99 protein-coding genes and 2 tRNA genes (2 of these 101 cut by a window edge) are annotated in these 114,859 nt (G+C 67.8%); 63 read left to right on the top strand and 38 right to left on the bottom strand.

The window, feature by feature from the left end; genetic code table 11:
- The 13 genes from dnaB to WC969_07645 all read left to right on the top strand — a co-directional run.
- A protein-coding gene (gene dnaB, locus WC969_07705; protein ID MFA6029721.1) for a replicative DNA helicase crosses the window boundary here: on the top strand, window positions 1-485 show its final stretch. 922 nt of this gene lie to the left of the window's left edge; only the last 485 of its 1,407 coding nucleotides appear in the window; the start codon falls outside the window, past its left edge; its stop codon occupies window positions 483-485.
- Window positions 482-1,657 carry an alanine racemase gene (gene alr / locus WC969_07700; GenBank protein ID MFA6029720.1) on the top strand — a complete coding sequence of 392 codons (1,176 nt, stop codon included), beginning with the start codon at window positions 482-484 and terminating at the stop codon, window positions 1,655-1,657. The genes dnaB and alr overlap by 4 nt, the downstream gene beginning before the upstream one ends.
- Entirely contained in the window at window positions 1,654-2,445 is a 792-nt protein-coding gene (locus WC969_07695) for an ABC transporter permease (protein ID MFA6029719.1), read from the top strand. The genes alr and WC969_07695 overlap by 4 nt, the downstream gene beginning before the upstream one ends.
- Window positions 2,442-3,224 carry an ABC transporter ATP-binding protein gene (locus tag WC969_07690; GenBank protein ID MFA6029718.1) on the top strand — a complete coding sequence of 261 codons (783 nt, stop codon included), beginning with the start codon at window positions 2,442-2,444 and terminating at the stop codon, window positions 3,222-3,224. Before WC969_07695 ends, WC969_07690 begins: the two co-directional genes overlap by 4 nt.
- Before the next feature lie 66 nt (window positions 3,225-3,290).
- Window positions 3,291-4,616, top strand: a complete 1,326-nt coding sequence (locus WC969_07685) for an MlaD family protein (GenBank protein ID MFA6029717.1) — start codon at window positions 3,291-3,293, stop codon at window positions 4,614-4,616.
- A 24-nt stretch (window positions 4,617-4,640) separates the two neighbouring features.
- Window positions 4,641-6,038, top strand: a complete 1,398-nt coding sequence (gene radA / locus WC969_07680; GenBank protein ID MFA6029716.1) for a DNA repair protein RadA — start codon at window positions 4,641-4,643, stop codon at window positions 6,036-6,038.
- Between the two features lie 4 nt (window positions 6,039-6,042).
- The gene (locus WC969_07675; GenBank protein MFA6029715.1) at window positions 6,043-7,023 is read left to right on the top strand and encodes a PIN domain-containing protein; all 981 of its coding nucleotides are present in this window, start codon (window positions 6,043-6,045) and stop codon (window positions 7,021-7,023) included.
- Window positions 7,020-8,267, top strand: coding sequence for a 2-C-methyl-D-erythritol 4-phosphate cytidylyltransferase (gene ispD, locus WC969_07670; GenBank protein ID MFA6029714.1), 1,248 nt, complete (start codon window positions 7,020-7,022; stop codon window positions 8,265-8,267). Before WC969_07675 ends, ispD begins: the two co-directional genes overlap by 4 nt.
- A gap of 318 nt (window positions 8,268-8,585) precedes the next feature.
- Window positions 8,586-9,146: a periplasmic heavy metal sensor gene (locus tag WC969_07665; protein MFA6029713.1), complete on the top strand. Its 561-nt coding sequence runs from the start codon at window positions 8,586-8,588 to the stop codon at window positions 9,144-9,146.
- A 319-nt stretch (window positions 9,147-9,465) separates the two neighbouring features.
- Complete coding sequence (locus WC969_07660) at window positions 9,466-11,415, top strand: TonB-dependent receptor (protein MFA6029712.1); 1,950 nt, start codon at window positions 9,466-9,468, stop codon at window positions 11,413-11,415.
- Between the two features lie 37 nt (window positions 11,416-11,452).
- The gene (locus WC969_07655; GenBank protein ID MFA6029711.1) at window positions 11,453-12,298 is read left to right on the top strand and encodes an ABC transporter substrate binding protein; all 846 of its coding nucleotides are present in this window, start codon (window positions 11,453-11,455) and stop codon (window positions 12,296-12,298) included.
- On the top strand, window positions 12,295-14,595 hold the full coding sequence (locus WC969_07650; protein MFA6029710.1) for an ATP-binding protein: 2,301 nt from the start codon (window positions 12,295-12,297) through the stop codon (window positions 14,593-14,595). Before WC969_07655 ends, WC969_07650 begins: the two co-directional genes overlap by 4 nt.
- Window positions 14,589-16,568: a TonB-dependent receptor gene (locus tag WC969_07645; GenBank protein MFA6029709.1), complete on the top strand. Its 1,980-nt coding sequence runs from the start codon at window positions 14,589-14,591 to the stop codon at window positions 16,566-16,568. Before WC969_07650 ends, WC969_07645 begins: the two co-directional genes overlap by 7 nt.
- Here WC969_07645 and WC969_07640 read toward each other — a convergent pair.
- Together WC969_07640 and WC969_07635 are read right to left on the bottom strand one after the other, a co-directional pair.
- Window positions 16,565-16,987, bottom strand: coding sequence for a response regulator (locus WC969_07640; protein MFA6029708.1), 423 nt, complete (start codon window positions 16,985-16,987; stop codon window positions 16,565-16,567). The genes WC969_07645 and WC969_07640 overlap by 4 nt on opposite strands.
- 137 nt (window positions 16,988-17,124) lie before the next feature.
- Window positions 17,125-18,615, bottom strand: a complete 1,491-nt coding sequence (locus WC969_07635; protein MFA6029707.1) for a hypothetical protein — start codon at window positions 18,613-18,615, stop codon at window positions 17,125-17,127.
- A gap of 141 nt (window positions 18,616-18,756) precedes the next feature.
- On the opposite strand from WC969_07635, the gene cysS reads away from it, so the two are divergent.
- The 4 genes from cysS (at window position 18,757) to WC969_07615 (ending at window position 22,945) form a co-directional block, all read left to right on the top strand.
- Entirely contained in the window at window positions 18,757-20,148 is a 1,392-nt protein-coding gene (cysS, locus tag WC969_07630; protein MFA6029706.1) for a cysteine--tRNA ligase, read from the top strand.
- A gap of 16 nt (window positions 20,149-20,164) precedes the next feature.
- Complete coding sequence (rlmB, locus tag WC969_07625) at window positions 20,165-20,911, top strand: 23S rRNA (guanosine(2251)-2'-O)-methyltransferase RlmB (GenBank protein ID MFA6029705.1); 747 nt, start codon at window positions 20,165-20,167, stop codon at window positions 20,909-20,911.
- Window positions 20,908-21,792, top strand: coding sequence for a cation diffusion facilitator family transporter (locus WC969_07620; protein MFA6029704.1), 885 nt, complete (start codon window positions 20,908-20,910; stop codon window positions 21,790-21,792). The genes rlmB and WC969_07620 overlap by 4 nt, the downstream gene beginning before the upstream one ends.
- A gap of 601 nt (window positions 21,793-22,393) precedes the next feature.
- The gene (locus tag WC969_07615; GenBank protein ID MFA6029703.1) at window positions 22,394-22,945 is read left to right on the top strand and encodes a hypothetical protein; all 552 of its coding nucleotides are present in this window, start codon (window positions 22,394-22,396) and stop codon (window positions 22,943-22,945) included.
- 302 nt (window positions 22,946-23,247) lie between these two features.
- Here WC969_07615 and WC969_07610 read toward each other — a convergent pair whose 3' ends face one another.
- From WC969_07610 to WC969_07585, 6 genes are all read right to left on the bottom strand, one after another.
- The gene (locus tag WC969_07610; protein MFA6029702.1) at window positions 23,248-23,637 is read right to left on the bottom strand and encodes a response regulator; all 390 of its coding nucleotides are present in this window, start codon (window positions 23,635-23,637) and stop codon (window positions 23,248-23,250) included.
- Entirely contained in the window at window positions 23,637-24,092 is a 456-nt protein-coding gene (locus WC969_07605) for a MauE/DoxX family redox-associated membrane protein (GenBank protein ID MFA6029701.1), read from the bottom strand. Before WC969_07605 ends, WC969_07610 begins: the two co-directional genes overlap by 1 nt.
- On the bottom strand, window positions 24,089-24,718 hold the full coding sequence (locus WC969_07600) for a thioredoxin domain-containing protein (protein MFA6029700.1): 630 nt from the start codon (window positions 24,716-24,718) through the stop codon (window positions 24,089-24,091). The genes WC969_07605 and WC969_07600 overlap by 4 nt, the downstream gene beginning before the upstream one ends.
- Window positions 24,719-24,797: 79 nt before the next feature.
- On the bottom strand, window positions 24,798-26,114 hold the full coding sequence (locus WC969_07595) for a S8 family peptidase (GenBank protein ID MFA6029699.1): 1,317 nt from the start codon (window positions 26,112-26,114) through the stop codon (window positions 24,798-24,800).
- Window positions 26,115-26,328: 214 nt separating this feature from the next.
- Window positions 26,329-26,808, bottom strand: a complete 480-nt coding sequence (locus WC969_07590) for a hypothetical protein (GenBank protein ID MFA6029698.1) — start codon at window positions 26,806-26,808, stop codon at window positions 26,329-26,331.
- Window positions 26,805-27,479 carry a hypothetical protein gene (locus WC969_07585; protein ID MFA6029697.1) on the bottom strand — a complete coding sequence of 225 codons (675 nt, stop codon included), beginning with the start codon at window positions 27,477-27,479 and terminating at the stop codon, window positions 26,805-26,807. Before WC969_07585 ends, WC969_07590 begins: the two co-directional genes overlap by 4 nt.
- A gap of 178 nt (window positions 27,480-27,657) precedes the next feature.
- Between WC969_07585 and WC969_07580 the strand changes: the two genes are divergently transcribed.
- Window positions 27,658-28,557 carry a hypothetical protein gene (locus WC969_07580; GenBank protein ID MFA6029696.1) on the top strand — a complete coding sequence of 300 codons (900 nt, stop codon included), beginning with the start codon at window positions 27,658-27,660 and terminating at the stop codon, window positions 28,555-28,557.
- Between the two features lie 65 nt (window positions 28,558-28,622).
- On the opposite strand, the gene WC969_07575 is transcribed toward WC969_07580, so the two are convergent.
- The 3 genes from WC969_07575 to WC969_07565 are packed head-to-tail and all read right to left on the bottom strand — an operon-like array spanning window position 28,623 to window position 31,771.
- Window positions 28,623-29,849, bottom strand: a complete 1,227-nt coding sequence (locus WC969_07575; protein ID MFA6029695.1) for a PhnD/SsuA/transferrin family substrate-binding protein — start codon at window positions 29,847-29,849, stop codon at window positions 28,623-28,625.
- A gap of 2 nt (window positions 29,850-29,851) precedes the next feature.
- A complete protein-coding gene (locus WC969_07570) occupies window positions 29,852-31,072 on the bottom strand; it encodes an adenosine deaminase family protein (protein MFA6029694.1) in 1,221 nt (406 codons plus the stop codon).
- Between the two features lie 36 nt (window positions 31,073-31,108).
- Window positions 31,109-31,771, bottom strand: a complete 663-nt coding sequence (locus WC969_07565; protein ID MFA6029693.1) for a hypothetical protein — start codon at window positions 31,769-31,771, stop codon at window positions 31,109-31,111.
- An 80-nt stretch (window positions 31,772-31,851) separates the two neighbouring features.
- Here WC969_07565 and WC969_07560 point away from each other — a divergent pair, with 80 nt between their 5' ends.
- Window positions 31,852-33,117 (top strand): hypothetical protein, encoded by a 1,266-nt coding sequence (locus tag WC969_07560; GenBank protein ID MFA6029692.1) that lies wholly within the window; start codon window positions 31,852-31,854, stop codon window positions 33,115-33,117.
- Between the two features lie 3 nt (window positions 33,118-33,120).
- Here WC969_07560 and WC969_07555 read toward each other — a convergent pair whose 3' ends face one another.
- From WC969_07555 to WC969_07545, 3 genes are read right to left on the bottom strand one after another with little or no spacing between them, the layout of a single operon-like run.
- Complete coding sequence (locus tag WC969_07555) at window positions 33,121-33,858, bottom strand: SOS response-associated peptidase (protein ID MFA6029691.1); 738 nt, start codon at window positions 33,856-33,858, stop codon at window positions 33,121-33,123.
- Window positions 33,858-34,385, bottom strand: a complete 528-nt coding sequence (locus tag WC969_07550) for a YaeQ family protein (protein MFA6029690.1) — start codon at window positions 34,383-34,385, stop codon at window positions 33,858-33,860. Before WC969_07550 ends, WC969_07555 begins: the two co-directional genes overlap by 1 nt.
- Window positions 34,382-35,578, bottom strand: a complete 1,197-nt coding sequence (locus WC969_07545; GenBank protein ID MFA6029689.1) for a hypothetical protein — start codon at window positions 35,576-35,578, stop codon at window positions 34,382-34,384. Before WC969_07545 ends, WC969_07550 begins: the two co-directional genes overlap by 4 nt.
- A gap of 90 nt (window positions 35,579-35,668) precedes the next feature.
- Between WC969_07545 and WC969_07540 the strand changes: the two genes are divergently transcribed.
- The 3 genes from WC969_07540 to WC969_07530 all read left to right on the top strand — a co-directional run bounded on the left by WC969_07540 (window position 35,669) and on the right by WC969_07530 (window position 43,746).
- The gene (locus WC969_07540; protein MFA6029688.1) at window positions 35,669-38,935 is read left to right on the top strand and encodes a PAS domain S-box protein; all 3,267 of its coding nucleotides are present in this window, start codon (window positions 35,669-35,671) and stop codon (window positions 38,933-38,935) included.
- 99 nt (window positions 38,936-39,034) lie between these two features.
- Entirely contained in the window at window positions 39,035-42,037 is a 3,003-nt protein-coding gene (locus WC969_07535) for a chemotaxis protein CheB (protein ID MFA6029687.1), read from the top strand.
- 2 nt (window positions 42,038-42,039) lie between these two features.
- A complete protein-coding gene (locus WC969_07530; protein ID MFA6029686.1) occupies window positions 42,040-43,746 on the top strand; it encodes an ATP-binding protein in 1,707 nt (568 codons plus the stop codon).
- 27 nt (window positions 43,747-43,773) lie between these two features.
- On the opposite strand, the gene WC969_07525 is transcribed toward WC969_07530, so the two are convergent.
- The 4 genes from WC969_07525 to WC969_07510 form a co-directional block, all read right to left on the bottom strand.
- Window positions 43,774-45,483, bottom strand: a complete 1,710-nt coding sequence (locus tag WC969_07525; GenBank protein ID MFA6029685.1) for an ATP-binding protein — start codon at window positions 45,481-45,483, stop codon at window positions 43,774-43,776.
- Window positions 45,484-45,493: 10 nt separating this feature from the next.
- Complete coding sequence (locus WC969_07520; GenBank protein MFA6029684.1) at window positions 45,494-46,186, bottom strand: response regulator transcription factor; 693 nt, start codon at window positions 46,184-46,186, stop codon at window positions 45,494-45,496.
- A 131-nt stretch (window positions 46,187-46,317) separates the two neighbouring features.
- Entirely contained in the window at window positions 46,318-46,737 is a 420-nt protein-coding gene (locus tag WC969_07515; protein ID MFA6029683.1) for a response regulator, read from the bottom strand.
- Between the two features lie 3 nt (window positions 46,738-46,740).
- A complete protein-coding gene (locus WC969_07510) occupies window positions 46,741-47,661 on the bottom strand; it encodes a FlgO family outer membrane protein (protein MFA6029682.1) in 921 nt (306 codons plus the stop codon).
- Window positions 47,662-47,799: 138 nt separating this feature from the next.
- On the opposite strand from WC969_07510, the gene WC969_07505 reads away from it, so the two are divergent.
- From WC969_07505 to WC969_07470, 8 genes are all read left to right on the top strand, one after another.
- The gene (locus WC969_07505) at window positions 47,800-48,930 is read left to right on the top strand and encodes an adenylate/guanylate cyclase domain-containing protein (GenBank protein ID MFA6029681.1); all 1,131 of its coding nucleotides are present in this window, start codon (window positions 47,800-47,802) and stop codon (window positions 48,928-48,930) included.
- Window positions 48,931-48,991: 61 nt separating this feature from the next.
- Window positions 48,992-49,294 carry a hypothetical protein gene (locus WC969_07500; GenBank protein ID MFA6029680.1) on the top strand — a complete coding sequence of 101 codons (303 nt, stop codon included), beginning with the start codon at window positions 48,992-48,994 and terminating at the stop codon, window positions 49,292-49,294.
- A gap of 194 nt (window positions 49,295-49,488) precedes the next feature.
- Window positions 49,489-50,814, top strand: a complete 1,326-nt coding sequence (locus WC969_07495) for a DEAD/DEAH box helicase (protein ID MFA6029679.1) — start codon at window positions 49,489-49,491, stop codon at window positions 50,812-50,814.
- Between the two features lie 18 nt (window positions 50,815-50,832).
- Window positions 50,833-51,969: an FAD-dependent oxidoreductase gene (locus tag WC969_07490; GenBank protein MFA6029678.1), complete on the top strand. Its 1,137-nt coding sequence runs from the start codon at window positions 50,833-50,835 to the stop codon at window positions 51,967-51,969.
- A 1-nt stretch (window position 51,970) separates the two neighbouring features.
- Entirely contained in the window at window positions 51,971-53,104 is a 1,134-nt protein-coding gene (locus WC969_07485) for a type III polyketide synthase (GenBank protein MFA6029677.1), read from the top strand.
- Window positions 53,101-53,814, top strand: coding sequence for a methyltransferase domain-containing protein (locus WC969_07480; protein MFA6029676.1), 714 nt, complete (start codon window positions 53,101-53,103; stop codon window positions 53,812-53,814). Before WC969_07485 ends, WC969_07480 begins: the two co-directional genes overlap by 4 nt.
- A 618-nt stretch (window positions 53,815-54,432) precedes the next feature.
- The gene (locus tag WC969_07475) at window positions 54,433-54,687 is read left to right on the top strand and encodes a hypothetical protein (GenBank protein MFA6029675.1); all 255 of its coding nucleotides are present in this window, start codon (window positions 54,433-54,435) and stop codon (window positions 54,685-54,687) included.
- 21 nt (window positions 54,688-54,708) lie between these two features.
- On the top strand, window positions 54,709-57,609 hold the full coding sequence (locus WC969_07470) for a hypothetical protein (protein MFA6029674.1): 2,901 nt from the start codon (window positions 54,709-54,711) through the stop codon (window positions 57,607-57,609).
- A 410-nt stretch (window positions 57,610-58,019) separates the two neighbouring features.
- On the opposite strand, the gene WC969_07465 is transcribed toward WC969_07470, so the two are convergent.
- The 4 genes from WC969_07465 to WC969_07450 form a co-directional block, all read right to left on the bottom strand.
- Window positions 58,020-59,036, bottom strand: a complete 1,017-nt coding sequence (locus WC969_07465) for a DDE-type integrase/transposase/recombinase (GenBank protein ID MFA6029673.1) — start codon at window positions 59,034-59,036, stop codon at window positions 58,020-58,022.
- The gene (locus WC969_07460; GenBank protein ID MFA6029672.1) at window positions 59,033-59,395 is read right to left on the bottom strand and encodes a transposase; all 363 of its coding nucleotides are present in this window, start codon (window positions 59,393-59,395) and stop codon (window positions 59,033-59,035) included. Before WC969_07460 ends, WC969_07465 begins: the two co-directional genes overlap by 4 nt.
- A 70-nt stretch (window positions 59,396-59,465) precedes the next feature.
- The gene (locus WC969_07455; GenBank protein MFA6029671.1) at window positions 59,466-60,107 is read right to left on the bottom strand and encodes a helix-turn-helix domain-containing protein; all 642 of its coding nucleotides are present in this window, start codon (window positions 60,105-60,107) and stop codon (window positions 59,466-59,468) included.
- Window positions 60,104-60,466: a transposase gene (locus tag WC969_07450; protein MFA6029670.1), complete on the bottom strand. Its 363-nt coding sequence runs from the start codon at window positions 60,464-60,466 to the stop codon at window positions 60,104-60,106. Before WC969_07450 ends, WC969_07455 begins: the two co-directional genes overlap by 4 nt.
- 148 nt (window positions 60,467-60,614) lie before the next feature.
- Here WC969_07450 and terL point away from each other — a divergent pair, with 148 nt between their 5' ends.
- Entirely contained in the window at window positions 60,615-61,235 is a 621-nt protein-coding gene (gene terL, locus WC969_07445; protein ID MFA6029669.1) for a phage terminase large subunit, read from the top strand.
- Window positions 61,236-61,437: 202 nt separating this feature from the next.
- On the top strand, window positions 61,438-63,291 hold the full coding sequence (locus WC969_07440; protein ID MFA6029668.1) for a recombinase family protein: 1,854 nt from the start codon (window positions 61,438-61,440) through the stop codon (window positions 63,289-63,291).
- 527 nt (window positions 63,292-63,818) lie between these two features.
- On the opposite strand, the gene WC969_07435 is transcribed toward WC969_07440, so the two are convergent.
- Window positions 63,819-65,516, bottom strand: a complete 1,698-nt coding sequence (locus WC969_07435; GenBank protein ID MFA6029667.1) for a hypothetical protein — start codon at window positions 65,514-65,516, stop codon at window positions 63,819-63,821.
- Window positions 65,517-65,618: 102 nt separating this feature from the next.
- On the opposite strand from WC969_07435, the gene WC969_07430 reads away from it, so the two are divergent.
- Window positions 65,619-65,894, top strand: a complete 276-nt coding sequence (locus WC969_07430) for a hypothetical protein (GenBank protein MFA6029666.1) — start codon at window positions 65,619-65,621, stop codon at window positions 65,892-65,894.
- 208 nt (window positions 65,895-66,102) lie between these two features.
- On the opposite strand, the gene WC969_07425 is transcribed toward WC969_07430, so the two are convergent.
- From WC969_07425 to WC969_07415, 3 genes are all read right to left on the bottom strand, one after another.
- Window positions 66,103-66,181: transfer RNA gene (locus tag WC969_07425), tRNA-Asp, on the bottom strand.
- A gap of 64 nt (window positions 66,182-66,245) precedes the next feature.
- Window positions 66,246-66,434 (bottom strand): hypothetical protein, encoded by a 189-nt coding sequence (locus WC969_07420; GenBank protein MFA6029665.1) that lies wholly within the window; start codon window positions 66,432-66,434, stop codon window positions 66,246-66,248.
- 267 nt (window positions 66,435-66,701) lie between these two features.
- Window positions 66,702-66,773 (bottom strand) — tRNA-Val (locus tag WC969_07415).
- A gap of 376 nt (window positions 66,774-67,149) precedes the next feature.
- On the opposite strand from WC969_07415, the gene WC969_07410 reads away from it, so the two are divergent.
- The gene (locus tag WC969_07410) at window positions 67,150-67,470 is read left to right on the top strand and encodes a CPXCG motif-containing cysteine-rich protein (protein ID MFA6029664.1); all 321 of its coding nucleotides are present in this window, start codon (window positions 67,150-67,152) and stop codon (window positions 67,468-67,470) included.
- Between the two features lie 146 nt (window positions 67,471-67,616).
- Here the strand turns inward: WC969_07410 and WC969_07405 are convergent, their stop codons facing one another.
- The gene (locus tag WC969_07405) at window positions 67,617-67,982 is read right to left on the bottom strand and encodes a hypothetical protein (GenBank protein MFA6029663.1); all 366 of its coding nucleotides are present in this window, start codon (window positions 67,980-67,982) and stop codon (window positions 67,617-67,619) included.
- Window positions 67,983-68,093: 111 nt separating this feature from the next.
- On the opposite strand from WC969_07405, the gene WC969_07400 reads away from it, so the two are divergent.
- The 3 genes from WC969_07400 to WC969_07390 are packed head-to-tail and all read left to right on the top strand — an operon-like array spanning window position 68,094 to window position 73,183.
- On the top strand, window positions 68,094-71,666 hold the full coding sequence (locus WC969_07400; protein MFA6029662.1) for a CHASE2 domain-containing protein: 3,573 nt from the start codon (window positions 68,094-68,096) through the stop codon (window positions 71,664-71,666).
- Window positions 71,663-72,457 (top strand): Stp1/IreP family PP2C-type Ser/Thr phosphatase, encoded by a 795-nt coding sequence (locus WC969_07395; GenBank protein ID MFA6029661.1) that lies wholly within the window; start codon window positions 71,663-71,665, stop codon window positions 72,455-72,457. Before WC969_07400 ends, WC969_07395 begins: the two co-directional genes overlap by 4 nt.
- Window positions 72,458-72,466: 9 nt before the next feature.
- Window positions 72,467-73,183 (top strand): FHA domain-containing protein, encoded by a 717-nt coding sequence (locus tag WC969_07390; protein ID MFA6029660.1) that lies wholly within the window; start codon window positions 72,467-72,469, stop codon window positions 73,181-73,183.
- 210 nt (window positions 73,184-73,393) lie between these two features.
- Here WC969_07390 and WC969_07385 read toward each other — a convergent pair whose 3' ends face one another.
- Together WC969_07385 and WC969_07380 are read right to left on the bottom strand one after the other, a co-directional pair.
- Window positions 73,394-74,410 carry a 2-oxoacid:ferredoxin oxidoreductase subunit beta gene (locus WC969_07385; GenBank protein ID MFA6029659.1) on the bottom strand — a complete coding sequence of 339 codons (1,017 nt, stop codon included), beginning with the start codon at window positions 74,408-74,410 and terminating at the stop codon, window positions 73,394-73,396.
- 3 nt (window positions 74,411-74,413) lie between these two features.
- On the bottom strand, window positions 74,414-76,288 hold the full coding sequence (locus tag WC969_07380; GenBank protein MFA6029658.1) for a 2-oxoacid:acceptor oxidoreductase subunit alpha: 1,875 nt from the start codon (window positions 76,286-76,288) through the stop codon (window positions 74,414-74,416).
- Window positions 76,289-76,398: 110 nt separating this feature from the next.
- Here WC969_07380 and sucC point away from each other — a divergent pair, with 110 nt between their 5' ends.
- From sucC to WC969_07325, 11 genes are all read left to right on the top strand, one after another.
- On the top strand, window positions 76,399-77,571 hold the full coding sequence (gene sucC / locus WC969_07375; GenBank protein MFA6029657.1) for an ADP-forming succinate--CoA ligase subunit beta: 1,173 nt from the start codon (window positions 76,399-76,401) through the stop codon (window positions 77,569-77,571).
- Entirely contained in the window at window positions 77,568-78,464 is an 897-nt protein-coding gene (sucD, locus tag WC969_07370; protein ID MFA6029656.1) for a succinate--CoA ligase subunit alpha, read from the top strand. Before sucC ends, sucD begins: the two co-directional genes overlap by 4 nt.
- Window positions 78,461-79,189, top strand: coding sequence for a cytochrome c biogenesis CcdA family protein (locus WC969_07365; protein MFA6029655.1), 729 nt, complete (start codon window positions 78,461-78,463; stop codon window positions 79,187-79,189). The genes sucD and WC969_07365 overlap by 4 nt, the downstream gene beginning before the upstream one ends.
- Before the next feature lie 36 nt (window positions 79,190-79,225).
- Entirely contained in the window at window positions 79,226-81,310 is a 2,085-nt protein-coding gene (locus WC969_07360) for an adenylate/guanylate cyclase domain-containing protein (GenBank protein ID MFA6029654.1), read from the top strand.
- Window positions 81,311-81,317: 7 nt separating this feature from the next.
- Window positions 81,318-81,887 (top strand): 3'-5' exonuclease, encoded by a 570-nt coding sequence (locus tag WC969_07355; protein ID MFA6029653.1) that lies wholly within the window; start codon window positions 81,318-81,320, stop codon window positions 81,885-81,887.
- A 134-nt stretch (window positions 81,888-82,021) separates the two neighbouring features.
- Window positions 82,022-83,683, top strand: a complete 1,662-nt coding sequence (gene hutU, locus WC969_07350; GenBank protein ID MFA6029652.1) for a urocanate hydratase — start codon at window positions 82,022-82,024, stop codon at window positions 83,681-83,683.
- A gap of 104 nt (window positions 83,684-83,787) precedes the next feature.
- Window positions 83,788-84,285, top strand: a complete 498-nt coding sequence (locus WC969_07345; protein MFA6029651.1) for a YajQ family cyclic di-GMP-binding protein — start codon at window positions 83,788-83,790, stop codon at window positions 84,283-84,285.
- Window positions 84,286-84,343: 58 nt separating this feature from the next.
- A complete protein-coding gene (locus tag WC969_07340; GenBank protein MFA6029650.1) occupies window positions 84,344-84,928 on the top strand; it encodes a sigma-70 family RNA polymerase sigma factor in 585 nt (194 codons plus the stop codon).
- Window positions 84,925-85,392: a zf-HC2 domain-containing protein gene (locus WC969_07335; GenBank protein MFA6029649.1), complete on the top strand. Its 468-nt coding sequence runs from the start codon at window positions 84,925-84,927 to the stop codon at window positions 85,390-85,392. Before WC969_07340 ends, WC969_07335 begins: the two co-directional genes overlap by 4 nt.
- Window positions 85,393-85,543: 151 nt before the next feature.
- Entirely contained in the window at window positions 85,544-86,575 is a 1,032-nt protein-coding gene (locus WC969_07330; protein ID MFA6029648.1) for a sigma-E factor regulatory protein RseB domain-containing protein, read from the top strand.
- Window positions 86,576-86,617: 42 nt separating this feature from the next.
- Window positions 86,618-86,959, top strand: coding sequence for a hypothetical protein (locus tag WC969_07325; GenBank protein ID MFA6029647.1), 342 nt, complete (start codon window positions 86,618-86,620; stop codon window positions 86,957-86,959).
- A gap of 1 nt (window position 86,960) precedes the next feature.
- Here WC969_07325 and WC969_07320 read toward each other — a convergent pair whose 3' ends face one another.
- The 7 genes from WC969_07320 to WC969_07290 all read right to left on the bottom strand — a co-directional run bounded on the left by WC969_07320 (window position 86,961) and on the right by WC969_07290 (window position 96,840).
- Complete coding sequence (locus WC969_07320; protein ID MFA6029646.1) at window positions 86,961-87,887, bottom strand: magnesium transporter CorA family protein; 927 nt, start codon at window positions 87,885-87,887, stop codon at window positions 86,961-86,963.
- Between the two features lie 21 nt (window positions 87,888-87,908).
- Entirely contained in the window at window positions 87,909-89,183 is a 1,275-nt protein-coding gene (locus WC969_07315; GenBank protein MFA6029645.1) for an Nramp family divalent metal transporter, read from the bottom strand.
- Window positions 89,180-90,463, bottom strand: coding sequence for a CBS domain-containing protein (locus WC969_07310; GenBank protein ID MFA6029644.1), 1,284 nt, complete (start codon window positions 90,461-90,463; stop codon window positions 89,180-89,182). Before WC969_07310 ends, WC969_07315 begins: the two co-directional genes overlap by 4 nt.
- A gap of 67 nt (window positions 90,464-90,530) precedes the next feature.
- The gene (locus WC969_07305; GenBank protein MFA6029643.1) at window positions 90,531-93,653 is read right to left on the bottom strand and encodes an efflux RND transporter permease subunit; all 3,123 of its coding nucleotides are present in this window, start codon (window positions 93,651-93,653) and stop codon (window positions 90,531-90,533) included.
- Window positions 93,650-94,582 carry an efflux RND transporter periplasmic adaptor subunit gene (locus tag WC969_07300; protein MFA6029642.1) on the bottom strand — a complete coding sequence of 311 codons (933 nt, stop codon included), beginning with the start codon at window positions 94,580-94,582 and terminating at the stop codon, window positions 93,650-93,652. Before WC969_07300 ends, WC969_07305 begins: the two co-directional genes overlap by 4 nt.
- 306 nt (window positions 94,583-94,888) lie before the next feature.
- A complete protein-coding gene (locus WC969_07295) occupies window positions 94,889-96,223 on the bottom strand; it encodes a TolC family protein (GenBank protein MFA6029641.1) in 1,335 nt (444 codons plus the stop codon).
- A complete protein-coding gene (locus WC969_07290; protein MFA6029640.1) occupies window positions 96,220-96,840 on the bottom strand; it encodes a TetR/AcrR family transcriptional regulator in 621 nt (206 codons plus the stop codon). Before WC969_07290 ends, WC969_07295 begins: the two co-directional genes overlap by 4 nt.
- A 309-nt stretch (window positions 96,841-97,149) precedes the next feature.
- Between WC969_07290 and WC969_07285 the strand changes: the two genes are divergently transcribed.
- From WC969_07285 to WC969_07235, 11 genes are all read left to right on the top strand, one after another.
- The gene (locus WC969_07285; protein ID MFA6029639.1) at window positions 97,150-97,623 is read left to right on the top strand and encodes a helix-turn-helix transcriptional regulator; all 474 of its coding nucleotides are present in this window, start codon (window positions 97,150-97,152) and stop codon (window positions 97,621-97,623) included.
- An 80-nt stretch (window positions 97,624-97,703) separates the two neighbouring features.
- Window positions 97,704-98,363: a CoA transferase subunit A gene (locus tag WC969_07280; GenBank protein ID MFA6029638.1), complete on the top strand. Its 660-nt coding sequence runs from the start codon at window positions 97,704-97,706 to the stop codon at window positions 98,361-98,363.
- The gene (locus WC969_07275) at window positions 98,356-99,009 is read left to right on the top strand and encodes a 3-oxoacid CoA-transferase subunit B (protein ID MFA6029637.1); all 654 of its coding nucleotides are present in this window, start codon (window positions 98,356-98,358) and stop codon (window positions 99,007-99,009) included. The genes WC969_07280 and WC969_07275 overlap by 8 nt, the downstream gene beginning before the upstream one ends.
- A gap of 8 nt (window positions 99,010-99,017) precedes the next feature.
- Window positions 99,018-99,839 (top strand): 3-keto-5-aminohexanoate cleavage protein, encoded by an 822-nt coding sequence (locus tag WC969_07270; GenBank protein MFA6029636.1) that lies wholly within the window; start codon window positions 99,018-99,020, stop codon window positions 99,837-99,839.
- Window positions 99,836-100,894, top strand: coding sequence for an L-erythro-3,5-diaminohexanoate dehydrogenase (locus WC969_07265; GenBank protein MFA6029635.1), 1,059 nt, complete (start codon window positions 99,836-99,838; stop codon window positions 100,892-100,894). The genes WC969_07270 and WC969_07265 overlap by 4 nt, the downstream gene beginning before the upstream one ends.
- A gap of 113 nt (window positions 100,895-101,007) precedes the next feature.
- Complete coding sequence (ablA, locus tag WC969_07260) at window positions 101,008-102,270, top strand: lysine 2,3-aminomutase (protein ID MFA6029634.1); 1,263 nt, start codon at window positions 101,008-101,010, stop codon at window positions 102,268-102,270.
- 101 nt (window positions 102,271-102,371) lie between these two features.
- Entirely contained in the window at window positions 102,372-103,283 is a 912-nt protein-coding gene (locus WC969_07255) for a hypothetical protein (GenBank protein ID MFA6029633.1), read from the top strand.
- Entirely contained in the window at window positions 103,280-104,890 is a 1,611-nt protein-coding gene (locus tag WC969_07250) for a hypothetical protein (GenBank protein MFA6029632.1), read from the top strand. The genes WC969_07255 and WC969_07250 overlap by 4 nt, the downstream gene beginning before the upstream one ends.
- Entirely contained in the window at window positions 104,890-106,506 is a 1,617-nt protein-coding gene (locus tag WC969_07245; GenBank protein ID MFA6029631.1) for a lysine 5,6-aminomutase subunit alpha, read from the top strand. Before WC969_07250 ends, WC969_07245 begins: the two co-directional genes overlap by 1 nt.
- A complete protein-coding gene (locus WC969_07240; protein MFA6029630.1) occupies window positions 106,500-107,234 on the top strand; it encodes an OAM dimerization domain-containing protein in 735 nt (244 codons plus the stop codon). Before WC969_07245 ends, WC969_07240 begins: the two co-directional genes overlap by 7 nt.
- Window positions 107,235-107,320: 86 nt before the next feature.
- Window positions 107,321-108,571, top strand: a complete 1,251-nt coding sequence (locus WC969_07235; protein MFA6029629.1) for an aminotransferase class III-fold pyridoxal phosphate-dependent enzyme — start codon at window positions 107,321-107,323, stop codon at window positions 108,569-108,571.
- 87 nt (window positions 108,572-108,658) lie between these two features.
- Here WC969_07235 and WC969_07230 read toward each other — a convergent pair whose 3' ends face one another.
- Complete coding sequence (locus WC969_07230; GenBank protein MFA6029628.1) at window positions 108,659-110,212, bottom strand: hypothetical protein; 1,554 nt, start codon at window positions 110,210-110,212, stop codon at window positions 108,659-108,661.
- Complete coding sequence (locus tag WC969_07225; GenBank protein MFA6029627.1) at window positions 110,209-111,483, bottom strand: ATP-binding protein; 1,275 nt, start codon at window positions 111,481-111,483, stop codon at window positions 110,209-110,211. The genes WC969_07230 and WC969_07225 overlap by 4 nt, the downstream gene beginning before the upstream one ends.
- A 59-nt stretch (window positions 111,484-111,542) precedes the next feature.
- Between WC969_07225 and hutI the strand changes: the two genes are divergently transcribed.
- The 4 genes from hutI to thpR form a co-directional block, all read left to right on the top strand.
- Entirely contained in the window at window positions 111,543-112,802 is a 1,260-nt protein-coding gene (hutI, locus tag WC969_07220; GenBank protein ID MFA6029626.1) for an imidazolonepropionase, read from the top strand.
- Between the two features lie 97 nt (window positions 112,803-112,899).
- Window positions 112,900-113,595 (top strand): HAD family hydrolase, encoded by a 696-nt coding sequence (locus WC969_07215; GenBank protein MFA6029625.1) that lies wholly within the window; start codon window positions 112,900-112,902, stop codon window positions 113,593-113,595.
- Complete coding sequence (locus WC969_07210; protein ID MFA6029624.1) at window positions 113,592-114,407, top strand: class I SAM-dependent methyltransferase; 816 nt, start codon at window positions 113,592-113,594, stop codon at window positions 114,405-114,407. The genes WC969_07215 and WC969_07210 overlap by 4 nt, the downstream gene beginning before the upstream one ends.
- 8 nt (window positions 114,408-114,415) lie before the next feature.
- Window positions 114,416-114,859: the 5' portion of an RNA 2',3'-cyclic phosphodiesterase gene (thpR, locus tag WC969_07205; protein MFA6029623.1), read on the top strand. The gene runs 99 nt beyond the window's last position; only the first 444 of its 543 coding nucleotides appear in the window; its start codon is at window positions 114,416-114,418; the stop codon falls past the right edge of the window.

Below are 114,859 nucleotides of genomic sequence, written 5' to 3'. Positions count from 1 at the left end.
GCCTCGCCAGCGAGCTCCACTCGAAGGGCAAGGAACTCGGGATGGTCATGATCGACTATCTCCAGCTCATGCACGGCTCCTCGCGCCGCACCGAGAACCGCCAGCAGGAGGTCTCGGAGATCTCCCGCGGCCTCAAGCAGCTCGCGCGCGACCTCAACGTGCCGGTCGTGGCGCTCTCCCAGCTCTCGCGCCGCACCGAGGAGAAGGGCCGCGTGGACGCGCGCCCCCAGCTCTCGGACCTGCGCGAATCCGGCGCCCTGGAGCAGGACGCCGACGTCGTCGGGATGATCTACCGCGAGGGCTACTACAAGCGCGACGACCCCACCCTCGAGCACAAGGCCGAGCTCATCATCGCGAAGCAGAGGAACGGTCCGGTCGGCAAGGTCCCGCTCGTCTTCCGCAGCGAGCTGGCGCGCTTCGAGAACTTCGTCGAGGACGCCGCCGGGGCGGAAGAGCCCGCAGAGGAGCAGGCGACCTTCGAGTGAGCGCTCTCGGGGCGGCGCGGCCCGGACGCACTCCCAGAGTCGTCTTCCCGCGGCGCTTCCACCGGCCCACCTGGGCCGAGATCGACCTCCGCGCGCTGCGTTCCAACCTCCTGCAGCTGCGCCGGCGCATCGGCCCCGGCGTCTCCATCCTCTTCGTCGTCAAGGGCGACGGCTACGGCCATGGCGCGACCCGGGTCTCGCGCGCCGCCGTCGAGTCCGGCGTCGTCGACCGCCTCGGGGTCTCCTCCGTCGAGGAGGGGCTCTCCCTGCGCGATGCGGGGCTCCGCCGCCCGATCCTCGTCCTCGGCTCGCTCTACCCCTTCCCCAGCACGCTCGCCGCCGTGCGCAGCGGGCTCACCGTCACCGTCGCCTCGCTCGACGGCGCGCGCCTCGTCGCCGAGGCCGCCCGCAAGGCGCACGCCCCGGCCCGCCGCTTCCGTCCCCTGCGCTGCCACCTCAAGCTCGACACCGGCATGGGCCGCATCGGCGTGAGCTGGCCCTCCGGGCTCTCCGTCGCCGAGCTCCTGGCGGCGACGCCCGCGGTCGAGCTGGAGGGGGTCTATACCCACCTCGCCAGCGCCGAGAAGGACCGCGAGTACACGCGCCTGCAGCTCGAGCGCTTCCGCGCCGCCCTGCGCGACCTCTCCCACGCCGGCCTGCGTCCCGCGCTCGCGCACGCGGCGAACTCCGCGGGCGCGCTGCTCTACCCGTCGAGCCGTTTCGACCTGGTGAGGCCCGGGATCTCCGCCTACGGGCTCTGGCCGGGCTACGTCCCCGTCCTCTCCTTGAAGACGAGGGTCGTCTTTTTGAAGAATGTGGCGGCCGGGACCCGCATCTCATACGGCGGGACGTTCCGGGCGCGCCGCCCCTCGCGCATCGCCACGCTGCCCATCGGCTACGCCGACGGGCTGCCGAGGCTGCTCTCGAACGCGGGGGAGGTCCTCCTGCGGGGCCGGCGCTGCCCGATCGTGGGCACGGTGACGATGGATATGATCATGGTGGACGCGACGGACGCTCCCGAGGCCCGGGTCGGCGACGAGGCCGTGCTCATCGGCCGCCAGGGCGCCCTCTCCATCGGGGCCGCCGAGGTCGCCGAACGGTCGCGGACCATCTCCTACGAGGTCGTGACCGGGCTCCAGGCCCGCGTCCCGCGGGTGTACATCGACCGATGAGGGAACGCCTCCTGTCGGCCGCCGGAGAGACCCTCATCGGCTGGGCCGAGTCCTCGGGGCGCGCCTCCCTGCTCGTGCGCTCGAGCGTGCTCTGGGTGCTGCGCTCGCGCATCGAGTGGCGCCAGGCCCTCGTGCAGATGATGCGCATCGGCGTCGAGTCCTTCGGCGTCACGGTGATGACGAGCCTGTTCACCGGCATGGTGCTGGCCCTGCAGACCGGCGCCTCCTTCAAGTCCCTCTTCAACGAGCCCCTCTTCACCGGGACCATCGTGAGCTTCGCGCTGGTCAAGGAGCTCGGCCCCGTGATGACGGCCCTCGTCGTCGCCGGCCGCGCCGGCGCCGCCATCGCCGCGGAGCTCGGCACGATGAAGGTGACCGAGCAGGTGGACGCGCTCTACACCCTGGGGACCGACCCCGTGCGCTACCTCGTCATCCCGCGCGTGATCGCCTTCCTCGTCGTGCTCCCCATCCTGACGATCTTCGCCGACTACTCGGGCGTCATCGGCGGCTGCATCGTCGCCAACATCAAGCTCGGCATCCCGACGAGCGTCTACTGGCACGACGTCTTCGACCATCTCGGGAACCAGCAGTTCTTCCACGGGCTCGCCAAGACCTACGTCTTCGCGATCTGCATCTCCTACATCAGCTGCTACAAGGGGCTCAACACGAGCGGCGGCGCCGAAGGCGTGGGCAAGGCCACGACCTCCGCGGTCGTCTACAGCATGAGCGCCGTGCTCGTCGTCGACTACTTCGTCACCGCGATCCTCGTCGCCGTGGGGATCACGTGATCCAGGCCACCGGGGTCGTCAAGAACTTCGGCTCCCGGCACATCCTGCGCGGGGTGGACCTCGACGTCCACGACGGCGAGACCCTCGTCATCATCGGGGGCTCGGGCTGCGGCAAGAGCACCTTCCTCAAGTGCGTCATCGGCCTCGTGCGCCCCGACGAGGGGATCATCGAGGTCGACGGGATGGACATCACGAAGCTGCGCGACGAGGTGGAAGTCGCCGCCTACCGCCGCAAGTTCGGCTACGCCTTCCAGGAAGGCGCCCTCTTCGACTCGCTGACCGTCTGGGAGAACGTCACCTTCGGACTGCGCTACCTCACGGACATCCCCGAATCCCGCTACCGCTCGATCGCGCGGGAGAAGCTCGCGCTCGTCGGCCTCAAGGACATCGAGGACATGAAGCCGGCCCAGCTCTCCGGGGGCATGAAGAAGCGCGTCTCGCTCGCCCGCGCCATCGCCGCAGGTCCCAAGTACCTCCTCTACGACGAGCCGACCACGGGCCTCGACCCCATCATGTCGGACATCATCAGCGACCTCATCCTCGACGTCAAGCGCAAGCTCGGGGTGACCTCCATCGCGGTGACCCACGACATGAAGTCGGCCTACAAGATCGGCGACCGCATCGCGATGCTCTATGAGGGGCGCGTGCTCGAGGCGGCGCACCCCGAGATCATCAAGATCACCCACAACGCGCACGTGCGGCAGTTCGTGGAGGGGCGCAGCGACGGCCCCATCCGCATGAAGCTCCGGGAGTATGACGAGGATAATAATGCGGTCTGAGTTCCTCGGATGCCGGAAAGCATTGAAAATTCAATATAATCCGGGCATGCTCACTGCGGGGACCCATTGACCAATGAGGTGAAGGTCGGCGCCTTCGTGCTGACGGGGCTCATCCTGCTCTCCGTCGGCATCTTCCTGCTCGGGGACTTCACCTTCGAGAAGCGCTACGCCCTCGACATCACCTTCTCCGACGTCACCGGCCTCGCCGAGGACTCCACGGTCAAGCTCTCGGGCGTCGAGGTCGGCAAGGTCCGCCGCATCCGCTTCGAGGACGGCAAGGTCCACGTCGACGTCCGCATCCGCAAGGGCGTGCCCGTCTATCGCGACGCGGCCTTCTCGGTCGGCTCGACCGGCCTCATCGGCTCGAAGTTCCTCCAGATCGACCAGGGCCATGCCGCCACGGGACTGCTCCAGGACGGCGACCTCCTGGCCGGCGTGGACTCGGTCTCCATGGAGAAGGCGCTGAGCAAGACCCTGGGGAGCCTCCAGGACCTCCTCGGGGGCCTCAACGGCGAGGCCAAGCCCGGCACGCTCGCGGCCAACCTCAACGCCTCGGTCGAGCACGTGCGCAGCCTCACCGCCAACCTCGACGAGATGTTCGCCGACATCAAGCCCCAGCTGACTTCGGCGATGACCCGCATGGACGGCGTCACGGAGAAGCTCGACAGCATCCTGGCCAAGACCGACCGCATGATGGCCAACCTGGATTCGGGCAAAGGCGCGGTCGGCGCCCTGCTCTCCGACGAGAAGATGAAGGACGACGTCAAGGAGACGGTCACCAGCCTCAAGGACACGATGGGGACCGTCAAGGACATGGTCGGGCGCATGAACCAGTTCCGCATCTACTGGAACTACGACTGGCGCTACGACCACGCGATCCGCGGCTCGCACGGCGACATCGGCATGAAGATCTCCCCGCGCGAGGGCCGCTACTACTACGTCGGCGGCTCCAACCTCGGCAACGAGTCCGACGCCGCCCGCGGCGTGGACTACGCGCGCAAGAACCGCGTCGACGCCCTGCTCGGCTTCGAATGGGGAGGCGTCGACCTCGGCCTCGGCGTGCTGCGTTCCGGCGGCGGAGGCCGGCTCACCTACACGCCCTTCAAGTCGGACCCCTTCTGGGGCCGCTTCAGCGTCATGGGGCAGGCCTACGATTTCGGGCGAAACCGCGTCATCGAAGGGCGGCGCTTCGACAAGCCCTCCTACGACCTCGGCGCGATGGCCCGGCTGCACCGCCTCGTCGGCGTGGGCGCGCGCGTCGAGGACGTCGCCGTCGTCCCGCGCTATCAGAGCTGGGTGAACGTCAATTTCGAGGACAAGGACATCGCCTACCTCTTCGGGATGGTCTCTTTCGGAGCCGCCGGCACCAAGGGCCGCTCCAAGAGCAACTAGACCCGCCCCGCTCCCCGCTTTCGCATGAAACTCAAGGCCGTCTTCCGCTGCCAGCAGTGCGCCCACGAGGCCCCCAAGTGGGCCGGACAGTGTCCCGGCTGCGGCGCCTGGAACACCCTCGCCGAGGAGGTCGTGGCCTTCGGGAAGGACGCGGCCGCGGCGACGCGCGCGGCGCGCGCCCTCACTCCCGCCTCCTCCGGCGTCGTGCGCCTCTCCGAGGCGAAGGGCAGGACCCTCGAGCGCGTCCCCACCGGGGTGGGCGAGCTCGACCGCCTGCTCGGCGGCGGCGTGGTCGCCGGCCAGGTCCTCCTCCTCGCCGGAGCGCCCGGCATCGGCAAGTCCACCCTCATGCTCCAGGCCGCGGCGGGGCTCGCCGCACGGCGGAAGGTCCTCTATGTGAGCGGGGAGGAGTCCCTCTCCCAGGTGGGCGACCGCGCCCGCCGGCTCGGGCTCGACGGCGCCGACGTCACGCTCGCCTCCGAGACCGACCTGGACGCCATCCTCAAGACCATCGAGGAGACCGCTCCCGCCGCCATCGTCCTCGACTCCATCCAGACGGTGTTCCGCCAGGACCTCACCGGCAGCCCCGGCTCGGTCGGGCAGGTGCGCGAGTGCGCCGCCGAGCTCCTGCGCGTCGCCAAAGGCCGCGACGCGGTCCTCTTCCTCCTCGGGCACGTGACGAAGGACGGCACGACGGCCGGGCCCAAGACTCTCGAGCACCTCGTGGACACCGTGCTCCAGTTCGACTCCGAGGACCGGGAGCTGCTCCGCGTGCTGCGCGCGGAGAAGAACCGCTTCGGTCCCACCTCGGAGGTGGGGCTCTTCGAGATGACGGAGAAGGGCCTGCGCGACGTCGTGGACGCCTCGAAGCTCTTCCTCGAGGACTACGGCGGTACGCCGACGGTCGGGCGCGCCGTCTCCGTGACCCTCGAGGGCTCGCGGCCCATCCTCGTCGAAGTCCAGGCCCTGGTCACGCCGACGCGCTACCCGCTGGCGCGCCGCATGGCCACCGGCCTCGACCTCAACCGCCTCTTCACCCTCGTCGCCGCCGTCGAGAAGCACCTGCGCGTGCGCCTCGACAGCCACGACGTCTTCGTGAACATCGCAGGAGGGCTGCGCGTGAAGGACCCCGCGCTCGACCTCGCCGTCTGCCTCGCCGTCGTCTCATCGGCCCGCGACCGCGCGCTGACCTCCGAGAGCGTCTTCATCGGGGAGGTCGGGCTGCTCGGCGGGGTCGGCCGCGTCGGACTGCTGGCCCAGCGCCTGAAGGAGGCCGAACGCGTCGGCTTCCGTTCGGCGCTGGTCGACGCCCGTTCGCTCAAGGAACTTCCGAAATCCGGGACGCGCCTCGGTCTCGAGGTGCACGGCGCCGCCGACCTCGCGTCGGCGCTCGCCGCAGCGCTCCCGGGAGGAGAGGATTGAAATCATGATGACCTGGGTATTCCGCGTCGCGCTCGTGCTGGGCTTCCCGCTCGTCGTATTCTTCCAGATCACGCATTCCCGCGTCGGCGTCCTCATCGGCGTCGGCGTCGGCGTCACGCTCGTGCTCATCGAGATGCTCATCGAGAGCATCAGCCTCGTCGCGATGATCGCCGGCCTGCTCGGAGCCGTCTCGGGCCTGGTGGTCTCCAAGCTCGCCGACTACCTCGTGCTCACGACGCTCGAGCGCATCGCCCCCGTATGGTCGCAGTACGACCTGCTGCGCAACCTGGCCTTCGCGGTGCTCGGCGTGCTCGTCTTCGTGCGCAAGTTCCCCGAGCTCGACTCCCTCGACAAGGACATCCTGGCGAGCTCGAAGCGCCGGGGCCTGACGCTCAAGGTGCTCGACACCAGCGCCATCATCGACGGCCGCGTGGTGGACATCTGCGAGACCAAGTTCCTCTCGGGAACCGTCGTGGTCCCGCGCTTCATCCTGCAGGAGCTCCACCATCTCTCCGACTCGCCCGACGGCATGAAGCGCGCCCGCGGGCGGCGCGGGCTCGACATGCTCGCGCGCATGCAGGAGAACCCCGACATCCCGGTGCGCGTCATGGACCGCGACGTCCCCGAGGTCTCCGACGTGGACGGCAAGGTCGTGCGCCTGGCCAAGGACCTCGGCGCCCGGGTCGTCACCACCGACTTCAACCTCAACAAGATCGCCGCCGTCGAGGGCGTCGTCTGCCTCAACGTCAACGACCTCACCAACGCGCTCAAGCCCGTCGTCCTGCCCGGCGAGGGGATGTCGGTCTATGTGATGAAGGACGGCAAGGAGCGCGACCAGGGCGTCGGCTATCTCGACGACGGCACGATGGTGGTCGTCGAGGACGGCAAGCGCCACATCGGCAAGCGCGTGGACCTGACCGTCTCCTCGATCCTTCAGACCTCCGCCGGCCGCATGATCTTCGGCCGCTACAAGGGAGACAAGTGAGCGCGCGCCACCACGGGCCCATCCGCCGCCGTCCGGCGCGGGCCGCGCGCGCCAAAGGCCTGCGCCGCAGCGTCATCCCGTTCCCCGGGAAGGCCGCCGCGATCATCGTCGCCGGCGGCTCCGGCTCGCGCATGGGGCGGCCCAAGCAGTTCCTGCCCCTGGCCGGGCGGCCCTGCGTCGAATGGGCCCTCGAGGCCTTCCTCCAGGTCCCCGAGATCTCCGACATCGTCCTCGTCCTCGGCGAGGAGGACCTCCTCGCCCACGGCACGCGTCTGGCCTCGGAGCGGGTGAGCATCGTCCAGAGCGGGGAGACCCGCATGGGCTCGGTGCGCAACGGCTTCGAGGCCCTGCCCGAGCGGACCGGCCTGGTGGCCGTGCACGACGGGGCCCGCCCGCTCGTGAGCCCCGACGTCATCCGCCGGACCCTCGCCGCCGCGGCCCGCCACGGCGCGGCCGTGGCCGCGGTCAAGGTCAAGGACACGCTCAAGCAGGCCGACCCTTCCGGCGAACGCGTGACCTCGACGCCTCCCCGCGAGCGCTTCTGGCAGGCGCAGACGCCGCAGTGCTACCGCCGCACGGCCCTCGCGGAGGCGCTCGCGCGCCACGCGGCCGACAAGCTCGCCACCGACGAGTCCCAGCTCGTGGAGCGCTGCGGCTACAAGGTCCACCTCGTCTCCTCGAGCTACGAGAACCTGAAAGTCACCACCCCGGAGGACCTCACCATGGCGGAAGCCCTTCTCGAAGCCCGGCAGGGCCTGCGCCGCGAGCTCCGCACCGGACACGGCTACGACATCCACCGGCTCGTGCCCAAGCGGGCGCTCTGGCTGGCGGGCGTGCGCCTCAAGCACCCCAAAGGGCTGCTCGGCCACTCCGACGCCGACGTCGTGCTCCACGCGGCCTCCGACGCCGTGCTCGGCGCTCTCTGCGAGGGGGAGATCGGCATCGCCTTCCCGCCCACCGACCCGGCCTACAAGGACATCGCCAGCCGCCGCATCGTCGAGCATGTGCTCAAGAGGGCGGCGGCGAAGAACGCCGAGCTCCTCCACCTCGACGTGACGGTCATCGCCGAGGAGCCCAAGCTCAAGCCGCACTACGCGGAGCTCCGGGGTTCGCTGGCGGAGATCTTCCGGCTCGACGTCTCGCGCGTGAACGTCAAGGCCAAGAGCGCCGAAGGTCTTGATGCGGTGGGCCGCGGCGACGCCATCGTCTGCCACGCCATCGCCACCGTCGCCGTCCGCATTTAGGAGGGGGGGAAGCCGAGGAGTCCGGGCGGAACCACCCGGCCCTCTGGGACTTCGTCCCCCCCAAGCTGGGGGGCCCCCCTTACGGGTGTTCTCCGCCCGGACTCCTCGCCTTCCCCCCGCGCATCGACTTCATGACGGACAAGTGTGGCGCCGTCGGCTGCTATCCGAGTCGCCGCGGCCCTAAGAGATGCAGCGCCGGACGGAGCATAAGGAAAGTCGTTTTCAAGACGGGTCCATACCCTTGATGAAACGGGCTTCCCTTCGCGACACAAACGAGGTAGAGTGGGCGTCTAAAGGATGTCGGACAAAGGAGGAAGCATGAAACGATCCATATACGTGCTGTTGACGGTCTCCCTGCTGCTGGCGGGGCTGTCGGTCGTGAAGGCGCAGGAGAAGAGGGACCCCAAGGCGGCGGCCGGGGAGAAGTCGATGGGCTCGCGCGGCGACAAGCTGGGGCTCTCCGCGGAACAGAAGGAGAAGCTCGAGGTCGCGATGAAGGCGGAGCGCACGGCGATGAAGCCCCTTCAGCGGGAGATGCGGGACGCGATCACGAAGCTCAGCGACCTGCTCGAGGACAACGCCTCGGACAAGGATCTTCAGGCCGGGATGGACCGCGTCGCGGCCGCGCGCAAGGCCATCGCCGCGGAGCATGAGCGCTTCGAGGCCTCGCTCTCCTTTCTGCCGGTCAAGGCGCGGGCGGGGATGCTCGTCCACATGAGCCGGGGCATGGGCGGGATGGGCGGCATGGGGCCCGGCGGGATGAAAGGGCACCCCGGCATGATGGGCGGCGGCGGCGGCATGCCCGGCCGCGGCATGCAGAACCGCCCGCCTCAGGGTCCTCCGGAAGGCGCGCCGGAGAAGGAAGACGCCGGCGACTGACCCGAGCGCTTGCGCGGACGAAAAGGGCCCCCCGGAGTCTCCGGGGGGCCCTTCTTTCATTGTCGTCCGGTGTCGTGTCGAATCCAGTGAGAACGTGCCCCCGACGGGTATGGCCCGGCATCCGGGCTTTGCGATTTTTGCATTTGCCTTGACAGACGCAGGGGTTCGGCTATACTGAGAAGCGGAGGAGGTCCAGGCCTTTAGGATGAATTAAGCGGCGTTTAATCCTCCGGCAAGCTTCATCCGTCATACTACGGCAAGAGGAGGTGGGATGAGGGGAGCGCGTGTCGTCGTTTTCTGCATTCCGGTCCTTTTCTGCATGTCCTCGCGCTCTTTCTCCGCAGAGAACGCGGATCTCGATTTCTTCGAGGAGGAGGCGCGCGTCCTGTCCGCCTCCAAGTATCCGCAGAGGGTCTCCGATGCTCCCGCAGCCACGCAGATCGTCACGGCGGAAGACATCGCGAACTACGGCTATCGCACCTTGGCCGATGCGCTCCAGAGCATACCGGGCATCTACGGGACCTGCGATCGGAATTACACCTACCTATGGGTGCGGGGTTTCGGCCGTCCGGCGGATTACAACAACCGTATACTTCTTCTCATCAACGGGCACCGCATCAACGAGAACGTCTACGGCTCGAATTACGTCGGATATGAATCCCTCGTGGACATCTCTTCCGTCGAGCGCATCGAAGTCGTCAAGGGTCCCGCGTCCGCCCTCTACGGAGACAACGCCTTCTTCGCCGTCGTGAACGTCGTGACGCGCGGGGCCGGGAGCTCTCCTCCGGCCCGGGCTCGCACCGAGGGGGGGAGCTACGGCACGCACCGGGAGTTCGCGGAGGCCTCCCACCGGCATGAGAACGGATGGGAGTGGTACGCCGCGGGAGCTTACCGCCGGATGCAGGGCCGCGACCTCGTTTATCCGGAGTTCTCGGGGACCAACGGAGGGAAGGCCGAGAACGCCGACCGCGAGGAGAGCAAGTCGTTCTACGCGAGCCTGTCTCGGCCGGGATGGATGCTCCAGGGCGGACTCAATGTTCGCGACAAGACGCTTCCGACCGCGCCTTTCGGGACGCGCTTCAACGACAACGGCACGTTCACCACGGATACTCGCAGCTTCTTCGAGATCTCCATGCTGGACCTCAAGGTGCATGAGAACGTGCGGCTCACGGGACGATCGTACGTCGACGGGTATGGGTATCATGCGGATTATGTCTATGACAACTCGACCCCGCCGCCGGATCTCCTGATCAACAAGGACGTCGTGAAGTCCGCCTGGTACGGAGAGGAGGTCCGCGGCCGCTTCACGTTCTTCGGCGACGAACATCCGCTCCTGTTGGGAGAGGAGTTCGAGAAGAGCCTTCTCGGACGGCAGATCAATTACGACCAGGACCCGCATCAGGACTACCTTGACGACAACCGCGCCGAATACCGGTGGGCGCTCTTCGGCCAGCAGGAACTCCGGTTGCGCAGCGATCTGGTCCTGACCCTCGGCCTCCGATATGACCGGTATGAGGCTTTCGGACATGTCTTCAACCCGCGTACCGCCGTCGTCTATCACCCCTGGAGGGGAAGCAGTCTCAAGCTCCTTTACGGCACGGCGTTCCGCGGACCGACGCCGTTCGAACGCTTCTACACCGCCGGCGCGATGAGCGTGGCGAACCCGGGGCTCGTTCCCGAAAAGATCAGGACGTATGAGGTCGCATTCGAGCAAGAGTACTCTTCCCGTCGATTCCTGAGCGTGAGCCTCTTCCGAAACAAGATCACCGACCTCATCAGCCAGATCACGCGGCCGGACGGGAGCATCCAATACGTCAACAATGAGCACGTGCGGACCGAGGGAGCGGAGTTCTATGCGAAAGGGGACATGACGAAGAACCTCAGCGCTCATCTCGGGTACACGCTGCAGTCGACCCGGATCGAGGGAGGAGACCGCCTGAGCAATTCTCCCACGCATATCGCGAACCTGGGCTTGAGCCGGCTTCTGACTTTCCGAAAGAGCAGGATATCTCTGGAGGGCTTCCTGGTGAGCGCCCGGCGGACGTATCAGGGTTCGACTCTGCCGGCCACGGGATTGTTGTCCGTGGCCGTCCGAACAGCGCCCGGACCGGAGGGGCTCGACGTGTACGCGTCGGTCCAGAACGTCCTGGACACGGAGTATCGCGTCTCCGGCGCGGCCGAGCATACTCAATCCGCCATCCAGCAGGACGGGCGCAACTATCTCCTCGGGCTGGAGTACCGTTTCGGGGTGGCTCGCGGTGGGCGCTGACATGAGAGCCTTCGAGAAAGTTCGGCGACGGGGCGGGATGGCCATCGCCGTCGCGCTCATCCTGGTCTCTTCGGGATGGGCCAAGGACGAGGTGGTCGCCGTCCTCGGCTCCGACGCGATGCCTTATCGGGAGGCCCTCGCCGGCTTCGAGCAGGAGTACGGCGGACCGGTCCCGACGGTCTTCCTTTCCCAGGGAGAGCCCCATCTTCCTCCCGAGGTCCGTATCGTGGCCGCTTTCGGGGCCAAAGCCGTCGTTCATGAGTACGGCCGACGGGAATGGCTCGTCTGTTCCATGTCTCCGGGGACGGTCCGCGAAGGACCGCGCATCGTCAGGGTCGGTCTGGAGCCGAGTCCCGCCGAACTGATCTCGCGTCTGATCCGGATGCAGCCCGGCCTCAAGAGACTCGGGGTCGTCTGGACTTCCGATCCGTATGAGGGCTACCTCGAAAGTCTGAGCGAAGCGGCGGAGTCGCTGGGTGTCTCCATCGAGGGACGCCGCGCCAGGAGTCCGTCGGATATCCCCTTGCTGCTTCGCGATCTGCATCGCAAGGTCGACGCGTTATGGCTGCCTCCGGACCCTCTCCTCCTCTCTCAGGGGAGCATGGTCACCTTCAGAGACTTCTCCCTCTCCAACCAGGTGCCTCTCTATGTCCCGACCGAAGGGCTGGTCAAAGACGGCGTGTTCGCCTCGGCGGGGGTCGGTTTCCGCGAGGTGGGGCGAAGCACGGGGCGCGTGGTCCGAGACCTCCTCGCCGGCTCCCCGCCGAAGGGAGACCTCTATCCGAAGGTCGTCACGGTCGCCGTCAGCAAGACGGCGGCGGAGAGCTTCAAGCAGCGGATCTCGGGGACGGCGCTCCAACAGGCCGACAAGGTCCTCCCATGAAGCTCCAGACCAAGATCCTGGGAGGCCTGCTGGTGCTGCAGCTGCTGTCCTTCCTTCCGATCGTCTATTTCTCGCAGAAAGCGGTCCATGCCGTCCTCATCGACGAACTGACGCAGCTCTCCTTGTCGAAATCCTCCGATTTCGGGGTGCAGGCGTCGGCCGGCGTCGCGGCCGCCGACGAGAAGCGCCTCCTCCCCATCCTGCAGGACGCCGCCAAGGAGTTGAAGGCCTCCTACGTGCTGGCGCTGGACCCCTCCGGCCGGGTCCTCGCACATACGAACGTCGTCGAGGCGGGGCGGATCTATGACGACCCGCAGACGCGTGCGGCGCTGAGCGCCGACAAGCCGTTGTCCCACTGGGCCCGCTACGGCGAGGAGACCGTGCTCGATCTCGCGATCCCCGTCTGGGTCCGGGACGACGATTTCCTGCTGGCGCACGAGGAGGGGGGAGGAAGACGTCTGGGAGCCCTTCGCGTCGGCTTGCCGCTGCGCGGCGTCGTCGAGACCGACCGACGCATCCTCGGGAGGATCGCGCTCATCATGCTCCTCGCCGGCGCCTGCATGCTCGTCGCCGTCCGGCTCCTCCTGAGGCGCACGCTCTCCCCGATCCGGGAGCTCGCCGAGTCGGTCTCCCAGGTCGGGCACGGCCGATACGGTCTCACGGTCCCCATCCATTCGCGCGACGAGGTCGGAGAGCTGGCGCGTACGTTCAATCGCATGAGCGTGGACCTGGACCGCACGCTGCGCAGCATCGTCGACATCGTGCTCGTCGCGGACGCGCAGGGATCGATCCGGGTCGTCAATCAGGTCGGCACGAAGCTCCTGGGCTACGCGGAGGAGGAACTCCTGGGACGTCCCATACATGCCCTGTTCGAGGAGCTGCTTCCTCAGAGTCCCGTCGGGAAGTCGGCGGACATCCTTGCGAGCATCGTCGCGGGGAGGATGCCCGCGGAGGGGATGGCCCGCGACATCGAGACGCTGATGATCGACAAGATCGGCAAGCGCATCCCCGTCCTCCTCGCCGCTTCCGCCATGACGGACGGCTCCGGGGGGGCGGCGGGGGTCATCCTCATCGCCAAGGACCTTTCCGAGCGCAGGAAGATGGAGATGATGCTCCGCCATTCGGAAAAGATCGCGGCCGTCGGGCGTCTGGCCGGCGGCGTGGCTCACGACTTCAACAACATCCTCACCGCGGTCACGGGCTATGCCAATTTCCTCCTCGAGAGCCTTCCGAAGGGGAGCGAGAATCACGATGACGTGCTGGAGATCAAGAAGGCCGCGGCGAGGGCCTCCACGCTGACGCGCCAGATGCTCGCGTTCAGCCGCAAGCAGGTGCTGCAGGCGGTCGTCCTGGACCTCAACGCCCTGCTTACGAACACGGCGAAGATGCTGAGGACGCTCGTCGGAGAGGATATCGCCCTGACCATGTCCTTGGATCCGGAGCTCGGGAGGGTCAAGGCCGACGCCGGGCAGGTCGAGCAGGTCGTCATCAACCTCGTCATCAACGCGCGCGATGCGATGCCGCACGGCGGGAAGATCGCGATCGAGACGAGGAACATGGAGTTCGCGCAGGCCCAGGCGCATACGCATGGAGAGATCGCTCCGGGCCGTTACGCGATGATCGCCATCACCGATACCGGGGAGGGCATGTCCAAGGAGACCCAGACGCATCTTTTCGAGCCGTTCTTCACCACCAAAGAGCGCGGGAAGGGGACCGGTCTGGGGCTGGCCACCTCTCACGGCATCGTCCTGCAGAGCGGCGGGAGCGTCGCCGTTTACAGCGAGCTCAACCGGGGGACGACCTTCAAAGTCTATCTCCCTCTGACTCCGGAGGTTCTGCGGGAGGGCTCGCCGTTCCCGGCGCCCGCCGAAGTGCGGCGCGGGGACGAGACCATCCTCCTGGTGGAGGATGACCAGGCGGCGCAGGCGGTCGCACGCAGAACGCTCGAAGGGAACGGCTATCGGGTCCTCGCGGCCGACGATGGGGCGGCTGCGCTGCTGCTTTATCAGGAGCATCGCGGGAGCATCCACCTCCTTTTGACGGATGTCGTGATGCCTGGGATGACCGGATTGGAGCTGGCCAGGAGGGTGCTCGCGGAACATCCCGGCCTCCCGGTCCTCTACATGTCCGGCTATACCGAGCACGCCGCCATCCAGGAAGAGCTGCTGGCGAGCCGCGCGTTCATCCAGAAGCCTTTTTCTCCCGATAGTCTCGCCGCGAAAGTCCACGAAGTCCTGGCGGCGCACCATGCTTCGACGGGCGGTGCGAGATCGGAACCCGAGGGGCCCCCATGCTGAACAAGCGCGAGGCGGCGTTCGTAATCGGAATACTCCTGAGCGGTCCGGCGGTCCTCTCCGCGCGAGCCGGGGTGAGCGATGAGGATATCCGCTTTTTCGAGGACGAGGCGCGCGTCATCACCGCTTCCCGCCTGCCGCAGACCTCCGCGCGGCTCCCCGCGACCGTCTATGTCCTCACGGCCGAAGAAATCCGGGCCTCGGGTGCGCAAACGCTCTGGGACGCCTTTCGGTCTCTTCCCGGCGTGGACGTGGTTCAGACCCAGACTTCGCAGGGGGAGGTCGGCGTCCGGGGCATGGCCAAGCCGCTCAACAACCGGACCCTCATCCTCCTCGACGGGCGCACGGTGCTCAACGGCTTCTTCGACTTCGTCACGTGGGAGGCCCTTCCGGTCACGCTGGAGGAGATCGAGCGCATCGAGGTCGTCGCGGGTCCCGCGTCGGCTCTGTACGGGGCCAACGCCGTCAGCGGGGTGATCAACATCGTCACGAAGTCTCCGGAGCGGCTCGGCGGCGGGCAGGCGAGCTATTCCTTCGGCGAACGGAGGGCCCATCTCGGAAGCTTGGTCTACGGCGGGCGGCAGGGGGACTTCTCCTACAAGGGCGCGGGGTCCTGGCGCTCCACGCACCGCTTCGAGGATGCGTCCCGTCGGGCCTCCGAGGTGGGGAAAGCGCATGTCGCCGCCTCCTGGCGATTCTCGGAGGAGCAGGAACTGGGCTTCTCCGGCGGCGGGGCGAACCTCGACGTGCTCACAAACACCGGCGGCGGAGGAACGGGCTCGGAGGACGGGCAGGTCCATTTCGCGCGCGTGGACTATCGCTTGCGCGGCACGAGGGTCCGGGGCTTCTGGAACCGCGGCCGCACGGTCCTGCATACCCAGGATGAGTCGAATCTGGATTACGACACCGTGGACTTCGACATCCATCAGACTTTCGAGCTCCCCTGGAGCAACTCCCTGGTGGTCGGCGGCGGGTATCGGAACAACGCGATGAGTTCGAGGACCTTTCTTCCCGTTCGCACGACCCAGGACCTCTGGAACCTCTACTTCGAGGACCGCTGGGAGCCCTGGTCGCGCTGGACCTTCCTGGCGAGCGGGAGGATCGACCGGCACCCGTATTCGGGGAGAGTATTCTCTCCTCGGGGGAGCGCCGTCTTCGAGCCGCGCAGCGGACATATCCTGCGCTTCTCCGCGGCGACCTCTTTCCGCAATCCCACCTTGGCGGAGAACTACCTGAATTCCGTCCGGACGTCCCCTGCCGTCGCGCCGGGCTTGGTCGATAACGGCTTCACGGACCTCGAGGCGACGACGATCGGCGCCCGGGACCTCAAGCCCGAGAAGGCCACTCAGTTCGAGCTCTCCTACCAGGCACGCGTCGAGTCCTTTCAGGTCTCGCTCACGGGCTTCCACTATCGCATCCAGGACTTCATCACGACCACGGTCCCGCTCGAGGATCCCGCGGGCTGGCCGTTGATGAGGGTCCGGTCCTCCTACACGAACCGCGGGCAAGGGAGCGGTTGGGGCGGGGAACTGGGCGTGGAGTATCGGCCGAAGCCGGAGTACTCCGCGTTCGCGAACTACTCCTACCAATGCCTGGTCGGAGACCTGGAGTCGACCATCGGCGAGTGCGGCGGCCCCCGCAGCAAGGCCAACGCGGGCCTGCGGGCCCGCAAGGACGGCTGGAGCGGCAGCCTGTGGGCGAACTGGGTGGGAGCGACGTACTGGCACGACTATGATTCCTCGCTCGCGGCCGATCAGATCCGCAGGGCGAAGGTCGCGGACTATCTGGTGATGAATCTTCATCTGGAGCACGCGTTCAAGGGGCGTTTGAAAGGGCTCTCGGCGGGCGTCAGCGCCTTCAACTTCCTCGACCGCAAGCACTACGAACTCACTCGCTATGAGAGTCCCGTGGTCACGGGGCAGAACGGCGTGCTCGTGCGCTCCCGATGGATCGGGACGCTCGCCTACAGGTTTTAGGAGGGCTTTTCGGCGGACGGGGCGGCCGCTCCGCTGCGGCGCTGGAGGGCCTTGAGGCGCGAGCGGAGCTCGGCGGGGTCGAAGGGCTTCGTCATGTAGTCGTCGGCGCCCAACTCCAGGATCTCGACCTCGGTGTGGGTCTCGATGAGTCCCGTGAGCACGAGGATGGGGACGGAGAGCGTACGCTCGTCGCTGCGCAGGACCCGGCAGACGGAGCCGCCGTCGAGAGTGGGCATGCAGAGGTCGAGGATGATGAGGGCGGGCATCCGTTCGAAGATGATGGTGAGAGCCTCCTTGCCGTCGCCCGCCTCGAGGACCCGGAAGCCGCAGCCGTTGAGCGTGCGGGAGACGATCGTTCTGACCATCTTCTCGTCGTCTACGACCAGTACTGTGCGTTCTTCGCCGAGCCCGTTCTCCATATCCACAGCATAGCCCGCCGGGCTGAAGGCGGCCTTATGCGGGGCTTAAGCAATCCTTAGTCTTTCGTGCTTAGAAGCCATCCAGAAACCAGGCCGAAAGCCGCGTTTGCAGGCGCAGCGGGGTTTTGGGATGGCTTCTAGTTGGGGGCGCCGATGCCGTAGAGGCCCGGGCGGTGCTTCTTCACATACTCGTAGGCCGCCCAGGGCATGAGCTCGTAGTTGCCCTTGCGCACCTGGGTGGAGGAGGCCTCGAAGCCCACGTCCTTGAGGAAGTGCACATCGAGCGGCGTCTGGAGGCGCTTGAGCGGCACGTCGCGCTCCACGAAGGCCAGGCTCACGGAGTGCTTCGAGCGGTCGATGAGCTTCGGGTCGGCGAGCTTCTTGGCGATCTTGTTGAGGGTGTCGTCGCTGCCGCTTTCGGTGGTGAAGCGGTAGTGGTCGCCGCCCACGATGTAGAAGGCGTCGATCTTCTGCTCGGGGTTGAGCTCGAGGATGCGGAAGATGTTCGTCTCCCCGTCGAAGGTGTTGCCCACCCCGATCGACGAGTACTGGAAGAGCGGGCTGAACTGCTCGAGCACCGCGCGGCCCATCGGATGCCGGAAGGCCGCCTCCGTCATGTTGGGCTTGCGCGTGTCGTCGCCCTGGAGGATGAAGACCACCTTGTCGAGCTTGAGCTCGGCGATGGCGCGCAGGCCGATGATGAGATGCGCCCACTGGAAGGGGTCGGCCGCGACCGGGTAGACGCCCACGCGCAGCGTGCGCGCTTCCGGCTTCACGGGCGCATCCTCCGCCGAGGCGCGCAGCAGCGTGCGCTGGGGGGAGACGACGCTGCGCAGGATGAGGGCGCGGATCTTGTTGAAGGCCTCGCGGCCGGCCTGGAGGATGGTGCCCGCCAGGATGGGGGCGTGTCCGAGCTCGGCGGTCATCGCGGAGATCTGGGCCTCGAAGCGGCCCATCGCGCCTTCGATCGCGCGGCGGCCGCTCTCTTCGCGGGCGTTCTTCGCGGCCGCGTCGGTCCCTGCGACGCCGTTGCGGGAATGCCCCTGGCCCGCGGCGTCCTCGACCGCGCGGGGAGTGAACGCGCGGCGCAGCTCCTCGATGCGCCGGTCGATGCGGTCCTGGGCGTTCTTCGTTCCCGCGCGCTTGTCGGCTTTCTCCTGCGCGGTGATGGCCGCGGACTCCGCCGAGAGCGCGGCGTCCTTGGGGCCCTGGCCCGCGACCTTGTCCGGGGCGGCGGCTCCGTCGACCTGGACGGGGGGCAGGACCTGCGACGCGGCGCCGAGCTGAGGGGCTGGGGTGTGGACGGGCGCGGAGCCCGCGGGGGCGTTCCCCTGCGGGACGGCGGTCGGCGCGGGGAGCGCGGAGGCGGGGGCCGGGGTGAAGGTCGCGGCGGCTTTCGTCTCCGTCTGCGCGACGGGGGTCTTCGTCGTCGGCAGGGAGGTCGGGAGCGCCAGGGACGGCGCGATGTTCGCGGGGGCGACGCTGCCGGCCTGGGTGCCGGGGAGGCCGACCGGAACGACGGTCTCCGTGACGGCGGTGGTCGTGGTCCCGCTGCGGCCGGTCTGGGCGAGCGCGGGGAGCGGGAAGGCGAGCAGGAGCGCGAGGAAGAGGGAGAAGAGGTTGTTCATAGCGGCATATTATCCCATGTCGGGGGGGGTGCGCGATACGGCCGGAAGGCCCGCTTCCCCCGGGTCCGGTGGCCCGCCGGGGCGTGGGTCTTCCGGCGGGGAGGCCCCCGACGGGGGCGGCGATTTAATAGAATAGGCGGGATGAGCGCTCCCCTCCTCCTCTACAACACCCTCACGCGCGCGAAGGAGACCTTCTCCCCCGCGGGGCCCGACGGGGTCGTCGGGCTCTACACCTGCGGCCCGACCGTCTACAACTACCTGCACGTCGGCAACTACCGCACCTACGTCTTCGAAGACGCCCTGCGCCGGACCCTCGAGTTCCTCGGCCTGCGCGTGCGCCACGTCATGAACATCACCGACGTGGGGCACCTCACCAGCGACGCCGACGCCGGCGAGGACAAGCTCGAGCTGGGCGCCGCCCGCGAGGGGAAGACCGCCTGGGACATCGCCGCGCTCTACACGCAGAGCTTCGTCGACGACTCGAAGAAGCTCAACCTCCTGCCCCCGCACGTGCTCTGCCGCGCGACCGAGCACATCCCCGAGCAGATCGCCCTCGTGCGGCGGCTCGAGGAGCGCGGGCTCACCTACAAGACCTCCGACGGCATCTACTTCGACACCGCGCGCTTCCCCGCCTACGGCTCGCTCGCGGGCGGCCGCGCCCGCCTCGAGGGCCTGCAGGAAGGGGCCCGCGTCGTCGCCAACGCCGAGAAGCGCAACCCGACCGACTTCGCTCTCTGGAAGTTCTCCGGCGAGGGGGCGAAGCGCCAGATGGAGTGGGACGCCCCGTGGGGACGCGGCTTCCCGGGCTGGCACATCGAATGCTCGGCGATGGCGATGAAGTACCTCGGCGAGACCTTCGACATCCACTGCGGCGGCATCGACCACGTGCCGATCCACCACACCAACGAGATCGCCCAGGCCGAGGCGGCGACCGGCAAGCCCTTCGTGCGGCTCTGGATGCACGGCGAGTTCCTCGTCGTCAACAAGCTGAAGATGGCCAAGTCGGCCGGCGGCTTCATCCGCCTCGCGGACCTCGAGGGCAAGGGCTTCGACCCCCTCGACTACCGCTACTTCTGCTTCGGCGCGCACTACCGCCGCCAGCTCGAGTTCTCCTGGGAGGCGCTCGAGGCGGCGAAGACCGCGCGGCGCCGCCTGGCCGAGCGCGCGAAGGACCTCTCCGCGGTCCCGGTCCCTTCGGCGGGCCTGAGCGCCGAACTCGAACTCTTCCGCGGGCGCGTCGCCGACGACCTCGACATGCCCGGGGCTTTGGCCGTGCTCTGGGACGCGCTCCGCGAACTTCCTCCCGGCGAGCAGCATGCGCTGCTCGTCGAAGCCGACAAGGTGCTGGGCCTGCGTCTCTTCGAGGCCTCCTCCGACGCGCTGGCGGCCGACCTTCAGGCCCTCTTCGACCGCTACGTGGACTCGCGGCGCCGCAAGGATTTCCCCGCTTCGGACGCGCTCCGCAAGGAGCTGGCCGGACGCGGGATCAAGGTCAAGGACACCCGCGAGGGGTCCAGCTGGTCGCGGATTTAGTCCGCTCAGGAGAATCATGAGACAACCCGTCCGATGGCTCTACGGGACGCACGTCGTCGAGGAGACGCTCGGCTCCGACCGCGAGACGGTGCGCGAGCTCTGGATCCAGCGCGACCGGGGCAAGAACTCCGAGGAGCTGGCCCGCAAGGCCCGGGCGCTCGGCGCGCGCGTGAAGTGGGTCTCGCGCCGCGACCTCGACAAGCTCTCGGCCGGCATCCCGCACCAGGGGCTCGCCGTGCAGACCGAGGCGCCCGGCGGCGAGGACCTCGAGGAGTTCCTCTCGGGGCTCGACGACAAGCAGCGCGCGAAGACGGTGCTCGTGGCGCTCGACCAGATCCAGGACCCTCAGAACGTCGGGGCCATCGCCCGCAGCGCCCTCTGCCTCGGCGTCTCGGCGATCCTCGCCCCCGACCGCCACACCGCGGGCGTCGGCCCCGGGGCGGCGCGCGCCTCCGCGGGCGCCCTGCAGAAGATCCCCGTCTACCAGGTGGGGAACCTCGCGCAGACCCTGCGGCGGCTGAAGGAGGCCGGCTTCTGGATCTACGGCGGCGACATGGCCGGCAAGGCCGCCTGGGAAGTGAGCTTCAACACCCCGTTCGTCCTCGTCGTCGGCTCCGAGGGGACGGGGATGCGGCCGCTCGTGCAGTCGATGTGCGACGAGGTCGTGGCCATCCCGCAGGACCCCGGCGGCGTCTCGAGTCTCAACGCCTCGGCCGCCGCCGCCGTCCTCCTCTACGAGGCCTACCGCCAGGCGAACGCATGAGCGAGACGCCGGACTGCGAGGGGACCGGACCGGTCGAGGGCGACCCCAAGCCGCTGGCCTGGGCCTTCTCCCTGACGGCCGTCATCTTCCTCGCGGAGCTCGTCGGCGGCTTCTGGTCCGGCTCGCTCGCGCTCCTGGCCGACGCGGCCCACATGGCCGTCGACGTCGCCGCCATCGGCATCGGGCTCTTCGCGGCCTGGGCCTCCCGCCTGCCTCCGGACCGCAAACGCAGCTTCGGCTACCGGCGCGTCGAGGTGCTCGGCGCGCTGCTCAACGGCGTGGGGCTCTGGCTCGTGGTCGGGCTCATCCTGCACGAGGCCTGGGACCGCTTCCAGCAGCCGCCGGCGGTCGAGCACGTCGGGGGGATGCTCCTCATCGCGGTCGTCGGCCTCGTCTGCAACCTCGTCTCGGGACTGGTGCTCTTCCACGACCACAAGCACAGCATGAACGTGCGCGCGGTCTTCTATCACGTGGTCTCCGACGCGCTCGGCTCGATCGGGGCGATCGCCGCCGGCATCGCGATGCTCACCACGGGCTGGTGGTACGCGGACCCGCTGGCGAGCGTGTTCATCTGCCTCCTCATCCTCCCCGCCTCCTTCAACCTCGTGCGCGAGGCGGTGCACATCCTCCTGGAGGGCGCGCCGATGCACCTCGACCCCGAGGCGATCCGCGCCGCCCTGCTCGAGATCGACGGCGTCGAGGCCGTGCACGACCTCCATCTGTGGTGCCTGACCTCCGGGGTCGTGTCCATGAGCGGACACCTCGTCCTCTCTCCGGAGGGGGAAGCCCGCAAGGTCCTCGCGGAGGGGATGCGCCTCATGGACGAGGACTTCCGCATCCGCCACGTCACCCTCCAGGTCGAGCATCCGGAGGATGATTAGATTAGGGTTCGTTCTTCCTTACTGCCCTCCCCTATCGGGGGAGGCTGGGTGGGGGAGGACCGCCATGCATGGATGCCGTCCCCGCCAGAGCAGGGTGTGCCGTTGCTGACCCTGTTCCTCTCGTGTTCCCTCTCCCGTTCTGTTTGAGAAACATGCAAACAATACAAAGCGCGTGATATAATCAGAACACTGTGGCTGACATAATGGATTCGATGTTGGAGGCGCGCATCAACATGCCGATTGAGATCAGAATTTTCCTTGTCATCATCGCCCTTACCTTTTCATCGTGTGGGAAACGCGATGCGTCCGGAGATCGAACTGGGAATGGGACGAATACAGAGCAGGGATGGAAGGGGCTATCTGAGAGTCAGCTTTCAGAACGCATAAGGGATTCAAAAAAGCTGGATGAGAGAAAAAAGCGTTCCTTCTGGCGGTGGTTCCGGAAATGGTCGCTCTAGACAGGCAGGAGACGTCTGATCGCAAAGAGCTGGTGCAGCCTACTCCGCGTGGGTGGAAGCCTCAGAAGTCTGGGCGGGGATTAGCCATCCGCCTTATTCCAGAAAAGACGATTCTTCGAAAAGGAGAAAAATTACGATACTGCTTGGAGATCCGGAACATCGGAGATGAAATTGTTTCTCTCGTTGAGGTTCCAGTTTCATTCATTAAGAGCGGCAGTCTTCATCTGTCGCAGGGATTCGAGTTTTATGTGACACCGCCGGGTGGGAAGACAGCCAGAATGCTTGGTAGTTACTTGGAAGATCGTCTTGTGAGAGAGGAGATTGAATTCCCGGAGAATTGGACTGAGGGGCAGAAGGCAGCGGCTTTTGAAAGGTTGAAAGCCAATGAGAAGACGAGCGGCGGGTTGCAGCTTGCCCTTCACCCTGGAGAGACTTTGTCGACGAGACCGGATACTCCTCCTCCGAACAGGTTCAGGGATCTGGCGTCTCGTTTTCAGTTCGACAAACCCGGGACATATCGCATCAGAGCCGTGTACGCCCCCCCGCGCCCGAATCCACCGAATCAGGCGACGATTGTTGAATTAGAGAAGCGAGGAATCCCACGTGAAAGGCAGATGAAGTCTTACGAGGATTCCTTGCATCGTTGGCTCGGTCGAAATGAATCAAACGAGGTCACTATCGAAGTCGCCCCATGAGTGTTTTGCTTTTGTTCTTGCTGTTCCTTCCCATTGACATGGAAGCGGCAACTCTCTGTACGCAGAATTCCAGCTCCCCATGCTGATAGGCGCAGCAGAGAGTCGGGGGAATCTTCCGCTGTCGGTGGTGACAAGGAACCTATCGAGCGGCCTTCAGGCGGCGGCCTCCCCGAATGCATGCAACGTGAGGGAGCTCGTTGCATCCGGTGGCATTGATTCCTAGGCGTATGGCGCGCTCGAATAAGTAAGAACACAAAAGGGACGCCCCCTCGGTTCAAGTGGAGGGGGCGTCCCTTTTGTGATTACTTCCGCTTCTCGGCGATGGCGAGGCAGCGCTCGATCTTGCTCTTGAGCACGTTCATGTCGAGCGGCTTGACCACGTAGTCCACGGCGCCGAAGAGGAGGGCGTCGTTGAGGGTCGCGGCGTCGCTGAGCCCGCTGACGATGAGGATGGGGACCTTCGAGGTCTTCGGGTCCGAGAGGATCTCGCGGGTGAGGGTGATGCCGTCGAGGTCGGGCATCATGATGTCCATGAGGATGAGGTCCGGGATCTCCTTGGCGATCTGGGCCTTCGCCTGCTTCCCGCTCGAGGCGCAGGTCAGGTCGTAGCCCATCGCCGGGATGCCGGTCTCGTAGAGCTCGCAGATTCCCGCGTCGTCGTCCACGGCCAGGATCTTCTTCTTGGCGGCCATCAGTCCCCTCCGTCCATCCATCCGTCGAGCGCGAAGAGCGTCCCCGCGCCGCGCCAGGCCAGAACGGCCAGCGCGATCATGAAGGCGTCCACGGACATCGCCTGCAAAGGGGTGAGGTGCACGCCGCCGAAGCAGCCGCAGCTCTCGAGCTCCAGGCCGCGCGCGAGCGTCGAGGCGAGCGCGGCGATGAAGACCAGGTTCAGCAGCGCCGCGCCGGCGCAGGCGGCGCGGACGAAGGCGCCCAGGAGCAGCGAGAGCCCGAGGACGATCTCCGCGAGCGGCAGGAGGGTCGCGAAAGGCATGAGGAGCTCGGGGGGGACGAGCTTGTAGGCCTCGACGACCGCGGCGAAGTCCTCGGCCGGGGCCCAGGCCTTCTCGAGGCCCGAGAACAGGAAGAGCGCCGCCAGGAGCAGGCGGGCGGCCAGACCGACGCGGGCTCGGGTCTCGGGGCTCATTTCTTCAAGGCCCTCTCGATGAGGTTGAAGCCGGGGCCGCGCAGCTGGCGCACGCCGACGAAGCGCTTCCCGTTGACGAAGAAGGTCGGGGTCGCCCGCACCCAGTGGTCCTTGGCTTCCTTCGCGTCGGCGTCCACCGCCGCGGCCGAGGCGGGGTCCTTGCGGCAGGCCTCGAAGGGGGCGGCCGCGGCGCCGACCTCGCGCGCGTAGCGCGCGAAGAGCGGGGCCGGGTCCTCGACGACGACCCACTCGGCCTGCTTCGTGAAGAGGAGGTCGTGGTAGGCCCAGAACTTCCCCGCGCGGCCCGCGCACTCGGCGGCCACGGCCGCGGCCTGCGCGTGGCGGTGGAAGTCCCAGGGCATGTGCTTGAAGATGAAGCGGATCTTCCCCGGGAAGAGGCCGTCGAGCTGCTTGAGCGGCTCCTCGGAGGCGCGGCAGCCGCCGCACTCGAAGTCCGAGAACATCGCGAGCTCGACGGGGGCGGCGTCGGGGCCGCGGCCGCGGTACTCCGGCGCCTGCGGCCGGTAGGCGGGGCGCGAGAGGCGCAGACCGAGGACGAGCGCCAGCGCGGCGGCGCCGACGCCGGCGGCGCAGAGGAACCGTCGTCCCGCCCGGGTCTTCAGCACGGATAAATCATACTCGCCGGGGAGGGCAAATGGAAGCCCCTCGGCCGACGGGCCGAGGGGCTTCCCGTCCGTGCAAAGTTCAGGACCTGGGGGCCGTCAGGCGCCCGGCGTCGACGAGGCCGGCGCCCTGCTCCTCCTTCGAGAGTCCCGGCAGGGGGGAGGCGGCGGCCTCGAGGGCCGCGCGCAGGGCCTTGGGGCCGTGCGCGCCGTGCGCGGCGGCGAGGGCGGCCAGCCCGGCGACGTGGGGCGAGGCCATCGAGGTCCCGTCCATCGTCTCGTAGGCGCCGCCGAGGTAGCAGGACTCGACCGAGACGCCGGGAGCGGCGAAGGCGACCTGCGGACCGCGGCTCGAGAAGTAGGCGAGCTTTCCCGCGGAGTCGATCGCGGAGACCGCGAGGACCTCCGGGTAGACGGCGGGATAGCCGACCTCGCCGCCGGAGTTGCCGGCGGCGGCGACGATCGTGAGGCCGGCCTCGGCGGCGGCCTTCACCGCCTCCTCGAGCGCGGGCGTCCCCTCGCTCGCGCCCAGGCTCATGTTCGCGACGTCCATCTTGTGCTCGACGGCCCACTGGATGCCCTCGATGACGGTGGCGAAGCTCCCGCTGCCGTCGGCGCCGAGGACCTGCACGCCGTAGAGCGCGACCTCCGGGGCGACGCCTACGACGCCCTTGCCGTCGTCGAGGGCGGCGATGGTCCCCGCCACATGCGTGCCGTGCCCGTGCCCGTCGGCGAACTTCTCGTCGTGGGTGATGGAGCTGTAGCCGCCGAGCACGCGCAGGTCGGGGTGCGTCGGGTCGATGCCGGTGTCGATGACGGCGACCTTCACGCCGGCGCCGCGGGTGAGCGGCCAGGCGGCGGCGGCGCGGACGCGCTCGATGCCCCAGGGCGTCTTCTGCCCCGCGGCGGGCGGCGCGGCGGGGACGTCCTTGAGCCAGTTCTGGACGCGGTCGTTCTCGATGCGCACGACCTCCGGGAAGGCGGCGAGCCCCTTCTCGAAAGAGAGGAGGCTCGTCTGCGGCACGGCGATGGAGAGCGCGCTGATGAGCCCGAGCTTGGCGAGCACGACCCCGCCGCCGACCTGCGTGAGCTGGAGCTGGCGCGGCAGCGGCGTGCCCTTCTTGAAGGTGATGATGCGGCGCACCATCGCGTTGGGGCCGACGGCCTCCGGGGCCAGCGGCGAGGGGGCGGGCTGCAGGGCCGGGACCTGGGCCAGGCGCGCTTCGGAAAGAGCGGCGCGCGGGCCGTTCTCCTCTCGCGCCGTCCTTTCGTCGCTCTGGCCCGACGAAAGGAAAGGACGCGCGTCGGGCGTCGAGCCGGAGTCGAAAGGCGAGGCCGCGAAGGACTGCGCGGCGGAAAGGACGACGGCGAAAGCGACGGCAAGCCCGCGGATGGGCATGACCACCTCCTTGCGACGTGCGGCAAAGCGCAGTAGAACAAATCGGCCTTGCGGTGTCAATAAGGGTGTTGTTTTTCCCTAACTCCCCTTCCCGCGGGAAGGGGTAGGGGAAGGGGGAATCGCTGTTGAACGTACAGATGCGGAGATTCTTTTCGCTGTACTCCCCTACCCCAGCCCCTTCCCCTGGGGAAGGGGAGTTAAGGAAGAACGGCCCCTACTTGGGGCCGCAGGCGTCCGGCTCCTCGTCCGTCGGCGCGGCGGGGCCGAGCAGGGGCTGCGCGGGTTTGGCGCCGCAGCCGGGCGGGGTCGCGCCCAGTGCAGCGGCGGGCGGCTTCGCGCCGCCGCCCTGCGCGGGCTTCTTCCCCTGAGCGGGGCGCCCTCCTTTGAAGACGGGAGGGGCGACGACCGTGGGGCCCGTGACCGGGGGCGCGAGCCGGAACTGTCCGGTGGTCCCTTCGGAGACGATGGGAGCCACGCGGGACGCCGTCGTCGGGACGGCGGTCGCGGGCGGGATCCAGCCCGGGCCCGGGTGCGCGGCCGAGGTGGACGCGTCGGCCGTGACCGGGACGGCGGGGCTCGTCACCGTGAGGGGGAGCCCCGCGTCGGGAGCGGGGGCTTCCGGGCTCGGCGCCGGCTTGCGGCAGGCCGTCGCGAGGAGACAGGGGAGGATGAGGAGGGGGAGGAGGTTCTTCATTTATAGAGGGAGAGGAAGCGGTCCTCGTATTCGCCGAAGAGGCCGAAGTCCTCGAGCCTGCGGCGCAGACCCTCGCGCGCGGAGGCGTCGGCGGAGGCCGCGGAGAAGAGCCGCTCCACCTCGGCGCGGCGTCGTCGGGCCTCGGCGGCGCCCGGGTCGAAGCCTTCGCGCCTTTCCAGGTCGCGGACGTTGCCGGGGAAGGAGCGTGCGGCCTCGTCGAGCGTGAACTTCATGAGGGCCAGCGACCAGCCGCCGTCGGGGCAGAGGATGACGGCGCCCTGCGCCGAGTCGCGGGCGTCGAGGTCCTCGATGATTCTCCGGGCGGTGTCGCGGGGATCCTGGGTCAATACCCGGGTGCTCAGGCCGTCGTTGCGGAAGCGGTACTCGAGCGCGCGCAGGAGGTCGCGGTACTCTCCCTGCAGCCATTCCTCGAAGCCGCGCGCGTCGTCGCCGAAGCCCTCGAAGCGCTCGCGCAGGGCCTCGGCGGTGAGGACTTTCGGCTTCTCCGAGAGCACGGTGCCTTCGCGCAGGCGCGTCTTGTCGGGCAGGTCCTCGACCGGAGAGACGAGGTGGTACTCGATCTTCGTGGCGCCGAAGGTCGAGAGCCGACGCCGCGGCGGCCGCAGAACGCGGGTCTCCTTGAGAAAGCGGCGGATGAGCGCGGGGTCCATGCCTGACCTAATGATAGAAGATTTTCCCGCCGCCGCGCATCCGCGCAGGGATGTCCCCTAAGCCCCCCAATACCATACGAACGTTACAAACATGTTGCTTTGGGCCTACTCATTTGGTACCATGGACCTACCATACGGATAGGCCTTTTGGTACCGCCTGTCCATGGAGGTGGCAGCAATGGTGATCCGAAGCATCTGCGCCGCGGTCCTGGCCGGGCTCCTGGCCTCCGCGGTCCGCGCAGAAGCGCCCGCGGTCGCTTTCGACCAGGGCGTCGACGTCCAGCAGATCCTCTCCGTCGCGAAGGAAAAGGCCGGCGAAGACAAGGTCCAGGTCGAGAAGATCGACGCGGCCTACATCCGGGCGACCCGCGAATGCGCCAACCTCGTCTTCGAGCCCAACGGCCCCTCCATGTCGCCGACCGCGTGGCTCTCCAGCACGGAGTACATCCAGGAGTGCTACAACCCCAACCCGCCCCACAGCGGCCCCATCTGCCATGAGCGGCCCGGCTTCACCTACAACCGCCAGGTGCGCGTCGAGATCCTCGACCGGCAGGCCCTGCTGCCCTGGGAGCGCGAGGTCGTCGAGGTCTGTCTCGAGCGGAACTGGCTGAGCACCTACGTGCTCGCCGGCGCGCACGAGTACAAGATCCGCGAGCTCGGAGACCTCGTCCAACTCGTCCCCGGCCGCCGCATCGCCATGGACCCCGACGCCGCGGGTCTGCGGGCGGAGGCGCCCGTCAACCGCGGAGCCGCCGTCGCCGCGAGCTTCACGGACCTCTGGGCGTCCTACTATCCGGGCGAGAAGACCTCCATCAAGGTCAAGCTCCGCCGCGAGGTCCCGGGCTGGTTCGACTCGACGCTCGTCGAGAAGGAAGTCTCCTTTCCGACCGCCGAGCGCTACACGGTGGACTTCAACGACTTCCTCGCGGACATGACCGCGAAGCTCGAGGTCGGGCAGACGTACTACGTGGAGTGGGGCTTCCGCCGTCTCGGGCAGGTCTCCAAGGACACCTACATCAAGCGCGGGGACACCGACCGCGTGACCTTCATGCCGACGCTGGCCGCCGCGGCCTGGTAGACGGCCTCCGTCGTCCCTAAAAAAAGGCGCCCCCCGCGAGGGGGGCGCCTTTCATTTCGGGCGGCTCAAGTCGTCTTCGGGGGGTCGTCCTGCAGGTCGGGGTAGAGCTTCTGCGCGCACTCCGGGCAGATGCTGTGGGTGAACTCCGCGTCGGTGCGCGTGCGGATGTAGGACTCGATCTGCTTCCAGTACCCTTTGTCGTCGCGGATGCGCTTGCAGGCGGCGCAGATGGGGAGCAGGCCGCTGAGGGTCCGGACTTCGGAGAGCGCCAGGCGGAGCCGTGCGTTGAGCCGGCGCAGGCGCAGCGCGAAGGCGGCGAGCGCGGCCGCGGCCAGCAGAAAGGCGAGGAGCTGGGGCCAGTAGGCGCGCAGGGCGTCGCGGAGCGTGACCTTGCCATAGTCCTCGTACGGAGGATAGCGCAGCTCCCGAAGGCAATCGTGGACCGGCTCGTAGTTCAGCGGCGCGGTCCAGCCGTAGTAGCGCCCGGCCTTCGCCGCCGCCTCGCCCGGTACGATCTCGAGGAGGGCGATGAGGACTTTATCGGTGATCTCTTCGGGGGTGTGCGCCAACTTCGCGAAGGGCCATTCCGGATACAGGCGGGTGCTGTGGAGGAAGGGCATCCGCGAGGGCACGCGCGGGTCTCCTTTCGGGGCCGGCAGGACCCGGTAGTCCTCGAGGTCGATCTTCCCCTCATGCGCGAGGTTCTCCAGAAGGTCGCTGCGGACGATGCCCGCGTCGGCCCGGCCGTCGCGGACCGCGTAGACGGGGGCGTCCTGGATGCCGCCGAACTCGAGGCTCTTGAGCTGGCGCGGGGCGACGCCCGCATCCAGAAGCTCCCGCTCGGCCATGAGCCAGCCGCCGAAGGAGCCCTTGTCGGGCGCCATGACGCGCAGGCCGCGCAGGTCGCGGAAGCCCGCGATCTCCGTGCGGGCCGCGCGCGTCACCACGGCGGTGCCGTAGACGATGAGGGGCTTCCCGAGGATGAGGTTCTGGAGCGTGGCGATGCGCTGGGCGCCGTAGCGCAGCTCGAGACGGACGTATTCCGCGGGGTTGACGATGCAGAAATCGACCTGCCGGTGAGCGATGGCCGCGTCGATCCCGTCGTAGGGGAGCGGCACGATGCGGAAGACCGCTCCCCGTACCCGGCGGGTCAGCGCCTGCGCCGTGGGCTGCCAGCGCTTGAGGCACTCCTCGGGACCGCGGTTGGCGAGCACGCCGATGCGGTATTCGACCGGCGCGGCGGCGGCGCGGAGAGGGAGGAGGAGCATCGCCGACAGGAAGAGAGCGCGCAAGGTCAGGAGATGTGCAGGAGGTCGCGCTCGAGCGCGTGGTAGCGCTCGACGACCGCGGCGACGAACTTGCGCTTGTCGTTGTGGCTGCCGGGGAAGAAGCTGCCCTTGAAGCCGGCGACGACGAGCTTGCGCAGCTGCTCGCGGGTGAGGTGCGCGTGGTCCACGATGAGGGCCATCTCGCGGGACACCGTCGTGTTCGAGACGAGGCGGTTGTCCGTGCAGACGCTCACCGAGAGGCCGTAGTCGATCATGCGCTTGACCGGGTGGTCGGCGATGGTCTTGATGGAGGGGGTCGTCTGCAGGTTGCTCGTGACGCAGACCTCGATGCCGATGCGCTGGCCGGCGAGGTAGTTGGCGAGGTCGTCGACGTAGCGCTTGCGGTCGGGGATGGCGGGGTCCTTGATCATCTCGTGCGCGAAGAGGAAGGTCCCGTGGCCGATGCGGTTGGCGTGGCACTGGGTGATGGCCTGCCAGATGGATTCGGGGCCGTAGGCCTCGCCGGCGTGCACGGTCTTGCGGATGAAGTGGTCGTGCGCGTACTGGTAGGCCTCGCGGTGGTCGCCGGGCGGGTAGCCGGCCTCTTCCCCGGCGAGGTCGAAGCCGACGACGGGCAGGCCTTCCTGCGCGAGGGCGACGGCGGCGCGCGCGAGCTCGAGGGACGCGGCCGCGTAGACCTCGTCCTTGCGCGCGTGCTCCATGAGGCGAAGGAGGTCGGCGTAGTAGGGCGACATCCCCTTCTTGAAGCGGCGCATGCCGCAGACGATGATGCCGCAGTGGAACGGGAGGTCCTCGCCGGAGCGCACCGCCTTCGAGTTGTTGTGCGCCTTGGCGGCGGCCTCGAGGCCCTCGGCCACGGCCCGCACCACGTCGCGCACGTTCGTCGACGGGGTGACGTGGAGCTGGGGCGCGAAGCGGACCTCGATGTAGCGGACGCCCTCGGCGATGTTGTCCTCGACGAGCTCCTTGGAGACCCGCGAGAGATTCTCGAGCTTCTGGAGCACCCCGCAGGTGTAGGCGAAGCCCTGAAGGTAGTCCAGGAGGTCCTTGTAGGACTCCTTGAACACGAGCTTGCGCAGCCCTTCCTCGCTGTAGGAGGGGAGCTCGACCTTCTCCTGGCGGGCCAGCTCGATGAGGGTCGGGATGCGCAGCGAGCCGTCGAGGTGCAGATGGAGGTCGGACTTGGGGATGGCGCGGATGAAGGCCTGGGTGATTCGGTCTCTCATAGTGGAGAAATTAGCAATTTTCCCGGGGGTCGGACGTCACTCGCCGCCGTCTTCGGATTCGGTCCCCGACTCCGCGCCGAAGCTCGCCGGGGCTGCGCGGGGCTGCGGCAGGGCGGGCCGGCCGGCGCCTCCGTGCGAGACCGCGCGGCCGCTGCGCCGCACCGCCTGAGGACGGGGGGCCTCTTCCGCTTCCGCCTCGACGGCGGCCGGGGGCGGTTCGCTCGGCTGGGCGCTCGAGCGGACGGGCTGTTCCGGCGTCCGCTGGACGTCGGGCGCCGGCGCGGCGCCGCCGTCGAAGGAGGGCGCGCCGGCCGCGACCCCGCCGAGCATCCGCATCAGGGGCTTCGGGGCGGCTCTGGGGGCCGGGGCTCCCGTTCGCGCGGCCGGCGGGCGAGCGCTCGACGGCTTCTCCGGCGCGACGGGCGCGGCGGCCGCCGGCGCCGAGGCCTTGAGGGGCCGCGCGCCGAACATCGGCACGCTGCCGCTGCTGCGGCGCCGGCTCGGCGCGGAGAGCCCTTCGCCGGGGAGTTCCGGCACGGGAAGCGGCCGGACGACGGGGAGCGTTCGCGGCGCGGCCGCGGCGGCTTCGGCCGCGGCGGCTCGGCGGGCCGCCCGCTTCGAGACGAAGAGTCCCTGCACGGCGGCGAGCAGGACCCCGAGGAAGCAGAGCGAGAGCAGGAAGGCGGCGAGGCGGCTCACCTCCTCAGTTTATCCGAGCGCCCGGCGCGGCGCAAGTGGGTCTTGCCGGAAGCGCGCGGAGGCCGTACAATCTCGGCAGGATGTCTTCCAAGGATGAGAAGGACGAGGAGCGCAAAGGCGGCGCGGTGCCTTTCGTCACCGCGGGCGGTCCCTCCGCCGGCCGGCTGACGTTCGGCGCCCGCCTCCAGTCCCTCGGGAAGGACTTCCTGATCGCACCGGGCTTTTCACTGGCGCGCGGGCTCTTCGTGGCGGCCCTCGTCGTGAGCGCCGCGTGGCTCTCCTCGTCCATCTACACCCAGCTCGGGGCGCCGCCCTCCGATGGCGTCGAGGTCCCCGCGCCTCCGATGAGCGGGTCTCTCTCCCGGACGGAGGACGGCGGCTCCTCCCTCATGCCGATGCTGGGCGGACTCCGCCTCATCCTGAATCCCGCTGCGCTCGGGGACGGCTCCGTCGAGGGGGCGCCCGCCGACGCCTCCTCCGGGGGGACGGCCGGCGGCGAGGGCCCGTCCGCAAAGAAGGCCTCGTCCGAAGACGGGAAGGGAGAGGCGGGCGCCGCCTCTTCGGGCGAGGGGGAGAACGCCTCCGGATCCGCGGCGTCGCCTCTTTCCGGCTCGTCGGGCGGCGGCTCCGGCGCCTCCGGGACCTCCGCCGGGCCCGCGGGCTCCGGAGCCGTCCAGGCACCGGGTGCCGCCGATGCGGCCCCGGCGGGGGAGCGGGCCGGGTCCCTCGGGAGGCCTCCCGTCGCCGCGTCGCTGCGGGGCGGGCGGGTCGCGGCCTCGAAGGGGGGACGCGGGCGCGATGCGATGAAGCAGCTCAAGTTCGCCAAGGACATGTCGAACTACGGGGCGAACTCCGCGACCAGGGAAGGGGGCTTCTCGGCGGCCGAGGCGGCGTTCTCGGGCCAGAGCCCCGTAGGCGGCTCCCCGGACGGCGCCGCCGGCATGTCCCAGGGGGGCTCCGGGCTCAACGAGGGGCTCCCGCCCTCCGGGAACCTCACCGTCGGGAACCCGTCGTGTCCGTCGGGCTACTTCCTGAACGGGAGCGTCTGCTCTCCCATGACGGGCGAGAGCGGGAACACGACGCCCTATCAGAAGGAGGTGGACGGGGCCAGGAGGATGATCCTCATCGCCGCCGTCCTCTTCGCGATCGGACTCGCGCTCCTGGCTTTCACGGCGGTCCCCGTCCTGAACGTCCTCGGAGGGCTCCTCCTCGGGCTCGCCCTCATCCTCATCGTCGCCGCGTCGGCGATCGGCGACGACCTCGGAAGGCGCTACGGGCAGGCGGCGCAGGGCGAGGCCGTTAAGCGCGCCGCCGCCGCGGCCGCGCAGGGCCAGACCCCGCAGTAGCCGTTAGAATAATTCCGGCTCGGGGTCGTCGGGCGTCAGGCAGTCGGGGGCGTCCCAGCCCGTCGTGTTCACCCGCCGCGAGGCCTCGGCCGAGCGCATGCGCTCGGCGGGGTAGGGCTTGAGCAGGGCGAGGAGGGACGGCGTCTCCCTGCCGGGAGCGAGCCAGAGCTCCTCTTCCCCGGGCGCGAGGATGGCGGGCATGCGCTCGTGCAGCGGCGCGAGCAGCGGGTTGGCCGCGACGGTGATGAGGGTGAAGCCCCGCCGCTCCGAGCCGTCGTCCGCGCGGTGGAGGTCCCAGAGGCCCGCGAAGGCGAAGAGGCCGTCCTCCAGCGTGAAGCGCACCGGAGGCCGCCGCTCGCTCCCCTTCTTCCATTCATAGAAACCGTCGGCCGGCACGAGGCAGCGGCGTCCGGCGAGCGGGCCCTGGAAGCTGGGCTTCGAGGCGAGGGTCTCCGCCCGGGCGTTGATGATGGCGGCGCGCGGTCCGTGCACCTTTCGCGCCGCACCTCCGGCGCTCAGGCCCGCCGCAGGTGCGGCGCGCGGAGCTTTCTCCTTCGCCCAGGAGGGGACGAGGCCCCAGCGCAGCGGGAGCAGGCGCCGGCTCCCCTCCTCGACGGTCAGGACGGGCGCGTCCTGGCCCGGGGCGAGGTTGTAGCGGGGCTTATGCCCCGCGGGCGCGGGGACCCGGAAGCGGCGCTCGAGGGCCGCGGCGTCGGCGGTGAGGGTGTAGCGCGCGCACATCAGAAGGCCCCGAAGTGGACGGCGAAGGCCGTCTCGTTGACGACGAGGTTGAGGGCGTTGTCCCCGGCTTCGCCGTACACCTCGACCTTCTCGCGGCGCAGCGCGCCGAGCCAGGTCTTGAAGTCGGCCGCGGGCCAGGCGCGGATCTCGATGCGCGCGTGGCGCTCGATCTCGGCGGCGATGTCCGTCCGGAAGCGCTTCGCCTCTCCTTCCGTCGCCCTCAGGACGACGATGCGGGCGTCCGGATAGCGGCGCACGAGCTTGCCGAGCTTGTGGAGCGCGGTCTTCCCGCACTCGACCCAGAGCTTCACCGCGCCGGTCTCGTCGAAGGCGACGAGGTCGGGGGTGAACTCCTGTCCCAGGAGGGAGGGGTGCTTCGTGCTGGCCTCGACGATGGGCTCGTGCTCCCAGTAGAGGAGGAAGGCCGCGAGCTTCAGCGCGAGATGCTCGGGCGTCTCAGTGAGCCCCGCGACGAGCAGGAGCTTGCGGGAGGCGCCGTTGACGTGCAAGTCGCAGCGATACTTCATCGGCGGAACCAGCGCAGGCCCTGCGGCTGGCCGGCCCGGGCGGGCGCGGTCGGCTTCTCGGGCGCGGCCTCGAAGTCGTACTGCAGGGTGAAGGCGAGACTGTGCGCCCCGCGCCGGCCCGAGCGGAGGGCGTCGACGCCGTAGCCGTAGTTCAAGGCGGCGCTCCAGTCCCGCTCGGGCGCGGTGAACTCGAGCCCGGCGCCGAGCCCGGTGTGCGTGCGGCCCGGCTGCTCCATCCCCGGGACATAGTCGACGAGGGCGCTCGCCCCGAAGACGCTGGCGGAGAAGAGGCGCCGTTCGTCGAGCGGCACGCAATAACGCGCGTCGAGGAGGACGAAGTGGCGGGCCGAGAGCTCGTGCGCGTAGTAGCCGGGGAGCTCCAGGGGGAACTCGGCGCTCATGGGGAGGAGCCCGCCGAGCGCGTAGGCGTCGAGGCGGTCGGCGTTGAGACTGCCGCCCGCCGTGACGCCCGCGTGCGTCCGGCGGCCCGTCTCCTTCGGAGTGTAGGTCAGCAGCGCGCGTCCCCAGGCGAAGTGAGAGGCGGTGCGGAGAGCGCGCTCGTCGGAGAAGCCGTAGGGGTCCGAGCGGTCGCGCACGCGGCCCTCGTACCAGCCCGAGACCTCGAGCGCCTCGAGCGGGTCCATGAGCGGCTCCTCGCCGCCGTAGCGCAGGCCGCCGCGCGCGAGGAGCGTCGTGTGGGAGAGGGGGAGCTCGAAGCGGGGGTCGGTCTCGCGCTGGGGCTCGTAGGTCGCGTGCTGCACCCCGGCGCGCAGGGTCCCCGTCAGGGGGATGCGCTCGCCGCGGTTGAAGAGGTGGTAGAGCGAGAGGGAGGCCCCTCCCCCGTGGCCGGTGAAGGACTCGTCGCGGTAGAGCCGGCCGCCGCGGATCTCCGAGTGGCTCTGGGCGAAGCCGCCGCCGGAGAGGCCGATGCCGAGGTCGGTGTCCGGGCCGAGCGCGCCGCTCAGGCCGTATTCCCCGTCCATGTAGAGGGGGGCGGCCGCGACGCGGAGCGCGTCGCCTTTGCGCACGAGGTCGGGCTGGTTGAAATAGAAGAACGCGTAGCCGGAGAAGGGCGCCGGACCGGCCAGGGGCTGCTCGTAGCCGAACTGGAGGAGGCGGCGCTTCTCGTCGTCCACCTGGGCGGCGGCGCGAAGGGGGAGGAGGAGCAGGAGGAGGAGCGCGAAACGGGTCATCGGGGGCTCAATGTTAGCATTCCGACCGGGGGGCGCTGGCACGGCAATCGGGGCTTCAATTTTACGAATGATATGTTAAACTCGTTTTATATGATACGCAAGCCGGGAGCGGCGACGAGCGGCGCCGACGCCTCTTTCCGCGGACGCGGGCTCGACGGCACCTCCGCGGTCCACTGGCCGACCTTGGCGGCGATCGCCGCGACGACGCTCGCGGCCCTCGCGGTCGGCGTCTACTGCCTCTCCTCCGGCGTCTTCATCGTCTTTCAGAACCTCCTCTACATCCCCATCATCATCGCCTGCGTGTCGCATCCGCGCCGCGGCGTCGTGTTCTCGACCGTCCTCGCGGCGGCCTACATGCTCCTCATCCTCGCGTACACGAGGGACCATGCCATCCTCCTGCAGGCTGCGACCCGCGTCGTCATCTTCATCGTCATCGCGGGGGTCGTCTCGTTCTTGACCTCGAAGCGCCGGCACGCGGAAGACGAGCTGAACGTCCTCGAGGCGCGGCGGCGCGCGGAGGAGACTCTGCGGTCCGCCTCCGCCTACAACCGCAGCCTCATCGAGGCGAGCCTCGATCCGCTCGTGACGATCGCGGTCGACGGGAAGATCACCGACGTCAACACCGCCACGGAGAAGGCCACGGGGTTTCCGCGGGAGCGTCTGGTCGGGACCGACTTCTCGGAGTACTTCACCGACCCCGCGCGGGCGCAGGCCGGGTACCGTCGGGTCTTCGAGGATGGGGAGGTCCGGGACTATGCGCTCGAACTCCGGCATAGGGACGGGAGCATCGTCCCGGTCCTCTACAACGCCTCCGTCTATCGGGACGAAGCGGGAGCCGTCGTCGGGGTGTTCGCCGCCGCTCGCGACGTCGCCGAGCGCAGGCGGGCGGAGGCCGGACTGCGGGAGAGCGAGGAGCGCTTCCGCACCCTCATCGAGGCGGCGCCCGAGGCCGTGTTCGTGCAGGCGGAGGGGAAGTTCCTGTACGCGAACCCGGCGGCCGTCCGGCTTTTCGGCGCCGCCCGGTCCGAGGATCTGATCGGGGAGGACTTCATGGCGCGGATGGCCCCCGAGGCCCGCGAGCTCATCCGCGAGCGGATCCGCCTGCAGAAGGAGACGGGGAAGGCCGCGCCGCTCATGGAGATGGAGTATCTCCGTCTCGACGGCACGCGGGTCCCGGTCGAGACGACCGCCGTGCCCGTCGTCTATGTGGGGAAGGCCGCCCACATGGTCTTCGTGCGCGACGTCTCCGTGCGCAAGCGGGCCGAGGCGGAGCGCGACGAGTCGCGGGTCCTCCTGCGCTCCGTCGTCGACAGCACGAACGACCTGATCTGGGCCGTCGACCCGAAGGACTTCGGCCTCACGACCTTCAACATCGGCCTCCAGGAGCACTTCGCGAAGAGGCGTTCGATCGACATCCGTCCGGGCATGAGGCCCGAGGACCTCTTCCCGGACAAGGAGCACATCGAGCAGTGGCACGGGTTCTATCGGCGCGCGTTGCGGGAGGGTCCGTACAGCACGGAGTATGCCACGGTGGGTCCCGTCACGCTCCTGCTGTCCTTCGGCCTTCTGGAGAGAGACGGCCGGCCCTTCGGCATCTCGGTGTTCGCCAAGGACATCACCGAGCGCAAGCGGGCGGAGGAGAGCATCCGCCGATTGCACCGGGTCCAGGTCGTTCTCAGCTCCGTCAACCGGACCGCCATCCACGCACGCGGGCTGCAGGAGCTCTTCGATGAGACCTGCCGGGTCATCGTAGAGAAAGGGGGCTTCCGCATGGCCTGGCTCGGGCTCGTCGACGCGCCCGCGGCGGCCGTGACCGTCGCGGCGAGCGCGGGCGTCACGGGAGACTATCTCCAGAACCTCCACATCACCCTGCGCGACGAGCCGCGCGGGCGCGGCCCGACGGGCACGGCGATCCGCGAAGGCCGCCACGTCGTCTGCAGGGACTTCTCGACGGACCCCGCCATGGCGCCCTGGAGGGAGCGGGCGCTGCGCTACGGCTATCGCTCCTCGGCGGTGTTCCCGCTGAAGGTCGACGGCCGGATGCGCGGGGCGCTCAGCATCTACGCGCCTGAAGCCGAGTTCTTCGACGAGGCGGAGGTCGCCCTGCTCGAGGAGGCGATGGCGAGCGTCGCCTACGCCGTCGGCTCCATCGAGAAGGAGGCCGAACGCGAGAAGCTGCAGGCGCAGCTCCTGCAGGCGCAGAAGATGGAATCCATCGGACGCCTCGCCGGCGGGGTCGCGCACGACTTCAACAACCTCCTGACCGCCATCACCGGCAACTGCCGCTTCCTGCTCGACGAACTCCCCGAGAGCGACTCGCGGCACGCGGACCTCAAGGAGATCGAAGACGCGGCGGAGCGCGCCGCCGCGCTCACGCGCCAGCTCCTGGCCTTCAGCCGGCGGCAGATCCTGACGCCCAGGGTCGTCGACCTCAACGCCGTCGTCGGCGACATGAACCGGATGCTCATGCGCCTCATCGGAGAGGACGTGCCGCTCGTCCTCGAGCTCTCCCCGGTCCCCTGCCTCGTGAAGGTCGACGCCGGGCAGATCGAGCAGGTCATCATGAATCTCGTGGTCAACGCGCGCGACGCGATGCCCAAGGGCGGCACGGTCACGGTGGGGACCGAGGTCCTCGAGGGGGACGAGGTGTTCTTCGCGGCGCATCCCGCACTGCTCCGCGTACCGCAGGTGTGCCTGAAGATCCGCGACACGGGCTGCGGCATTCCCGCGGAATGCCTGGGCCGCATCTTCGAGCCCTTCTACACCACCAAGGAGGTCGGCAAGGGGACGGGGCTGGGGCTGCCCACGGTGCTCGGCATCGTCCAGCAGAGCGGCGGCGAGATCGAGCTCGAGAGCGTTCCCGGGACGGGTACGACCTTCCGCATCTACCTCCCGCGGCAGGACGCCTCGCAGTGGGAGAAGGAGAAAGACGCGGCCAAGGGGGAACGCCAGGCGCGCCCCGTGCGCGGCCATGAGACCGTCCTCCTCGTCGAGGACGAGGACATCGTCCGCCGTCTCGCCGAACGCGCTCTGCGCGCGGGCGGCTACGCGGTCCTGAGCGCCGGCGACGGCTCGGCCGCGCTGAAGGCCCTCGAAGACCGCGGGAAGCCCGTGGACGTCCTGCTCACCGACATGGTCATGCCGGGGATGAGCGGCCGCGCCCTGGCCCGCGAGGTCGCGCGGCGGAAGCTGGCGGCCCGGACGCTCTACTTCTCCGGCTACGCGGGCGACGCTTTCGCGGAGCAGGGCGGCCTGGAGCCCGGGATGGCGCTCCTCTACAAGCCCTTCACTCCGAGCTCCCTGCTGCGCAAGTTGCGCGAAACCCTCGACGGTCCCGCCGACCAGGCGAAGGCGTGAGCGATTTCCGGCGTATTCGGGCCCGATAAGAGATAAAGTCGCTGCCGTACCCTGCGATCCTGGCCGAAGCGACCAGCGATCGTGCCGGCACAGGAGACGATGATGCCTTCGAAGCAAGGTCGCCCGCCGAAGAAGTCGCGGAAGACTCCCGCTCCGCGCGCGAAAGAGCCCGCTGAGAAGGCCTCGCCGGGCTTTCCCATCGTCGGCATCGGCGCCTCGGCCGGGGGGCTCGCGGCCTTCGAGGCGTTCTTCTCCGCGATGCCCGTCGGGACCGAGAGCGGGATGGCCCTGGTGCTCGTGCAGCATCTGGCCCCCGACCACAAGAGCCTCCTCTCCGACCTGGTCAAGCGCTACACCCGGATGCAGGTCTTCGAGGTCTCGGATGGGATGAAGGTCCTGCCCGGCTGCGTCTACATCATCCCGCCCAACCGGGACATGGCGCTGCTCAACGGCACGCTGCAGCTGCTCGAGCCGGCCGCCTCGCGCGGCTTGCGCCTGCCCATCGACTTCTTCTTCCGCTCCCTGGCCCAGGACCAGCGCGAGCGGGCCATCTGCATCGTGCTTTCCGGCACCGGCAGCGACGGCGCGCTGGGGGTCCGGGAGGTCAAGGGCGAGGGCGGCATGGTCATGGCGCAGAAGCCCGAGTCCACCGAGTACGACGGCATGCCGCGCAGCGCCATCGGCACCGGGATGGTGGACTTCGTCCTGCCGCCGGCCGAGATGCCGGACTACCTCATCCGCTACGTCGCGCACGCTTTCGGAGGGCCGCGTCGCCCGGCCCCGCCCGCGGCCGCCAAGGCCGAGGATATGCTGAGCAAGGTCTTCGCCCTGCTCCGCGTACAGACCGGGCACGACTTCTCGAAGTACAAGCCGAACACCATCGCCCGCCGCGCCGAGCGGCGCATGGCGCTGCAGCAGATCGCGACCCTCGAGGACTACGTGCGCTACCTGCGCCAGACTCCGGCCGAGGTGGACGCCCTCTTCCGCGACCTGCTCATCGGCGTCACGAAGTTCTTCCGCGACCCCGAGGCCTTCAAGACGCTCGAGGAGCAGGCCGTCCCCAGGCTGTTCGCGGGGAAGGCCGCCGGGTCGACGGTCCGGGTCTGGGTGCCCGGCTGCTCCACCGGCGAGGAGGCCTATTCCATCGCCATGCTCCTGCAGGAGCGGCTGGATTCTCTGAAGACGAACTGCAGGGTGCAGGTCTTCGCCACCGACCTCGACCGCCGGGCCATCGAGCATGCCCGCGCCGGCGTCTACCCTCCGAGCATCGCCGCCGACGTGCCGCCGGAGCGGCTCGCGCGCTTCTTCGTCCAGCAGCCCGGAGGGGGGGACTTCGTCGTCCATAAGGGTCTGCGCGACCTGATGGTCTTCTCCGAGCAGGACGTCATCAAGGACCCGCCCTTCTCGAAGCTCGACCTCATCAGCTGTCGAAACCTGCTCATCTATCTCGACGCGGAGCTGCAGGAGAAGCTCATCCCCCTGTTCCACTACGCGCTGAGCCCGGGCGGCGTCCTCTTCCTGGGGAGCGCCGAGACCGTCGGCGAGCACCTCGACCTCTTCGGCCCGCTGGACCGCAAGGCGAAGCTCTATCGACGCAAGGAGGTCCTCCTCGACCCCCGCCGCCCGACCGTCGGCAGGTTCCTGCCGCTCTCGACGCCGGGAGGGGTCGTCCCCCGCCGCGGCGCGGGCCGCTCCGGGGAGAAGAAGCTCCAGCTGCGCGAGCTGACCGAGCGGGCGCTCCTCCAGCACCGCGCCGTGGTCGGCGCGCTCGTCGACGCGCGCGGCGACGTCCTCTATCTCCACGGCCGCAGCGGGCGCTACCTGGAGCCCTCTCCGGGCGAGGCGGGGGCCAACATCCTGAAGATGGCGCGCGAGGGCCTGCGCCGGGACCTGGCGACGGCCCTGCACGGCGCGGCGACGCGCAAGGAGACGGCACGGCGCCCGGGTCTGCGGGTCAAGACCAACGGCGATTTCACCGAAGTCGACCTGACGGTGCGCCCGCTGGGCGCCGCCGGAGAAGGCCTGTACCTGGTCGTCCTGGAGGACGCGCCGGGGAAAACCGGCGCACCGCTCTCCCGCCGGGCGTCCGTAACCCGCGGCGCACCGAATGCCGAAGAGGGCGCGCGCGTCGCGGCGCTCGAGGAGGCGCTGCGCGCCAAGGACGAGCATCTGCAGAGCACCGTCGAGGAACTGGAGACCGCCAACGAGGAGCTCCAGTCCTCCAACGAGGAGATGCAGTCCGTCAACGAGGAGCTGCAGTCCACCAACGAGGAGTTGGAGACCTCGAAGGAGGAGCTGCAGTCCGTCAACGAGGAGCTCTCCACGGTCAATACGGAGCTGCAGACCAAGGTCAACGAGCTCTCTCGCACGAGCAACGACATGAGCAACCTGATGACCGGCATGGGCATCGCCACCATCTTCGTGGACCATCAGCTGCGCATCCAGCGCTTCACCCCCGCCGCCACCCAGCTCGTCAACCTCATCCCGACCGACGTGGGTCGGCCGGTGGGACACATCGTCTCCAACCTCGAGGGCTACGACCGGCTCGTCGGGGACGTGAAGGAGGTCCTGGACTCGCTGGCGCCCAAGGAGGTCGAGGTGCGGAGCAAGACGGGGGACTGGTTCCTGCTGCGCATCCGGCCCTACCGGACCCTCGAGAACGTCATCGAGGGGGCGGTCATCACCTTCGTGGACGTCTCGGAGCTCAAGCGCATCCAGGCGTCCTTGCGGGAGGCGGACTCTCTGCGCCGCCTGGCGGTGGTCGTGCGCGACGCCTACGATGCGATCACGGTGCGCGACTTCGAGGGGCGCATCCTGGAATGGAACCCGGGGGCGGTGCGGCTCTACGGCTGGAGCGAGGCCGAGGCGCTGACGCTCAACGCCCGCGACCTCGTCCCCGAGGACCTCCGCGAGGAGGCGCAGGCCGTCGCGGAGAAGCTCTCCCGCGCCGAGGCGGTCGTGCCCTGCTGCACGAAGCGCTTGGACAAGAGCGGGAGGGCCGTGGACGTCTGGGTGACGACCACGGTCCTGCTGGACGCGGCCGGAAAAGCGTACGCCGTCGCGACGACGGAGCGGGCGGCCGGTTCCCGCCGAGGAGCATGACCATGGCCGAACGGACGCCGCATCCCGATGGACCCAGGGTGGACTCCGCTGCGGATCGGCATCGACGGGCGGAAGAGAAGGTCCGGGCGGACGAAAGAAGAACGAAGGAAGCCCTCTCCTCCGAGGATACTCAGCGCCTGCTCCACGATCTGCGGGTGCACCAGATCGAGCTGGAGGTACAGAACGAGGAGCTGCTCCGCACGCACCTGGAGCTCGACGCCTCGCGGGCGCGGTACTTCGACCTCTACGACCTGGCGCCCATCGGCTATCTCGCCCTCGACGAGAAGGGGTTCATCAAGGAGGCCAACCTCACGGCCGCCAAGCTCCTCGGCATGGGAAGGGGCCAGCTGGCCCGACAGCCGCTGAGCCGCTTCATCCTCCCCGAGGACCAGGACCTCTACTACCGCCTGCGCAAGCCGCTCATCTCTTCGGCCGCGCCGCAGGCTTGCGAGCTCCGGCTGCTGCGCACGGACAGCCCGCCGTTCTGGGCGCGGCTCGAGCTCGTCGAAGGTCATGAGCTGGACGGCTCCCCCGTCTGGCGAGTCATGATGAGCGACATCGGCGAGCGCAAGCGGATGGAGGCCGAGGCGTTGAAGATGCAGAAGCTCGACTCTCTCGGCGTGCTGGCCGGCGGCATCGCCCACGACTTCAACAACATGCTCACCGGCATCCTGGGCAACCTGGCGCTCCTGAAGAGCGACCTCCAGGAGGGCGACGAGCGCCTCGAGCTGGTCAAAGAGGCCGTCGACGCCTGCAACGCGTCCAAGGGGCTCGCCAAGCAGCTCCTGACCTTCGCCTCCGGCGGAGTCCCCGTCGTCGCGTGCGTGGACCTCGCCGCGCTCGCGCGCGAGGCGGCCGGCTTCGCGACGCGCGGGACGAGCGTGCTCTGCGATGTCTCGGCGTCGGGAGACTGCTTCGCCAAGGCGGACAGGGACCAGGTCCTGCAGGTCGTGCAGAACCTCGTCATCAACGCCGTGCAGGCGATGCCCACGGGCGGGAGCATCCGCATCGACCTCGCCCGCGTCGGCGCCGCCGGAGCGGAGGCCGCCGTCCCCTCCGTCGGGGACTTCATCCGCCTGCGGATGACGGATTCCGGGACCGGCATCGCGAAGGACAACCTTCCGCGCGTCTTCGACCCCTACTTCAGCACGAAGGGCAAGAGCCACGGTCTCGGCCTCGCGATGTGCCATTCCATCGTCATCAAGCACGGGGGGAGCATCAGCGTCGAATCCCGTGCCGGCGAGGGCTGCGTCTTCACCGTCCGCCTGCCCGCGGCGGCGCCCTCCGAACGGCCCGCGGAGGTCGTCCCCGCCGAGCTGCACCGCGGCAGCGGGCGGGTGCTCGTCATGGAGGACGAGGAGACGGTGGTCCGGGTGCTCATGCGGATGCTCTGGCGGCTGGGCTACGCGTCCGAGGCGGCGGCCGACGGCGAGGCCGCGCTCACCCTGTTCCAGCGGGCCCGGGAGATCGGGACCCCCTTCGACGCGGTGATCATGGATCTGACCGTCGCCGGCGGGATGGGGGGAAAGGAGGCGGTCGCCCGCCTTCTGGAGCTCGCCCCCGGGACCAAGGTCCTCGTCTCGAGCGGCTACTCGAGCGACCCCGTCATGGCCGACTGCGCGAAGTACGGCTTCTGCGGCGCGCTCTCCAAGCCCTACAAGCTCGAAGAGGTGTCGGCGGCGATGCTCCGCGCGATCCCTCCGAAATAACCGGGACTCCCCAGTGGGGATTCCCGGTCAAGGAGCGGGGTTTTTCGCCAGGATATCCTGGATCATATCGAGCAGCGCCTTCGTCGTGAACGGCTTCTGCAGGAAGCGGTTCCCGGGCTGGGCCAGGATGTCGAGGATGTTCGGGCTCTCGGTGTAGCCCGACATATAGAGGGCCTGGATCGGTCTCATCTTCTGCAGCTTGGCCGTCAATTCCACCCCGGAGACGTCCGGCAGGACGATGTCCGTCAACACGAGGTCGAAATCCTTCCCTGAGAGCTCCAGGGCCTCCTGTGCGGACGCCGCCTCCAGGACCGCGTAGCCCGCGTTGACGAGTATCCTGCGGATCAGCCGGCGCACCGTCGTCTCGTCCTCGACCAATAGGATGGTGTTGCGAGAGGCCCCCGCGGGCCGCTCCTCCGGTCTCCCGTCCGCGCGCTCTGGCGCCGCTTTGAGGTCGGAGTCCGGAGCCACCGGGAGGAAGATTTTGAACGTCGTCCCTCGCCCGAGTCCGCTCTGGATGTCGATGAACCCGCCGCTCTGCTTGATGACGCCGTAGACGGTGGCCAGGCCGAGCCCTGTTCCCTTTCCCAGTCCCTTCGTCGTGAAGAAGGGCTCGAACACGTGCTCCAGGGTCTCCGGACTCATCCCCGTCCCGGTGTCCTCGACCGTCAGGAGCGCATAGCGGCCCGGCGGCACCGCGACGTCTCTCATGAGAGTCTGCGCGTCGGAGAGGCGCAGGTCGCGCGTCTCGATCGCCAGGCGTCCTCCTTTGGGCATGGCGTCGCGCGCGTTGACCGCCAGGTTCATGACGACCTGCTCCAGCTGTCCCTGGTCCGCCTTGATCAGGGACATGTCCTGGCCGTAGCAGACGGACAGGGCGACGTCCTCGCCGATGAGCCGGCGGAGGAGCTTCTCCGTGTTCGTCAATACGGCGTTGAGGTCGAGCGTCGTGGGCTGCAGGATCTGCTTGCGGCTGAAGGCCAGGAGCTGCCGCGTGAGGTTCGCGGCGCGCTCTCCGGTGCTGCGGATCTGCTCGACGTCCAGACGGCCGGGATCGTCCGCGGGGAGGTCTCGCAGGAGGAAGTCGCAGCTGCCGAGGATCACGGTCAGGAGGTTGTTGAAATCGTGGGCCACGCCTCCGGCCAGGCGGCCCACCACTTCCATCTTCTGGGACTGTTGGAACTGCCCTTGGAGCACGCCGCGCTTCTCCTCGGATTCGCATATGTCCGTGCCTTGCCGAAGGCCATGCAGAGCGAAGATCGTCGAGTCGGCCATATCGGTCAGGAAGGTCTCGTCGTCGTCGCCGAGCCCCGCGACGGGGTCGACGGCCACGACCACGTACCCCCGCAGGTTCTCGTGCCGCATAGGGACGCAGAAGTGGGAGTGGAGGGAGCATTGAGCGGCCAGGGGGCAGGGGGCGCAGACGCGGGAGCGCTCCTCGACGCGGACGATCCCTCCCCTTGACCGAGCCTCGGCGCAGCAGGGCGGCAGCAGGCCTCGGCGCAGGCTCTCGGCCATGGGGGCGAAGGTCCGGTCGTCCCTCCCCGACATGAAATGGGTCCGCGGAGCTCCGGCATCGTCGGTCAGGATGATCATGGCGGAGGGGTAGCCGGGCTCCTGGATGAGGAGTCTGCAGAGCTCCCGGCAGAGTCCCTCGGGGTCTTTCTCGTGCTGAAGCAGCTGGTGGACGCTGCGGGTGGCGCTCAGGATGCGCGTGACGTGCTCGAGTCTCCCCATTCCGTCCTCTTCAGTCCTCGAATTTGTAGCCGCGGCCGATGACGGACACGAGGCGCTTGGCGAGCTTGGGGCCCAGCTTCTGGCGCAGGTGGCAGATGTGGACCTCGACGGTGCCCGTGTCGTTGTAGTCGGCCGGGTCATAGCCCCAGACGGTCTCCAGAAGATAGGGGATGCTCAGGACCCGGCCGGATCTCCCGATGAGCGTGGTGAGCAGGTCGAACTCCTTGCGGGTCAGAGAGAGGTGCTTCCCGGCGATCTTGACGGTGCGCCCGGCGGGGTCGAGCACCAGGCCGAACCGCTTGAGCTTCTCGTCGTCCCGCTCCACGGTCTTGTAGCGTCGCAGTACGGCTTGGATGCGCGCCATGAGGACCATCAGGGAGAAAGGCTTGAGCACGTAGTCGTCCGCGCCTCCCTCGAAGCCGGCGAGGATGGCCTTCTCGTCGATGCGGACGCCGGACATGATGATGACGGGGATGGCTCGGGTGGCGGCCTCTCTCTTCAAGACCCGGCAGACGGCGTGGCCGTTGAGGCCCGGCATCTCGGCGTCGACCAAGATGACGTCGGGGCGGGCTTCCCGGACGAGCATGAGCGCGTCGGAGCCGTTGTCCGTGACGACGCAGGACATCCCCTGGCCGCACAGATGGCGTTTGACGATTCCCAGGATGTCCCGGTCATCATCGACGACCAATGCTTTCAGGCCCAAAGCTTTTCCACCGGCAGGATCAAAGCGAAGCCCATGAATATCATAAACACAAAAATCATATCGATTGCAATGTCTGCGACCGCGTCTCCGTCGAGGGGATGCACGGCGGCGGGTCGGAGCCGTCCGATCGCTCAGGTCCCCGGTGACGCCGGGCACTCGGATGCGGAGGACTTTCTCCGGCCCCTGAGCATCAGTACGTTCATCCAGCCGAGGAGGTCGTCCCAGTCGAACGGCTTGCCCAAGAAGGCGTCCGGTCCGGACTCCGTCTCGGTGAATGCGTCCGAGTTCGAACCCATGCCGGAGAGCATCAGCACCGGGATGTCGCGCGTGCGCGCGTCGTCGCGCAAGGCGCGGCAGGTCTCGAAGCCGTCGAGCTGAGGCATGAAGTAATCGAGGATGATGATGTCCGGCCGCTGGTTCCGAGCCGCGGCCAGGGCTTCGGCGCCGCCGCCGACCGTCGTGACCCGCAGCGAGGGGCTGGAGAGACGCCTCTTCATCATGCGCAGGACATCCTCCTCGTCATCCGCGATGAGTACGGTCTTGATCCCCATGGCTCAGGCCCCCCGTCCATCGAGGCATCCGACGTGCAGCAGCAGCACGCGTCGGTCCAGGGTCGACAGCCGGCGCAGTTCGCCGGGGCTGAGCGCGGGGATGCGGCTCTGCGCATACCAGTCGCGCATGCGGTCATAGAGCGTCTGACGGAGCTCCAAGTCGGAGATGTTCGCGCCGGGGAAGGGCCACGCTCCGCTCAGCGACGAGCCCCCGCGCAGGCGCAGAGCCCAATAGCGGGCCTTGAGGTCGAGGACCGCGCTCTCCATCCGATCGGCGCGCCCGGCCGCCAGCGCGCAGTCTTCCTCGGCGAGCGAGTCGCGGAAGACGCCGTCCTTGTCGGTGAAGATCCGAGGGTCGTCCCATAGCGGATCCTCCATCGACTCCGGAGCCGGGACGAGGGCCGGCGCCGGCCCGTCGGTCCACTCGCGCGGAGCGTCCCTCTCGCAGGCGGCGATGATGAGCCCGCTCTCCACGTCGATGAGGCGGGCGTTGACGACGATGCGAGACCCCGAGGTCACGAAGCTGCCGGTGACGATGCCGTCCACCGAGAAGATCGCGCCGAGCTTTTTGAGCATCCTTCGGTCGATGAGGCCGGTCTTCCCCAGGCGCTGCTCGCCGAGGAGCTTGCCGATGAGGGCCCGCTCCACGGTCTGGACCCCGCCCGCGCGCACGAGCTGCGTGGTGAGCTTCTCCGCGATGGGCCGGCCGTCCTTGGGGCTGCTCGAATCGGCCGGCTCGAACGCGAGTACCGCGACCCGGGCGATGCCCGAGTCCTGCGCCGCGCGGGAGAGCTCCTTGGCCAGACTCTTGAAGCCCCCGGCCCAGGCCGCGCTATGAAGGAGAAGGAACGCGGCCAATGCGCAGGAGACCGTCCATGGCCTCGCGCGCAGGCGCTTCGACGCCGTCGTCCCCAGCGCTTTCATGGCCATAGTCTAGTCCGTACGCATTGCGTCCTCCTGAACCGCGGCATAATTCGGCATTACCTTTGAGCCCCATCGGGATTAAGAGGCTCTTAAACGCCCCGCAACCCAGGCTTCAGCTCGACCCGCCATACTAACGGCATGGAGAACCACAACCCGGGGGCGTCGCGATCGACGCCGAAGATCCTGATCGTGGACGATGACTCGGACCTGCGGCGCGTCTGCGTCCGTTTCCTCGAAGGCACCGGGTACGAGATCTCGGAGGCCGTCCAGGGAGACGAGGCCGAGGAGCGCCTGCCGGAGGACTTCGATATCGTCATCACCGACCTGGGCATGCCCGGCATCGTCGACGGGAACGAACTCACCCGGCGCGCGCGCTCCCGCACGAGCTCGGACGTCATCATCATGACGGGCAGTCCGGAGCTCGAGACGACCATCCAGGCCTTGAAGGATGGCGCCTACGATTATCTGGTCAAGCCGTTCAGCGGAGAGACTCTGCGGCATGCTATCCGGCGCTGCCTGGACAAGCGGAATCTTTCCAAGGAGCTCGCCAAGGAGAAGGCGCTCCGCGCCGAGCTGGACCGGGCCTACACCGAACTGACCAAGATGGAGCGCGTGCGGGATACCTTCGGGCAGTTCGTCACGCCGGAGGTGGCTCGCTTCGTCCTGGCGAACCCCGACAGCGTCTGCGACCAGGGGGAGCAGAAGGTCTTGACGGTCCTCTTCGTGGATGTCCGGAGCTTCTCTCCTTTCGCGGGGAAGGTCCCGCCTCGAGAGGCGGTGTCCGCGCTTAACGAGATATTCGCCTGCGCCATCAAGGCCATCCAGGCCGAGGGGGGGATACTCAACAAGTTCATGGGGGACGGGATGATGGCCCTCTTCGGCGCTCCAGCGCCGTTGGACCATCACGCCGTCGCCGCGGCCAGCGCCGCGGTCAAGGCCATGCGGGCGATAGAAGCCCTGGCATGTTCCAGGAGAGAAAAGGGGTTGATCCCGCTGCGGGTCGGGATGGGGATCAACACGGGAGAGATGGTCGCCGGCTGCGTGGGAACCGCCGAGAGGTCGGAATACACCGTCATCGGAGACGCCGTCAACATCGCCTCGCGCTTGGAGGAGATCGCCAGGCCGGGGCAGATCTTGAGCGGTCCCGAGACCGTCCGGGCGCTCAAGGGGTCCTTCCATCTGAGGGATTATGGAGTAGTGAGTCTTTCCGGCATCTCCCAGCATCTCCGCGTGGAAGAGGTCGTCGTCCCGCTCCAGCGCTTCCGCTGATGTAAACCGTTCTTCAGGAGGGCGTAAGCGTCACGCAAGCGGTTTCTGTCATCCTTGGGGTATGAAACCAGAAGCTGAGAGCATCGTCTCCCCGAAGGGCTTGGGGGCGGAGTACTTCGCCCCTGGACTCGATATGCGATCCCGGTCGTCGAATGTCGTCCATCTCGATCCGCTGTCCGTCCTCGTTCCGCCGCCCATCGCATTCCCCCGGCTGGTGAGCATCCATCGCCGCAAGTGCCCGCAATGTCGCGGGCCGCTCGGAGGCCTTGCCGAACTGCGCGTCCGCAACGGGGTCGTCCAGGCGATATGCCGGCGCGGAGGCTGCGGGTTCGGCATCGACCTGTTCTGGGGTACGGAGCATTAGCCGGGAATCCCCGGGCGGGGATTCCCGGCTGTTCAGATAAGCTGGTCCTGCGGGCGCCGCGCAAGGCGAGGCCTCCGCGGCGGCATCGAGCCGCGGGAGGGACGAGCGGGAGCGGCGGCAGGCGGCGGCGCAAGACGGGTCCGCGGGTCGTTGACGACAGGGCGCCGCGGTTAACTGCTACAGTAGTACCCATCATGGGATTCTCCTCCTTCAACTTCGACCCCCGCGTCGCCGCCGGCATCCGCGCGCTGGGCTACACCCAGCCGACGCCCATCCAACTCAAGTCCATCGCGCCCATCCTTCAGGGCCGCGACGTGATGGGCCTGGCGCAGACCGGGACGGGCAAGACCGCCGCCTTCGCGCTGCCCATCCTCCAGCGCCTGCTCACGGGCCCCCGCGGCGTCACGCGGGCGCTCGTCCTCGCGCCGACGCGCGAGCTGGCCGACCAGATCCAGGAGGCCTTCCGCGAACTGGGCCGGCAGACGGGCCTGCGCAGTCTCACGGTCTACGGCGGGGTCGGGGCCGGGCCGCAGGTCAGCGGTCTGCGCCACGGCATGGAGATCGTCGTGGCCTGCCCGGGGCGCCTGCTCGACCATCTCAAGAACGGCGACTTCAAGCCCTCGCGCCTCGACGTCCTCGTCGTCGACGAGGCGGACCGGATGTTCGACATGGGCTTTTTGCCCGACATCCGCCGCATCCTCAAGGCGCTGCCCGCGCACCGGCAGACCCTGCTCTTCTCGGCGACGATGCCGGAGGACATCCGCAAGCTCGCGCACGAGATCCTGCGCCAGCCGGTCACCGTGCAGGTCGACTACACCCTGCCGCTGGCGACGGTGTCCCACGCGCTCTACCCCGTGCCCGAGCACCTCAAGTCCGCGCTGCTCGACCGGCTCCTCCAGCTGACCGGCGGGACCTCCGTGCTCATCTTCACGAGGACCAAGCACCGCGCCAAGCGCCTGGCCGGGCGCCTGCAGGACCAGGGCCGCGACGTCGCCTGCCTGCAGGGGAACCTCTCGCAGAACCGGCGCAAGGACGCGATCGAGGGCTTCCGGGAGGGCCGCTTCAACATCCTCGTCGCCACCGACATCGCCTCGCGCGGCATCGACATCTCCCAGATCACGCACGTCATCAACTTCGACGTGCCCGACACGACCGACGCCTACACCCACCGCATCGGCCGCACGGGCCGCGCCGCGAAGACCGGCGACGCCTTCACCCTGGTCACCCAGGAGGACGAGGGCTTCGTGCGCGACATCGAGCGCGTCATGAGGACCCGGCCCGAGCGCCGCAAGCTCGAGGGCTTCAACTACTCCGCCGGGCACCCGCCCGCCGCCCCGCAGCCGCACCGTCCGCCGCAGCACGCCGGACACGCGACCGGCCACCACGAGCGCAAGACCGCTCCGCATGCGGCCCAACCCGCGCCCGGGAACCGCCCCGGCGGGTCCGGCCCGGCGAAGACCCCCGGCGGCGGCTTCCGCAACCGGTTCCAGCGCTCCCGCGGCCGCCGCCGCTTCCGCTGAGTCCATGAGGGACGCCGCATGAAGGTGGCGGTGATCGGCGGCGGCATCGCCGGTTTCTGCGCGGCGATCGCGTTGGGTCGTGCCGGAGCGGACGTCGAAGTCTTCGAACGGGGTCCCTCCATCCGGGAGTCCGGCGCGGGACTCAGCCTCTGGCCGAACGCCACCTATGCCCTGCGCGAGCTCGACCTTCTGGAGGCCTGCTCGCGCTCCGCCTGCCGGGTGCGGAGGATCCGGCTCCGGGAGCCCGACGGGCGAGAATGGGCGTCCATTTCCGTCGCTGGAGAGACGCCGGCGCTCTGCCTGAGCCGGCCGGCGCTCCTCTCGGCGCTGCTCGCGGCCGTGGCCCCGCGCCGCATCCATGTCGGACGGACCTGCGAGGGCATCCTCCCGGAGTCGGGAGATGGCCGGAAGCCTCGCGTGCGTTTCGAGGGGGGGAGGACGCTGGACTTCGACGCCGTCATCGGCGCCGACGGCCTGGGCTCCGTCGTGCGGCCGTTCGTGACGGGACGGGCCGAACGGCCCGTCTATCGCGGCTATATGATCTGGCGTGGAGTGGTCCAGGCGCCGATGCCGTCGTTCGCCGAAGGCGAGATTACGGAGACCTGGGGGCAGGGAGAGCGCTTCGGGATCATGCCCATCGGGGAAGGGACGCTGTGCTGGTACGCGACGCGAAACCAGCCGGATACGGCGTCACCGCAGAGCAAGGCCGGACTCCTGGAGCGTTTCCGAGGGTGGCATCCGCCCATCGCCGCGCTCATCGGGGCGACTCCGGAATCGGCCATCTTGAGGACGCCGGCGCTCGACCGCCCGACGACCCGGCGCTGGGTCAGGGGACGCGTCGTGTTGATCGGCGACGCGGCTCATCCGATGACGCCCAATCTCGGCCAGGGGACCTGCCAGGCCATCGAGGACGCCCTGACGCTCTCGCGCATGCTCTCGCGGGAGGAGCCGATTGAGGCCGCGTTCCGCCGCTTCGAAACGCGCCGGCGCGGCCGCGCCGCCGCCGTCGTGCTCGGGGCCCGCTGGGTCGGCCGCTTCGCCCAGTCGGAGGGGCCGGCGGTCCGCTGGGCTCTTCGCGGCCTTCCCCGCGTCCTGTCGGAGGGCATCCTCGAGCGCTCCTTCCGCGCGCTCCATGACTTTCGGGCGGGAGCGTGAGATGAGCGCCGTCGTTCGAGGACGGAAGTCCCGCGCCCGCCTCTACGGGCTGGGGACCGCCCTGCCTCCGAATCAGGCGGGGCAGCCGGTCGTCAAACGCTTCATGGCGTCCCTGGCCGAGGCCACGCTCGAGGGCCGGCGGCGCGCGGTCACTCTCGATCTCCTCGAAAAAATCTACGCCGCCTCGGGGATCACGAGGCGGCACAGCGTGCTGTCCGACTACGCCAAGGATTCCCCGGCGGAGTTCGAGTTCTACCCGCCCAACTGGGCGCTCGAGCCTTTCCCGAGCACCGAGATGCGCATGAAGGTGTATGAGAGATGGAGCGTCGACCTGGCGGAGGAGGCCTGCCGCAAGGCCCTGGGCGAGGCGGGGGTCCGGCCGGCCGAGGTCACCCACCTCATCTTCACCACCTGCACGGGGCTTTTCGCCCCGGGTCCCGACGTCCTCCTCATCGGACGCTTGGGGCTCGCGCCGCAGGTGCATAGGGCGGTTCTGGGCTTCATGGGCTGCTACGCGGGCTTCAACGGCCTGAGGATGGCCGGGCAGATCCTCGGCTCCGAGCCCGAGGCCGTGGTCCTGCAGGTCTGCGTCGAGCTCTGCAGCCTCCATTTCCAGAAGAAGGCCTTGCCCGATTTCCTCGTGGCCAACAGCCTCTTCGCCGACGGCGCCGCCGCCGCGGTCTACGCCCGGCCCGGGCGCTTCGACCGCGGGCTGGCGGACCTGAGCGCGACCCACAGCCGCGTCGAGGGGGACAGCCTCGAGGACATGTCCTGGCGCGTCGGGTCCAACGGCTTCGAGATGCGGCTGGACCGACAGGTGCCGGCGCGCCTCAAGACCGCCGCCCCCGGCTTCGTGTCGGAGCTCCTGGGCCGCGCCGGGCTCGCACAAGGCGACTGCGCCTGGGCCATCCATCCCGGCGGGCGAAAGATCGTCGAGGAGGTGCAGGCCTCCCTGCGGCTGAACGATTCCGAGGTCCGTTCCTCGCTGGAGGTCTTGAGCGCCTGCGGCAACATGTCGAGCGGAACCATCTTCTTCGTCCTGGACCGGGAGCTGCGGAGGGTCCCTCGAGGTCCCGTCGCGGCCCTGGGCTTCGGGCCCGGCCTGACGATGGAAGGAGCCGTTCTCTTCCGGTGAGCCCCTCGGTCCCGCCGGACTTCGAGAAGCGCAGCGAGGCGCTCGAGTTCCTGGACGCTCCCGGCCAGGAGCCGGCGGAGCTCGACGAGACTCTGGGCGAACTGGATTTCATCAACGCTGCGCTGGGCGGTTACGGCGCGAGCTTGGACGCCCTGACCGCCCTCATCCCGGCCGGCCGCCGCGAATTCGACGTGCTGGACGTGGGAGCGGGCGGGGGGGACACGGCGCGGCGCATCGTCGAGTGGGCCCGTCGGCGGGGCATGAGCGCGCGCGTCCACGGCATCGACCGGGAGCCGGAAGCCGCCTCCCGCGCACTCCGCCGCAACGCCGGCGTTCCCGGCGTGGACTTCGCCGCCCAGGACCTCTTCGACCTTCCCGCGGAGCGGAGATACGACGTCGTGCACGCCGCCCTGCTCCTCCACCATCTCTCCGACGATGCGGCGGTCGAGGCCCTGGCCAGGATGTACGGGCTCTGCCGCCTGGGGCTGGTCGTCAACGACCTGCACCGCCATCCGTTCGCCTATCATTCGATCAAGGGGCTGACCGCGCTGCTTTCGCGCAACCGCCTCATCCGCCACGACGCCCCGCTCTCCGTGCTGCGCGCTTTCCGCCGCGCCGAACTCGAGGAGCTCGCTCGCCGCGCCTACTTGCCCGCCCCCGAGATCTCCTGGCGCTGGGCCTTCCGCTGGCGCATGATCGTCCGTCGATAGAGGGACCGCCTTGCGGCGGTTCTTTTTCTCCGTCAAATCAGAGAGCGCCCCGAACGGCGGCGCTCTCTGATTTGACTCCGAAAGTGGCGGGGTCGACGCCCCTGTTCCTGTGAATGGGCGGTTCGGGGCAGTCGACCCGGGCGGGCCCCCTGAAAGCAAAAGCCGCCTTTCGGCGGCTTCTGCATCTTCGGAAAGTCTGGCGGCCCAGTCTGGTCAATAGATAGAACTCACCGGGTGGCCTTTACCTGGGCGGAATAAACGCTATATCGCGCTGTTCCGAGGGAAACCACCAAAAAACCGCCTTGGAGCGGAACATATTCCCGCAGTAAGCCTTGAATATCGATTCCCATAGCGGTAAGCTCGTAGAGAACTTTGAAGTTATGGTGTAGGGTGATTCCCACGCGAATAACCGCCATCTCGCCGGCCTGGGTCGTCCTTGTGGCGGTCGCATTTGGTTCTCAGACGCTTGGATGTGGTGGCGGGCGGCCTCAACATCGTCAGCAGCCCATCCCAGAAGCGCGTCCTAAGGGTGAGATCCAGTCCCAGTCTGCCACTAGGTCGGAATCGGTGCCAGCCAGCCCCAAGGTCGTGAATGTCCAAGTCTTTCCGCTGGATATCATGGGCAACACCCAGAGGGTCGTCGTCTCGATTCTGGTCGACGGGGTTCCTATTCAGTCTACTGACGGCGCCGTCTGGGATAAGCATGAAATCATGTTGGACGCTGGGGAGGAACTGCCCTTCGCGAAGAAGCTGAATGTCATGTGGGATTCCGGCTTGAAGATTGTCTCGGTACGCGCCACGGTGAGAGTGGCAAATCCTTATGGAGCTGAGAGTGTCTATCAAATCGATAGTGTCACGCCTCTTTCTCCTTAGCTCAGTATGCGTGGAGGACAGATGAGACGGACTAGCTTTCTTGCCGTCCCCTTCCTGTTGGTGCTGCTTGGCATGGACGTTCACGCGCGCGGCTTTCAGACACCCAAGTCGACAATGGAAACACTGATTCGAGCCGCAAAGACCATGGATGCTCATCTGTGGTTCAGCTGCCTCAGTCGGACAGATATCGAAGTGTTCGATGCCCTCTATAATCCCCAGGTTGAGAAGCGACTGCTTGAGACCAAGAAGTACCTGGAGGAGAAGCAAGGTAAGCCGTTGAGCAACGATATGCGGGAGCTGTTCGCCTTCCAAACGGTCCTCGATGTGGGAAAGTACGGAATCCCTGAGGCGACGCATGTGCTGGAAGAGAGGATATGGAACGACAAGTACGCCGAAGTCACCATCGTGATGGCTCTACTTGCCAAGGGCTATCTGCCGCCCATGACCTTTTCCTTCCTGAAAGAGAACGGCCAGTGGAAGTTGAGCCAATGGATCACGACCCAAACCATGCTCGGCTGGAGCGCGGCTCAAACTCCCGGCATGCTGGACCCTCTTGTGAATTTTGCAGTGAAGACGCATACGAACATCGAGTTCAACCGAGGCGATTGCCGGAATCTGAAGCAAAGGTCATTCCCGCTTTCCGCAGAGGATTCCGCGGAGTTCCGTCGGATGTGGGAAGATCCCAAGACACGGGATCGACAGGGGCTGTTGCTTCTCTGGGCGGCTACCGGAGACCCGGAGGCGAAAGGAATAGTCGAACAAGAGTCGCTGTCCGACAAACAAGGCCGACTGCGGCAGGGCTTGAGAGAGTACGACAAGATGGCGGCCGGCCTGAAACCTTGCGGACCTCAGCCTGAGACGCGGGGCAGAAAACTGCCTGCTCCGGATTCGGTCGAATTCTGGAAGATTGCCTCTGACCGCGACATCATTGCTCTTAGGCAATGCCCAGCCAGATTCCCGAAGGAAAGGAAGATCTGCGCGCAAGCGCAGCTCCGTGCAGCCGGCATCCTGATGAGTAATGAATCCTATGAGGCTGCAGCCAAAGAGTATGCCGGGGTCGTTAAGACCTTTCCGGAGTTGCAGGATGAGGTTGTTGAGGCAAAATCGAGTCTGGCGAGGCTCTATTGGCAGAAGCTGGGTCAACAAGCCAAGGCGAACGAACTCTGGAAAGAGCTTAGTGCGCTTGGGCGCCTGCCGCCGGATGCCGCATTCGAGGCCGGCAAGTCCGTCGTACCGGTGACCGTGATTCAGGATATCGAGAAGACATTCCGACGTGGAATCTTCGATTTTGATGTCCTGGATGACGGCAGCATTCTCCTTCTCCGATTACTCGATAGGAAAGGGCCTGATGGGCGCCCGAGCCCGAGTGGGGCTCAGCCCCGGTTCGATCGGCATGATTCCAATGGGAAGTTCCTGAAATCCCTCCCCGACAATGGGATCACCGAGATTCCGCATGCGATGTATCGGAACGCCGCGAAGCTGTTTCTGGAGTCCTATAGCAAGCTCATCGTATTGAGCAATGGAGGGGCTGTTCTCGGGGAGTTGGTGAATCAGTTCAAGAACTTCGAGCTGAAGTCGGAACTCCACAATGGCGTGGGGGGAATCTCGCACAGCGAACAATTCCCGCAGGCGATTTGGACGGATGCAGAGATGTTCTGGGTGTTGTACTGGGAGAGTCTTCGGGGATTCGACTATCAGGGTGCTCTGGTGCGCAACATCACAGTGCCCTCCTGCCGGGAATGGGGGAACTCTAAGGGGCGCATGGTCGGGAATCGACGCGGGGACTTGGTCTTTACTCAGCCAGTGAAGGGTAACGTTTTCCGGGTAGACTCGAAAGGACAACTCATCCCGATGAGGCCTCCGAAGCTGGCCGAGGGAAGTTTCAGCCACATCGTCCATATGTTCTCGGACAAGGAAGATAATCTGTACGTCATCGATCGAGGCAGCCGGCGTATCCTCAAGTTCGGGAAGGGTGGCGAATTCATCAGGAGTTTTGAGGATGAGAGCGTCACCGAGCCGACAAGCGGGGCGGTTGATGAGAAAGGGAACGTCTATGTCGTCGGTTACGGCGCTCAGGGGGGCGACGTCGTCACTGTATTCGACAGCAAGACCAGCGCGGTGAGTCGAATCCGTATTCCGACCATGAGCCTTCCCAACATATCCAACAGCAATATCCTGGATATCGAAGTGTCGGGCAATGAAATTTACATGGTTGTCGCGCAGTATGTGATCAAAGCGGACCGGTCTGGGCGGATCCTCTCGCGTTTCCAGGCTAAGTCCAGTTTGCGAGATTTCGTCCGATTGGCGAAGAATCGACAGGGGAACGTGTTCTTTTGCGATGGGAAGGGTATCTGGCAATACGAGGGGGAAAACAGTCGTTTGGTTGTCGAGTTTCCAGCGAGGGAGTCGAATCAATATATCGCGTCCTTCGCCTTTGATAATCAGGGAGGGATATACGCCTACTCCCATCCAGAGGGTGTCTTCTTCTTCGATGCTCAGACCAAGCAAATCACTCCCCTGAAAGGGAAGTATGGTAGCCGACTCTTCTCGGTTCGGTTCATGTCGGTGGACCGGGAAGGTCGACTGTATGGGACGATGTCGGATATCCCTGAGATCAAGACCATTTCGTCTGACGGCGAGACGAAGACGCTCATTAGTGGGAAGGCCTCCGGAAAGCAGTTCTGGAGTCCCAGGGATATCGCCCTGGATGCGCAGAACAACATTTATGTCTATGATGAGGCGAATAAGGCGCTCCTGAAGTTTCAGCCGGATGGAGCCTTCGTCAAAGAGTTCAGTCTTGCCAAGCACATCGGGGGTTGGGTCAATCGCATCCGGTTAGATGGCAACGGCCGTCTGTATGTCCTTAGTGATGAGCGCGACGACCGACGAATAGTTCGGTTCGAACTGCGGGATATGTTCTAGACAACAGGCCACGACGCAGGTCTCATCTCTGCCGCACAGAAAAGAAGAACCGGAGGGGCTTTCCAGCGCCTCCGGTTTATTCCAAAAACTCGGCCCAGTCTGTGTAAAAGATAGAACTCACCGCGTGGCCTTCTCCTGGGCGGAATAAACGATATGCCGCTTCTTTCCCTGGGAAGGGCTCGGAAGATGGCATTTGGACGGAATAAATTCAGTAGCTCAGGGAGTCTATTTGGGCTCGCCAGGTTTCTGGCCTAATTCCACTGCAGCGGTTTCAACCTTGACCCGGATGGGGAAGCTTGGGGGCATGCTCTTGGCGAGGTCGGATAGAATCTCACCGGCTTTGGGGTTATTCTGGAGGAGTTGCTGCAATTCTGAGAGAGCCATTTGAGGGTGGTAGAAAGTGTACGTCTTCAGCGATTTCGGGAATATTCACCACTTGAAACTCTTTGCGGTTCGGGCGTCCGTCCCATATTGTACGCATAACGCCGGGCCAGCGTCTCTAGCCTGATTTTGGCCCGCCGCTCCAGCACCTCGTCCTTCCTGCCCGCGTAGACGTCGTTCGGGCTCACGTTCTTCAACGCTTCGTGCGGCGTCTCGTTGTAGACCTCGACCATCTTGTCGATGGCCGTCTGCAGATCCTCGGGCGTCCCGTAAACCCACAGGTTGACCTTCTCCTTGAGCGTCCGGTTGAACCGCTCCACCTTGCCCTGCGTCTGCGGGTGATAAGGCGCTCCGAAGATGTGCTTCACGCCTCGAGCTTTCAGGTACTTGCTCATCACCTCGCCTGCGAACCCCGCTCCATTGTCCGTCAGCAGGGTCGGCCGCGTCTCGATGACGTGGCCCTCGCCCTGCGCCGTCTCCAGGGCCATCTCCATAGCGTCCGAGGCCGACTGCGAACTCTCGTCCGGCTTCACCGGACAGGCCAGCAGCTTGCGCGAATGGTCGTCGAGCACCGGGATGCCCTTGTAGTAACCGAACTCCGGGATGAAGAAGTTCGTCGCATCCAGCTGCCAGATCTCGTCGACCGCCTGCGTCGGCTTCTTCCACACCTTCGCCGCCGGCCGCTGGTCCATCGGCCTCTGCCGAACCAGCCCCTTGGCCTTCAGGACGCGGTAGACCGTCGTCTCGCCCACCGCCACGCCGTGCTGCTCCGTCAGCATCACGGCCAGCAGCCGCGGGCTGAGCTCCGTGTGCTTGCGTGCCTCGTTCTCGATCAGCTCGCGCTCGGCCACGCTCAGGCGGTTCCAGACGCGTTTGGGCGCGCTGGCCCGTACGACGAACGCCTCCGGACCTCGCGCCGCGTAGCGCCGCTTCCAGCCGTAGTAGGTCGAGGATGCAATCCCCAGCTCCCGCAGCCGCTTCAGCCGATCGGGCTCTCGCGAGATCTCCTCGACCAGCTTTGCCTTCTCGGGCGGGGACAACTTCAAGTGCCCTCCCCGCCGAGACTTTTTTTAAAGATACGGATGGTGATCTCTTTGTCGGCCACCAGCTCGCGCAGAACGGCGTTCTCCTTCTTGAGCTGGTCGACCGCGCTGCCGTCGGCATGGCGGCGGGCGTCCCTCTGTAGCTGGGCCTTGCCGCCTTCCATGAAGTCCTTCGTCCAACTGTAATAGGCGGCTGACGGGATCCCTTCGCGCCTACACAGTTCGGCCACCGAGATGTCCCGCTTCATCCCTTCCAGGACGATGCGGATCTTCTCTTCGGCGGTGAACTTCTTCCGCGTGCGGCGTTTGACGCCCTTAACGAAGTCTTCGGCGTTCTGCTCCGGCTTCTCTTTCTCGTTCATAAGCCTCTCCATTTTAGCGGCTTACGAACGCCCTTAGAACCGCAACGATTTCAAACAGCCAAATATTCCACTAGGCGCTGAACCTCAACACCGTCAGCAGGGTCGGCCGCGTCTCGATGACGTGGCCCTCGCCCTGCGCCGTCTCCAGGGCCATCTCCATAGCGTCCGAGGCCGACTGCGAACTCTCGTCCGGCTTCACCGGACAGGCCAGCAGCTTGCGCGAATGGTCGTCGAGCACCGGGATGCCCTTGTAGTAACCGAACTCCGGGATGAAGAAGTTCGTCGCATCCAGCTGCCAGATCTCGTCGACCGCCTGCGTCGGCTTCTTCCACACCTTCGCCGCCGGCCGCTGGTCCATCGGCCTCTGCCGAACCAGCCCCTTGGCCTTCAGGACGCGGTAGACCGTCGTCTCGCCCACCGCCACGCCGTGCTGCTCCGTCAGCATCACGGCCAGCAGCCGCGGGCTGAGCTCCGTGTGCTTGCGTGCCTCGTTCTCGATCAGCTCGCGCTCGGCCACGCTCAGGCGGTTCCAGACGCGTTTGGGCGCGCTGGCCCGTACGACGAACGCCTCCGGACCTCGCGCCGCGTAGCGCCGCTTCCAGCCGTAGTAGGTCGAGGATGCAATCCCCAGCTCCCGCAGCCGCTTCAGCCGATCGGGCTCTCGCGAGATCTCCTCGACCAGCTTTGCCTTCTCGGGCGGGGACAACTTCAAGTGCCCTCCCCGCCGAGACTTTTTTTAAAGATACGGATGGTGATCTCTTTGTCGGCCACCAGCTCGCGCAGAACGGCGTTCTCCTTCTTGAGCTGGTCGACCGCGCTGCCGTCGGCATGGCGGCGGGCGTCCCTCTGTAGCTGGGCCTTGCCGCCTTCCATGAAGTCCTTCGTCCAACTGTAATAGGCGGCTGACGGGATCCCTTCGCGCCTACACAGTTCGGCCACCGAGATGTCCCGCTTCATCCCTTCCAGGACGATGCGGATCTTCTCTTCGGCGGTGAACTTCTTCCGCGTGCGGCGTTTGACGCCCTTAACGAAGTCTTCGGCGTTCTGCTCCGGCTTCTCTTTCTCGTTCATAAGCCTCTCCATTTTAGCGGCTTACGAACGCCCTTAGAACCGCAACGATTTCAAACAGCCAAATATTCCACTAGGCGCTGAACCTCAACACTGGCTCGACCAGGGCCGCTACGAGCAGCTCCCTGACCGGTCCACCATGTTCTCGGGCGTGGATCTGGCCATAGGGCGCTCCGAGGGGAACTCCCGCTTCGCCGTGGTCACCATCGCCCTGGACCGGGATGGGACGGTGTTCGTGGCCAACGCCTACAGGGACCGGATACCGTTCGCGGAGCAGCTCAAGAGCGTCAAGAGAATCCACAAGCTCCACCACCCGCGGCTCATCACGGTCGAGGCCAACGGTTACCAAAGCGTCTTCATCGAGACCCTGCGCACCGATCCTGAGACGCGCCTTTTGCCTTTGCGCCCTGTCAATACCCAAGGAGACAAACACGCCCGCTTGAGGGGATTGGCCCCCTTGTTCGAGAGCGGGGCTATTCGCCTGCCCAGGCGCGAGGTTGGGGGCTGGGTCGAGCAATTGGAGGAGGAGCTTCTCCAGTTCCCGCACGCGGCCACCGATGACGTGCTGGACGCCCTCTGGATCGCGCTCCAGGGCGTCGAGGCCCAGCGCACGGAGCCCCGCATCACCTACATGGACGATTTCGTGGACACGGACTCCGATGGGTTTCCTAAAACCACGCGCAACTGCTGGCGCTGCGGAGGCCCCAATAAGCTCAACGCCGTCCTCTGTGCCAAGTGCGGCCGGCGGCTGGGATGGGACGATCCGGCATGAAGATCAGGGGACCTGTCGGCAATCTCGACCCTCAGGAGCTGACGCCGGCTGTTCGCCTGGATGCCCTGGCCTGGGTCATGGCCGATGGGGTCGTGCGTTTGGCTGAATCCGGGGCAGATTCTTCGTCGGAGAATGAGGCAGGAAATGACTTGATTCCAGGCGGGATAGAAGGTACTCCTTCAATGGGGGCCGGGAGGTAGGCATGGTCGAAAACAACGGAGCGGTGGACGATAAGAAGCCCGTCGTCATTGCCATATACGCCCGCAAGAGTAATGACGAGAACCTCATGGGGGAGGTTACCTCTCTCGACGCCCAGACCGGGTGCTGCCGCAGCTACATCCAGATCCAGAAAGAGAAGGGCTGGGTGGAGTGCCCGGAGAAGTTCGAGGACCCCAACGAGTCCGGTAAGGACCTCAAGCGGCCATCCATGAAGCGCCTGCTTCGGGCCGTGGAGCAGGGGCGGGTCAACGGGGTCATCGTCTACAAGATTGACCGCCTCACGCGCAACCGGAAGGATTTCGACTTCCTCCTAGAACTGTTCGAGAAGCATAATGTTGCCTTCGTATCGGCCACGGAGTCCATCGACACCAAGAGCCCTCAGGGGAGGCTCATGGTGTCGATACTCATGCAGTTCGCCCAGTACTCCCGCGAGCTTGATGTGGAGCGCTCCAAAGACTTCCACCTGGCCCGCGCCAAGAAGGGCCTGTGGTGCGGCGGCCTGGCACCCTTGGGCTACGACCTCAAGGACAAGCTTCTGGTGGTCAACGAAGAGGAGGCCCAGCTCGTCCGCCGCATATTTGAGCTTTACATCGAGCGGCAGTCCACCTTTCGCGTGGCCGACGAGATCAACCGCAGGGGCTATCGGCGGAAGGTCTACACGACCGAGAAGGGGGAGACCTTCGGGGGCAAACCGTTCGATCCTGACGCCATCATCCGCATCCTGCAGCGAAAGGTCTACATCGGGTTCGTCACGAACGACCGGACAGGTCTGGAGTTCCCTGGCCAGCATAAGCCCATGGTGGACCCGCAGGTATTCGAGACCGCGCAGCGCCTCCTCAAATCACACAACGTGCGGGAGCGCGCCCCCATCGAGGGTCGCAATAAGCATGGGTTCTTGTTCAAGGGGCTGATCCGGTGCGGCGAATGCGACAGCGCCATGGTGAGTTTCGTCCAGCCCAAAAAGGAGAAGGTCTATCTCTACTACAAGTGCATCGGCAAGGTGAACGGCCTCCCCGCCAGGTGCGCCGTGGGGACGATCAATGCCAGGAAGGTCGAGGAGAATCTGATTGAGAGGCTGGCCGCCGTAGGATACGACCGGCCGCTTCTGGAACGGGTAGTAGAGAAGGTTCGGGAGGCCACGCGCCAACAGGTCGGGCCATTGGAGAACGAAAAGCGGGAGATCCATGGCCAACTCGCGACCCTGGAGCAAAAGGTCCGCTACCTCTTGACCCTGGCGGGAGGGACGGATGGTATCGAGTCGGCCAAGAAGGAGCTACGGGATATCGAGGCGGCGAAGGCTACCCTCGAGGCTCGTTTGGGGGAGCTGGACGCCAAGATTGGCTTCCAGAAGAAGGCCGTCTATGACGCCGACGTAATCCAGGCGACCCTGCAGCGCTTCGCCCGTTTCATTTATCGCCTGCCGCCAGAAATGCAGGCGCGGATGATGCGCCTCTTGTTCAAGCAGGTGCGGGTCTACAAGGACCGGATCACCGCCGAACTGCATGAACTGCCCATCGCGGATTTGCCGAGATTCCTCGACTTGAAGGTGGCTTTTTTGCCTAAAAGTTTGAAATCCCGTCGGTGTTTCCACCCACGGGATTCAAACATAACCACTTTGCCCGCTGAGCAGGGAACAGCGGTTATACATTCGCCAGAAAACTGGCGGCGACGGCGAGGGCGAAATCTTATCGGTCTAATTCGTCCTTTTGTTCCGGTGCCAGGAAATACGCAATATATCCCGCCTTTGTCGTTGGCCTGGCCCTACGCGTGGGGCAGAATTGCCGATGGTGAGAAGGTCATCGCGGAGATTGGGGCTTGCCCTTCCCCCCAAATTTGAGGTAGTTCATGTGTGAAAATTTAGAATCCCGTCGTCTTAGAGGACGATGGGACTCATCGTAAAGGATAGGGCATGAAAAAGTCAAAGGCTGGCCAGGATTATATTACGGCTACTGGACTACCTGTTCGTCTCCTGGGGCGGGAAGGGGAGAGCAGGGTGCTGCAAAGCCTCCAAACGGATAACCGATTCTTCGTCCCAGCGACCTATCCGCTCAAGCCGTTGAAAGAGAGGCCGTCCAGCCTTGAGCTCCGGCCGGCCCCTTACAAGGAGTCTACTCGGTCGACCCTGGAGGATCGCAAGCGGCCGCTGGCCCCGATCATTGATGCCCTGCTGCTGGAGGGCGGCCGGACAATGAAGGGGCTCGTGCGCGAGGTCAAGCGAAGGGCCAGTGCGGCGTGTCGGGGGAAAGACGTGGGGGCAAATGTGAGGGCGAGGATGTACTGGCTACGTAAGAGACGGAGTCAGGTCGGGGAGGGGCCTTCACGCACGGGGATTCTCTGAACACTGGCCGGATTTCCGGGGTCAGGTCATTTCGTTAGAGACTGATAAGCAAATGAAGCCGACTCCCTGACGCTCTCCGTGGGGTCATTTCTTGCCGCGTCTTGAAGCGCCTGCTCGGATTCAACGACTTTGTGCGAGCCAAGGATTCTTGCGGCACAGGATCTTTCCCAGGGAGTAGCGCCCTTTTTTAGCGTGGTCAAAACATCGGGCAGATACTTCTTGTCCCAAAGGCGATCAATGGCTAGCAGGGCAGGCCCCCTAATCATCCTTTGAGGGCTTTTCAGCATGTCTCTGATTATCACGTCATCGTCCGCTGTTACGCTTCGGCCAACTATTCCCGTGACAATGTCTACGATATCTGGGTTTTCATTCTTGAGCAGTTTCGTTATCGTTGGAAGATCTTCTTTTCTCACAGCGCTAGGAAGTCGCGCTGCAATTCGACGCTTCTCCGCAGCAGGTACGGAGGAATCGTCAATCTCTCGCAGGATTCTGTCGAAAGACTTTCGTCCAAATTCAATTAGGTCAATGTTTGAATTCGGATCGGATTTGATTTCCCGGATGAAGGCATCTAGGTCATCGTCTTTGCCGATTCGACCAATAGCCGTTTCTGCCATCTTTTGAGCTTGGCCGCCCTTTCCTCGCATTTTTCGCAAAGTCGGTAATGCAAGCTCGTTCTTCCCATGGCCGACCGCGTTCATGATTGCGCTCAGCCGCTCGTAGCGAACCGACTCCCTGCTAAGTTCCTCTTCCGATTTGACCCCCCACGGTCCGAGATATCCCTTCGGGATGTCCCGATCTTCCCTTTCCAGCAATTCCTTCAGGATTGCATGTTGTTCCGGCCTCTGGCATTTCGTCAGTTGCGCTGCGAGGTGCCGAATAATTCGCATTCGCCGTTCGCTATGTTTGTCATCGCGCATACTCGGTATGGCTGCTATGCCTTCATAGAGTGCTTTCACATCGTTATCGTCTGAGATGGAGCTCTCATCGAACATGAGATAAGCTTTTTCTCGTTCGTCATCGGGGCTCTTCGCTGCTGCCATTTTCAGGAGGTCAGACAACGGCAAGGCCGACGCTCGTGTAGTCTCCATTGATTCTCTTGCTTGGGCGGTCGGAGTCGGAGACTCCTCGGCTCCAAGTCGAGTCATCGCCTCCCGGGCTGCAGTTCGGACAATGTCATCCTTGTCTGATTTGGCCATTTTGGCAAGCACGGTGAGGGCTTCCTCTCGCAATGCATCGTTTGGCTCCATGCATTCCCCGAGGTGTCGCACTAAGCTGCTCTTATATGATGCGGCCTCAGCAGGATTGTTGCCTCGCATGTAACGCGCCACCATATCCCGGACTTTCGCATCGTCGTGTTGCCTCAGGAATGCTAGAAAAGAATGTGCAACCATCTTCCGATATTCGGTGATTTCGCTTGCCGGTGAATCTCCCAGTATCCAATTAAGATAGACAAACGTCTGAGCACGGTCCAGATCTTCGATGCCGTCATGTTCAATGTCCGCTCCTGTGAGCACATCGATATACTTCACCAATGCGCTTTTCCGAGCTTCCGGTGTTCTCAGCCCCAGTTCTTGGATCATCGGACTGTTCTGAGAACTTGAGGTTTTGAGCGCCTCGGGTTCTACGGCCTGCGAGATGCGCGCTATTGAAACCAGCCCCACACTCCCCAATAGCCCCCCTAGGCCCGCGACCACGATTGGGGTTAAGAAACGAGCAGACATCATGCCCCCATTGTATCCGCCCTGCGCGAGTTGCGCTAGTGGGCCTTGCTCATGCAGGCGGGCAAAGCTATCGTGTCCCTGTACTTGTTGACAAGAGGACAAACGATGCCCGCGGAATCGGAGCGACAATCGAATCCACGGAAGGCTCTGAGAATCACCCTGTCAATCCCCGTTAAGTTTCGCCGCATCACCAACGGCGAAAGAGTCATGTGGCAAACCGGCCCCGATGAATGCGAGGTCGAGATCGTCGATGGGGCCGACGACGTGGTGTCGCGGCTTCGGGAGCTGATGCAGATTTTAGGCCACGCCGAACGGGAGTCGCGCAAGCGGCGCAAATTTCGAATCTCGTCGTCCCCTAAGACGGCGGGGGCGAAATCCTAATTCAAGACCAAGGTCGAGTAGCTGGCGCGGTGGGTGTGCGAATCGCTGGTTGTTCCGAACGCGGTCAGCGTTCTCGACGAGGAAATTAGAATCGCTCTCCGTCGAGAAGTTCGAATCCCGCCGTGATGTGCAGTCCGTTACAAAAAAACACCGGCGCAATTTCCCTTGTTATTCCTAGAGAAATTGCGCCGGGTTATCGCCAGAAAACTGGCGGGGTCGACGGGATTTGAACCCGCGGTCTCTGCCTTGACAGGGCAGCGTGTTAGGCCAGGCTACACCACGACCCCTACGACGAGTCGTGATTATAGCACATCCCCTTCCGGTCAGTCCCGGAAGGGGACGAGCGCGCCCCTAGCGCTCCGGCTCCTCTTCCTTGTCGCGGTCCATCATCTCGGCGAGCTGGTTGAAGTCCGTGCTGAGCGTGCTGAAGCGTTCCTCGAGATGGTCCCACTCGGGGTCGGCGTTCGTCGCCGCGGACTTCTTCTCGGGCTGCTTGGCCCGTTTGCTCGACGGAGCGGCCGCCTTCTTCTTTCCAGCCATACCGCAAGTGTAGACTCTCGTCTCCCTTTTCGCAAGAGGAAAATTATTTGGAGCGGCGACATCGTCGCCGCTCCGCTTCGGGGGAGGTTACAGCGCCGCACGACCGACTGTACGCGTGCGGACGCGCCATAGGAGGGGGGAGGCCCCCCTCCTGTGGCGAGCAGCCGAGGCGCACCCACGCTAATGTTGATACCTCTGTGCGCCGAGGGAACCGGCGCCCCCGGGCCCGATTATCAATCGGGCCGGGATGGCGCCGGCTGCGAAGGGTGGGCCGTGCAGGATTCGAACCTGCGACATCCTGCGTGTAAGGCAGGCGCTCTACCGCTGAGCTAACGGCCCGTTCGGATTCTAGCAGTTTGAAGCTGCGGCGCCTCGGGAATGGGCGCCGCGCTCCTCTGCGGGTGGGGGTTCAGCCCTCGTGGCCCTCGACCGAGCGGAACCTCGGTCGAGCTGGCCGAGGGCGCCGACGAAACGGGGGAGGGCAGAGCCCTCCACCGGGACCCCACCCGAGCGGCCCGACCCGCAGGGGAGGGGCCGCCGGCCCCTCCCCTACCTTGGCGAGCCGCCGAGCGAGGACACGTCGGAAGAGCTCTTCCTCTCCGGAGCGAGGGGACCGCACTCCCCGGCACCGACTATCAGTCGGGGCGGGCTGAGTGCGGCGGCGTAGGTCTTGACGAACGCGGAACCAAAGTCTATATATTCAACGGTGACCGAAATGAAGAAGACCACGAAGAAGCCCGCCGCAAAGTCCAAGCCGAAGAGCGTTCCCGCGAAGAAGGGCGCTCCCGTCGCCGAGGCCGAGGAGGAGTCCAAGCCCTTCAACCCCGACGAGTTCCGCGTCGAGGAAGCCACGCCGCGCGCGGAGCCGAAGTGGGTCGAGCTCCAGTGCCCCTACTGCGACGAGAACTTCGAGGTGAAGGTCATCCCGTCGGAGGAAGGCATCACGCTCACTCAGGAATGCCAGGTCTGCTGCAAGACCTTGACGATCACGGTCGACTTCGACGACGGAGAGCCCTCGGCGTACGCGTCCCGATAGGGGATCCGCCCCTCCTCCCCCTTCAAGGGGAGGCGAAGGAGGGGGGAGAACATGAAGAAGAGGCCCGCTTATCGCGGGCCTCTTCTTTTGTGGCGCTCCCCTCCCTCTCGAGGGAGGGTGTCGGAGTAGGAAGGGGAGTTAAGGAATCACTCCTCCTGAAAAGAGGTGATGACGAAGCGGGTGTCGAGGTCGATGACCTCGCTCGCTTTGCGCAGGGCGCGCTCGATGCGGCGCGTCTTCAGGACCTTCCCTTTCGCCACCGTGAAGCGCAGCACCGGGTCGTCGAGGTCGAAGGAGGCGTCGGAGAGCTCCTTGATGACCCGCAGTTCGCGCAGGATCGCCCGCTTGCAGCCCTCGCAGAGGATGCCGGAGACCTTCGCGCGGTAGGAGCCCTCCAGGATGCGCTCGGGAAGGGCGGCCGGGCGGACCTCCTCCTGCGCGGGAGCGGCCGGGGCCGCGGCGGCCGCGGCGGGGAGAGCCGTCAGGAGCAGGACCAGGCAGAGGTTTCGCATGGGCCCAAGCCTACAAAATCAGGGGGGGAGCGGCAAAACTATATAAGGAGTAAAATCGCCATTGACACAAACGGGGGGTTCCGTTAAACTCTTCGGGTCCCGGACGGACGGATGAAGAAGAAAACCTGGCTCGTAGACGCCCTTCTCGGGCTCCTCATCGTCGCCTTCACGGCCGGCTCCTATGTCCTGCCGGGCTCCTTCCCCCTGCTCGAGGGCTTGGAGCTCAAGGGCTTCGACATGCGGGCCAAGTTCCGTCAGTCGCTCGAGACCCCCGCCGACATCGTCATCGTCGCCATCGACGACGACTCCATCGCCCGCATCGGGCGCTGGCCCTGGGCGCGCACGCGCATCGCGGAGATGCTCGACCTCCTCGCAACCGCGAAGCCGAAGGTCGTCGGCCTCGACATCCTCTACAGCGAGCCGGAGGTCAACCCCGCCATCTCCGAGATCGAGTCCCTGCGGGTCCGCTACGGCGAGCTGCTGGGCTCGCGGCGCATCGTGCAGAAGGGCGGCGTGGACTTCGCCAACGAGTTCTCCTCCGTCGCCGTGCGGCTCGACACCGACTCGCGCCTGCTCGCCTCTCTGAGCGCCTCCGGGAACGTCCTCCTGCCCATGTCCTTCGCCGGCGGCGGGACCCTCGGGGCGAAGCCCGACCCGCTGCCGCCAGAGCTTTCGAGCTCGACGCTCATGGCGCGCGTCGCCCGCGCCGACGCCGGGCTGCCGCCGCCGGTGGAGGCCTCCAAGCCGGTCTTCCCGATCCCGTCGTTCATGCAGGCCAGCGCCGGCGTCGGGCACGTGAACATCTACCCCGACCTCGACGGCACGGTCCGCCGCGAGGTGCCGGCGGTCAAGTACGGCGACGCCTATCTGCCCTCCTACGCGCTGGCGCTGACGGCGCGCTACCTCGGCTTGAAGGCCGAGGACGTCGTCGTCTCCCCCGGCAGCGACGTGACCCTCGGCAAGCTGCGCATACCGCTCGATGAGGCGCAGTCGATGCTCGTGACCTTCAACGGCCCGGACCACACCTTCCGCTACTACTCCTTCCACGAGGTCCTCAACGGCAAGGTCTCGATGGACGTCTTCAAGGACAAGATCGTCCTGCTCGGGCCCTCCGCCTCAGGGGTCGCGACCCTCTACGTCACCCCCGTCGCCCAGGCCCTGCCGCCGGTCGAGTTCATCGCCAACGTCATCGACAACGTCCTCAAGCAGCGCTTCCTGACCCGGCCCGAGTGGGCGGCGCGCGTCGAGCTCGGGCTCATCGCCTTCTGCGGTCTCTTCATCATGTTCGGCCTGCCGCGCCTGCGCGCGCTCGGCGGGGCCACCGTCACCGCCCTGCTGCTGGCGTCGGTGATGGGCGCCGGCGGCTGGCTCTTCATCGAGCGCGGGGAGTGGGTGAAGGTCGTCTACCCGGCCTTCCTGCTCGTCGCCGGCTACCTGGTCATCCAGACCAAGCGCTTCATCTTCACCGAGAAGGGCAAGGAGCTCGTCGAGGCCTCGGCCATCGAGACCAACAAGATGCTCGGCCTCTCCTTCCAGGGGCAGGGCATGCTCGACCTCGCCTTCGAGAAGTTCCGGCTCTGCCCGCTCGACGACCACATGAAGGAGACGCTCTACGGTCTCGGCCTCGACTTCGAGCGCAAGCGCCAGTACGCGAAGGCGGTCAACGTCTACAAGCACGTCGCGGGCGCGGACCCCAAGTACAAGGACATCCCGGACAAGATCAAGGTGCTCGGCGCGGCCGCCGAGGGCGCGGTGTTCGGCGGCGTCGGCCAGAAGGGCGGCGAGGGGACCGTGATGATCACGGGCGGCGCCTCGAAGCCGATGCTCGGCCGCTACGAGATCCTCAAGGAGCTCGGCCGCGGCGCGATGGGCATCGTCTACCTCGGCAAGGACCCCAAGATCAACCGCCAGGTCGCCATCAAGACCCTGATGCTCGAGGAAGGCTCGAGCCCCGAGGAGACGAAGGCGATCAAGGAGCGCTTCTTCCGCGAAGCCGAGTCGGCCGGGACGCTGAACCACCCGAACATCGTGCGCATCTTCGACGCCGGCGAGGAGCAGGACGTCTGCTACATCGCCATGGAGCTCCTCGACGGGCACGACCTCGTCCGCTACTGCGCGAAGGACAAGCTCCTCGGTCCGCTGACCGCGATGGATTACGTCGCGAAGGTCGCCGACGGCCTCGACTACGCGCACGCCCAGGGCATCGTCCACCGCGACATCAAGCCGGCCAACATCATGCTGCTCAACGACGGCTCCGTGCGCGTCGCCGACTTCGGCATCGCCCGCATCACGGCCTCCTCGAAGACCGCGACCGGGACGGTCCTGGGCACGCCCTCCTACATGAGCCCCGAGCAGATCGCCGGACGCAAGGTGGACGGCCGCACGGACCTTTTCAGTCTCGGCGTCACCCTCTTCGAGCTCCTCCTCGGCGAGAAGCCCTTCAAGGGCGGGGAGGGCATCGGCACGCTCCTCTTCCAGATCGCCAACGACCCGGAGCCCGAGCCGCTCACCATCGACCCGAAGCTCCCGCGCTGCGTCGCGCGCGTCGTCCACAAGGCGCTCAAGAAGAGCGCCGACGAGCGCTACCAGAAGGGCGCCGAACTCGCCGCCGACCTGCGCGCCTGCATCGAGCTCATCAAGTCGGGCCAGGATGATTCTATCGGGGTCTCTTCTTCCTCATTGCCTCCCCCCGCGGGGGAGGGTTCCGGGAGGGGGGGCATCGCCGTCCCTCCGGCTGAGGCCGCCGCCCCCGTCGTCGTCGCCGCCGCCGCTCCCGAGGCCCCGGCCTCCGAGCCGGCCGTCGTCGAAACGCCGGCTCCCGCGGTCGAGGTGTCCGCCGACGCGAGCGCGCAGGAGGCGGCGAGCACCCTCATCCTCCCTCCGGAGCCGGCCGCCGAGGAGTCGACCTCGTCCTTCGAGCTGCCGCCGGCCGCCGAGTCGGCTCCGGAGCCCGTCCAGGCGCCCGCACCGACCGAAGCGACGATTTCCTTCGAGGTCCCCGCCCCCGTCGAGCTCGCGCCGTCGGATGCGACGATCTCCTTCGAAGTCCCCGCGCCCTCCGCGGAGCCGGCCCCGAACCCCTCCGAAGGGCCCGGCTCGCCCCTGCCCGCGCCGATCTCCTTCGAGCCGGAACCCGCGGCCGCCAAGCCGGGGCTCGAGTCCTTCACCTTCGACCCTGCGGCGCAGGCGCCGACGGAGCCTCCTCCTGCTGCCGAGACGGCTCCGGCCGCCGCGAAACCCGGGCTCGAGGCCTTCACCTTCGACCCCGCGGCCCAGAAGCCGACGCCCCTGCCGACGGCTCCCGTCGCCGCGGAAGCGGGCCTGGGGATCGACCACGGCTTCCACTTCGAGACCGGCAAGCCCGGCGCCACGGGCGCCATCGAGGCCCGGCCCGACCTTTCGACGCCGCCTCCCCCGGCTCCGGCCTGGAAGCTCGGAGGAGCCGAGGAGATTCCCGCGCCGTCTCCGGAGATCGAGCTCGGCCCCCGCACGGGCGCGGGCTCCGCGCCCTCGTCGATCACGCGGCCGCTGACCCCGGCGGAGATCGCCTCCGCGCTCCCGGCCGAACCGCACGGCTCCCCCGTCCCTGAGGAGGAGGCCCCCGAGGCGGCCCCGCACCCCGCGGACCGGACCTTCGAACCTGACGCGACCATCCGCCTCGAGCCGCCGGGGAAGCCCTCATGAAGCCCCGCCTCGACCTCGCCGGCGCCACCGACCCCGGCTGCGTGCGCGAGCGCAACGAGGACTGCTTCGCCGTCGAGCCGGGACTCGGCCTGCTCGTGGTCTGCGACGGCATGGGCGGGCACAACTCCGGCGAGGTGGCCAGCCGCACCGCGGTCGACACCATCGTCGAATTCGCGGGCAAGAACGTCCTCCCCGAGGGCGGCGACCCCGACCGCTCGGCGCGGGAGCGCCGGCTCGAGTTCCTGCTCAAGACCGCCAACACGATGATCTTCGAGAAGGCCCGCGCGTTCCCGAAGGACCAGGGGATGGGGACCACGGTGGTCGCCGTGCTCCTCGACGAGCGCTCGCTCGCGGTCGCCCACGTCGGCGACAGCCGCCTCTATCTTCGCCGGGGCGGGTCGCTCCAGCAGCTCACCGAGGACCACTCGCTGGTCCAGGACCAGGTCCGCCGCGGGCTCATCACGCGCGAGCAGGCCGACAAGTCCCCGATCCAGAACATCCTGACGCGGGCCGTGGGCACGGAGCCCGACGTCGAGGTGGACCTCTCCGAGCATCCGCTGCTCGAGGGGGACTCGCTCCTCATCTGCTCCGACGGGCTGACCAAGATGGTCCCCGAGTCGGAGATCTCCGAGACGCTCGCGTCCTCCTCCTGCGCGGAGGAGGCCGTCGGCCGGCTCATCGAGGCCGCCCGCGCCGCCGGCGGGGTGGACAACGTCACCGCGGTCGTCGCGCGGGTGCCGGAGCATCCGCGGGGTCTGCGGGGCTGGCTGAGCCGGATCTTCGGAGTCTGAGAGGCACGGATGCCGAAACTCCTTCTGAAGTTCAACGCGGCCGTGATCAAGGAGATCGCGGTCGATAAGACGACGATCACCGTCGGGCGCAAGGCCGACAACGACGTCGTCATCGACAACCCCGCGGTCAGCGGCCACCACTGCCGCATCCTCCTCGTCGGGGACACCTTCTACGTCGAGGACCTGGACTCCACCAACGGCACCTTCGTCAACGAGAAGCGCGTCATGAAGGCCGGGCTGCACGACAAGGACGTCGTCGGCGTCGCCAAGCACGCGCTCGTCTTCGTCGACGAGCGCGCCGCCGCGGATGCGCCTCCCGCGGCCGAGGCGGCCGCGCCGGACTCGACGGTCGTGCTCTCGCCTAAGGCGCAGGAGGACATGGCCAAAGCGACCGCCGAGGGCGGAGCGGTCCCGTCGGGCCGCCTCGGCGCCCTGCGCGTGCTCAAGGGGGCCGTCGGAGAGGCCGAGTACGAGCTCAAGGGGATGTCCACCTACATCGGGAAGTCCGACCGGGTCCAGATCCCCATCAAGGGCGGGGGCCTCTTCGGCTCCGCCCCCGAGGTCGCCGCCTCCATACACCGCAAGCCCGAGGGCTACGTGCTCGTGGCCGTCAAGGACGGCTATCCCTCGGTCAACGGCCAGAGCGTCTCCGGCCAGGTCCCCCTCAAGGACGGAGATATCATCGAAGTCGGCGGGACGACCCTGCAGTTTTATCTTAAGGGGTAGTTTTTCCTTAACTCCCCTTCCTGCGGGAGGGGGACAGGGGGAGGGGGAATCCCTTAAAACGAACCGCCCGGGAGCAACGCTCCCGGGCGGTTCGTTTATGTATTCGCCCCCACCTTGCCCTCGGCGGCACCCCGGCCTATAGTGCCGCGAGCGGACGCATAAGGAACCCTTAGTCCGGTCTCCGTAGGGGAGGACAGTGAGGAAGGGCGTTCAGTCGATGGTCCAAGTCTCATTCCCGGCCAGCAGCTTCTCCACGTCCTCTCCGCCGGGCTTGGCGGCGGCCTTGAACTGGCCCTCCATGAGGTCCTCGTAGGTCGGGGCGGAGACCGCGCGGAAGACGCCGACCGGGGCGGGGAAGTCCGGGGGCTCGAGCTGGGTCAGCATGTACTGGTAGTCGGCCGGGGCCTTCTCGTCGTGGACGAGCAGGTCGGCCGGGGGCTTGCCGGGCTCGAAGGAGACGACCTCGGCGCGTCCGTTCTTGAGCCGGATGCCGCGGTCCTTGTTCTTCCCGTAGATCAGGGGCTTGCCCTGCTCGAGGCGCAGGACGTTGTCCTCGCGGACCGCGCTGCTCTCGAAGAGCTCATAGGCGCCGTCGTTGAAGACCACGCAGTTCTGGTAGAGCTCGACGAAGGAGATGCCCTTGTGGCGCGCGGCGCGCTCCAGGACCGCGCCCATGCCCGCGATGTCGTTGTCCACCGCGCGGGCCACGAAGGTCGCCTCGGCCGCGAGCGCGAAGCGCAGGGCGTTGACCGGGGGCTCGATGGTCCCGTGGGGGGAGGACTTCGTGACCTTGCCCTTCTCCGAGGTCGGCGAGTACTGGCCCTTGGTGAGACCGTAGATGCGGTTGTTGAAGAGCAGGATCTTGAGGTCGAGGTTGCGGCGGATGGTGTGGTTGAGGTGGTTCCCGCCGATGGCGAGTCCGTCGCCGTCGCCGGTCACGACCCAGACGGTGAGGTCCGGGTTCGCGAGCTTGACCCCGGTGGCGATCGCGGGGGCCCGGCCGTGGATGGTGTGGAAGCCGTAGGTGTTCATGTAGTAGGGGAAGCGGCTCGAGCAGCCGATCCCCGAGACGAACACGGTGTTCTCGCGGGCGACGCCGACGGCGGCCATCGTCTTCTGCACCTGGGCCAGGATCGCGAAGTCTCCGCAGCCGGGGCACCAGCGGACGGACTGGTTGGAGGCGAAGTCCGCGCGGGTGAGGGGCTTCTTCGTCGGAGTGTCGGCCATGGCTCAACCCTTCCTGAGCGCGGCGAGGATGCCCTCGCGCAGCTCGCGCACGCTGAACGGCTGGCCCTTCATCTTGTGCAGGCCCTCGGCGGGGACGAGGTAGTTCGCGCGCAGGACGAACTGGAGCTGGCCGAGGTTCATCTCGGGGACCAGGACCCGCTCGAAGCGCTTGAGGATCCCCGCGAGGTCCGAGGGGAGCGGGTGGATGTGGCGCAGGTGGACGAAGGAGACGCTCTCGCCGGCGTTCTGCAGGTCCTGGACCGCCGCGGCGATCGCCCCGTAGGTCGAGCCCCAGCCGACGACGAGCAGCTTCCCGGAGTCCTTGCCGACGACCTTCGTCGGCGGGATCTCGGAGGCGACGCGGGCGATCTTCTCGGCGCGCTGGCGGGTCATGTGCTCGTGGTTGTCGGGGTCGTAGCTGACCGCGCCCGTGACGTCCTGCTTCTCGAGGCCGCCGATGCGGTGCTCGTAGCCGGCCCTTCCCGGGGAGACCCAGGGCCGCGAGAGCGTCTTGGGGTCGCGGCGGTAGGGGGCGAAGTTCGCGGCGTCGAACTCCGGGGGCGTCTCGAAGGCCGGGAGGTCCTTGAGGGCGGGGATGCGCCAGGGCTCGGAGCCGTTGGCCAGGTAGCCGTCGGAGAGGAGGACGACGGGCGTCATGTATTTGACCGCGAGACGGGCCGCCTCGACGGTCATGTCGAAGCAGTCCGAGGGGGTCGCGGCGGCGAGCACGACGCAGGGCGACTCGCCGTTGCGCCCGAACATGCACTGGAAGAGGTCCGACTGCTCGGTCTTCGTCGGCAGGCCGGTCGAGGGGCCGCCGCGCTGGACGTTCACGATGACGAGGGGGAGCTCGGTCATCACGGCCAGGCCCATCGCCTCGCTCTTGAGGGCGAGGCCGGGGCCGCTGGTTCCGGTGGCCGCGAGGGCGCCGGCGAAGGAGGCGCCGATCGTCGAGCAGACCGCGGCGATCTCGTCCTCGGCCTGGAACACCTTGATGCGCTGGGCCTTGTAGCCGGAGAGGAACTGCAGGACCTCCGAGGCGGGGGTGATGGGGTAGGAGCCGTAGAAGAGCTCGCGGCCGGCCCGCTTGGCGGCCGCGACGAGCGCGAGGGCGACGGCCTCGTTGCCGGTCACGTTGCGGTAGCGGCCGGGGCGGATGGGCGCCTTGCGCACCCGGAAGTGGTGCTCGAAGATCTCCGTGGTCTCGGCGTAGGCGTGGCCGGCCTCGAGGGCGCGCAGGTTGGCCTCGACGATGACGGCGTTCTTCTTGAACTTGCTCTTGATCCAGGCGCGCGTCGGCTCCAGCGGGCGCTCGTAGAGCCAGTACATGATGCCGAGCGCGAAGATGTTCTTGCAGCGCTCGCTCTGGGCGCGGGGGAGGTCGAGGCCCGCGAGGGCGCGCTCGGTGAGCGTCGTCATCTCGATGGGGATGACGCGGTAGGCGGAGAGGCTGCCGTCCTCGAGGGGGTTCTTCTCGTAGCCCGCCTTCTTGAGATTGGCCTCCTTGAAGGCGTCGAGGTTGGCGATGATGGTCCCGCCGGGCTCGAGCTCCTTGATGTTGACCTTGAGCGCCGCGGGGTTGAAGGCCACGAGGACCTGCGGCCGGTCGCCGGGGGTGAGCACCTCGCGCGAGGAGAATTGGATCTGGAAGCCGCTGACCCCGGGGAGGCTGCCCGCGGGGGCGCGGATCTCGGCCGGGTAGTCGGGAAGGGTGCTGAGGTCGTTGCCGGCCGAGGCGGTCGCGGAGGTGAACTGGCTGCCCGTGAGCTGGACGCCGTCGCCGGAGTCTCCCGCGAAGCGGATGGTGACCGCGTCGATCTCGGCTACGGGCTTGCCGGCGGGTTCCCGACCGGCGGTCTCTTCCTTAGTAGGGGTCATGGCGATGAAGGGCTCCGGGCGTCCCGTGGCGGTCGTGCAGGCCGGCGGGAGGCCGCTCTTTTCAATATGATAATATAAAAATCGGACCAAGGAGTCCGTCGAGGGCCCGAATGAAACTGCTCGAACACGAAGCCAAGGACATCTTCCGCCGCCGGGGCATCCCCGTGCCGCGCACCGGAGGGGTCCTCACGAAGCCGGCGCAGCTCCCCGCCGCCCTGCGCCGCGCCGGGAAGGGCCCCTGGGTGCTCAAGGCCCAGGTGCTCGCCGGCGGACGGGGGAAGGCCGGCGGCGTGAAGGTCGTGAAGACCCCCGCCGAGGCCCGCCTCGCCGCGAAGGCGATGCTCGGCATGAAGATCGCCACCCACCAGACCCACGGCGCGGCCCTCGTCGTGCGCGAGGTCCTGGTGGACCAGGCCTCGAAGATCGCCCGCGAGATCTATCTCTCCGTCGTCCTCGACCGCCGCGAGGCCCGCCCCGTGGTCATCGCCTCCGCCGAGGGGGGCATGCAGATCGAGGAGCTCGCCCGCTCCCGACCGGACGCCATCCTCAAGGAGCCCGTGGACCCGAGCCGCGGCCTCGAGGCCTTCCAGGCCCGGCGCCTCGCCTTCCGCCTCGGCATCCCCTCCGCCGAGGTCGGCTCCTTCGTGAAGCTCCTGCGCGCGCTCGTGCGGGTCTTCATCGACTACGACGCCTCGCTCGTCGAGGTCAACCCGCTCATCGTCGACGCCTCCGGCAAGCTCTGCGCCATCGACGGCAAGATCGTCACCGACGACAACGCGCTCTTCCGGCAGGAGGAGCTCGCCGGCCGCAGGGACCTCGAGTCGAGCCCGCTCGAGAAGCAGGCCCAGAAGGTCGGGATCAACTACATCAGCCTCGACGGGGACATCGGCTGCATGGTCAACGGCGCGGGCCTCGCGATGGGCACCATGGACATCATCGCGCTCGCCGGCGGCCGGCCCGCCAACTTCCTCGACGTAGGCGGCGGCGCCACGGCCGAGCAGGTCACGGCCGCCTTCCGCATCCTCCTCCAGGACCCCAAGGTCCGCGCCGTGCTCGTGAACATCTTCGGCGGCATCATGCGCTGCGACGTCATCGCCGAGGGCGTGATCGCCGCGGCCAAGCGCGTGAAGATGAAGGTCCCGCTCATCGTCCGGCTGGAAGGCACCAACGTGCGCGAGGGCAAGAAGCTCCTGCACGATTCCCGCCTGCCCATGACGCAGGCGGACAGCCTCTGGGACGCCGCCCAGAAGGCCGTCGCGGCGGCGAAGGAGGTGCGGCCGTGAGCATCCTGCTGAACAGGGACTCCCGCATCGTCGTCCACGGGCTCACCGGCTCCACCGGCACCTTCCACGCGAAGCAGTGCATGGAGTACGGCAGCCGCGTCGTCGCGGGCCTGACGCCCGGCAAGGGCAAGACGACGCATCTCGGCGTCCCGGTCTACGACACCGCCGTCGACGCCGTGAAGCTCGCCGGCGCGGACGTCTCGCTCATCTTCGTGCCTCCGCCCGCCGCGGCCGACTCCATCCTCGAGGCCGTCGACGCGGGGATCCGGACGGTCATCTGCATCACCGAGGGCATCCCGGTCCTCGACATGGCCCGGGTCAAGCGCGTCCTGCGCGAGCGCGAGGCGGCGGGACGGACGGTCCGTCTCGTGGGCCCCAACTGCCCCGGCGTCATCACCCCCGGGCAGTGCAAGGCCGGCATCATGCCCGGCTACATCCACAAGCCCGGACCGGTCGGCGTCGTCTCCCGCTCCGGCACGCTCACCTACGAGGCCGTCTGGCAGCTCACCGGGCTCGGCATCGGCCAGTCTACGGTGGTCGGCATCGGGGGCGACCCCATCGCCGGCTCGAGCTTCACCGACATCCTCCGGCTCTTCGAGGCGGACGAGGAGACGCGGGCCGCCGTCCTCATCGGCGAGATCGGCGGCTCGGCGGAGGAGGAGGCGGCGGAGTTCTTCAAGAAGCACATGCACAAGCCCGTCTTCGCCTTCGTCGCCGGGAAGACCGCCCCGCCCGGCCGCCGCATGGGCCACGCCGGGGCCATCATCGAAGGAGGGGCCGGCACGCACGCCTCGAAGGTCGAGGCGCTCGCGCGCGTCGGCATCCGGGTCGTCGACAACCTCAGCGGCATCGGCGCCGCGGTGGCCGAGACCCTGCCGGGGGTGCGCGCATGAATCTGGGGATCGCTTTCGGGGCGGGGACGCTGAGCTTCTTCTCGCCCTGCGTCCTTCCGCTCATCCCGGTCTACCTCGCCTATCTCACGGGGACGACCTACGAGGGGCTGCTGCGCCAGGGCTCGCGGCGCACGACCCTGGTCCATTCGGGGTTCTTCATCCTGGGCTTCTCGCTGGTCTTCATCGCCCTGGGCGCCTCGGCCTCGGCGGCCGGGGGCGCGCTGATGGCGCACCGCGCCTGGATCGAGCGCGTCGGCGGCGTCGTCCTGCTCCTGCTCGGGCTCTGGATGCTCGGCCTGCTCAAGGCCGCGTTCCTCTACCGCGACGCCCGCTTCCGCTTCCAGGACAAGCCGGCCGGCTTCCTCGGCTCCGTGCTCGTGGGCGCCGCCTTCGCCGCGGGCTGGACGCCCTGCGTGGGTCCGGTGCTCGCCGGCATCCTCATCATGGCCTCCCGCGAGGGCTCCGTCGGGCAGGGCGTCCTCCTGCTCTCCGCCTACTCCGCGGGCTTCGCCGTGCCGCTGCTGCTCTGCGCGCTCGCCGTCGAGCGCTTCTCCCGCGCGCTCAAGCGCGTGGGCCCGTACCTGCCGGCCGTCGAGAAGGCGACCGGCGTCCTGCTCGCCGCGCTCGGCCTCCTGCTGGCGGCGGGCTGGTTCGGACGCTTCACCTCGTGGGCGCTCTCCTACACCGCCGGCTGGGGGCGCCTCTTCGCCGGGACGGGACTCTGAAGTCGTCGAGCACCCTCGGATATCCAGGAGCGGATCATGGCTGAAGAGAAGAAGGCTGAGAAATCCCGGTTCCCCGTGCGCTTCACCGTCGGCTGGATCCTGCTGCTCAGCCTCCTCCAGATCCTCCGGGTGTTCGCCGGACTCGACGACAAGTGGATGGACACGCTCTACCGCATGCGCGGGATGGAGCAGGCCGACGCCCGCGTCCGCATCGTGACGCTCGACGACACCTCTCTTAAGAAGATCGGGCAGTTCCCCTGGCCGCGCAGCGTCTACGAGAAGCTCTTCGACGGGCTCTTCAGGAACGGCGTCAAGGTCGTCGGCGTCGACGTCATGTTCTTCGACCCCTCGCGGCCGGCGGAGGACCAGGCGCTCATCCGGGTGACGAAGAGGTACGGCGACCGGATCGTCCACGCGATCGGCGTGGACCCGGGGACGCTGAACCAGAACAACTTCCTCTATCCCTTCCCGGGGCTGAAGGCCGTGGCCAAGTCCGTCGGGCTGGTGACGCAGCCCTTCATCGACAACGACGGCAGCGTGCGCAACGTCCCGCTGATGGTCGGACGCTCCCCCACGGCGATGAGCGACGGCTGGGCGCAGGACGCGGAACGGCTCCCCACCCTCGGCGTGAAGGTCCTCTCGATCTTCGAGGGCAAGCCGGTGGACTCGTACCTGAAGAGTCTCGGCAACTTCGTCGCGCTCAACGTCCGCGGCCAGCAGGAGCGCGTCGCCATGCGCAGCCGCGACGCCAACGGCGTCGAGAGCGACATCATGGTGATGGAATACGGGATCAAGCGCATCCCGGCCTGGAAGATCATCGAGGACAAGCTCGACGCCCAGGAGCGGGAGGCGCTCAAGGGCGGCATCACGCTGATCGGCTCCACGACGCTCGGCTACTACGACCACTTCCCGACGGCGTTCGACGGGCAGGCGCCCGGGGTCGAGACGCACGCCAACCTCATCGACAACGTCCTCAACGACCGCTACTTCCGGACGGTCCCCCTGTGGGCGTCGCTGCTGCTGATCGTCCTTTTGGGCGCGATCGCCTACCAGCTCATCCACCTCAACCTCCTGAACTCGGCGCTCGCGTTCATGGGCCTCCTCGCGCTCTGGGGCGCGGCGAGCTGGGGGGCGTTCCACGCCCTCTACCGCGTGGACTTCTACTCGCCGCTGCTCGCGCTGACCGGGACCTTCATCGTGCTCATCATCCACCGCGCGCTCATGGAGGAGAAGCAGAAGCGCGAGGTGCGCGCGATGTTCGGCCAGTACGTCTCCCCCGAGGTCGTCGACATCCTGGTCAAGGACCCGACCAAGATCCGGCTCGGCGGCGACAAGCGCGACATGACCGTGTTCTTCCTCGACATCGCCCACTTCACGACGATCTCGGAGAAGATGACCCCCGAGGACCTCATCAAGTTCCTCAACACCTACCTCACCGACCTCACCGACACCATCCTGCGCAACCACGGCGTCGTCGACAAGTACATCGGCGACTGCATCATGGCCTTCTGGAACGCCCCGCTCGACACCCCCGGCCACCGCGTGCACGCCTGCACCGCGGCCGTGGAGTGCCTCGAGGTCATCGAACGCCTGAACCAGAGCTACGTGGACCCGAGCATCCCCGAGAAGCCGGCCGTGCGCATCGGCCTGAACTCGGGAGAGGTCGTCGTCGGCAACACGGGCTCCGCGCGCAAGCTCGCCTACACGGTGCTCGGCGACGACGTGAACCTCGCCAGCCGTCTGGAAGGGGCCAACAAGTTCTTCGGCTCCACCGTCATGGCCAGCGAGAGCACCTACGAGGAGGCGAAGACGGCGGTCGAGGGCCGCGAGCTCGGCCGCGTGCGCGTCGTCGGCAAGGCCATCCCCATCAAGGTCTACGAGCTGCTCGCCAAGAAGGGCGCGCTCAAGCCCGAGTGGCAGAAGGCGCTTCCGGAGTACAACCGCGGGCTCGAGCTTTACGCGAAGCGCGACTTCGCGAAGGCCAAGGAGGCCTTCGAGGGCGTCCTCAAGGTCCTGCCCGGGGACAAGCCGGCGAAGCTCTATGTCAGCACCTGCTCCGACTACCTCAAGGTCCCGCCGCCCGCCGACTGGGACGGGGTGTTCAACCTGACGTCGAAATAGGGGACGCGTGAGCGCCCAGGCCATCGACGACGTCGCCTTCGCCTTCGTGGACACCGAGACCACCGGCCTGTCCCCGAAGAGCGGAGGGCGCGTCTGCGAGATCGCCGTGCTGAAGGTCCGCGCCGGGAAGACCCTGGAGTCCTTCTGCCGCCTCGTCGACCCCGGCTGTCCCATCGACTTCGGCGCGCGCATGGTGCACGGCATCACCGACGAGATGGTGTCCGGCCAGCCCCGCTTCGCGGACCTGGCCGACGCGGTCGAGGGCCTGCTCGCGGACGCGGTCTTCGTCGGACACAACGCGAACTTCGACCTGGGCTTCCTCGCCTCCGAGTTCCGCTACGCGGGGCGGGAGATGCCGAAGGTCCACGTGCTCGACACCCTGCGCTGGGCGCGCAAGCACTACCGCTTCCCCTCGAACCGGCTCGGGGCCATCGTCTCCCACTACGGCCTCGACGCGGCGGGCGCGCACCGGGCGGGCCGCGACGCCGACCTGCTCCGCCAGGTCTTCGAGCGCTTCCTCGCCGATTTCAAGAAGACCAAAGAGGTCCGGACGCTGGAGGACCTGCTGAAGTTGTAAGGAAGAACGCCTTATACTGCCCCTCGCCGCCGCCTTCGGCGCCGGGAGCGAGCGCAGCAAGGAAGCTGAGAGCTCGCACTCCCGAAGGGGGAGGGCAGTGAGGAAGAGCGATGGAACGGAAGGAGCACCGTGACATGACGACCACTACTACCAATATAATTCGCGCCCCGCGGGGGAAGACGCTCAACTGCAAGGGCTGGCAGCAGGAAGGCGCCCTGCGCATGCTCATGAACAACCTCGACCCCGAGGTCGCCGAACGCCCCGAGGACCTGGTCGTCTACGGCGGCAAGGGCAAGGCCGCTCGGAACTGGGAGTGCTACCACCGCATCGTCTCCTCGCTGAAGGCCCTCGAGGACGACGAGACCCTCCTCGTGCAGTCGGGCAAGCCGGTCGGCGTCTTCCGCACCCACCCCTACGCGCCGCGCGTGCTCATCGCGAACTCGAACCTCGTCGGCAAATGGTCCGACTGGGACGTCTTCAACGAGCTCGAGAAGAAGGGGCTGATGATGTACGGCCAGATGACGGCCGGCTCCTGGATCTACATCGGCACGCAGGGCATCCTGCAGGGCACCTACGAGACCTTCGCCGAGGCGGCCCGCCAGCGCTTCAACGGCACCCTCTCCGGGCGCTTCGTGCTCACCGGCGGGCTCGGCGGGATGGGCGGGGCCCAGCCGCTGGCCGCGACGATGAACGGAGCGGCCTTCCTCGGCATCGACGTCGACCCTTCCCGCATCGAGAAGCGCCTGAAGACCGGCTACCTCGACTTCATGGAGACCGACCTCGACGCGGCGCTCAAGCGCGTGCTCGAGGCGCGGCGCACGCGCAAGGCCGTCTCGGTCGGACTGGTGGGAAACTGCGCCGAACTCCTGCCCGAGATCGTCCGCCGCAAGGTCGAGGTCGACATCGTCACCGACCAGACCTCGGCCCACGACCCGCTCACCGGCTACGTGCCCAAGGGCCTTTCGCTCGCGCAGGCCGCGGAGCTCCGCGCGAAGGACCCCAAGGGCTACGTGGAGCGCTCCATGGAGTCCATGGCGATCCATGTCCGGGCGATGCTGGAGCTCCAGGCGCAGGGCTCGACCACCTTCGACTACGGCAACAACATCCGCACGATGGCCCACAAGGCCGGCGTGAAGAACGCCTACGACTTCCCGGGCTTCGTGCCGGCGTTCATCCGCCCGCTCTTCTGCGAGGGCAAAGGGCCCTTCCGCTGGGCCGCCCTCTCCGGAGACCCCAAGGACATCGCGGTGACGGACCAGGCGGTGCTCGACCTCTTCCCGAAGGACGAGGCGCTCGCGCGCTGGATCAAGATGGCCGGCGAGAAGATCCACTTCCAGGGCCTGCCCGCGCGCATCTGCTGGCTGGGCCAGGGCGCGCGCGCCGAGATGGGGCTGCGCATCAACGAGCTCGTCCGGTCGGGGAAGCTCTCCGCGCCCGTGGCGATCGGCCGCGACCACCTCGACACGGGTTCGGTGGCGAGCCCCTACCGGGAGACCGAGGCGATGAAGGACGGCAGCGACGCGGTCGCCGACTGGCCCATCCTCAACGCCCTGCTCAACACGGCCTCCGGCGCCTCGTGGGTCAGCGTCCACCACGGCGGAGGGGTGGGCATCGGCTATTCCCAGCACGCGGGCCAGGTCTGCGTGGCTGACGGCACGAAGGAGATGGACGTCCGCCTCGAACGGGTCCTCACCAACGACCCCGGCCTCGGCGTGGCGCGCCACGCCGACGCGGGCTACGACATCGCCGTGAAGACGGCGAAGAGCAAACGTATTCGTCTTCCCATGCTCGACTGACGTCGCGTGTCGGGGTATGGGGCGGGAGAGGGGGGCCTTCGGCCCCCTCACCCCCGCCCCCTCTCCCGCGTGGCGGGAGAGGGGAGGTGATAACGGAGGAACTTATGGCCGACGAATCGTCGTTCGACGTCGTGAGCAAGGTGAACATGCAGTTCGTCAGCGAGGGGGTCCAGACCGCCCTCAAGGAGATCGTCAACCGCTACGACTTCAAGGACACGGGCTCCGGCATCACGCTCCAGGAGAAGGAGTCCCAGCTCGTGCTGGAATCCTCCGACGAGTTCAAGCTCAGAGCGCTCTTCGACGTGCTCGCCGCCCGCCTGGCCAAGCGCGGGATCCCGCTCAAGAACTTCGACCCCCAGAAGGCCGAATCCTCGCTCGGCGGACGCGCCCGGCAGGTCGTGAAGATCACCCAGGGCATCCCCTCGGACAAGGCCCGGGAGATCGTCGCCGAGATCAAGAAGTCGGGGCTCAAGGTCCAGCCCTCGGTCCAGGGCGACCAGCTGCGGGTCACGAGCCGCTCGCGGGACGCCCTTCAGCAGGCCATCGCCTTCCTCAAGGGGAAGGACTTCAAGATCGACCTGCAGTTCACCAACTACCGCTGAGGGCGGACTTCGAACCTTCCCGGCGCCCGTCCGTATTAGATAGGGAGACGGTGAGGGGATGATGATGGACGATCCCGCGGCCCCGGCGCGGCCGGAAGAGGCGAAGCAGTTCGCGGACCTCATCCGGCGCTGCGCCGACAAGGCCTACAACTTCGCTTACCGGCTCTCCGGGAACGAGCAGGACGCTCGCGACCTGGTGCAGGAGGCGTTCGCCCGGGCGTTCGCGCACAGGGGCCGCTACGACCCCGCGAAGCCCTTCGACGCCTGGGTCCACCGGATCCTGCACAACGTCTTCCTGGACCGCGTGCGGCGCTACGAGCACGGGCACAGCGTCTCGCTCGACGCGCCGCCCCCGGTCGAGGAGACGGCCTGGGAGGAGATCCTCCCGGGGACCGACAAGGAGCCGATCGAGGCCCTGCTCCGGCGCGAGCGGGAGACGCTGCTGCAGCGGGCCCTCGACGCTCTTCCGGTCCATTATCGGGCCGCCGTGGCCCTCTGCGACATCGAGGGCATGTCGTACGACGGGATCGCGGAGGTCCTGGGCTGTCCCGTCGGGACGGTCCGGTCCAGGGTGCACCAGGGACGGCTGCTTTTGAGGCGGGAGTTCGAACGGTTCTCGAAGACGGGCGGAGGAGTGTCATGAGCGCTCATGAGGAATCCCGGCTGCTTTCGGCCTACATCGACGGGGAGCTCGACCGCGACGAGCGCCACCGCGTCGAGGCGCACCTGGGCGCCTGCGCGTCCTGCCGCGCCCGCGAGGAGCGTCTCTCGGAGGTCAAATGGGCCATGGCCGCCGCGCGGCCGCATCGCGCCCCCGCCGACCTCGTCGCGGCGCTCGAAGCCCGGCACGGAGCGGCGCCCGGCCTCTGGGAGCGGGTCCTCGGCGCGCTGAGGCCTCCCGTCGTCTGGGTCCCCGCCGGCGCGCTGGCGCTCGCCGCCCTGGTCATGGGACTCTGGCTCTACCCGGCCGAAGAGGAGGAGATCCCCCTCGAGGCGCTCTCCGCCGCCCACTCCCGCTACAAGGCGGAGAGCCATGTGCCGCACGGCGACCTGCTGGCCTCGAGCTTCTCCGCCTCCTTCGAATCGGAGCAGGGGGAGCATGACTAGAAGCCATCCAGAAACCCCGCTGCGCCTGCAAACGCGGCTTTCGGCCTCCGGCGTCGTTGCTCGGACCGCCGCGTACCTCCAGTACGCTGCGGTCCTCTTGCCTCGCCGGAGGCTCGAAACCCGCGTTTTCGCGTATCAACGGGGTTTCTGGATGGCTTCTGACGGGCGTCTGAAGGGCCTCCTGCGGGCGGCCGGGGCCGCGGCGCTCCTGTGCACCGCCGCAGGCGCCGCGACGAAGGCTCCGGAGCCTCAGGAGCTCCTGCGGCGGGTCGCCGCGGGTCCCACGGGCGCCTACGAAGGGCGCATGGAGGTCATCCGCTGGTACGGGAAGAAGACCCGCGCCGAGGAGGCGCGCGTCTACTTCGACCCGCCCAACCGCTACCGCTGGGAGTTCCTGGCCCCGGACGGCCGTCCCGAGCGGCTCGTCGTCAGCGACGGGAGCAAGGAGCACGTCTACCTGCCGCGCGAGAAGCGCGTCCTCGAGGGCGACGCGGTGAAGAGCTCCCCGAAGCCCTCGGGCCCCGACGAGGACATCGAGCTCCTGCTCCGCAACTACCGGGTCGCCTCGCTGGGGGAGGGGACTCGCGCCGGGCGCAAGGTCTGGGGATTGGAGATCTCCCCGCTGGCCGCCGGGAAGCCCTCCCAGCGGATGTGGATCGACCAGGAGACCTCCGCGGTGCTGGAGTCCCGCCTCTTCCGCGAGAAGGGCTCCTTCACCGTGCTCTCCCGCCTCAGCCACTTCACGCCGCGGCCGGACATCGACGACGAGCTCTTCACGCTCTCCATCCCGACGGGGAGCGTCGTCTCGGAGCACGGTCTCGACCCCGACTACCTCTCGCTCGAGGAGCTCCGGCGCGCGGCGGGGGGGAAGGTCACCTTCCCCCGGGACCTCCCCGCCGGCTTCGTCTTCGAGAGCGCGGATTTCTTCGAGGTCGGCCGCGGCACGGTGCGCCAGGCGCGCTACACCGACGGCCTCGCCGTCGTCTCGGTCTTCCAGACCGCGCGTCCGGTGCGCCTGCCCAAGGACGCCATCCTCGAACCCGCGGGGCCCATGCGTCCGGGGGAGCTCGGCCTCACCAGCAGCGGACGGTTCATGCGCTTCCAGCGAGGTCGGACCTTCTACACGCTCATCGGCGACGTCTCCCAGGACCTGCTCGAGCAGCTCGCCGCCCGCTTGAAGTAGCGGTCTCCCCGAACGAATCCCGCCGTCGGTCGTAGTATAGATGTGCGTCCCGCGGCCCTCGCCGTCGTGCTTCTCGTCATCCCCTTCCTCGGGGGGCCGGCGCGCCTTTTCGCCGCCCCTGCGTCCCGAGCGGGACCGAGGGACGCCGTCGAGGGGACCTCGAAGGTCTCGGGGACCGTGGTCTCCTACGACGCGGCGACCGGGGTCCTCCGGCTGAAGGACCGGCTCGGTCAGGTCTCCGAGTTCCTCGTGGACGCCCGGACGGCGGTCCTGCGAGAGGGAAAGCCCGCGCCGGCCTCCTTCTCCTCCGGCGAGCGCGTGCGCCTGCTCCGCTTCGAGCGGCGCAGCCGACGCGCGCTCCGCATCGACCTGCGTCGGCGCTGATTCAGTTCTTCTCGAGCTTCGCGATGGCCCAGTAGGTCACCGCGCCGAGCAGGAGCATGACGAGCATGAAGAGCGTGTAGGAGACCCGCCAGTCCGTCTTCCCCGTCATCATCGTCCACTCGGACATCCCTCCCACCCCCGCGAAGAAGCTCGGCACCATGACCGCCACGACGATGGCGTTGAGCTTCTTCATGAGGATGTTCAGGTTGTTCCCCACGATGGACGCGCGCGCGTCCATGAGGCCGGCGAGGATGTTGGAGTGGATCTCGGCCTGCCGGTAGCACTGGGTGTTCTCGATGCCGATGTCGTCGAGGAGCTCCCGGCATTTCGGAGTGAAGGCCGTCTTGGCGAGGTGGTTGCGCAGCTTGTCGATGGCGTAGGTGTTCGAGTTGATGGCGTTGAGGTAGTAGACGAGCGACTTCTCGAGACTGAAGAGGTTGAGGAGGTACTTGTTCTCCATCGAGACGTTGATCTTCCCCTCGATCTCGTCGGAGATCATCACGATGACCTTCAGGTGCTCGAGGAAGTGGTGGATCGAGAGATAGAGGAGCCGCAGGGAGACCTCTTCGATGCTCTCGCAGCTCTGGAAGAGCTTGCCGCCGAAGAGCGGGAGGTCCTCGGAGATCACCACGATGAGGCGGTCCTTGAAGAGGAAGAGGCCCGTGGAGGCCACCTTGAACATGAAGTGGTCCTTGGCGGAGTAGTTCTTGGGCCGCTTGAAGATGAGGACGAGGTGGTCGGGTTCGAACTCCAGACGCGAGGGCTCGTCGGGGTCCAGGGCGGAGGCGAGCGTGTGCGCGTCGAGGTGGAACTCGGTCTCCAGGCGCCGGCGTTCGTCCTCCTCGGGAGCGAAGAAGACCCATATGGGGGCGTCGGCGGTGGGGGACTCCTCCGGCCGTCCGTTGACGATCGCGTAGCGCTTGAGCATGTCAGAGGATTATAGCACCCGTCAGGCACGGCCGGAGAGGCGCTCGACGAGGGGGGAGGCGAGGAGCATGGCCGTCAGGACGAGGAGGATCACCGTGGTGGCCCAGCCCACGAGGTTCTGGAAGCGGTTGTTGACGTGCTCGCCCATGATCTTCGGGTCGTTGACCATGAGGATCATCGAGACGAGCACGACGGGCAGGAGCATCGCGTTGAGGACCTGCGTCCCGATGGTGATGGAGATGAGCGGCGCGCCGGGGATGAGGATGATCGCGACCGAGGCCGCCATGATGAAGGCGAAGAGCGCGTAGAACTGCGGGGCCTCGTCGATGCGCTTGCTGACGCCCGCCTCGAAGCCGAAGGCCTCGCAGACGTAGAACGCCGTCGCCATCGGGAGGATGGTCGCCGAGAACACCGAGGCCACGAAGAGGCCGAAGGCGAAGAGCTCGGAGGCGAAGTGCCCGGCGAAGGGACGCAGCGACATCGCCGCGTCGCTGGCCTCCCGGATGACGACGCCGTTCTTGTGGAGCGTCGCGGCGCAGGCGACGACGATGAAGAAGGCCACGACCACCGTCGCGACGCAGCCGACGACGACGTCCCAGAAGGCGTAGCGGTACTCCTCGATCTTGATGCGCTTCTCGATGACCGCGGCCTGCATGTAGAACTGCATCCAGGGGGCGATCGTCGTCCCGACGAGCCCGAGGACCATGTAGATGTACTGCCCGTCGAGCTGGACCTGCGGGCGCAGCAGGGCCCTGCCGACCTCCCCCCAGTCGGGCTTCGCCAGGAAGGCCGAGACGATGTAGGAGAAGAGGCAGAGACTGAAGACGAGGAAGATGCGCTCCGTGGACTTGTAGTCGCCCTTGACCACGAGGAACCACACCCCGATCGCGGCCAGGGGCACCGAGAGGTACTTGCTGACCCCGAAGATCGCCAGGCTGCCGGCGACGCCCGCGAACTCGGTGGCGGTGTTGCCGATGTTCGCGGCGACGAGGCCCAGGGAGACGATGAAGGTGATCTTCACGCCGAAGTTCTCGCGGATGAGGTCGGCGAGGCCTTTCCCGGTGACGATGCCCATGCGGGCGTTCATCTCCTGGACGACGAGCAGGGCGACGAAGGAGGGGATGAGGGTCCAGAGCAGGTCGTAGCCGTAGAGGGCGCCGGCCACCGAGTAGGTGGTGATGCCGCCGGCGTCGTTGTCCACGCTCCCGGTGATGATCCCGGGTCCCAGCACGGCGAGGAAGACCGCCAGGTTGCGCAGCCAGGCGCTCTCGCGGAGCTTCTTCAGGGCCGCGTTCATTGCGAGGCCTCTTCCAGGGCGCGCAGGTCGGGGGAGACGGCGAGGAAGGCGTCCTTGATGGCGACGATGCCCTGCACGCGGTCCTTCGCGTCGACGACGGGGAGGACCGTGAAATCATACTTCACGAAGAGCTCCGCGACCTCCTGGATGCTCTCGTCGAGCCCGATGCTGACGGGGCGCTTGTACATGAACTTCGAGGCCGGGTGCGAGGGGTCGACGGTGAGGAGCTGGCGCAGGGTGACGACGCCGATGAGCCCGCGCGCGTCCTCGACGTAGGCGTGGTAGATGGACTCCTTGCGCGGGGCCGCGGCGCGCATGCGCTCGAGGATCTCGCGGGCGCTCGCGTCCGGCGCGACGGCGATGAACTCCGTGTTCATGATGCTCCCGGCCACCCGGTGCGAGAGCTCGAGGAGGCGGCCGATCTGACCGGCCTTCTCCGGGCTCAGACTCGGGAGGAGCGTGTCGCGCATGGCCCTGGGCGCCTGGGCCACGAAGTCCACGGCCTCGTCGGTCGCCATCGCCTCGACGATGTCCCTGAGCCCGTCGGGCTCGATGAGGTCCGCCGTCTGGACGCGGACCTTCATGGGGAGCTCCTGGAAGAGCTTGGCCCGGGTCGGGGTGTCGAGCGCGTGGAGGACCGCCTCGCGCTCGTCGTGCCCGAGGTCCGTGAAGATCTCCGCGAGGTCGGCGGGATGGAGCTCGGAGAGCTTCGAGTGGTGGACCTTGAGCGCGAGCGCGTCGCCGCCGACGCCCGCGGCCACGGGCTGGACGAACTTCCACGAGATGAGCCGGTCCTTCATGGAGACGCCGAAGAAGAGGCGGAACAGCGCCTGCGCCCAGCGCTGGCAGCCCAGGCGGCGGAAGAGACCGGTGATGCCGACGTCCATGTGCACGAGCCAGATGTTGGGCTCCTCGCGCAGGAGGTGGAGGTCGTTGACGCGGACGACCTTCGAGCCCGAGATGTCCACGATCTGCTTGTCCCAGAAGGCCTCCTTGAGCAGGATCTCGTTGGGGGCGAGCGCGGGGCGGGGGGAGAACTCCAAGGGGGGGGTCGCGACGAGCACGCGGTCGCCGTCGAGGATCTTCTGCACGTCCTTCCAGGGGACCGTGGCGCGGCCCTTGCGCCAGCCGGCGCTCACCACGAGCCCGCTGGCCTTCGGGTACATCTCGCGCAGCTCCGCGCTCAGGTCGTCGACGGTCCCGATGCGGCGGCCCGTGGCGGCGTCCACGACGGGAAGGCCGACGAGGGCGGAGAGGAAGGTGAAGGTGCTCGGCGTCACGCCCTCCTATGGAATGAAATACGGCCGGACCTGTCAAACACGCGCGCGCGCGCGTTCGGAGGAGGGGTCAGTCCCGAGGGGAGCGCGGCGCGTCCCAGCGGCCCTTCGCGGCGGCCAGCAGTCTCGGGCCGAAGGTCCGCCAGGAGGCCGCGACCCGCACGGACGCGTCGTCGAAGAGCGAGTAGGCGACGGGGGTCAGGAGCAGGGTGATGAGGAGGCAGAGCGACTGGCCTCCGACGATGACCACGGCCATCGTCGCGCGGTTCGCCGCTCCCGGTCCGCGGCCGAACGCCACGGGGAGCATGGCCGCCACGAGGACCACGGTGGTCATCAGGATGGGCCGCAGGCGGGTCTTGTTCGCCTCGAGGATGGCCTCGTCGCGCGGGAGCCCGCGCGCGCGCAGGGTGTTCGTGTAGTCCACCTGAAGGATGGCGTTCTTCTTCACGATGCCGAAGAGCATGAAGAGGCCCATGATGGAGAAGAGCGTCAGGTACTGCCCGAGCACGAGCAGCGAGATGATGGCGAAGGGGATGGCGAGCGGCAGCGAGAGCATGATGGTGACCGGGTGCAGGAAGTGCTCGAACTGCGAGGCGAGGATCATGTACATGAAGATGAAGGCCAGGCCGAACGCCATGAGGAAGTTCTTGAGCATGCGGCCGAACTCGCGGCTGCGGCCCTCCATCCCGGTGAAGTAGCCCGGAGGCATCTTCATGTCCCTGGCGGCCTTCTCCACGGTCGCGATGGCCAGGCCGAGCGGGGCGCCCTGCATGTTCGCGATGATGCCGACCTGGCGCTGGCGGTTGATGCGGTCGATCTGCGCGGGTCCCTTGTCCTCCACGAGGTCGGCGACGTTGTCGAGGCGCACGAGTCCCCCGCGCTGGGAGGGCAGGAGCAGGGCTCCGAGCGTCGAGGCCCGGTCGCGGAAAGTCTTGTCGACGCGGATGCGCACCTCGTAGAGCTCGTCGCCCTCCTTGTACTTCGTGATCTGGTCCTCGCCGCTCACCATGAGGCGCAGGCTCTTGGCGATGTCCTCGACCTTGACGCCGAGTTCCTGGGCGCGGTCGCGGTCGATGCGGACCTTGATCTCGGGCTTGGCGAAGACGAGGGTGGTGTCGACGTCCACGATGCCCGGCACGGCCTTCAGGGCCTCGACCATCCGGTTCGAGTAGTCCTTCAGGTTCTCGAGCTCCGGGCCGGCGATGTAGTACTGGAGGTCGCCTTCCTTGACGGCGCCGCCGAAGTGGGAGACCGGCTTCACGCTCAGTCGCAGCCCCTTGTACTTCGCGAGCGCGCGGCGGGCCAGCCCCATGATCTTGAACTGCGCGACGCGCTCGTGGTAGTCGACGAGGCGGACGTAGATCTTCGCGTCGCTGACGTAGGAGCCCTCGCCTTCGCCCAGCGAGCTGAGGAGGCTCTTCACTCCGGAGAGGCGGCGCAGCTCCGCCTCGACCTGGCGCAGGACGAGGTCGCTCTCCGCCAGCGAGGTCCCCTCGGGAGCGGAGAAGCGCACTTCGAACTCCCCGGAGTCGTCCGGGGGGATGAAGTCCTTGCCGACGAAGCGCAGCAGCGGCAAAGTCGAGAGCATGATGAAGACCGCCGCGGCGACCACCTTCCAGCGGTTCGCGAGGGACCAGGACACCATCCGGCCGTAGTGCTCGCGGAGGTAGGCGTTGAAATCGTCCACCCAGAGCCGGAAGCGGTTCTTCGGCCCCTTCGAGACGACGAGGAAGCGGGAGCAGAGCATCGGGGTCAGGGTGAAGGCGACGAAGAAGGAGACGGCGATGGCGAAGGCGATGGTGAGGCCGTAGCTCTTGAGGAAGCGGCCGATCATCCCGCCCATGTAGGCCAGCGGGAGGAAGATGATGAGCAGCGAGAGGGTCGTCGCCATGACGGCGAGGCCGATCTCCTGCGTCCCCGTGGAGGCGGCCTCCAGCGCCGGGGTCCCTTCCTCCTCCATGTGGCGGAAGATGTTCTCGAGCACGACGATGGCGTCGTCGATGACGACGCCGACGGCGAGCGCGAGGCCCAGCAGGGTCAGGATGTTGAGCGTGAACCCCGCGTAGTTCATCAGCGTGAAGGTCGAGACGATGGAGGTGGGGATGGCGAGGGAGGCGATGAGCGTGCTGCGCCAGCTGCCCATGAAGAGGAGGACCGCGAGGGAGGCGAGGACGGCGCCGAGCACGAGGTGCTCCTGGACCGTGGCCACCGAGGTGAGGATGAACTCCGACTGGTCGCGGACGACGGAGATCCGCACGCTCCGCGGGAGGGAGGCGCGCAGGTCCTCCAGGCGCTCCTTGACGCGGGTGATGACCTCGACGGTGTTCTCGCCGGACTGCTTCTGCACGACCAGAGAGACCGTGTCCTTGCCGTCGAGGCGGGCGACGGAGCGGGCCTCCTCGGAGGTGTCCTCGACCCTCCCGACGTCGCGGATGCGCACCGGCACGCCGCCGCGGTTGGCGACGATGATCTTCTCGAAGTCCTTCGGCGTCTCCACGCGGCCGAGGGTGCGCAGCACGAGCTCGCGGCGCTCCTGGGCGACGCGCCCGCCGGGGATCTCGACGTTCTGCTCCTTGAGCGCGTCCTGCACGGCCTTGGCCGTGACGCCGTAGGCCGACATCTTGGGCGGGTCGAGCACGACGTGGATCTCCCGCTCGCGGCCTCCGACGATGGTGATCTTCCCGACGCCTTTGACGGACTCCAGGCGCTCCTTGACCTTCTTCTTGGCGACCTCGGTGAGCTCGCGCAGGGGCATCTCGCCGCTGACGGCGACGGTCATGACCGGGGTGGCGCCGGGGTCGATCTTCTGCACGACCGGAGGGTCGGTGCCCTGCGGGAGGTCGCGCTGGACGCGCCCGACGGCGTCGCGCACCTCCTGGGCCGCGACGTTCCCGTCCTTCTCGAGGATGAAGGTGATCATCAGCTGGCTCAGGCCCTCGTAGCTCGTGGACTTGAGGGTCTCGATGCCGGAGATGGTGTTGACGGCCTCCTCGAGGGGCTTCGTGATGGAGGTCTCGACCTCCTCGGGCCCGGCGCCGGGGAGCGTCGTCGAGACCAGCACGAAGGGGAACTCGATGTTGGGGAAGAGGTCCACGCCCAGGCGCAGGTAGGAGAAGAGGCCGAGCACCATGAGCGCGGAGACCATCATCACGGTGAAGACCGGGCGCTTGATGCAGACGTCGGAGATCTTCACTTCCCGCTCTCCGCGCCTGCGGCGCCAGGGCCCGCCGCAGGGACCGGGCCGTCGAGCACTTCGACGGGGCTTCCGTCCTTGAGTCCGTAGAGGCCGAAGGTCACGACCTGCTCCCCGGGCTCCACGCCTTTGCGGATCTCCGTGAACTCGTCGTTGCGCAGGCCGAGCTCGACCTCGCGCTTCCGGACCTTCCCGTCCTTGCAGACGAAGACGGCCCAGCCGCTTTCCCGGGCGTCCACGGCGCCGCCGTCCGTCAGCGCCACCGTGGGGACCGCGACGGCCTTCCCCGAGCTGCCGAGCACCAGGGTGAGCTCCCCGAACATGCCCGAGCGGAGCCCGGAGCCCGCGTCGAGGCGCGTCTCGATGAGGGCGCTGCGGCTCACGGGGTCCACGACCGGGCTCACGCGGCTGACCGTCCCGCGGAAGACCCGGTCGGGCCAGGCGTCGGTCTTCAGGCGCACCGCCTGGCCGACGCGGACGCGGCCCGCATAGCGTTCGGGCACGTCGGCGCGGGCGTAGAGGGCGGAGGCGTCGACGACCAGCGCGACGGGCGTCCCCAGGGTCACGTTCTGGCCCTGGTCGAGATAGACGCGGGCGACGACCCCGTCGAGGGTCGAGGGCACCGGGGCGGGCTCGAAGCGGACGCCGACCTCGTCGCGCTCCACGAAGGAGACGGCCTCGCCTTTCTTCACGGAGGCGCCTTCCTGCAGCGCGTTGCGCAGGAGCTTGCCCGGCACGCGGGAGAAGAGGGTCGCCTCGTCCTTGGCCTTCACGGAGCCGACGAGGACGACCGTCTCCTCGACGTCGCGCTTCTCGACGGCGACGGTCTTCACCGGGAAGGTGTCGAGGCGCTCGACGGCCTTGTCCTTCTTCCCGCAGGCGGCGGACAGGGCCAGGAGGGAGAGCAGGACGGGGATGCGGGTCTTCATCGTGAGGCCTCCCTGTGCTCCGACCGAATAATTATGGACGCTTTGACCGGGCGATTTCGGCCGACCGGCAAGGCGCGAGGAGCGAGCATAGCTTGAGCTATGTGAGCGACGAGCAACGCGGCTGGCGGCCGAAAGCGCCCGGTCCCACTCCGGGAAGTTCCGCTGTTTTCGGCAGCGAAACTGTCGCGGAAGGGGAGGCCCGCCCCTGGGCGGCTTCTGCGTCGCTCCTCCCTCAGATAGCTCAAGCTATCTTCGGTCGTCGCTCCTTGAATCCGTCTCATGTGCGGGCCTCCAAAGCGTCCATAATTATTCGGTCGGAGCACCAACGGCGACGCCCGCGGCCCTTTCCAGGGACGCGAGTTCGGCGCGGTAATCGTGCAGGGCCTGCGCGTAGAGCAGGCGGGCGCGCTGGAGCGCGAGCGTGGCGTCGGTGAGCTCGAGCTGGCTGGACTGCCCGGCGCGGTAGCGGACTTCGGTGGCCTCGAGCGCGCGGCGGGCCTGGCCGACGGCCTCCTCGCCGCTGCGCGAGCGCTCGGAGGCCTCGGCGGCGGAGAGCCAGGCGCGCTTGACCGAGAGGCGCACGGCGCGCAGGACCTTCTCGGCGACGGTCTCGGAGGCGTCCTTGGTGATGCGGGCCTGACGGACCTGCTCGCGGATCTCTCCGCCCGTGAACAGGGGCCAGCGCAGGCGCAGGCCGGCCATCGAGCTCGTGTCCCTTTCCGTCGTGCCCGGGCCGAGGTCGCGGGACTCGGAGTACCACTGGTAGTCCGCGACCGCCGAGAGCCAGGGCAGGTTCTTGCCCTTCAGGGCTCCCAGCACCGCGTCGGCCTGCAGGGCGCGCGAGCGGGCCGCCTTGTAATCGGCGCTGTTCTCCAGCGCCGTGCGGACGAGCCCTTCATAGGAAGGGAGCCCTCCCTTCGGCGGCTCGAGAGCGCCGACGAACTCGACGGGCTCGTCGACGTCGAGCCGCAGGGTGTCCTTGAGCTGGAGCTGGGCGAGCTCATGGGCGTTGCGCGCCTGCAGGAGGGCGGGCTTCGCGTTGGCGGCCTCGACCTGCTGGCGCAGGAGCACGAGGTCGCTGTCGAGGCCCTGGCGATAGCGCTCGCGGATGGTGCGCAGGTGGTCCTCGGCGGAGGCGAGGTTGTCGGCCTGGATGCGGGCCGTGTCGCTCGCGAGGAGCACGCCGTAGAAGAGGGAGCGGACGGCGAGCACGACATCGGCGCGGGCGGCGGCGAGCTCCGCCTCCCCGACCTCCACGCCCGCGCGGGCCGCGCGCACGCCCGAGGCGACGGCCCCGCCGGCGTAGACGACCTGCTCGACCGTCGCGGCGTGGCGCATGCTCCAGGGCTGGCCCATGGCGATCGCTCCGCCGCCGAAGAAGGCCTTGGGCTGCTCCAGGTTCCGGGTCAGGCTCCCCGTCAGGGTGATGTCCGGGATGGCCGCCGCCCAGGCGCGGCGCAGGTCGCTGCGGGTCGTGTCCTTGCGCAGGCCCGCGAGGGCGACGTCGAGGTTGTTCCTGAGAGCGAGTTCCACGGCGCCCTCCAGCGTCAGGATCCGCGCCGGCGCCTCAGGAGCTTGCGCGGCGGACGTGCGGTGGAGGGCGGCTAGAAAGAGGAAAGCGGCGAGCGTGGTCCGCTTCATGCGTGCCTCCCGGTGCCGTTGAGGAAGAGGTCCAGCAGAGCGTCGGCCTGGGTGCGCAGGGGGCGGCGGTTCCCGAAGACCACCCGGCGGGTCAGGAAGAGGCGCAGCAGCTCCATGAAGAAGAGCGCGTCCATGCGGGGGTCGCCGGGGCGCATCAGACCCGCGGACTGCGCCTCGCGGATGAGCTTCGTCAGCATCGTCAGATGGGCGTTCATCCTCGTGCGGATGGGCGCGTAGGAAGGGTCTTCGCTGAGGAGAGGGTCCTGGCTGATGCAGCGCGTCATGAAGTCGTGGTGGACGTCCAGGAACGCAAGGTGTCCCTCGGCGATCGCCCGCAGCGTCGTGCGTGCGGCTTCGCGCGCGGAGGGGGCCGGGGTCTTCGGCGTGGCATCCCGGACCAGGTCCTCCATGCCGTGGAGCATATCATCGAGCACCGCACACATGAGATCGGTTTTGTCGCGAAAATAAAGGTAGAGGGTCCCTTTCGCGAGCCCGGCCTCGCGGGCGACGTCCTCCAGGCGCAGATCGCGGTAGTCTTGGCGCGCCATGACGACGCGGGCGGCATCGAGGATGCGGCGGCGGCGGAGTTCGGGGTGCTCGGCGTGTGGGCGGGCCATGGCTCTTCCTTGTTAATGACTGACCGGTCAGTCATTAATATACCACGCGCGCTCCCCGCTGTCAATGGGACCCGTGGACCCATGCGCTCTAGGGGCCTTGACAGGGCCTTGACAGCGCCTATTCGATCCTTTGTGGATAAGTCTGGAGGGGGGGTGACTTTCGTTCCATTTCGTCCAAAAGGGGCGGGGGATATCTTGATAAGCCTGTGAATATAACATAAAGGATATAAATAATGTTGAACGCGATAACATATACGATATATAATATGCGCAGGATTTGTTACGCGCATCGACGGAGCGGGAGGGGAAATGGCCAAACGAAGGACCCATGAGACCGAGATCTACGCGCTGAACCGGGCGGTGGCGGTCCTGTCCCGGGAGGGCGCCGCGTTGTCGGCCCTGCCCTGGTCGGCCGCGGTGCGGACCCTGCGCACGCGCCTGCGCATGACCCAGGCCCAACTGGCTCGCCGCGCGGGCGTTCCCCAGCCCCAGATCGCCCGCATCGAGAGCGGCCGGGGCGGGGTGCGCATGGACACCCTTCAGCGGGTCTTCTCCGCGATGTTCTGCGACGCCCTCGTCCTCCCGCTGCCCCGGCGCGACCTCGACGCGGTCGTGGACGAACGCCTGCGCGCGAGCGCACGGCGCCGCGCGGCCTCCGGCCTGCGCTCGCTGGCGCACGAGCGCCACGCGCCCGCGCAGGACATGGCCATGCACCTCGTGCGCTTCGAGGAACAGCGGCTCCGGCTCAAGGACTCCCCGCTGGACTGGGACGAACTGGCCTGATCCCGCCGTCCGTCCCGGACGCGCGTGCGCGCGGCGCGTTTGTGTATAATGGCGCTATAACGTTTACGGAGAATCCCTCAATGAAGAGAATCTGCACACCCGAAGAGGCCGTCCGCGAAGTGAAGGACGGCGCGTCCATCATGGTCAGCGGCTTCATGTGCTGCGGCCAGCCGCCGCAGCTCATGGAGGCCCTGCTCAAGAAGGGCGTCAAGGACCTCACGATCATCTGCAACGACGCCGGCTTCCCCGACCGCGGGGTCGGCAAGCTCATCGTCGCGGGCCAGGTGAAGCACCTCATCGCCTCCCACATCGGGCTCAACCCCGTCGCCGGGCAGAAGATGCACTCCGGCGAGATGGTCGTCGAGCTCGTGCCGCAGGGCACCCTCGCCGAGCGCATCCGCGCGTGCGGCGCGGGCCTGGGCGGCGTGCTCACCCCGACGGGCCTCGGCACCGAGGTCGAGAACGGCAAGCGCACGGTGGAGGTCTCCGGGAAGAAGTTCCTGCTCGAGCTTCCGCTGCACGCCGACTTCGCCTTCCTGCAGGCGCGCGAGGTCGACCGCTTCGGCAACGCCTTCGTGCCCAAGTCCATGAAGAACTTCAACGTCGTGATGGCGATGGCGGCCGAACGGGTCTTCGTCGAGACGGACAAGGTCGTCGAGCCCGGAGGGATCGACCCGGACAAGGCGACGATCCCCTGCGTCTTCGTCACCGACATCGTGAAAGGAGGCGGCAATGCCTGACGATAAGAGAGTCCGCATCGCCCAGAGGATCGCCCGGGAGCTCCCGGACAACTCCCTCGTGAACCTCGGCATCGGCATGCCCACGATGGTGGCCGACTACCTGCCCAAGGACCGGACCATCCTCCTCCACTCCGAGAACGGCTTCATCGGCCTCGGGCCCTCCCCGGAGAAGGGGAAAGAGGACCTCGATACCGTCAACGCCGGCGGCAAGCCGGTGACGATGATCCCCGGCGGCTGCTACTTCGACTCCGCGATGTCCTTCTCCATCATCCGCGGCGGGCACCTCGACGTCACCGTGCTCGGCGCGCTCGAGGTCGACGAAGAGGGGAACCTCGCCAACTACATGATCCCCGGCAAGATGGTGCCCGGGATGGGCGGGGCGATGGACCTCGTCGTCGGCGCGAAGAAGGTCATCATCTCGATGGAGCACGTCAGCAAGAACGGCGCCTCCAAGATCCTCCCCAAGTGCACGCTCCCGCTGACCGCCCGCAAGGAGGTGGACCTCATCGTCACCGACATGGCGGTCATCCGCGTGACCCCGCAGGGGCTGGTCCTCGAGGAGGTCGCCGAGGACACGACGGTCGAAGAGGTCGTCAAGAAGACGGCGGCGAGGCTGACCCTCGCGCCGAAGATCGGGAAGTTCTAGAGGATCCCATGGACAAGATGGTCATCACCTGCGCGGTGACGGGCGCCGAGACGACCCGTCAGCACAACCCGAACCTCCCGGTCACCCCGGAGCAGATCGCCGACTCGGCCTTCGAGGCGTACGAGGCGGGAGCCTCCGTCGTCCACCTCCACGTCCGCGACGAGCACGAGAAGCCGACGCAGGACGTGAAGGTCTTCAAGAAGACGATGGAGCTCATCCGCCGCAAGTGCGACGTCGTCATCGAGGTCACGACCGGGGGCGCCGTGGGGATGACCCCGCAGGAGCGCCTCCAGCCGGTCACCCTCGAGCCCGAGATGGCCTCCCTCGACTGCGGGACCGTCAACTTCGGAGACGAGTACATCGTCAACACGCTCCCCATCATGCGCGAGTTCGCCTCCGAGATGAAGAAGCGGAAGGTGCGGCCGACCCTCGAGTGCTTCGACCTCTCGCACGTCTACGCGAGCCACGTCCTGGTCAAGGAGAAGCTCATCGAGCCTCCCTTCCATTACGGCTTCGTCCTCAACGTCCCGGGCGGGGTGAAGTACGAGCCCGAGGTCCTGGACTTCTTCGTGCGCCGCGTCCCCGCCGGCAGCTTCTGGACGGTCATGGGCATCGGCGGCAAGGCGTCGCTCATGTCCATCTACGGCGCGGTGGCCCTGGGCGGCTTCATCCGCGTCGGGATGGAGGACAACGTCTACTTCTCCAAGGGCGTGCTCGCCAAGAGCAACGCCCAGCTCGTCGAGCGCGCGGTCCGCATCGCGAAGGAGTCCGGGCTCGAGATCGCGAAGCCGGGCGACGTGCGCAAGGCGCTGCAGCTGAGGGGCGCATGAAGACCTCCACCGCCTCCCGCAAGGGGAACCCGTTCGGCACGCACCGGGTGCTCAAGCCCGCGGGCGTCCTGCCCCAGCCGGCCGAGAAGCTCGACAACGCGATGGACGCGCCCTACGACGACGAGATCCTCGTGGACGTGGACACGCTGAACGTCGACTCGGCGAGCTTCACGCAGATCAAGGCCGCCGCGGGCGGCGACGAGGGGAAGATCCGCGCGGCCATCCTCGGCATCGTCGCCGAGCGCGGCAAGATGCAGAACCCCGTCACCGGCTCGGGCGGGATGTTCATCGGCACGGTCGCGAAGGTCGGCCCGGCGCTGGCGGGGAAGTGCCCGCTCAAGCCCGGCGACCGCATCGCGAGCCTCGTCTCCCTCTCGCTGACCCCGCTGCGCATCGACGAGATCCTCGAGGTCAAGAAGGACGTGGACCAGGTCCGCGTCCGCGGCCAGGCGGTGCTCTTCGAGAGCGGCCTCTACGCGAAGCTCCCCTCCGACATCCCGGCGCCCCTCGCGCTCGCGGTGCTCGACGTCTGCGGGGCTCCGGCCCAGACCGCCCGCTTCGTGAAGCCCGGCGACACCGTCGTGATCATCGGCGCCGGCGGGAAGTCGGGCCTGCTCTGCGCCTACGAGGCGCGCCGGCGCGCCGGCGTCACCGGGCGCGTGCTCGGCATCGAGTTCTCCGACAAAGGACTCGAACGGCTCAAGAAGCTCGGCTTCTGCGACGAGCTCTTCAAGCTCGACGCCTCCGACGCGGTCGCCTGCTACGAGAAGATCCATGCCGCGACGCTCGGGCGGCTCGCCGACCTCGTCATCAACTGCGTCAACATCCAGAACACCGAGATGGCTTCCATCCTCATGTGCCGCGACCGGGGGCTCGTCTATTTCTTCAGCATGGCCACCTCCTTCACGAAGGCGGCGCTCGGCGCCGAAGGCGTCGGCAAGGACGTGGACATGATCGTCGGCAACGGCTACACGAAGGGGCACGCGGAGATCACGCTCAACATCCTGCGCGAGTCCCCCGAGATCCGCGCGCTCTATGAGAAGCTCTACACTTGAATCCGCCGGCCCCGCGGCGCGGAGGGGGTCGTCTCGGTCCCGGGTCACCGGGAGCAACGCTTACGGCCGGTGCCAGGCACCCTTCGGGAGCCAGGCACCGAGAGGAGCCACGCATGACCTATAAGCAGGTGGACTATAAGCGCGTCCCGGCGTTCAAGGACGTCCCCGAGAAGGACTGGAACGACTGGCGCTGGCAGCTGCGCAACGGCATCAAGACCGTCGAGGCGCTCCAGAAGGTCGCCGACCTCGACGCCGGGGAGGTCGCCGACCTGCGCAAGTGCCTCGAGAAGTTCCGCATGGCGATCACCCCCTACTACGCGGCGCTCATGGACCCGAAGGACCGCCGCTGCCCCGTGCGCCAGCTCGCCATCCCGACCGCCACGGAGCTCAAGGACGACCTCTCCGACCTCGACGACCCGCTCCATGAGGACGTGGACTCTCCGGTCCCGGGCCTGACCCACCGCTACCCCGACCGCGTGCTGCTGCTCGTCACCAACATCTGCTCGATGAACTGCCGTCACTGCACCCGGCGCCGGCTCGTCGGCCTCGAGGACGCGCATCTCGCGAAGAAGAACGTCGAGGCGGCCCTCGCCTACATCCGCAAGACCCCGCAGGTCCGCGACGTGCTCATCTCGGGCGGAGACCCTCTCGTGCTGGGAGAGGACGTGCTGGAGGGGATCCTCAGGGGACTGCGCGAGATCCCCCACGTCGAGATCATCCGCATCGGCACCCGGACGCCCGTGGTCATGCCCATGCGGATCACCGACGAGCTCACGGCGATGCTCCGCAAGTACCATCCCATCTACGTGAACACGCACTTCAACCACCCCAAGGAGGTCACCGCCGAGGCCGCCGCCGCCTGCGCGAAGCTCGCCGACGCGGGGATCCCGCTGGGGAACCAGACGGTCCTGCTCAAGGGCGTCAACGACTGCCCCGCGAAGATGCGCCGGCTCGTCCAGGACCTCCTGCGCATCCGGGTGAAGCCCTACTACATCTACCAGTGCGACCTCTCCAAGGGCATCAGCCACTTCCGGACCTCGATCGCCAAGGGCATCGAGATCATGGAGAACCTGCGCGGCCACACGACCGGCATGGCCGTCCCGACCTTCGTCGTGGACGCGCCGGGCGGGGGCGGGAAGATCCCGCTCATGCCCAACTACCTCATCTCGCAGTCCGACCGGCGCCTGGTGCTGCGCAACTACGAGGGCGTCCTGACGACCTACACCCAGCCCGAGCACGCCTACTCGGAGCCCTGCGCCTGCGAGTACTGCAAGGACGAGCGCTACCGCCCCTCCGACGGGGTCGGACAGCTCCTGGCCGGCGAGAAGCTCTCGCTCGAGCCGCAGGGGCTCAAGCGCCGGGAACGGCATGCGTAGATGGGTGGGCGGGTGTCCCGGGGGCTTCCTCATTGCTCCCTCCCCTCGGGGGGAGGGCTAGGGTGGGGGGGAATCCGACTCACGCCGGGCGGGAGATCGACGTGGAGAGCCTCCTCGAGGGCCGCACCGCCTTCATCGTCGGCTCCGCCAAGAACGCGGGCAAGACCACCTTCCTCAACTTCGCGCTCGGCCGCCTTCGTCATCGCGGCGGGCCCGAGCGCCGCGACGACGGTGCGAGAGGAGAAGGGCCTGCGCACCGTCACCGCGGTACCGGCGTGGGCTTCCTGAGCATCGGCGTGGACGGCGAAGCCAGGGACCTCGTGTTCGGGAACCCCAAGCCGCGGGTGCGCGCGGAAGAGGGCGACCTCCTCGTGACGACCGACCGCATGCTCTCCGCCTCCGAGCTCTCCTGCGAGCTTCTCGAGGTCTTCCCCGGCACGACCGTGCTCGGCCGGCTCGCGCTCGTGCGGGTGCTGCGCGGCGGCTTCGTCGAGCTCGCCGGGCCCGAGCACAACGAGGCGCTCTCCTGCGCGCTCGACGCCCTGCACGCGCGCGGCGCCCGCACCGTCCTCGTCGACGGGGCCGTCGACCGGCTCACCCAGGCCGCCTCCCGCGAGGGGGCGGGCATCGTCTTCGTCGTTCGGGCCGAGCGCTCGCGCCTGGCGTCCGTACAGGACTCCATGCGCCTGCTCGAGGCCCTCGCGCGCGTCGAGACGGCCGGCGAGGGCGCCTCCGACGCGCAGGAGCTCCCCGGCGCGCTCACCCGCGACAAGCTCGCCGCGGTCCCGGAAGACGTCCGGACGCTCGTGCTCGGCGACCTCACGAAGGTCTTCCTGTCCTGGCGGGAATGGAAGGCCGCGTCGGCGCGCCGCGAGTTCCGCTTCCGCCGCCGCCTGGAGCTCCTCTGCTTCTGCGTCGTGCTCAAGGACCTCTCCCGCGCCGAGTTCGAGCGGGGGCTCGAGCCCGCGGTCCTCGCGAAGATCCTCTACAACCCTTACGAGGCTTCCGCGTGAAAGAAGCCCGCCTCTTCTCCGAGATCGACGCCTTCCTCGCCGACGGCCCGCCGCTGAGCCCCTTCGGCCGCGCGGCGCGGGAGAAGGAGGAGTTCCTCTCCGAGCGCGCGCCGCTGGAGCGGGAGTACGACCTCGTCGAACGCCTCCTCTCCTTCCTGCGCGCCGACGGGGCGGCGGCCGAGCGCGTCGAGGGGCGCCTCCGGCGCATGCCTCCGCTCGACTTCGACCTGGACGCCCCGCTGGGGTTAGGAGAGCTCTTCCTCCTCAAGAAGTTCCTCCTCAACGTCCGCGCCGCCTTCGCCGAACTTCCCGAGGCCCTGCGCGCCGAACTCGGCGCCGCCTGGGAGTCCGAGGAGCTCTACCGTGCGCTCTGCCGCGGGGGCGGGGAGGAGGAGGTCTTCCGGATCTCCGAAGAGGGGCTGCCCGCGCTCAAGGACGTGCGCGCGCGCATCCGGACCCTCGAGGCCGAGCTCCGGCATCTCCAGGACCGCAAGCTTTCGGAGATCCGCGAGCGCTGCGGCCTCGAGTTCTCCGGCCGGGAGTTCCTGGTCCTGCCCGAAGCGGAGGCGCGCCGGCATTTCGGGGACGCCGACCTCTTCATCGAGCCGCACGACGCCTCCCGCGTCGTGGTCAAGCCGGTCTTCGGCCCGAGGCCTCTCGAGCTCTCCGCCGCGCGCGAGAGACTCCTCGAGGAGGAGCGTGCGCGCGAGGCGGAGGTCCTGTCCTCGCTCTCGGCGGCGGCGGCGCGCGAGGGGGCCTGCGTGCGCGGCTACGGCGACGCGGTCGGGCACCTCGACGCGCTGCTCGCCAAGGCGCGCCTGGCGCAGCGCCATCGCCTCGTCCGTCCCCGCCTGCTCGACTTCGGCGCGGCGGTCACGGTGCGCGGCGGACGCCACGTCCCGCTCGAGGAGCGCAACCGCGCGCTCGGGCTCGACTACACCCCGCTCGAGTGCGCGCTCGAGGCCCGCGTGGGGATCCTGCGCGGTTCCAACATGGGCGGCAAGACCGCGGCGCTCAAGACCCTCGCCCTCCTCCAGCTCCTCGCCCAGACGGGGCACTTCGTGCCCGCGGAGGCCTTCGAGACCCCGCTCTTCGAGCGCCTCGATTACGTCGGGGAGGGGCCGCGCGAGGAGCCGGCGGGCCTGAGCTCCTTCGGCCTCGAGCTGCACGCGCTTCTCGCGGTCCTGCGCGGGCGTTCCGCGCGCCGGCTCGTGCTCATGGACGAGTTCGCGAAGACGACGAACTCCGCCGAGGGCGCCGCGCTGCTCTCCGCGGTCCTCCATGTGTTCGCCCGGACGCCGTCCTACTACGCGCTGGTCTCGACGCACCTCTCCGGGCTCGCGCTCCCCGAGGGCGTCGCGGCCTGGCGCATGCGGGGCTTCGACGAGAAGGCCTTCAAGGATTTCCTGGGCGCCGAGACCGGGGGGACGCTCACCGAGCGCCTCGCCCGCATCCACCGCTACATGCGCTACGAGCTGGTCGCCGACGACGCGTCGCCGCGCGCCGGCGACGCGCTCAAGGTCGCGCGCGTGCTGGGGCTCGACGCCGACGTGGTGGATTCCGCGGAGCGTCTGCTCGCGCTGCAGGCTGACGCAGGGAAGGGATGATGAAAGCGAAACTCGGCCTGTCGAAGACGAAGATCGCGGAGGCCCGGCGCCGCGCGGCGGCGATCGCCGCGCCCGTGCGGGAGCACATCCGGCGGCACACGACCGTCACCGTCGAGCGCGCGACGCTGCGCCTGCTCGGCGCCGACGGGGCGAACGCGGACGGCGTCCCCGTCCCCAACCTCGTCGTCGAAGCCCTGCGCGAGCGCCTCGGCGGCGGCCTGGCCCGCCATTACGTGAGCGCGCTGCTCCATGAGGGCAAGAGCCCGGCGGAGCTCAACGACGCCCTCGCCCGCGGCTTCGACCTCTCGAAAGTGCCGCTCCTCGAACAGGACCGCGTCGAGGCCAAGGCCCGGGAGCTCGTCGCCGGCCTCGACGCCCGCGTGAAGGCCAACGTCGCCCACCGCAGCGCCAAGCTCAAGGCCTTCCGCCGCGCGGCCAAGGACCCGCTCCTCTACGTCATCGTCGCCACCGGCAACATCTACGAGGACGTCAAGCAGGCGCAGGCCGCCGCCCTCCAGGGCGCCGACATCGTGGCGGTCATCCGCACCACCGCGCAGAGCCTGCTCGACTACGTCCCCTACGGCGCGACGACCGAGGGCTTCGGCGGCACCTACGCGACGCAGGAGAACTTCCGCATCATGCGGGCGGCTCTCGACGAGGTCGGCGAGAAGGAGCGCCGCTACATCCGCCTCGTCAACTACTGCTCGGGACTCTGCATGCCCGAGATCGCGGCGATGGGGGCGCTCGAGCGCCTCGACATGATGCTCAACGACTCCATGTACGGCATCCTCTTCCGCGACATCAACATGCTCCGCACCTTCGTCGACCAGAACTTCTCGCGGATGATCAACGCCGCCGCCGACATCGTCATCAACACCGGCGAGGACAACTACCTGACGACCTCCGACGCGGTGGAGAAGGCGAACACCGTCCTCGCCTCGCAGTTCATCAACGAGCGCTTCGCCCTCGACGCGGGCATGCCGACGCGGCTCATGGGCCTGGGCCACGCCTTCGAGATGGACCCGTCCATCAAGAACGGCTTCCTCCTCGAGCTCGCGCAGGCGCGCATGGCGCGCGAGATCTTCCCGCAGCATCCGCTCAAGTACATGCCGCCCACGAAGTTCATGACGGGCGACGTGTTCAAGGGCCTGACGATGAACGCGATGTTCAACTTCGCGTCGAAGGCGACCGGGCAGAGCATCCACCTGCTCGGGATGCTCACCGAGGCCATCCATACGCCCTTCCTGCAGGACCGCTACCTCGCCATCCAGAACGCGCTCTACGTCATGAACAGCATGGCGGACTTCTCGGAAGAGATCGAGTTCCGCAAGGGCGGCATCGTGATGCGGCGCGCGAAGAAGGTGCTCGACGAAGCGGTGGAGCTCCTCGCGGAGGTCGAGGGCCTCGGCCTCTTCGACGCCATCTCGAAAGGGGTCTTCGCGGAAGTGAAGCGGCCCAGGGACGGCGGCAAGGGCCTCGACGGGGTCGCGGAGAAGGGCCCGGAGTACTGGAACCCGGTCGAGGACTGGCTCAAGCGGCGCCTGCGGCTCGGGCGCCCCTCACCCCGGCCCTCTCCCGCCGGCGGGAGAGGGGGACGGCGAGAGGCATCATGCTGATCAAGCCCTACGGAGACACCCTCGACGACGGCGCGACGCAGCTCTCCTTCTCCCTGCCGGTCCGATGCGGGGGGAAGGCCAAGGAGGCGGCGCGCCAGCTCGTGCTCAAGATGGGCTTCGCGCACTGCGACATCGTCCACGCCCATCCGCTCTCGGAGGAGTTCACCTTCTTCGTCGCCTACGCGAAGACCGACGCCTCCGTCGACTTCGACCGCGTCGAGTACGTCGAGGCGCTCGAAGAGAAGAGCATGAGCATGGACCAGGTCAACGCCTTCATCAAGACCGAGTTCAAGCGCAAGCTCACGGTCGTCGGCGCCTGCACGGGCTTCGACGCCCATACCGTGGGCATCGACGCCATCATGAACATGAAGGGCTACAACCATCACTACGGCCTCGAGCGCTATCCGATGATCGAGGCCTTCAACCTCGGCGCGCAGGTGCCCAACGAGAAGCTCCTCGAGAAGGCGCGCGAGCTCGAGGCGGACGCCGTGCTCGTCTCGCAGGTCGTGACCCAGAAGGACACGCACGTCGAGAACCTGACGCGCCTCATCGAACTCGCCGAGGCCGAGGGGCTGCGCAAGAAGCTCCTCATGATCGTCGGCGGGCCCCGCATCGGCAACAAGCTCGCCCGCGAGCTCGGCTTCGACGCGGGCTTCGGGCCCGGCACCTACGCCGACGACGTGGCGACCTTCATCGTCAAGAAGCTCGCGGAGAGGGGGCGCCTGTAGGCGCCCCTCACCCCCCAAGCCCCCTCTCCCGTGTGACGGGAGAGGGGGAGGAGATTTGAGAAATGTCGATGACAGAGGAGACGAAGATGACCAAGAAACTCAAGCTGACTCGCTCGGAGGCGCTCTACAAGGAGGCGCAGGAGCTCATCCCCGGCGGCATGATGGGCATCCGCCGCCCCTACAACTTCGTCCCCGGCGAGTACCCCATCTTCTTCGAGAGCGCCCAGGGCGGCAGGGTCGTCGACGCCGACGGCAACGAGTATCTGGACATGCTCTGCGCCTACGGCCCGATCATCGTCGGGCACCGCGAGAAGGCGATCGACGACGCCGTCATCGCCCAGATCCGGGAGAAGGGCTTCTGCATGTCGCTGGTGCAGGAGTCCCAGAACACCCTCGCGAAGACGCTGCGCGAGCTCATCCCCTCCTGCGAGAAGGTCGTCCTCGTGAAGACCGGCTCCGACGCCACGACGACCGCGATCCGCGTCGCGCGCGCCTTCACCGACCGCGTGAAGGTCCTGCGCTGCGGCTACCACGGCTGGCACGACTGGTGCGTCGAGGTGAAGGGCGGCATCCCGGCGAAGTTCTACGAGGACGTCACGGAGTTCCACTACAACGACCTCCCTCAGGTCGAGGACCTGATGAAGAAGCACGGCTCCGAGGTCGCCGCCATCATCGTGACCCCCGTCGGCCACCCCCTCGCCCACGAGGTCGAGCTCCCGAAGCCCGGCTACCTCGAGGGCCTCAAAGCGCTCGCCGAGAAGCACGGAGCGGTCCTCATCTTCGACGAGATCCGCAGCGGCTTCCGCGTGGACCTGGGCGGCGCCCAGAAGGCGTTCGGCGTCACGCCGCACATGTCGGTGTTCGGCAAGGCCATGGCCAACGGCTACGAGATCAGCGCCGTGGTCGGGCGCGCCGACATCCTCGACGTGCTCCAGCAGAAGGCCTTCCTGAGCTCGACCTTCTTCCCCAACAGCCTGGCCCAGGTCGCCGCGCTGGCCACCATCGACTTCCTCAAGAAGGAGAAGGTCCTCGACGCCATCGCCCAGCGGGGCCACGCCTTCGCGAAGAAGGTCTCGAAGGTCTGCGCGGACAGCGGCGTCGCCTGCACCTTCAGCGGCGCGCCCTGGATGCCCTTCATCACCTTCGACCGCGACGAGAAGGGGCTCTACAAGAAGCTGCGCCCGGAGTTCTACACCCAGCTCATCCGGCGCGGCGTCTTCCTCCAGCCCTTCCACCACGGCTACATCGCCTATCGCCACACGGAGAAGGACCTCGACTTCGCGGCCGACATGATCGCCGAGGCGTTCGAGGAGACGAAGCGGAACATCCTGAAGTAGACGCCGACGCGCGCGAAGAGCCGCCCGGCGGGGAGACCCGCCGGGCGGCTCGTTTGCGAAAGGGGGGAGCGAGGGGGAGGGCCGCGCTCAGAGCGCGACGAGCCGTTCGGGGTGGGCCTTGAGCCAGGAGGCGTCCGGGGGACCCTTCAGGCGGAGGAACTCGCGGCTGCGCACGTCGTAGAGATACATGCGCGCATAGGCGTATTCCTTGTCCGCGGTCCCGGCGGGCGCCTCCTCGGCGCGCTCCGGCAGGAACCTCAGGCGCCACGAATAGACGGCGCCCCGGAGGTCGGGCCTTCCCAGGGCCAGGTGCAGGGCGGAGTCGAAGTCGTAGGGGGCGTCGAAGGCCACGACCCGTCCCGCGTAGAGCGACGCGGAGAGCACGATCGTGGCCGGACCCGGGACGGACGACGACCAGGAGCGGACGTCCTCGAGCACGCGCTCCTGGAGCTTCCAGGAACGGACCCAGTCCAGCCGCTCCGTCCATTGCGCGCACAGCAGAAGGGCCGCGGCCGCGCCCACGGCCCAGACCCTTCCCTTCGACCGCGACGGCGGCCAGGCGCAGAGCGCTCCGGCGGCGGCCATGCCGAACACCCACGCTCCCGCGGCGTTGGTCCGGCTCATGATGCCGTGCATGACCGGCTCGTAGCCCCCGGAGAAGGCGTAGGGCAGGTAGCCGCCCAGGAACACCGCTCCGACCCCGAACCACCAGCCCCGGGGCAGAGGCGCTTCCTGCTCTTCGAGGCCGGAGCCGACGAGGCGTGCCGTGAGCAGCGCGCAGAGCGCCGCGAGCGGCCAGTGCCACGCGGAAAAGCCGCGCGCGGCGGGGCCGAGCGCCCGCGCGCAGTCGTGCAGGACGCGGAGGCTGACGCATTCCAGGGCGATGCGGAGGCTTTTGAGCGCCGGGAGAAGGGCCAGACTCGCCGGCCGGGCCGCGGCGGGAAAGACGCGCGCCACCAGGAACTGGTTCCAGACCAGCAGGGCGAGGGCGCACGGCAGCAGAGGTCCGAGCGCCGCCGCCGCGCGCCGCAGGCGGGCCTTCGGGTCTCCGGACCACGGCAGCACCGCCGGGTCGGCGAGGAGGAGCGCCGGCAGGAAGAAGGCCGCCTCGTAGCAGAGTCCCGCGGCCAGGAAGAGGAGCAGGCCGAGGAGCAGGCGCGCGGTCCGGCGCGAGTCGAGCCAGTCCCGGTAGAGCCAGAGTCCGCCGAGGACCATCGGATGGGCGGCCGTCTGGAGGATGTCGGCGAACCATATGTTGAACGAAGGGCGTCCGGGATAGAGGAGGAGGAACGCCGTCGCGGCCAGGGCGGCTCCGGGGCGGCCCGTCATGCGGCGCAGCAGACCGAAGAACATGAGCGCTTCCAGCGCCGAGAGGCCCGCCAGGATGCCGGCGGCCAGGCGCGGTCTCCCCAGGACGAGGCGATGGCTCAGCGGAAGGACCAGGATCTGCCCCGGCCGGCGCCAGTGCCAGCCGCGCTCGGCGTACCAACCGACGGCCTCGCGGGCGGTGGCCGGACGGGTGGAGACCTCCAGCGTGTACCAGTCGTCCTGGTAGAAGCCGGTGCCCGGGAAGGCCGCCCAGGCCCCGAGGAGGGCCGCGACGAGGAGTCCTGCCGAGAGCCAGGCGCGCGGACGCGTCACGACGGGTTCGCGGCGCTCTCTTCGGCCAGTTCGTCGGTCGAGCCGGGGACGGTGAGGGTGGAGGGGAGGGTGAAGCAGAAGCGCGCGCCCTTGCCGGGAGCGCTCTCGGCCCAGATGCGGCCGCCGTGCAGGTCCACGAGGCCGCGCACGATGCTCAGACCGAGGCCGAGCCCCTTGTGGGTGGCCCGCGTCTCCTGGACCTGGTAGAAGCGCTCGAAGATGCGCTCGAGGTCCTTCTTCGCGATGCCCTTGCCGGTGTCGGCGACGGAGAAGCAGACCTCTCCTTCCTCGGGCTTCGCCGAGACCGTGACCCGCCCGCCCTTGGGGGTGAACTTGAGGGCGTTGCCGATGAGGTTGATGAGGATCTGGCGCAGGCGGTTGCGGTCGGCGTAGACGGCCGCGAGCGTGTCGGGGACGTCCATCTCGAGCCCGAGGCCCTTCTCGGCGGCCTGGACCTTGAGCCCCTCGACGGTCTCGCGCACGGCCTCGGAGGCGGGGAATGTCTCGGGGTGCAGCTGGATCTTGCGTCCGGCGAGCCGGGTCGAGTCGAGGAGCTCCTCGATGAGGTCGCGCAGGTGGTCGGCGTTGCGGTGGATGCTCTCCAGCGCGCGCGTGAGGTCCTGCGAGGTCCACTCCTCCATGGGGCGGCGCAGGAGGAAGCTCGAGTAGCCCGAGACGACGGAGAGCGGGTTCTTGAGCTCGTGGACCATGTCCTCCATGAAGCGGGTCTGCTGGGCGAGCTCCTCGTTCTGCCGCGTCAGTCGGCGGTTGAGCCGCTCGTTGACGCGCTGGATCTCGTGGGTGGCTTCCACGACGCGCAGGTCGAGGTCGCGGCGCAGGGCGTCGACCTCGTGGCCGCTCTCGAGGGTGCGGCGGTTGAGCTCCCAGCGCTCGACGGCCCGCTCGACGCAGGCGGCGAGCATCTCGGGCGGGCAGGGGATGACGAGCGCGTCGTAGAAGCCCTGGCGCAGCGCCGCCACGGAGCCTTCGAGGGTGGAGAGGGGGACCAGGGCGACCGCGACCGAGTGGGGGTCCTTGAGCTGGGACTCGCGGAAGACCTGCAGGGCCTCGGAACCGGGCAGCTGGGTGTCGATGAGGACCACGGCGTAGGCGCCCTTGGCGAGCAGGCGCTTGGCCGCGGCGAGGCCCTGGGCGGTGTCGGCGGGGTAGCCCTCTTTCTCGAGGATCTGCGCGATGAAGGGGAGGTCGGGGGCCTGGGAATAGACCACCAGGACGAGCGGCCGCGACGGTGCGTCGTTGTCCCGAGCCATCGCCTCATTATAAGAAAAACGGACTTCCCCGGGCTCCCGAAATCCGATAATCTCTCGCCATGAAGAAGCTCCTGCTCAACGCCGACCTGCTCACCTTCTCCGGTCCCGACGCGCCCCGACGCGGCGCCGAGATGCGCAGCGTCGGACTCGTGCGCGGGGGGGCCCTGCTCTGGGAGGACGGGAAGATCCTCGCCGTCGGGCTGCGCGAGCTCGTCCAGCGCCACCCGGACGCCGACAAGGCCCGCATCCTCGACGGGAGCGGCCGCGTCGTCCTCCCCGGCTTCATCGACTGCCACACCCACCCGGTCTTCGCCGAGCCGCGACTGCGCGACTACGAGCTCCGCTCGCAGGGCAAGAGCTACGCGGAGATCGCCGCCGCGGGCGGGGGCATCGTCTCGAGCGTGCGCGGCGTGCGCGGGACCGACGTGGAGACGCTCGCGCGAGGCCTCTTCGAGCGGGCCCAGCGCTTCCTCGAGTGCGGGACCACGACCATCGAGGCCAAGAGCGGCTACGGCCTCGACCTCGACTCCGAGCTCAAGATGCTGCGCGCGATCAAGGCGGCGGCCGCCGGCTCCCCGCTCGAGATGCACGCGACCTTCCTCGGCGCCCACGCCGTGCCGCCCGAGTACGCGGGGCGGGCCGCGGAGTACGTGGATCATCTGATCGCGACGGTCCTGCCCGCCGTGACGAAGGAGGGGCTCGCCCGCTTCGCCGACGCCTTCTGCGAGGAGGGCTACTTCGACGCGAAGCTCACGGAGCGCTTCCTCTCCGCCTGCAAGGCCGCGGGCCTCGCGCCGCGCGTGCACGCCGAGCAGTTCAAGCACTCCGGCGGCGCCCTGCTGGCCGCCCGGCTGGGGGCCCTCTCGGCCGACCACCTCGACCGCGTCGACGACGCCGACCTCGCGGCCCTGAAGGAAGCCGGGGTCGTCGCCTGCCTCGTGCCGGGCTCCAACCACTTCCTGGGGCTCAGCGAGTTCCCGCCGGCCCGGAAGATCATCGACGCGGGAGTCCCGGTCGCCCTCGCCACCGACTTCAACCCCGGCACCTGCCCCTGCTGGAACCTCCAGGAGATCCTCTCCATCGCGGTGAGCCGGATGAAGATGACCGCGGAGGAGGTCCTCTGCGCCGCGACGGTCAACGCCGCGCACGCGCTGGGGCTGGGGAAGACGCACGGCTCCCTCGAGGCGGGGAAGGCGGCCGACTTCCTCCTCCTCGACTGCAAAGACTACCGGGAGATCCCCTACTGGTTCGGCGCGAACCTCGCCGGCACCGTCTTCAAGCGCGGCGCCGTCGTGCATGGGCAGAATCTTGCGCTCTGACATGAAGCGTCCTTCGAGCGCAAGATCCTGCCCGGGGGTTAAGAAAAAATTTATCTATACGATGTCGAAAAGGAGCACGGGGGGACGTACGGTCAAAGTGCTCCTTTTCGACATCGACGGGACGCTCGTGCGCGCGGGCGGCTCCGGCCGCAAGGCCCTCAACGAGGCCGTCTTCAACCTCTACGGACGCCGCGACGCCGTCAGCGAACTCTCGCTGGCCGGCCGCACCGACCTCTGGAACTTCCGGGAGGCCGTCCGCGTGGCCGGGGCGGTTCCGACGCCGCGGCAGGTGGAGCGCCTGCACCGCGAATATCTCCGCCTCCTGCCCGCCTACGTGCGCCGCTCCTGGCGCACCGGGACCTATCACGTCCCGCCGGGCGTGCGCGCCCTCCTGCGCCGCCTCCACCGCGTCCCCGGCGTCCTGCTCGGCCTGGGCACCGGCAACATGGAGAAGGGAGCCCGCATCAAGCTCGAGCCCTCCGGCTTCAACGACTATTTCCCCTTCGGCGGCTTCGGCTCCGACGCGATGAGCCGGCCTGCGCTCCTGCGCAAGGCGGTCCGACGCGCCGAGCGGATGTCCGGCGCGAAGGTGCGGCGCGAGGACGTCTTCGTCATCGGCGACACCCCGCTCGACGTGGCGGCCGGGCGCAAGGCGGGCTACCGCACGGTCGCCGTGGGCACCGGCTTCTCCCCGTGGAAAGACTTGAAGGCTTCGAAGCCCGACCATCTCTCGCGCGACTTCCGGGACACGAAGCGCTGGCTCTCGTGGTTCGGCCTGGGGCCGCGCCCGTGAAGCGGGACTGGTGGAAGGGCTTCTTCACGCCCTCGGTCTATCCCATCGAGGAGCTCACGGACTCCCGCTCCACTCGCGCCGAGGTCCTGGAACTGCGGCGGCGCCTGCGCCTGCCGCGCGGCGCCCGCGTGCTCGACCTCTGCTGCGGCGCCGGCCGGCACAGCCTTCCCCTCGCGCGCGCGGGCCTGCGGGTCACGGGCCTCGACCAGTCCCGGCCCTATCTCGCCCGCGCGCGGAGCAAGGCTTCGCGTCTCCCGAAGGCCTTGCGCCCGCTGTTCGTGCACGGCGACATGCGCAAGCTTCCCTTCGAGGGGGAGTTCGACGCGGTCGTGAACCTCTGGACGAGCTTCGGCTACTTCCCGGACGTCGAGGACGACCGCCGCGCCCTGCGCGGGGTCCTGAAGGCCCTCAAGCCGGGCGGCGTCCTGGCGCTCGAGCTCTTCGACGCGGGCTTCCGCCGCCGGGACTTCCTTGCGCAGACCTGGCATCGCTTCCCCGCCTTCTACCTGCTGGAGGGCCGCCGGCTCCGCAAAGGCGGCGACCCGGCCATCCTGGGGGAGTTCGTCTTCCTTCGCCTCGGCGGCCGCCTTCCGACGGCGGGTGGAGGCGGCACTTCCTCGCGGGAACGCTCGGTCGGTCGCGTCCACGGCGGAGAGGTCTTCACGCGCATGTACGACCGCGCGCGCCTCGCGCGCGAGCTGCGCCGCGCGGGCTTCGCGCGGGTGCGCCTGCTGGGCGGCCTGCTCGAGCCCCGGGCCCCCGTGGGAAGACGAAGACGGATATTCGCTCTGGCTTACAAGAGGACTGCCTAGTCTTTCGCATGCGGCTATTCATCGCGGTCGCGGCGGACGACGAGGTGAAGACGGCGGCGGCCGCGGCCGTCGCGCGCCTGCGCCGCGCCGGCGGGAGCTTCCGCTGGGTGGACCCGCGCGACATGCACATGACCCTGCGCTGGTTCGGGCCGACGCCCGAGGAGCGGCTGCCGGAGATCCAGGACCTGATGACGCGCGCCGCCGCCGCGACGGCCCCCTTCGAGATCGTCTACGGCGGCGTGGGCGCGTTCGACTCCTTCGAAGAGGCGCGGGTCGTGTGGCTCGGGCTGAGCGAAGGGCTCTCCCCGATGGAGGGGGTCGCCGCGCTCGTCGGTCGCGATGAGCCGCGGCCGTACGCTCCGCACCTGACGCTCGGCCGCAACCGCCACGCCTCCGCTCCGCCCGAGTTCGTCGCGGCCCTCAAGGCCGAGCCCGTCCTGGACCTGCGCCGC

It is taken from the genome of Elusimicrobiota bacterium (assembly GCA_041660925.1).
GTDB lineage: Bacteria > Elusimicrobiota > Elusimicrobia > UBA1565 > UBA1565 > JBAZUV01.
The sequence above is the reverse complement of the archived record's forward strand: the minus strand, read 5'-3'. Positions and strand labels throughout refer to the sequence as shown.

Excerpts from the sequence above, each read along its gene's own strand:
- WC969_07695 (MFA6029719.1), top strand. The coding sequence starts at position 1,654 with ATGAGGGAACGCCTCCTGTCGGCCGCCGGAGAGACCCTCATCGGCTGG.
- radA (MFA6029716.1), top strand. The coding sequence starts at position 4,641 with ATGAAACTCAAGGCCGTCTTCCGCTGCCAGCAGTGCGCCCACGAGGCC.
- WC969_07675 (MFA6029715.1), top strand. The coding sequence starts at position 6,043 with ATGATGACCTGGGTATTCCGCGTCGCGCTCGTGCTGGGCTTCCCGCTC.
- WC969_07665 (MFA6029713.1), top strand. The coding sequence starts at position 8,586 with ATGAAACGATCCATATACGTGCTGTTGACGGTCTCCCTGCTGCTGGCG.
- WC969_07660 (MFA6029712.1), top strand. The coding sequence starts at position 9,466 with ATGTCCTCGCGCTCTTTCTCCGCAGAGAACGCGGATCTCGATTTCTTC.
- WC969_07655 (MFA6029711.1), top strand. The coding sequence starts at position 11,453 with ATGGCCATCGCCGTCGCGCTCATCCTGGTCTCTTCGGGATGGGCCAAG.
- WC969_07650 (MFA6029710.1), top strand. The coding sequence starts at position 12,295 with ATGAAGCTCCAGACCAAGATCCTGGGAGGCCTGCTGGTGCTGCAGCTG.
- WC969_07645 (MFA6029709.1), top strand. The coding sequence starts at position 14,589 with ATGCTGAACAAGCGCGAGGCGGCGTTCGTAATCGGAATACTCCTGAGC.
- WC969_07640 (MFA6029708.1), bottom strand. The coding sequence starts at position 16,987 with ATGGAGAACGGGCTCGGCGAAGAACGCACAGTACTGGTCGTAGACGAC.
- WC969_07635 (MFA6029707.1), bottom strand. The coding sequence starts at position 18,615 with ATGAACAACCTCTTCTCCCTCTTCCTCGCGCTCCTGCTCGCCTTCCCG.
- cysS (MFA6029706.1), top strand. The coding sequence starts at position 18,757 with ATGAGCGCTCCCCTCCTCCTCTACAACACCCTCACGCGCGCGAAGGAG.
- rlmB (MFA6029705.1), top strand. The coding sequence starts at position 20,165 with ATGAGACAACCCGTCCGATGGCTCTACGGGACGCACGTCGTCGAGGAG.
- WC969_07620 (MFA6029704.1), top strand. The coding sequence starts at position 20,908 with ATGAGCGAGACGCCGGACTGCGAGGGGACCGGACCGGTCGAGGGCGAC.
- WC969_07610 (MFA6029702.1), bottom strand. The coding sequence starts at position 23,637 with ATGGCCGCCAAGAAGAAGATCCTGGCCGTGGACGACGACGCGGGAATC.
- WC969_07605 (MFA6029701.1), bottom strand. The coding sequence starts at position 24,092 with ATGAGCCCCGAGACCCGAGCCCGCGTCGGTCTGGCCGCCCGCCTGCTC.
- WC969_07595 (MFA6029699.1), bottom strand. The coding sequence starts at position 26,114 with ATGCCCATCCGCGGGCTTGCCGTCGCTTTCGCCGTCGTCCTTTCCGCC.
- WC969_07590 (MFA6029698.1), bottom strand. The coding sequence starts at position 26,808 with ATGAAGAACCTCCTCCCCCTCCTCATCCTCCCCTGTCTCCTCGCGACG.
- WC969_07585 (MFA6029697.1), bottom strand. The coding sequence starts at position 27,479 with ATGGACCCCGCGCTCATCCGCCGCTTTCTCAAGGAGACCCGCGTTCTG.
- WC969_07580 (MFA6029696.1), top strand. The coding sequence starts at position 27,658 with ATGGTGATCCGAAGCATCTGCGCCGCGGTCCTGGCCGGGCTCCTGGCC.
- WC969_07570 (MFA6029694.1), bottom strand. The coding sequence starts at position 31,072 with ATGAGAGACCGAATCACCCAGGCCTTCATCCGCGCCATCCCCAAGTCC.
- WC969_07560 (MFA6029692.1), top strand. The coding sequence starts at position 31,852 with ATGTCTTCCAAGGATGAGAAGGACGAGGAGCGCAAAGGCGGCGCGGTG.
- WC969_07555 (MFA6029691.1), bottom strand. The coding sequence starts at position 33,858 with ATGTGCGCGCGCTACACCCTCACCGCCGACGCCGCGGCCCTCGAGCGC.
- WC969_07550 (MFA6029690.1), bottom strand. The coding sequence starts at position 34,385 with ATGAAGTATCGCTGCGACTTGCACGTCAACGGCGCCTCCCGCAAGCTC.
- WC969_07545 (MFA6029689.1), bottom strand. The coding sequence starts at position 35,578 with ATGACCCGTTTCGCGCTCCTCCTCCTGCTCCTCCTCCCCCTTCGCGCC.
- WC969_07540 (MFA6029688.1), top strand. The coding sequence starts at position 35,669 with ATGATACGCAAGCCGGGAGCGGCGACGAGCGGCGCCGACGCCTCTTTC.
- WC969_07535 (MFA6029687.1), top strand. The coding sequence starts at position 39,035 with ATGATGCCTTCGAAGCAAGGTCGCCCGCCGAAGAAGTCGCGGAAGACT.
- WC969_07530 (MFA6029686.1), top strand. The coding sequence starts at position 42,040 with ATGGCCGAACGGACGCCGCATCCCGATGGACCCAGGGTGGACTCCGCT.
- WC969_07525 (MFA6029685.1), bottom strand. The coding sequence starts at position 45,483 with ATGGGGAGACTCGAGCACGTCACGCGCATCCTGAGCGCCACCCGCAGC.
- WC969_07515 (MFA6029683.1), bottom strand. The coding sequence starts at position 46,737 with ATGGGGATCAAGACCGTACTCATCGCGGATGACGAGGAGGATGTCCTG.
- WC969_07510 (MFA6029682.1), bottom strand. The coding sequence starts at position 47,661 with ATGAAAGCGCTGGGGACGACGGCGTCGAAGCGCCTGCGCGCGAGGCCA.
- WC969_07505 (MFA6029681.1), top strand. The coding sequence starts at position 47,800 with ATGGAGAACCACAACCCGGGGGCGTCGCGATCGACGCCGAAGATCCTG.
- WC969_07500 (MFA6029680.1), top strand. The coding sequence starts at position 48,992 with ATGAAACCAGAAGCTGAGAGCATCGTCTCCCCGAAGGGCTTGGGGGCG.
- WC969_07495 (MFA6029679.1), top strand. The coding sequence starts at position 49,489 with ATGGGATTCTCCTCCTTCAACTTCGACCCCCGCGTCGCCGCCGGCATC.
- WC969_07490 (MFA6029678.1), top strand. The coding sequence starts at position 50,833 with ATGAAGGTGGCGGTGATCGGCGGCGGCATCGCCGGTTTCTGCGCGGCG.
- WC969_07485 (MFA6029677.1), top strand. The coding sequence starts at position 51,971 with ATGAGCGCCGTCGTTCGAGGACGGAAGTCCCGCGCCCGCCTCTACGGG.
- WC969_07475 (MFA6029675.1), top strand. The coding sequence starts at position 54,433 with ATGGGCAACACCCAGAGGGTCGTCGTCTCGATTCTGGTCGACGGGGTT.
- WC969_07470 (MFA6029674.1), top strand. The coding sequence starts at position 54,709 with ATGAGACGGACTAGCTTTCTTGCCGTCCCCTTCCTGTTGGTGCTGCTT.
- WC969_07460 (MFA6029672.1), bottom strand. The coding sequence starts at position 59,395 with ATGAACGAGAAAGAGAAGCCGGAGCAGAACGCCGAAGACTTCGTTAAG.
- WC969_07450 (MFA6029670.1), bottom strand. The coding sequence starts at position 60,466 with ATGAACGAGAAAGAGAAGCCGGAGCAGAACGCCGAAGACTTCGTTAAG.
- WC969_07440 (MFA6029668.1), top strand. The coding sequence starts at position 61,438 with ATGGTCGAAAACAACGGAGCGGTGGACGATAAGAAGCCCGTCGTCATT.
- WC969_07435 (MFA6029667.1), bottom strand. The coding sequence starts at position 65,516 with ATGATGTCTGCTCGTTTCTTAACCCCAATCGTGGTCGCGGGCCTAGGG.
- WC969_07430 (MFA6029666.1), top strand. The coding sequence starts at position 65,619 with ATGCCCGCGGAATCGGAGCGACAATCGAATCCACGGAAGGCTCTGAGA.
- WC969_07420 (MFA6029665.1), bottom strand. The coding sequence starts at position 66,434 with ATGGCTGGAAAGAAGAAGGCGGCCGCTCCGTCGAGCAAACGGGCCAAG.
- WC969_07410 (MFA6029664.1), top strand. The coding sequence starts at position 67,150 with ATGAAGAAGACCACGAAGAAGCCCGCCGCAAAGTCCAAGCCGAAGAGC.
- WC969_07405 (MFA6029663.1), bottom strand. The coding sequence starts at position 67,982 with ATGCGAAACCTCTGCCTGGTCCTGCTCCTGACGGCTCTCCCCGCCGCG.
- WC969_07400 (MFA6029662.1), top strand. The coding sequence starts at position 68,094 with ATGAAGAAGAAAACCTGGCTCGTAGACGCCCTTCTCGGGCTCCTCATC.
- WC969_07395 (MFA6029661.1), top strand. The coding sequence starts at position 71,663 with ATGAAGCCCCGCCTCGACCTCGCCGGCGCCACCGACCCCGGCTGCGTG.
- WC969_07390 (MFA6029660.1), top strand. The coding sequence starts at position 72,467 with ATGCCGAAACTCCTTCTGAAGTTCAACGCGGCCGTGATCAAGGAGATC.
- WC969_07385 (MFA6029659.1), bottom strand. The coding sequence starts at position 74,410 with ATGGCCGACACTCCGACGAAGAAGCCCCTCACCCGCGCGGACTTCGCC.
- WC969_07380 (MFA6029658.1), bottom strand. The coding sequence starts at position 76,288 with ATGACCCCTACTAAGGAAGAGACCGCCGGTCGGGAACCCGCCGGCAAG.
- sucC (MFA6029657.1), top strand. The coding sequence starts at position 76,399 with ATGAAACTGCTCGAACACGAAGCCAAGGACATCTTCCGCCGCCGGGGC.
- WC969_07365 (MFA6029655.1), top strand. The coding sequence starts at position 78,461 with ATGAATCTGGGGATCGCTTTCGGGGCGGGGACGCTGAGCTTCTTCTCG.
- WC969_07360 (MFA6029654.1), top strand. The coding sequence starts at position 79,226 with ATGGCTGAAGAGAAGAAGGCTGAGAAATCCCGGTTCCCCGTGCGCTTC.
- hutU (MFA6029652.1), top strand. The coding sequence starts at position 82,022 with ATGACGACCACTACTACCAATATAATTCGCGCCCCGCGGGGGAAGACG.
- WC969_07345 (MFA6029651.1), top strand. The coding sequence starts at position 83,788 with ATGGCCGACGAATCGTCGTTCGACGTCGTGAGCAAGGTGAACATGCAG.
- WC969_07340 (MFA6029650.1), top strand. The coding sequence starts at position 84,344 with ATGATGATGGACGATCCCGCGGCCCCGGCGCGGCCGGAAGAGGCGAAG.
- WC969_07335 (MFA6029649.1), top strand. The coding sequence starts at position 84,925 with ATGAGCGCTCATGAGGAATCCCGGCTGCTTTCGGCCTACATCGACGGG.
- WC969_07330 (MFA6029648.1), top strand. The coding sequence starts at position 85,544 with ATGGCTTCTGACGGGCGTCTGAAGGGCCTCCTGCGGGCGGCCGGGGCC.
- WC969_07320 (MFA6029646.1), bottom strand. The coding sequence starts at position 87,887 with ATGCTCAAGCGCTACGCGATCGTCAACGGACGGCCGGAGGAGTCCCCC.
- WC969_07315 (MFA6029645.1), bottom strand. The coding sequence starts at position 89,183 with ATGAACGCGGCCCTGAAGAAGCTCCGCGAGAGCGCCTGGCTGCGCAAC.
- WC969_07300 (MFA6029642.1), bottom strand. The coding sequence starts at position 94,582 with ATGAAGACCCGCATCCCCGTCCTGCTCTCCCTCCTGGCCCTGTCCGCC.
- WC969_07295 (MFA6029641.1), bottom strand. The coding sequence starts at position 96,223 with ATGAAGCGGACCACGCTCGCCGCTTTCCTCTTTCTAGCCGCCCTCCAC.
- WC969_07290 (MFA6029640.1), bottom strand. The coding sequence starts at position 96,840 with ATGGCCCGCCCACACGCCGAGCACCCCGAACTCCGCCGCCGCCGCATC.
- WC969_07285 (MFA6029639.1), top strand. The coding sequence starts at position 97,150 with ATGGCCAAACGAAGGACCCATGAGACCGAGATCTACGCGCTGAACCGG.
- WC969_07280 (MFA6029638.1), top strand. The coding sequence starts at position 97,704 with ATGAAGAGAATCTGCACACCCGAAGAGGCCGTCCGCGAAGTGAAGGAC.
- WC969_07275 (MFA6029637.1), top strand. The coding sequence starts at position 98,356 with ATGCCTGACGATAAGAGAGTCCGCATCGCCCAGAGGATCGCCCGGGAG.
- WC969_07270 (MFA6029636.1), top strand. The coding sequence starts at position 99,018 with ATGGACAAGATGGTCATCACCTGCGCGGTGACGGGCGCCGAGACGACC.
- WC969_07265 (MFA6029635.1), top strand. The coding sequence starts at position 99,836 with ATGAAGACCTCCACCGCCTCCCGCAAGGGGAACCCGTTCGGCACGCAC.
- ablA (MFA6029634.1), top strand. The coding sequence starts at position 101,008 with ATGACCTATAAGCAGGTGGACTATAAGCGCGTCCCGGCGTTCAAGGAC.
- WC969_07245 (MFA6029631.1), top strand. The coding sequence starts at position 104,890 with ATGAAAGCGAAACTCGGCCTGTCGAAGACGAAGATCGCGGAGGCCCGG.
- WC969_07240 (MFA6029630.1), top strand. The coding sequence starts at position 106,500 with ATGCTGATCAAGCCCTACGGAGACACCCTCGACGACGGCGCGACGCAG.
- WC969_07235 (MFA6029629.1), top strand. The coding sequence starts at position 107,321 with ATGACCAAGAAACTCAAGCTGACTCGCTCGGAGGCGCTCTACAAGGAG.
- WC969_07225 (MFA6029627.1), bottom strand. The coding sequence starts at position 111,483 with ATGGCTCGGGACAACGACGCACCGTCGCGGCCGCTCGTCCTGGTGGTC.
- hutI (MFA6029626.1), top strand. The coding sequence starts at position 111,543 with ATGAAGAAGCTCCTGCTCAACGCCGACCTGCTCACCTTCTCCGGTCCC.